Source organism: Pseudomonas sp. GW822-FHT03F04 (genome assembly GCF_058801405.1).
Map to the genome: position 1 here is coordinate 452,220 of NZ_JBXANF010000005.1, position 115,343 is coordinate 567,562.

Sequence of the window (115,343 nt, forward strand, 5' to 3'; positions counted from 1 at the left end):
TGTTGATCGACAGCGACATGACCGAAGCGGCGCAGAGTATGGGCGTGCTCTCGCCAAACTTTCGTTGCGCCACTTTCGATAGCGAAGCCGATGGTTACGTACGTGCGGAGGGGGTTGGCAGTCTGTTGCTCAAGCGCCTGGCCGATGCTCGGCGCGACGGTGACAGCATCCATGCGGTGATTGAAGCCGCCGAGGAGAATCACGGTGGGCGGGGGCACTCACTGACGGCGCCGAACCCCAACGCACAAAAACGCTTGTTGCTGGCGGCCTATACCCCGGAGCTGGCGGCGCGCGTCAGTTACATCGAGACCCATGGCACGGGCACCCGCCTGGGCGATCCAGTGGAAATCGATGCCTTGAAGGGCGCCTGGCGCACGCTGGCGCCGGACCAGAAAAACACGGTGTTGCTCGGCTCGGTCAAGTCCAATGTCGGTCACCTGGAGCCCGCCGCTGCCATTGCATCCTTGTTCAAAGTGATTCTGGCCTTCAAGCACCGAATGCTGCCGGCCAATTTGCATCTGCGCACACTCAATCCCTACATCGACTTCGAGCATTCGCCATTCAAAGTGCTGGATCGCAATACGCCCTGGGAGGGGCAGGAACGCGTCGCCGGAATCAGTTCGTTCGGTTTCGGCGGCACCAATGCTCATGTGGTGCTGAGCGAACCGCCGGCCTCCACCACACCGCAGGCATCGAGCCATGAGGAACATCTGGTCGTCTTGTCTGCCCGCAGTCGCGACTCGTTGCTTGCCATGAAGGACGCCTTGCTGCGGCACCTTGAATCGCCCTTGGTTCAGTCCCGGGCTCTGGCCGACATTGCATTTACCCTGGGGGTCGGGCGTGAGCATTTTGAATACCGCCTGGCCTGGAACGTTCGTACCGTCGATGCGTTGCTGCAGGCTTTGCGCGCAGAACTGCCCCCGGATATTCGCCAGGTCGGACGCGACAGCGAAGGCGCCGACCTCGATCAGCAAGGGGCGGACCTGCGCGAACGCTATTTGCAGGGTGGGCAGGTGCCCTGGCAGACCCTGTATCCGCAGGCTGGCCGCCTGCATTTGCCGGGTTATGCCTTCGATACGCGCCAGTATTGGTTTGACGATGAAGTACAGGTTCAGCCGGGCAATCGCTGAAATCAAAGGAGCAGAACAATGCACACGGACGAAACGAACAACATGACAACGCAGATCAAACCGCCACCGGGCGAGAAAGTGGTGATTGTCGCGGCGGCCTGCCGTTTGCCCGGCAGCGAGTCCTTGTCGGCCTATTGGCAGAACCTGATGGTCGGCCGGCGTTGTGTTGCACCGGTCACGCGTTGGGAGTCTCTGCGCGGGGCGGCAGTTCATGGTGGCCTGCTGGAACAGGTGGACGCGTTCGATGCGGGTTTTTTTCGTATCTCGCCCAACGAGGCGCGTTGCATGGACCCGCAACAACGACTGTTGATGGAGACCGTGCAACATCTTCTGGATGACGGCGGCGTACCGCTGCAAACCTTGCGTGACTTGCAGTGCGGCGTGTTTTGCACCGGCCTGCCCGGTGACTACAAGTTTTTGCTGGCACAGGAGCCTGAAGCGGCGTTCAGCAGCCACAGCTTTCTGGGTAATGCGGCTTCGTCGCTGGCGGGAAGGGTGTCGTATTTCTACGATTTTCATGGCCCTTCGGTGACGCTGGATACTGCCTGTTCATCGTCACTGACAGCCTTGCAGATCGCCGTTGCCCAGTTGCGTGCCGGTGAATGCGAGGCTGCTCTGGTAGCGGGGGTTTCGGTGTTCGCCACCCCGGAGGTGTTCGAGTTTGCCCAACGCTCGAACATGTTGTCGATGAGCGGGCATTGCGATGCCTTCGGTGATCAGGCCGACGGTTTCGTTCCCTCTGAAGGTGTCGCGGCAATCATGTTGATGAACGCCGACAAGGCTAGCGAACTGGGTCTGGAGGTGCTGGCAAGCATCGAGGCGATCAGCCTCAACCACGACGGCATGAGTAACGGCATGATGGCGCCTAACAGCCAGGCACAAGCGGCGCTGATCGCCGGTTGTTACCAACGTTACGGCATCGATGTGGGACGTATCGGCTACGTCGAGGCTCACGGGACCGGTACACAGTTGGGGGATTCGATAGAAGTGGCCGGGCTGGTCAACGGCTTCCGCGCTCAGCAGCAACCTTATGACGCTTACCTGGGCGCTTCGAAAAGCGTCGTTGGCCACACACTGGTGTGCTCCGGACTGGCCAGCGTGATCAAGACGCTGATGATCTTTCGTCACGAGACTATTCCGGGCCAGTCTCTGGCGGGGTCCCTCAACAGCGCTTTGCAGCTTGATCGGTTCAAAGTCAGTGAACAGGCAGTGCCCTGGCCGTCCGACAAGGACTATGCCTGTGTCAGTGCATTCGGATTTACCGGCAGTAATGCTCATCTGGTGCTCGGCAAGCCTGTGCCGCGCCCGATTGACTCGCAGCACAGTGCCGGCCCTTGGGCGTTTTTGTTCAGCGCGCAATCTTCCGCCAGCCTGCAAGCGCGTGTTCGTCAGATGCTCAGCGTTGTCGACGGTCTGGCCGACGATCAAATGGCCGCGCTCAGTGTGGCGCTTGGTAAAGGAAGCCAAGTCTATCGTCTGCGTCTGGCTGTCACGGCTTCGACGCGTGCATCTTTGACGATGCGACTGCAGCAATGGCTGGCGACACCGGTAGAGCCACTCGACGTCGGTCGCTACAGGGGCGAAGCCTTGGGCGACCCGGTGCTCGAGGAGCGTTTGCAGCGTTGGTTGGCGGGCCACGATCTGGCGCTGTACAGCAACGCGCAAGCGGCTCGTTACCCACGCATCGAGCTGCCCGGTTACCCGTTTGATCGAAAATCCTACTGGGTCGGGACCGAGCTGATAGCCGCGCAGGCAGCCGTTGCCAGGCCGGATTCGCCACGAGGCAATGTTTTGCAGGCGCTGAAAAGTGATCTGGCGCGTTTGCTCGGATTCGATGAGGCCGACATTGATACCAACCGCTCGCTGCGCGATTACGGTGTCGATTCGATTTCGTTGATTGAGTTGTTGGGTCGAATGGGTGCCGGTGCCAGCCGGATGCAGCCTCACGACGTCTTCGATTTTCCATCCATTGCCGCGCTTGCCGAGGCCGTTGAGAGATTGCAAACCGAATCGACTGTCGCGCTCGGCAGGGACGTCGACAGGCCGATGGGTCGCACGCCGATGACCTGGACACAAACTGGACAAGGGCGGGCGATTTTACTGCTGCCACCGCTGAACATGAGCGCGCAGGCCTGGATGCAGCAAGTCAACGTCCTGACGCGCCAGGGTTTCGCCCTGCACATCCCGTCCTATCCCGGTCACCAGGGCACCCCGCTGGATGAAGGCCGGTTCAGTCTGGAAGGGCTGGTGCTGGAGATCGAGGCTTACATCAATCAACAACTTGGCGGCCGTGCGGTGCCGGTAGTGGGCTGGTCGTTGGGAGGCTGTCTCGCCCTGGCGCTTGGTCAACGCGCCCCGGCAATCGTCGAGTCAATGATCCTGATCAGCACCGCTGCACGTTTTGGCGATGATATTTTCGGCAAGACTATCGAATTGAATGCTGAGCTCAAAGCCCATGCCGACTACCTGGACATCTTGCTCGAACCTCGGCAAAACATTGCCGAGCAAGTGGGGGCCGGCGCATCGATGAGTACGCTGAGTCACTATTATCAGATGCTCGGAGCACTCGATTTCAGCGCGCAACTGCCGAGCATTGATGTGCGGACGTTGATCGTTCACGGTCAGCAGGATGTCGTGATCGACCGAACGGATGTGGAATTGCTGCAGCGTTTGCCGGATGTCCGCCTGGAAGTATTTGCCGATCAGGGGCATTTCATTCCGCTGACCGCTGCGCGACGTTTCAATGAGCTTCTGTTCGACTTTGTACAGGCTCGGCAACATTGAATAGTCGGACCCCAACCCGGCAGGAACCGGGGCCGTGCGTTCTGGGCGGTTTCCTCAGCGAAATCGAAGCGCTGGACCTGGGCATGTCGGCAGTCACGGCGGTGTCGGGGCGGTTTGATCTGCAGCGTTTCAATCGCGGTTTGTACGCCTGCGCGGGTATTGATTGTCCGCCAGCCATTGCCCGGGCGGTCACTGGCCGTCAGGCCGAATACCTGGCCGGACGTTGGTTGAGCCAGCATCTGTGGGCCAGGCGCAATCTCGCGCCGGTGCAGGTGGGTTCGGGGCCGCATCGTCAGCCGATATGGCCGAGCGGCTGGATCGGCTCCATCAGCCACACATCGTCTATTGCGGTCAGCTGTCTGGCTAGGACTTGCGAGGTCGGGTTGCTCGGTCTGGACTTGGAGCCGTGGCTGGCACCTGAGGTCGCCGACAGAATCAGCGCAACGATCGTCGACCGTCAGGAAGCCCGTTACCTTGCGACGCAGGGGACTTTCGAGCAGATGTTGACCCTGGCTTTTTCAGCCAAGGAAAGCCTGTTCAAGGCCCTGTTTCCGCAGGTTGGCCGGTATTTTGATTTCGATGCGGCGCGCCTCGTCGAGATACATTGGCCCACCGGGCACCTGGTGTTGAGGGTGACACAAGAGCTGTCGGCGTCGATCCGGGCCGGTATGCTCTTTGAAGGCCATTTTCAAATAGGGGCCGATGCCGTGTTCACGGTCATCGCCCATCCGCCGGGTGTTGTTGCGCATCATCAGGGAGCGGCGCGTTGCCCCTCGGGTCGATTATTCAAGGAAGCGTCATGACTCAACGGTTACTGCAACTTGATCAAGTGTCGTTCAACCTGCCCGACGGGCGCGTGCTGTTCGATCACTTAAACCACACCTTCAGTTCCAGGGCCACGGGCATCGTGGGTGCCAATGGGTGTGGCAAGTCCTTGCTCGGCCGGCTCCTCACGGGTGAACAACAGCCCACCAGTGGCATCGTTCGCCGTGAAGGGCCGGTGTACGCGGTGGCGCAATTACTTGAACCCGAGCGCTTTCCCACCGTCGCCGCGCTGGCCGGGGTCGCGCCGGTTCTGGCGGCGCTGGGGCGCATTGCCCAAGGCAGCGTCGATGACGCCGACTACGCACTGGCGTTCGACCAATGGGATTGTGCCACTCGCCTTGAGGCAGAGTTGCAGCAGATCGGCCTCGGTCATTTGGGTGCCGACTCTCGCACCGACACGCTCAGCGGTGGCGAGCGGCAGCGGGTGGCACTGATGGGCGCGTGGTTATCAAGGGCCGACTGGCTGATTCTGGATGAGCCCAGCAACCACTTGGACATCGATCAGCAGCACAAGCTCGCGCAGCAGATCGAGCGCTGGCCCAACGGGTTGATCCTGATCAGCCACGACCGCAGTCTTCTGGATCACGTCGACGAAATTGTCGAGCTTTCGCCCTTGGGGCTGGCGGTGTATGGCGGCAACTACAGTCATTACTCAGCGACGCGCGAGCAAGAACAGCAGGCGTTTCAGTCGGCATTGCAAGGCGAGCGGGCACAGGCCCGGCGTGAGCAACGTGAGATGGTCGTGCAGATGGAGCGTCAACAACGACGCAATGCTCGCGGCGACCGTCAGGCGCGTGACGGCAACCAGACCAAAATCATTACCAATGCGCAAAAGGAGCGCAGCGAAAACAGTCAGGGCAAGTTACGCCTCACTCAGCAGTTGGCCCGCGAACAACAACAGCAACGTATCGCCGAGGCCCGGGCGCGCTGTGCCCCGGAGATCCAGCGCATGATGTTGTCACCGGAATGCTCGGTGCCCAGAGGCAAACTGATTGTGCAGTTGATCAATGTCGTTCTGCCTTTCGGCCACACGGAGCCTGTCAATCTGACACTGACGGGACCGATGCGCATGGCGATTCTGGGCGCCAACGGCAGCGGTAAATCGACCCTGTTGCAGGTCATCGCCGGGAAACTTGCCGCGCGTGCGGGGGAGGTTGTGCGCAGTTGTCATGTCGGCTGGCTGGATCAACATGCCGGACTGCAGCATCCCGAACGTACGGCGGTGCAATGGCTTTACGAAAGTAATCCGCAGCTGCCCGAAGCCGAAGCGCGGACGCGGTTGGCGCAGATGGGGATTGATGCGGATCGGGCGAAGGTCAAAACCTGTCAGTTGAGCGGCGGCGAGCGTCTGAAAATTGCCCTGGCCGCAGAGTTGTATGCGCTACGGCCACCACAATTGCTGTTGCTGGATGAGCCTGACAACCATCTGGACTTGCCCAGCAAAATCGCCCTCGAACAGATGCTTGATCAATACACCGGCGCGTTGATTGTCGTTTCCCACGACAGTGCTTTTTTACAGGCGATACATCTGGATGCCGAATTCTATCTCGGCAGCGAACCGGCTTATTTGGGGTAAAGCGGCGGCAAGCCGCTGTCACCCACCGGATCCTGTACCCGTTCAGCGGTTGGAATTGCGCGGATTGCCCGCCAAAGATCCTCACCCTGCCAGTGCTGCCCGGTTTCGCTATAGAGCGCGCCATTCAAACCGTCCAGGGCGTCGGACAACGGCACAAACCGCGCCGCCATATCCGCCAGGGTCTCCGGCTGCTGACGGGCCCACGCGTCGAGGGCCTGGCGGGTGGCGTGGGGGTCGTTGGCCTGGCTGGCGCGTTTGATGTCGTCGAGCAGGGTGCGCGGGCTCGGGCCGGTTTGCGCGGCGCGCAGGATCGCCGGTTGCCAGCGGGCACGCCACCACAGGCCGAAGCCGAGCAGGGTGGTACAGGCCAGAATCAGTGTGCTGAGTTTCCACCACCACAGCGCTTCACTGTCGGCGCCGCTGAGTGGTTGTGCGCTGCCCGCCGGGGTGTCGACTTGCAGGCTCGGGTTGTTCACCACTTGCAGAGTGCGCGCCGGCAGGCTGGTGTGTTCCAGGTGATCTTCGAAGGTGTTCCACCACACCACGTCCACTGTCGGCAGTTCGATCGAACCACTGCGACTCGGCACCAGCGCTTCGCGTTCTTCACGGCTGCCGATCAGACCGCGTTCGCTGCTCTGGTTGTTGAGCACCGGTTGATCCGGGTAGCGACGCAAGCCATTGGCCTCGGTGGCGGGCAGGGCGGGCAGTTGTGAGCTGGCGAGGCCTTCGACCTTGAGCGTCAGGCTGCGGGTCAGAGAGTCGCCGACCTGCGTGTGATCCGGCTCCGGGTTCCAGCTCTCGCTCAGGCTCAGGCTGCGGGCCGGCAACCACGGCGCATCGCTCGGATAAGTGATCGGTTTGGGTTTGACGGTCAGCGGGATTTCCGAGGACGCGACCCGCAGCAACTTGCCGGTTTTCGGCCCTTGGGCGGTGGGATCTTTTGCCGGCTGGGTGTCGACCAATGTGGCGCTGAAGGTCTGCGGGGTGATGGTCAGCAAACCACTGTGCTGCGGATAGATCGCATAGCGCATCTCGATCACGCCATGCCGAACACCGTTGATGTCTTTTTCGTAGGTGCGCGTGTCGCCCAGTTGCTCGATGCGCGCGTCGGCGATCTGCAACGGAGTCACGCTGCTGTCGTCGTACAGCGAAACCGAATGGTAGATGCGCAGGGTCAGGACGGCCTGGGCCTGCACGTAGACGCTGGACTGGTCGAGGCTGGACTCGATGAACACCGGATCGAGCGCATTCTGTTCTTCGTGAACGTCGCTTTCGACCACCTGCACGGTGATCGGCTGGCTCTCGGTTTCGCCGAGTTTCAACGGCGGAATTTCCACGCTGCCGTTCTGTTTCGGCAACAGCGTGATGATCCAGCGGGTGGTGGCGCGGTTCTCGTTGTTGAGGGTGTTCAACTGGTTGACCTGGCGCGTGCCACGCACCTCGAACAACGGTTCCAGCGGGGTCAGATCAGGTTTGCCGAACTGCGTGACATCGTTGGATTCGAGGGTGAGTTCGACCGTCTCGCCGGAGTTCAGGCGACTGCGATCCACACTGGCCGTCAGCCCGGCCGCCTGGGCGGTGGCCGTGCAGATCAGCAGGGGCAGCAAGAGAGCGGTGAAACGGGTCATCGAGTGTTTTCCTGATCCTGATGTTGTTGCTGTTCGTACCAGAATTTGCGTCGCAGCAGTTCGCCCGGATCATCCGGGATTTTGCCCAGCCACTGTTCCAGTGCCTGGCGTTGCTCGCCTTCGACGTTGTCTTCGCTGGGGCGCAGCGTCGGGCTGGTGTTCTGTTCTTCGTCCGGCGCGCTGTTGGGCACTTCGTTGGGGCCTGGCTGCGGCGGGGTGGCCGGCGGTGGTTCACTGGCCGACTCCGCGGGCTGGGCTTCGCTTGGCGCATCATTCTTGACCGCCGGTGGCGGTGCAGTGGCGGGCGGTGGTTCGTCGCCCGGCACGTTCTGCTGCGTCGGTTGCTTCTCGGGCTCGGTCGGCGGCGGCGTGTTTTTCTGCTTGAGCAGGTTTTCCACCAGCGCCTTGTTGGTCAGCGCCGGACGCAAATCCGGCTGCAACTCCAGAGCCTGTTCGTAGGCATCGATCGCCGCTTCCAGCTCACCGCTTTTCGCCAATGCGTTGCCACGATTGTAGTGGGCGCGGGCATCGCTGCCTTCGGCGAAACGCTGGGCGGCGCCACTGTAGTCGCCAGCTTCGTACAACGCCAGCCCTTGCCACTGATGATCTTCGAAGTGTTTCGCCGCTTCGGCAGGACGCTTCTGCTTGAGCAGGTGCAAACCCTGTTGATCGGGGCGCAGCCACAGGTCTTCGAAATCAAAAGCGTAGCTCGGCTGTGGCAGGCAAAACAGCAGCGGCAGGCAGAACAACCAGCCACGCCGCCCGGCACACGCGGCAAGCAGCAACAGCGGCAACAGCAGCCAGTAACCCTGATCGGCCCAGGTATCGAGGCGCAGGGTCTGGCCGTCGTTGCGCAGGCTACGCGGGCCATTGAGCAGTCCAAGGCTGCCCAGATCCGACTCATCCAGCCGTGCGCTGTGGTACTCGCCGCCCACCGAATTGAGGAAGGCGCCGAGACCTGGGCTATCAAGTTGCGGCACGCGGATCGCACCTTGTGCGTCCTTGAGGAAACTGCCGTCTTCCTGAGCAATCGGCGCGCCCTCGGCGGTGCCGATACCAAGCATCAGCAGTTGCGCCGATTGCCCGCTCAACGCATGGCGAATGCCTTGGCGTTCCTCATCGGACAGCGAAGAGCCGATCAGCAGAATTCGTCCCTGACCCAGCGCCCCCTGTTCCAGCAAGGCCAGCGCCTTGCTCACCGCAAGATCGGCGCGATGACCGCTCTCTGGCATCAGCGACGGCTTGAGGGCGTCGAGCAGATTGCGGCTGGTCGCCAGGTCATCCGACAGCGGCACCAATGTATGAGCGCTGCCCGCGTAAACCACAATGGCGGTCTGCGCATCGCTGCGCGCCTTCAACAGATCGAACAGCTTGCGCCGGGCTTGCTCCAGACGCGTCGGCGGCGAGTCGGTGGCGAGCATTTCCGGGGTCAGCTCCAGCACAACTACTAGCGGATCCGCCGGTTTCTGGCTGGTCTGTTCGACGCGCTCCCAGCTCGGCCCGAGCAGCGCCAGGATCGTCAGCAACCACGCAACGCCCAACGCAACCCACGGCAGTTTGCTGTCGCGACCGCTGCCGCCACTGAGCAATGCGGCATGGAACGCTGGCGGCAGAATCATCTGCCAGCGCCCGGCGCGTTTCTGCCGGTGCCAGAGCTGCCAGATCAACCAGCCGAGCAGCGGCAACAACAGTAACCACCAGGGACGGAACCAGTGCGGCCAGAGGGCGATCATCGGCGCCTCCGCAGACGCAAACGCTTGAGGCGCGCGCGCCAGTCAGGCAGGGGGCTTTGCAGATATAGCTCCTTGGTGAACAGCCGTTGCAACGGGTTGTCCGGCCACAATTCACGGGTAACCAGCAACATGCTCAACAGCAACGCCAATGCCAGTGGCCATTGATACAACGCCTGGGCCGGGCGTGCCTGGGTCGGTTGCTGGGCCACGGGTTCCAGTTGGTCGAGGGTGCCCTTGATCGCTTGCAGTTCCTTACCGTCGCGGGCGCGGAAGTAGCGGCCGCCGGTAGCGTCGGCAATCGCCTTGAGTGCCGGCTCGTCGAGATCGAGGGTCGGATTGCCGCCGAGCAGTGCCGTGGCGCCACTTTCTTCGGGGTCGGCACCGATGCCGATCGGATAGATCTTCACGCCTTCGTTGGCGGCCAGTCGTGCGGCGGTCAGCGGGTCGATTTCGCCGCCGTTGTTGGCGCCGTCGGTGACCAGAATCAGCACACGGCTCTGTGCCGGGCGCATGCGCAGACGTTTCAGCGCCAGACCGATGGCGTCGCCAATGGCGGTGTTCTTGCCGGCGATGCCGATCCGCGCTTCGTCGAGCCACACGCGCACGGTGCGTCGGTCAAACGTCAGCGGTGCTTGCAGGTAAGCCTGGCTGCCGAACAGGATCAAACCGACCCGGTCGCCATCGCGGCTTTCCAGGAAGTCGCCGAGCAAATGCTGAACCAGCGACAGGCGACTGACGTCCTCGTCGTTCCATTGCATGTCGGGGAAGTCCATCGAGCCGGACACGTCCACCGCCACCAGCAGATCACGACCGCTGGCGGCAATCGGCAACGGTTCGCCCAGCCATTGCGGGCGGGCGGCAGCGATCAGCAGAAACAGCCACAACAGCATGAACGGTGCCTGCTGGCGCCAGGCGGGCAGATTGGCCCGGGCACGGCGGCGGGCGAGGCCTTCCAGGTCACCGAGAAAACTCACCTTCAATGCTGGCTCGCCGCTGTCCGCGACCGGCAGCACAAGGCGCATCAGCCACGGCAGTGGCAACAGCACAAAGATCCACGGCCAGGCGAACTCAAACATGCTTGCGGATCCAGGTGTCGACGGCTTGCGTCAGGCCGGCGATGGCCTTGTCGTCGAGTTTGCATTCGGGTTTGTACGCGCCCTCGACAAGCACCATCCAGCGAGTCAGGCCAGCGGCAGGGCAGCGGTTGTCGAGAAACGCCAGCCATTTGCGCCCGTTGAGAGTGTGACTCTGGCTGTAGGGATAGTGGTTGCGGCACAGGCGTTTGAGCAGGCCGTTGAGTTGTTGCAGCCACGCGCCGGCCGGGGCGCCGTCGTAAGGCTTGACCATTTGCGCCAGCTCGGCGAGTGCGGCGATGCGCACCGGATCGAGCGGCAGTTCAGCGCGCACGATGGGTTTCTTCTTGATCGGAATGAAACGGCGCAGACGCCACAGCACGATGCCGATCAGCGGCAGCAACAGAAGCAGCAGCCACCAGCCCGGCGCCGGTGGCCAGAAGGCAATCGGTGGAGGGGAAATCAGCGGTTGCAGTTGTTCGAGGCCGTTCATCGAACTTTCCCCGGGCGCTGCGGATTGAGGAACTCGCGCATCTGCTCAACCATTTCGCTTTGGGTGCTCAATGGCATCAGCAACACTCGCAGTTTCTGCGCGAGCAGTTCCCAGCGGGCGATGCGTGCTTCGGCCTGGGCGCGATAGGTCTGGCGCAGGTCGAAGTTGAGGGTGTCGAGTTCCAGTTGCGCGCCGCGTTCAGCGAATCTCAGCAGCCCGGCAGCGGGCAGGGCGTGATCCAGTGGATCGGACAGCGGCAGCATCAGCAGGTCGCAATGACGCGACAGCAGGCTCAATTGCTGCTCGGCACTGTCAGTCAGTGCGCGCTCGTCACAGATCACGATCACCAGACTGCCCGGGCGCAGCACTTCACGAGCCCGGCGCAACGCCACGCCAAACGCATCGCGGTCGGGTTCGCGCTCGCTGTGCAGCGACTGATTGACCTTCACCAGCCGGTTGAGCAGTTGCAGCAGGCTCTGCTTGCTGCGGCGCGGCTTGATTTCGTAATGCTCGTTGTCGCCGAACACCAGCCCGCCGACCCGGTCGTTATGGCCCAGCGCGGCCCAGCCGATCAGCGCCGCCGCCTGCGCCGCGAGCACTGATTTGAACATCAGTCCGGAGCCAAAGAACAGGCGCGTGCTTTGCTCGACCATGATGAAAATCGGCCGCTCGCGCTCTTCATGGAACAGCTTGGTGTGCGGCTCTTGAGTCCGCGCGGTCACGCGCCAGTCGATGGTGCGCACGTCGTCGCCGGCCTGATAGACCCGCACCTGATCGAAGTCCACGCCACGGCCACGGAATTTCGAGTGGTGCAGGCCGATCAGCGGGCTGCGCTGGCTCGGCGTGGAAAACAGCTGCACTTCGCGCACGCGGTGACGCATCTCGATCAGCTCGGCGAGGCTGACGCGAATACCCGGTTCGGACGGCAGAGAGGCGTTCATCGGGGTCAAGCGACGGCTACGACGTCGAGAATCCGTTGCACCACCCGATCCTGGTCGATACCGGCGGCTTCGGCCTCGAACGACAGAATGATGCGGTGGCGCAACACGTCGAACAGCACAGCCTGGATGTCTTCCGGGCTGACGAAGTCGCGACCGGCCAGCCAGGCGTGGGCGCGGGCACAGCGATCAAGGGCGATCGAGCCACGCGGGCTGGCGCCGTAGGCAATCCATTCGGCCATTTCTGGGTCGAACTTGGCCGGGTTGCGCGTGGCCATGACCAGTTGCACGAGGTATTCCTCCACGGCGTCCGCCATGTACAGACCAAGGATTTCCTTGCGTGCGGCGAAGATCGCCTGCTGGCTGACCCGACGTTCGGGCTTGGTTTCGCCGTTCAGGGCTTCGCCCCGGGCCTGTTGCAGGATCCGGCGTTCGACGGCAGCGTCCGGAAAACCGATTTTTACGTGCATCAGGAACCGGTCGAGCTGCGCTTCGGGCAGCGGGTAGGTGCCTTCCTGCTCGATCGGGTTCTGCGTGGCCATCACCAGGAACAGCGGCGACAGCTCATAGGTGCTGCGCCCGACACTGACCTGACGTTCGGCCATCGCTTCAAGCAAGGCCGACTGGACCTTGGCCGGGGCACGGTTGATTTCGTCCGCCAGCACCAGGTTGTGGAAGATCGGGCCTTGCTGGAACACGAAACTGCCAGTTTCCGGACGATAGATCTCGGTGCCGGTGATGTCGGCCGGCAGCAGGTCCGGGGTGAACTGGATGCGATGGAACTGGGCTTCGATGCCCTCGGCGAGCTCTTTGATCGCTTTGGTCTTGGCCAGACCCGGAGCGCCTTCGACCAGCATGTGGCCGTCGGCGAGCAGGGCGATGAGCAAGCGCTCGATGAGTTTTTCCTGGCCGAGAATCTGCGTTGAAAGAAAGGTTCGCAGCGCCAGCAGCGCTTCACGATGTTCCATCGATGACTGTTCCTGGAAAGGGTGGCCACAGGCGTTCGGATAACGCCAGGGCTGGGGGCGTTACTTTAATCCATCGCAGGGGGTGGCGACTAACGGCATTTTGCGCAAAGTGCGGGAAATGACCGGGGCAATTGTTGGAATTTTGTAGGGCGGGGGAGATGCGGTGTTCTTTGAGGCCCTTTCGCTTGCGAAAGGGCCGGCCCAGACGCCATCAAATCTGGCTGATAAAGGTGCCAGTACCGTCAAGAATGTTCTTCAGGGTTTCCTCGACCTCGGCCAGATCCACCATGTCCGGGTTGTAGGTGATTTCCAGCACATCATCGCCATTCAACGCATCGGCATCCGCCGCCGCGATTTCGATTTTCAGCAGGGTCTTGGTCAAGGTGACTTTCACGCCATCGAGGGTGGACGGCTCGCCATCCAGCGTGATCTCCAGCTCATCCTCGTCCGGATAGCGGCTCATCAGAAACATGTCGCCCTTGTCGCTGTGGCAGCAGAGCATGGCCATGTTGTCTTCTTCGTCGTCGCACGGGTTGACGATCAAAAGGGCGGTGGTCATTTGCATGGGAAATTCCTGCCTCGGCGGGCTCGGTGGTCGCAATAAAGCGCGATTCTGCCAGTCCTCGGGAATTTCTGCTCGCCTGAGTGTCAGAGGATGTGTCGTGAACGCGACGCAGGTCAATGGTCATTTCTGGCACGCATGTACCGTAAAACCGGGGATTCAGACCGGCGTTCTGCCCCATGAATGCTAGTGTTTACCGATGCGCCTGCCTTGGTTTACGTGCCAATGACCGAATATGTCGCAGCACCGCAAGCAGACACATTGTCGCACCCATTAAGCTGCGCAACGGATGAGCACCCGTAAAGACATTGTCGGCAGCCCGGACAGTCGTTTTTGCAGATGCCCATTCATGGAAGGTGAATGTGACCTGAGTGTCTCGTCCAGCTTCACCCACCTGTCACCCTGTTTCCTCTGCCCGAGATTCAGGAACAGGGCGACAGAATGCCCCGAAAGGGGTTTTGTACGCGACGCTTTCCATCAATAACAAGCCCAAGCGGAGTACCACAGATGGCGTTCTTCACCGCAGCCAGCAAAGCCGACTTCCAGCACCAACTGCAAGCGGCACTGGCGCAGCACATCAGTGAACAGGCACTGCCACAAGTGGCGCTGTTCTCTGAACAATTCTTCGGCATCATTTCCCTGGACGAGTTGACCCAACGTCGCCTCTCCGACCTCGCTGGCTGTACTCTTTCTGCGTGGCGCCTGCTTGAGCGCTTCGATCACGCGCAACCGCAAGTGCGCGTCTACAACCCCGATTACGAACGTCACGGCTGGCAGTCGACCCACACCGCGGTCGAAGTGCTGCACCACGACCTGCCATTCCTGGTGGACTCGGTGCGTACCGAGCTGAACCGCCGCGGCTACAGCATCCACACCCTGCAGACCACCGTGCTCAGCGTGCGTCGTGGCAGCAAGGGCGAATTGCTGGAAATCCTGCCTAAAGGTTCGACCGGCGAAGGCGTACAACACGAATCGCTGATGTACCTGGAAATCGACCGCTGCGCCAACGCGGCCGAATTGAATGTGCTGACCAAGGAACTGGAACAGGTCCTGGGTGAAGTCCGCGTCGCGGTTGCCGATTTCGAGCCGATGAAGGCCAAGGTGCAGGAAATCCTCACCAAGCTCGATAACAGCGCATTCGCCTTCGAAGCCGACGAGAAGACCGAAATCAAGAGCTTTCTGGAATGGCTGGTGGGCAACCACTTCACCTTCCTCGGCTATGAAGAGTTCACCGTTGTCGATCAGGCCGATGGCGGCCATATCGAATACGACCAGAACTCCTTCCTCGGCCTGACCCGGATGCTGCGCACCGGTCTGACCAACGAAGACCGTCACATCGAAGACTACGCCGTGAACTACCTGCGCGAACCGACGCTGCTGTCGTTCGCCAAGGCTGCGCACCCGAGCCGCGTCCACCGTCCGGCTTACCCGGACTACGTGTCGATCCGCGAAATCGATGCCGACGGCAAAGTCATCAAGGAACACCGCTTCATGGGCCTGTACACCTCGTCGGTGTATGGCGAAAGCGTACGTGTCATCCCGTACATCCGCCGCAAGGTCGAAGAGATCGAGCGCCGTTCCGGCTTCCAGTCCAAGGCTCACCTGGGCAAGGAACTGGCACAGGTTCTGGAAGTGCTGCCGCGTGACGACCTGTTCCAGACCCCGGTCGACGAACTGTTCAGCACCGTGATGTCGATCGTGCAGATCCAGGAACGCAACAAGATCCGCGTGTTCCTGCGCAAAGACCCGTACGGCCGTTTCTGCTACTGCCTGGCCTACGTGCCGCGCGACATCTACTCCACCGAAGTTCGCCAGAAGATCCAGCAAGTGCTGATGGAGCGCCTGAAGGCGACCGACTGCGAGTTCTGGACCTTCTTCTCCGAGTCCGTGCTGGCCCGCGTGCAACTGATCCTGCGCGTAGACCCGAAAAACCGCATCGACATCGACCCGCTGCAACTGGAAAACGAAGTGATCCAGGCCTGCCGCAGCTGGCAGGATGACTACGCCGCCCTGACCGTTGAAACCTTCGGCGAAGCCAACGGCACCAACGTGCTGGCCGATTTCCCGAAAGGCTTCCCGGCCGGCTACCGCGAGCGTTTCGCTGCGCACTCGGCCGTGGTCGACATGCAGCACCTGCTCAACCTGAGCGAGAAGAAGCCGCTGGCCATGAGCTTCTACCAGCCGCTGGCGTCCGGCCCGCGCGAGCTGCACTGCAAGCTGTATCACGCCGATACCCCGCTGGCCCTGTCCGACGTGCTGCCGATCCTGGAAAACCTCGGCCTGCGCGTGCTGGGCGAGTTCCCGTATCGCCTGCGTCACAACAACGGCCGCGAGTTCTGGATCCACGACTTCGCGTTCACTGCCGCTGAAGGCATGGACCTGGACATCCAGCAGCTCAATGACACCCTGCAGGACGCGTTCGTCCACATCGTGCGCGGCGACGCCGAAAACGATGCGTTCAACCGTCTGGTGCTGACCGCCGGCCTGCCATGGCGCGACGTCGCGCTGCTGCGTGCCTACGCTCGCTACCTGAAGCAGATCCGTCTGGGCTTCGACCTCGGCTACATCGCCAGCACCCTGAACAACCACACCGACATCGCTCGCGAACTGACCCGGTTGTTCAAAACCCGTTTCTACCTGGCACGCAAGCTGGGCAGCGATGATCTGGACGACAAGCAACTGCGTCTGGAACAAGCGATCCTGACCGCGCTGGACGACGTTCAAGTCCTCAACGAAGACCGCATCCTGCGTCGTTACCTGGACCTGATCAAAGCGACCCTGCGTACCAACTTCTACCAGACCGACGCCAACGGCCAGAACAAGTCGTACTTCAGCTTCAAGTTCAACCCGCACTTGATCCCTGAACTGCCGAAACCGGTTCCGAAGTTCGAAATCTTCGTTTACTCGCCACGCGTCGAAGGCGTGCACCTGCGCTTCGGCAACGTCGCTCGCGGCGGCCTGCGCTGGTCCGACCGTGAAGAAGACTTCCGTACCGAAGTCCTCGGCCTGGTAAAAGCCCAGCAAGTGAAGAACTCGGTCATCGTGCCGGTGGGTGCGAAGGGCGGCTTCCTGCCGCGTCGCCTGCCACTGGGCGGCAGCCGTGACGAGATCGCGGCCGAGGGCATCGCCTGCTACCGCATCTTCATCTCGGGGCTGTTGGACATCACCGACAACCTGAAGGACGGCAAACTGGTACCGCCGGCCAACGTCGTGCGTCATGACGACGATGACCCGTACCTGGTGGTCGCGGCGGACAAGGGCACTGCAACCTTCTCCGACATCGCCAACGGCATCGCCATCGACTACGGCTTCTGGCTGGGTGACGCGTTCGCGTCCGGTGGTTCGGCCGGTTACGACCACAAGAAAATGGGCATCACCGCCAAGGGCGCGTGGGTTGGCGTACAGCGCCACTTCCGCGAGCGCGGCATCAATGTCCAGGAAGACAGCATCACTGTGGTCGGCGTGGGCGACATGGCCGGTGACGTGTTCGGCAACGGCTTGCTGATGTCCGACAAGCTGCAACTGGTTGCCGCATTCAACCACATGCACATCTTTATCGACCCGAACCCGAACCCGGCCACCAGCTTCGTCGAGCGTCAGCGCATGTTCGACCTGCCGCGTTCGGCATGGTCCGACTACGACACCAGCATCATGTCCGAAGGCGGCGGTATCTTCTCGCGCAGCGCGAAGAGCATTGCCATCTCCCCGCAGATGCAGGAACGCTTCGACATCAAGGCCGACAAACTGACCCCGACCGAACTGCTGAACGCCTTGCTCAAGGCGCCGGTGGATCTGCTGTGGAACGGCGGTATCGGTACTTACGTGAAAGCCAGCACCGAAAGCCACGCCGATGTCGGCGACAAGGCCAACGATGCGCTGCGCGTGAACGGCAACGAACTGCGCTGCAAAGTCGTGGGCGAGGGCGGTAACCTCGGCATGACCCAACTGGGTCGTGTGGAATTCGGTCTCAATGGCGGCGGTTCCAACACCGACTTCATCGACAACGCCGGTGGCGTGGACTGCTCCGACCACGAAGTGAACATCAAGATCCTGCTGAACGAAGTGGTGCAGGCCGGCGACATGACCGGCAAGCAACGCGACCAGTTGCTGGCGAGCATGACCGACGAAGTCGGTGGTCTGGTGCTGGGCAACAACTACAAGCAGACTCAGGCCCTGTCCCTGGCGGCCCGCCGTGCTTATGCGCGCATCGCCGAGTACAAGCGTCTGATGAGCGACCTGGAAGGCCGTGGCAAGCTGGATCGTGCCATCGAGTTCCTGCCGACCGAAGAGCAACTGGCTGAACGCGTTGCCGAAGGCCACGGTCTGACCCGTCCTGAACTGTCGGTGCTGATCTCGTACAGCAAGATCGACCTCAAGGAGCAGTTGCTGGGCTCCCTGGTGCCGGACGACGATTACCTGACCCGTGACATGGAAACCGCGTTCCCGCCGACCCTGGTCAGCAAGTTCGCCGAAGCCATGCGCCGTCACCGTCTGAAGCGCGAAATCGTCAGCACCCAGATCGCCAACGATCTGGTCAACCACATGGGCATCACCTTCGTTCAGCGACTCAAAGAGTCCACCGGCATGACCCCGGCGAACGTGGCTGGCGCTTACGTGATCGTGCGTGACATCTTCCACCTCCCGCACTGGTTCCGTCAGATCGAAGCCCTGGACTATCAGGTCTCCGCTGACGTGCAACTGGAGCTGATGGACGAGCTGATGCGTCTGGGCCGTCGCGCCACGCGCTGGTTCCTGCGTGCCCGTCGCAACGAGCAGAACGCTGCCCGTGACGTCGCGCATTTCGGTCCGCACCTGAAGGAGCTGGGCCTGAAGCTGGACGAGCTGCTGAGCGGCGAAATCCGCGAAAACTGGCAGGCGCGTTATCAGGCTTACGTCGCAGCCGGTGTACCGGAACTGTTGGCGCGTATGGTGGCGGGGACTACCCACCTCTACACGCTGCTGCCGATCATCGAAGCGGCCGACGTGACCGGTCAGGACCCAGCCGAAGTGGCCAAGGCGTACTTCGCCGTGGGCAGCGCGCTGGACATCACCTGGTACATTTCGCAGATCAGCGCCTTGCCGGTTGAAAACAACTGGCAGGCCCTGGCCCGTGAAGCGTTCCGCGACGACGTCGACTGGCAGCAACGCGCGATCACCATCGCCGTTCTGCAAGCGGGCGGCGGTGATCTGGACGTGGAAGCGCGTCTGGCACTGTGGATGGCGCAACACGACGCGATGATCCAGCGCTGGCGCGCCATGCTGGTGGAAATCCGTGCCGCCAGCGGCACCGACTACGCCATGTACGCGGTGGCCAACCGTGAGCTGAACGACGTGGCGTTGAGCGGTCAGGCAGTTGTGCCTGCTGCGGCGACTGCGGAGCTTGAGCTTGCTTGAGTAAGCGCTGAATGAAAAAGCCCCTGCATTGTGAGATGCGGGGGCTTTTTTTTGCCTGATGGTTTTCTCGTTATTGCAAGTTATGTCCTTGTTTGTTATCAAGCATCGACACTTTATCTGCCGGCCTGGTCAGTAAATTACTGAGCGACTGGTCAAACTTCTGCAATGCCCGAACCTGAACTTCCTGTTGCTGATTAATATCCGCAACAATCTCCTCTGAACGCTTGAAGTCCGCCCAGACCGGCGTCAACTCTTTCGCCTCGGACCCCTTGGCCGTCCCGATGTAGTTCAACTTCCCGTCATAAAAGTCCGCACTCACATCCGCCTTGATGTCGGAACTGCGCGAGGTAATCAATTGGCTGTGAGTGTCGACGATCGCCACCACATCCGGGTTGGCCGCACGCAGGCTTTGCATGTCCGGGTACACCGTGACCGAGCCGAACTGGCGTTGCAGCGAGGCTTTTACCCAGTCCACGGCCATGTCCGGTTTCGAAGTGGCGACGTAGGCGTCATGGATCGGCTGCACCAATAAACTCTGGCCGAAACCGGTGCCGGCGTTGGCCTGATAGTCGCGCAGGTATTCGCGGTTGGTCTGGGTACTCGGGCTATAGACGACGCCCAGCGAGACACCGGGACCACTTTTGACCTGGGCGGCGCTGCTGCGGCCGACCGGTTGGGTGAACAGCGTGTCGAGGGAAGAAACCGCTTTTGGAGCGGTGGGAACGGAGCAGGCGGACAACGCTAAAACTGATATCGCCAAGGTACTGGCAAAGGCAAGTTTCATGGTGAGTCTCCCGTGAAGCAACTTCAGTCGGAAAGTCAGAGGTGTCGGGGTTGATTAAATGGAACCGGCGACAGTTGCCTCAGACTACTCCCGCGAAACTGAAAACAACCTGACAATTTGCTGAATGACAGTCATGCAATAGTTTTATTGGCTGTAAGCGTTTTTGATTAATTGCCGCGGGAAATAAAAAAGGCGCCAATCAACGATTTGCGCCTTTTATTTATGGCTGGTTAAACAACCATCAGTTTTTCAATGGGATCAGCACTTGCTCGTCCGGCGACAGCACCATGAACACCAGCAACTTGGCTGGCTTGGTTTTGCTGGCGTTTTTCGACACCAGATGTTCGGAGCCGGCGGGTTCGTACCAGAACTGGCCTTTCTTGTAGGTGATCGCTTGTTCGCCCTTGACCTGGGAAGTCACTTCGCCTTCGAGTACATAGGCCATGGCCGTGCCGTCGTGTTTATGGGCGATGGAGGACTGGCCGGGTTTGTAGTCGACTTCGATCATCATGGCTTTTTTGCCGGGGGCGTTTTTCAGCATCTGGTCCTGCAAGACCGAGATTTTCTCGGAGGCATCGTGCGCCAGAACTGGAACGGAGATGCTCAGGGCAAGCGCGGCGGCGAAGCAGTGCAGGAGTTTCATGGCGGGTCACCTGTGAAGTGGGGGAGTCGGTCTTCACAGTAGTCCGCGTGCCGGTCTAATCAAACGGCCAATATTCGGGAAGATCGGGTGACCAATCCTGATTCCCCGCAAACCAGAAAAACCACAGCCTTCGGCAGCCTCGCTGGGTTTCCCCGAGGCTGCCGAAGGCTGCAATTTTCTTGAGTTTCAAACGATAGGAAACGAGTTGAAATCGACGCTGTTGGCCAGCCGACTGTCGATCAGATCGATAAACCCCTGCGCCTCAGGCCGGTTGAAATGCGCCTGCATCGCCGCTTCCGACTGCCAATGGGCACTGACCGTCCAGCGGTGGCTGTCGTCGGGGCAGCGGTCGACCATATAGGAATCGCAACCCGGTGTTTCGCGCAGGGTTTCGACGATCTTCTGCAACTGCTTGCCCAGCTCCTCGGAGCGGCCGGCCGCAGCCTGCACCTGTACGGTGTTGATCACTTCGTTGGACATTGCTCACACTCCTGAATCAGGCCGGACGAATCCTGCTCATTGAGGGATAACGCCTGTGCAGAATAGGCCTGCACCCCCGGATCACCAATAACCAATCGGCGGGTAATCCGTTAGACCAATCTATCAGGCGACCTGTTGCAGAATGTCGCGCAGGCGATTCAGCGCGATATCGATGTCCAGCGTCTCGATGGCGCCGAAGCCGAAGTACATCCCGCTTCTGGCCGGCTGCTGGTAATAGAAGCCGTCGATGGCGTATAGGCCGACTTCGACCTTTTTCGCCAGCTCGATCACCAGCGGCAAGTCGATCGGCACCCGGCAGAACACCGCCATATGAAAGCCCGCGCTCGCCGGCACGGCCTCCAGCCACGGCGCGAGGTCGGTGGCCATGCGCGCCAGGATCCGCTCGCGGCGCTGGGCGTAAATGGTGTGGCAGCGGCGAATGTGCTTGAGCAGGCAGCCCTCGGCGATGAACTTGGCCAGCGCCCATTGCGGCAGGGTGGAAGCGTGCAGGTCGGTGAGCTGTTTGGCGCGGATCACCGCTTCGAGGATCGCTGGCGGCAGGATCGCGTAGCCGAGTCGCAGCTCTGGCAGCAGGGTCTTGGAGAAGGTGCCGACGTAGGCAACGATGCCGCGCTGATCGAGGTTGTGCAGCGAATCCGTCGGCCGGCCCTCGTAGCGGAACTCGCTGTCATAGTCGTCCTCGATGATGATCGCGCCGAGCTCGTAGGCCCGGGCCAGCAAGGCCTCGCGCCGCGCCTGACTCATCGACATGCCCAGCGGGAACTGGTGCGACGGCGTCACATAGATCAACCGGGTGCCATCGGGGATCTGCTCGACTTGAATCCCTTCCGCATCCACCGGCACCCCGACCACGGTGGCGCCGTGAGTGCCGAACAGCAGCCGCGCCGGCGGATAACCCGGATCTTCCATCGCCACCAGACTGCCGGGGCGCAGCAGCACCCGGGCGATCAGGTCCAGCGCCTGCTGCGCACCGTTGCACACCACGATGTCTTCGTCCTGGCAGTTCACGCCACGGGAGAACGCAATGTGCCGGGCAATCGCATTGCGCAGCGCCGGCAGGCCTTCCGCCACGCTGTAGAAGCCCTTGGAACCCGCCATTTGCCGCATGGCGTGAGAGACACAGCGGCGCCAGTCATCGTGGGGGAACTGGCCCTTGCTGGTGGCGCCGCCAATGAAGTCGTAACGCAGCGAGCCTTCCAGCGTCGGATGGCGCAAGAACACCGGCAGGTTGCACCAGCTCTCGATCACCTCGGCACTGGCCAGCTCGGAATGACGTTGCTTGCGCTGCACCGGCGTGGCGCGAGCGTTGACGTAAGTGCCTTTGCCGATCACCCCGGTGAGGAAGTTTTCGTAAGTCAGCTGCGCGTAAGTGTCGGAAATGGTCTTGCGCGAAATCCCCAGTTGCTCGGCGAGCAAGCGGCTGGGCGGCAGTTGCGTGCCGGCGGCCAGACGCCCGGATTCAATAGCGCCGCGCAGTTGCTGATACAACTGACCGGCCAGATCCTTGCGGCCGTTGATCACGACATGAAGTTCCATACCGACGGGGCTCCTGGGGGCGAATGAGGCGGATTGTGCGCCCGCCAGATTACTCCCGAATGCACGCGGGGCAGAAGTTGCGTGGAGCAAAAACCGGAAATTGGTCAAGGATCAGTGGTCTGCCGGTTTTCCGTGGAATTGGGGCTGTAACCCTGGCGCACCAGCGCTTACCGTGAAATCACTCTTCTGCTGCCCGAGGCCCGCCCATGTCCCCGCGTCTGGATTACTACAGCGCTTCACCCAAAGCCATGAAAGCGATGATTGCCCTGGAAGCGCTGACCAGCAGCCTGAGCATCGAGGCGCCGTTGCTGCACCTGATCAAGATCCGCGCCTCGCAACTTAACGGCTGCGCATTCTGCACCGACATGCATTCGGTGGAAGCGCGGCGGGCAGGGGAGACGGATCGGCGGCTGTACGCCATCGCGGTCTGGCGCGACAGCGGCTTCTTCAACCTGCGCGAGCGGGCCGCACTGGCCTGGACCGAGGCGGTGACGTTGCTGGCGGATAGCCGGGTGCCTGACGATGTTTACCAGCAGGCGCGGGAACAGTTCAACGAGACGGAGCTGGTGGACCTGACCATGGCCGTCAGCACCATCAACAGCTGGAATCGCCTGGCGGTGAGTTTTCGGCAGATTCCCAGTGACTGATCACTAGCCGTTGATCGCCCCCACACGTTGATCGTTCCCACGCAGGAGCGTGGGAACGATCAAAGCTAGTTCGGCGGCCGCTGCGGTTTCACCGACGTACCAAACGTATTGCCCATCCGCGTCGACGTGGCCGCCGGCGTCGCCAGCCCCACCTGATTCGGCGGGCGCTTGTTGACCGGCACATTCATCGCTTCCTGATTCTTCTGCGCAGCCGCCGCGCCGTCAGGGTTATTGCCCATCTGCTGGCTCAGGCAGTCGTAATTCGGCGCCTTGTAACCGCCCACGGTCACCTCGACGCAACCCACTGCCTGCTCGGCATGCACGCCGCCCGACAGCGTCAACAACAGCCCGCTCAGCGCCAATCTCCACAGTGATTTCATGCTGGCCTCCTGGCCGGCCCGAAGGGGCCGCTCTAGCTCAAGAGTCTAGTGCAACGGCGGCGCCGATCCCGTGATGGTTTTTTTGCAGTGGCCGTCACACCAGATTCATAAACAGCCCTCAGGATGACGGTTTTCAGGGATACATCAGCCGTGCAGCGAGGCCGTGCCAGGGAGGATGTTGTGCGCTCAGCGCTCATGCGCCAGCTCTGTCTGGGGCTGCTGCTTGGCTTGTTTCTGAGCCGCGCCAGCGCCGATCCGGTGCCGGCGACGATGCGCATGACGCTGCACATCCCGGCCCAGGAACTGGCCCGCGCCCTCGATCAGTTCAGCCGCGCCACCGGCATGGCGGTGCTGGTCGACAGTCAGTTGAGTCGCGGTCGACGCTCGTTGGCGGTGGATGGCGAATTCACCGCCGCCGAAGCGTTGCGCCGGATGCTCGGTGGCAGCGGGTTGATGGCCAAGTACAGCCGCGACGACGCGTTCACCTTGCAGGTTGCGCAAGTCGAAGAAGTGTCATTGCCGGCGGAGAAACCAACCCCCGCCAGCATCGCGGTCAACCGCAGTTACGCCACGGCGGTGCAGGCGGCCATCGAACGCAACCTGTGCCGCTCGCCGCTGACCCGGCCCGGCAGTTTTCGCGCGGTGTTGCAGCTGTGGATCGGTCGCGACGGCGTGGTGCAGCACAACCGGTTGGTCACCTCGACCGGCGATGTTCGGCGCGATGCCGCGCTGGTAGACAGTTTTCACACGCTCAGGATCGACCGGCCCACACCCGGCGCATTGCGCCAGCCAGTCACCTTGCTGTTGTTACCCGAATCGTCAGGAAAGCGCATGGAATGCACACAATGGGAAGGAGTTTCCGGGGGATGAAAGACGCCGGACAAAGTTCGATGGTCCAGCTGTTCCTGACGTCCTACGAGGACTTTCGGGTGCGCCTGCGACGCCGTCTCGGCTCGGAGGACCTGGCCAACGACGTGCTGCACGAAACCTATCTGCGGGTCGACCGCATGGAAGCGCCGCCGAACCTGCTGCGGCCCAACGCCTACCTCTATCGCATGGCCCTGAACATCGCCGCCGACCGCCGTCAGGCCGATGCGCGGCTGCTCACCGGCAGCGAAGTCGAAGAACTGCTGCAAGTCAGCGACGAAGCGCTGGACCCGATGCGCGTGGTCGGCGGCCAAAAGGAAATCCAGTCCCTGCTCAGCGCCCTCTACGAACTGCCGGCCCGGCGCCGCCGGATCTTCATCGCCGCACGCCTGGAAGAAGCGCCGCACCTGGAAATCTCCCAGCGTTTCGGCATTTCCACGCGCATGGTCGAGAAGGAAATCAAGGCCGCCCTCGGACACTGCGCGGCCAAACTGGAAAGAAAAGTGTTTCAGCGGTTCGGTCGCGGGGCCGGAAAACCGTCTAGTGAATGAAGCTCCGATTGAGTGTCCCGATCAACCCGTCGAGTACCTGTGCGTTTGAACATCTTCCGTCTGACACCTGCCGAGCCCACGCCTGCCGAGCGTCTGCAAAGCGAAGCCCGCGACTGGCTGATCCTGCTGACCTCCGGCCGCGCCACGGTCGCCGACGCCCGAGCGCTGCGCCAGTGGTGCGCCCAAAGCCCCGAACACACCCGCGCCTTCGAAGAGTGCAAGGCCTTGTGGCACCTGCTGCAACCGGCAGCCGAAGCGACGCAGGCGCCAAGACGGTTTGGACGCCGGGCCTTTCTCGGCGGCGCAATTGCTGCGTCGGCAGCGTTCTTGCTGGTGCGCGGCACGATCCCGGGCGGGTTCTCCGGGCTCGGGGCTGATTACATCACCGAAGTCGGCCAGCAACGTCGGGTCGAACCAGCGGATGGTCTGAGCCTGGAATTGAACACCCAGACCCGCATCAACCAGCGTTCGGTGGATGAGGGAGTGCAGGGCTTTGAACTGGTCAGCGGTGAAGTCGAAGTGCAGACAGCGCGGTTGCCGATGGCGATGCAGGCGGGTGGCGGCTGGCTGCGGGCGAGCAGGGCGCGGTTCAACTTGCGCAACCTCGATCAACAGGTCTGTGTGACTTGCCTGGATGGCGCAGTAGAAGTGGAAGTCGAAGGCCGTAGCCTGAGGCTGGAGCCGGGCCAGCAATTGACCTATGACGCGCAACAGGTCGGCACCGTGCAAAGCGTCGACACGGCGGCGGTGATGAACTGGCGTCAGCAAGTGCTGGTGTTCAACGGTGCGACCCTGAGTCAGATGATTGATGAGATCAACCGCTATCGCCCGGGGATGTTGCTGCTGCTGAATCGCGATCTCGGCCAGCGCCGCGTACAGGCACGTTTCTCCCTCGACCAACTGGCCGGCGTAGGCGCATTGATCCGCGATGCCTACGGCGTCAAATGCACCGAGTTGCCGGGCGGTGTAGTCGTCCTCAGCTAATCACTGCAAGGGCCCCATGACCTGTCGGTACTTCTCCGGCCCTTGCGGTGTTTGCCGAGTCAACCGCACCTCCAACCCCAACGGATCCTCCCGCCGATTCCCGCTCAACTGCCGCCACCCCTTGTCCGCCTCCCAAACCCGCACCTGCAAATCACTCACCTCACCCAACACCGCAACCCCCGCCGTAGGCGCCGGCAACGGATACCGGCTGCGCGCCGGCGCCACCGCGCGATACAACGTGTCCCCCTTGAGCCACCAGCGCACCCGCTGCAACGCCCCCGGTTGATCCGCCGCGCTCCGAATAATGTCCAGCCGAAACCCCTTGCTGTCACTGCTGCGCACCGTAACGGCAGGCGGGGCCGTCGCCGGTTCATCCTCGGTGCCGACCTTCTTCGGCTCGGTCAGCTCGATCCCGGCGCGCATCTCCACATCCCGCTGCATCTGATTCAACGCCCGCAACAGGCTGTCGCTCTGCTCGCCACTGGCCTGCAAATGGCTGTCGGCGCGGGTGACACTGTCCAGCCCCTTCCAGGCAATCAGACTGACCACCGCCATCAACAGAATCGCGACCATCACCTCGATCAGCGTAAAACCTTGTTGTCTGTTCATTGCACGCTAATCCGGCCCGAAGCATCGCGCAGCACACTCAACCGATTGAGCCCGTCAGACAGCGTCAACTGCAGCGGCGGATTGATCCACTCCGCGTTGAGCACCACCTTCTGCTTCGGCTCCACCCGCACCTCCAGCTTCGGACTCTGCCAGGGACGCGGCCGCAACTGCGGGTCCCGATCGAAATGATCAAAACCCTTGCCACTGTCACTGCGCCGACTGAACCGAAACCCCTTGCCATCGCTCAACCACGCAATCGGCCGACCATCGGCGCGAGCCTCGGCCTGGGCAATCTGCAGCAACTGCGCCACGCGCTCGGCGTCCTTGCGCAGCAACTGCAACGGATCGGGCTTGATACTCAAACTGATCGCCGCACTGGCGATGCCGATGATCACCAGCACCACCATCAACTCGATCAGCGTAAAACCCTGCTGCCTGCACCGGTTCATCGAATGCGCACTCCTTTGCGTCCAGCACCGTCCAAAAAACCATCCTGCACGGCCAACATGTAAGGCGTGTGAAATAAAACCGTGAGAATTGCCGCGTAGTCTGGTCACCGGGACTAAAAGGAGATTCAGCCCATGAGATTCACCGCACGCTTTTCACCCCCCCAAATCATCCAGGCCGCCGCACTGCTGGCCGCCCTGGTCGGCATCGCCACCTGGTCATCCCTGCTCCTGACCACCGCCGAATCCCACACCCCGGCCGCCACCCCGCAACTGCTCGCTGCGCGCAGCGATAGCCCGGCGTTGCAATGGTTTTCCAACCGCACGGCGCCGGTGGAGATCAAGGTCAGCGGGGTGATGGCGGGGAGTCGCGGGGCGGTGGCGATACTCAGCCTCAACGACGGGCCGCCGAGGAGTTTTTTGCAGGGGGAACGGGTGAGTCCTGGGGTGAGGTTGGTGGCGGTGGAGGGGGATGGGGTGGTGATTGAGCAGGGTGGGGAGAGGGTGCGGGTGGGGGTGGAGCGGTTGGGGGAGGGGGTGGAGATGCCTAGGTTGGTTAGGCCGTGATTTGTACGTATGAAGGAAATTTGTAGATGTTATGTAGGTTCGAGTGAATCCGTATCGAAAGAGAAAGGACAAGCAAAAAATATTTGGAGTTCCCTATAGTGGCAGTTGGACATTCGGTGATTCAGGGTCTATTAAGTCAGGAGCATTAATTGGTGCGATTCCGTTGGTCGCCAGCTTCATTGCGTCTCACGGTCACGAATATTGGTCAATCAACATCCAGAGCTGAACGGAGGCATATTGACTCGCATTGCTTGTCTTGGATGGGGCTCCTTAATTTGGGATCTAAGGGACTTTCCGATTCGAGGGGGATGGAATGTGGATGGCCCACTGATACCGGTAGAGTTCGCCAGGCAATCGAAAGATGGGCGAATTACACTCGTTTTAACTGAATCCGCACAACCTGTTTCCTCTCTGTGGGCACTAGTGGAGTCATCAGATCTCTCCTCTGCCGTTGGGGCTTTAGCCTTTCGTGAAGGTATTCGAGGGGAAAAAAATGTGGAAAAGCACGTCTGTAGCTGGTCTGCCGGTCAGCCTTCTCCAAGACTGATTCCAAGTCTAGCCGAATGGGCTGGAGCACATGACGTTCATCAAGTGATATGGACCGGTCTCCCCCCAAAATTCGATGATGAAGAAATCACGCCCACAGCGCTGCAGGTAGTCGAGTATCTAGAAAAGCTCACTGGCGAACGGCGAGAGGCAGCAGAACAATATGTCCGTCTGGCACCGAAGCAGATTGATACCCAATATCGGCGTTGCATTGAGTCGTCGCTCCATTGGCATGCTAAAAGCAGCGAATAGAAGGCTAGCCGCTCAACAGTCAAAGCTGCGGAATATTGGACTTTGCACCACCCAAGATTTGGTAGATAGATTGAAAATAACCCAAGAACGTTATTTTGTTTAAGGATGCTAGATATTAATGGCAAATAAAAAGATATTAACCATTGGGTTTTCGCTAGCTAGTGACCAAACTGAAACCTGTGAATTTGATTCAGATATGTCTCTTCTAGATTGGGATATAGTACTTTTTAAGCCAGATATTAACGATTATCTCTATAGGCGTGAGAGTACCTTTGAAGGGAAGCCATGCTTGTCAGACGATCAATCATTCAAGCTGAAAGCACAGTCCGAGCATTGGCGGAGAGAAATAAAAGCGGCTATTGAACATGGAAAACTAGTCTTGGTTTATTTGAGCGAGCTAACCCAGTTAAGTGTCGCGACAGGAAAGAAAGAGTACTCTGGTACCGGTAGGAATCAAAAGGTTACGAGGATTGTAACAGGATATGATAATTATCAATCTATCCCGTTAGTCTTAAAGCCAGTAACCTCAAAGGGAAGGGAGATAAAGCTTGCGGATAAGAATTTCGAATGTATCTCCTCCTATTGGAACGAATTCTCAAGTGTCTCTTCGTATAAGGTTTTTATTGAGGGTGAAGTAGTACCATGTCTGTTGACTAGACATGGCAATAAAGTAGTGGGTGCTATTTACAGGTCGAAAAATTCTAATGGTGCATTGTTGTGTCTGCCTGATATTGACTTCTATCCTGAGTCGTTTTTCGTCGGCGAGGAGGACGAAGAGAATGAAGGTGATTGGACGCCAGAAGCGATGCAGTTTGCATCAAGGATGATAAATGCGATTGTTTCGATAGAGAAAGCCTTGCGATCCGCTGCGGAATTAACTCCTGAGCCAGACTGGGCAATGGATTCAAAATATAAGTTAAGTAAAGAAGCGGTAGTGTCTGAGAAGCTTCTGGAAATAGAAGGGAAGCTTGAAGCTATTCAAGCTGAAAAAGAGGCTGCGATTGATGAGATAAAAGACTTGGCTAGACTCAGGAATCTTTTATTCGAAAAGGGTAAGCCACTGGAGCTTGCAATTTTAGATGCTTTAAAAATAATCGGATTTGAAGTGTCACAATTCGATAATGGTGAATCTGAGTTTGACGCTGTTTTTAAGTCTGACGAAGGCAGATTGATTGGCGAAGCTGAGGGCAAGGACAATAAAGCGATAAACATCGATAAGCTTCGGCAATTGGCGATGAATATACATGAGGATCTTGAGCGGGAGGAGGTGAGTAAGCCAGCAAAGCCGGTGTTGTTTGGTAATCCATACAGATTACAGCCGATAAGTGATAGGTTGGAATCATTTACAGCGAAGTGTGTATCGGCAGCAGTAACCAGCTCTACCGCGCTTGTGTTTACTCCAGATTTGTTTCTCATTGCTAAATATTTGAGCAGTAAGAGTGATAGAAGATATGCAGCGAGATGTCGAAGGGCTATGTTGACCTCGGTGGGGAGGGTTGATTTTCCCGATGTTCCAAAGGAGGTAACTACAGAGGCTAAACAATCTAAGACTGAAAAAGGGGACTGACTTTTTTCCAGGGAATAAATCAGTCCCCTTTTGATTCAATGGTCCGTTGAAAATAATTTCACGAGAATAAAATAGTGCAGACTTCTGATTTGATTGCAGCTGGGGCACTAGCGGCCTCAGCGCTATCGCTACTGGTATCTATCAAAGGATATTGCGTAGCCAAAAAAACACTAAAACTCTCCATGATTGATCACCAAGATAAATATAAAGACGTGATTGGTTATTTAATTAGGGATTTCAAGTGGGCTAATAACAAGGATATTTATGCGACCTTTGCAATCTCATACACAAATAATTCATCCACGCCAAACTCATTTAAAGATATCGTACTAGAAGTTGAGTATTACGACGAAAATCGAGTATTCAACAAGGCAAAGCTTTTACCAAGCTCCATAGTTGTGCCTTCAAATTTAAAGGAAAGCCATGATGAGTTAAAGGTACCCGTCTATCTATCTCCTAAGGAAACAAAATCTGGATGGATTACATTCCAGATTCCTAAAATTGGAGGTAGAGAAATTAATATAGATGTATACAGAGTCATTGCAATCTCCACAGCAGAAAAAACGACAATCGTAGAATCGTACATCCTGACATTTGTAGGTGCAGATGAAAAATAAATCGAAAAACTATATGCCTATCGTAAGCGATGGTGCAATTGCCAGCCCCGTAGTGGGTGATGGGAGATTGATACCGGTTCTTTTACTCGACTGCACCAACCACCCAGAATTTATTAATTTGATACAAATCCATCAAAACACCCCGCCAGGCGACGTGATATGCAGGTGGGGATACAACCCGTTCAATCGTCGCTTTGTTGAGCTAGAGTTAAATTTTTTAAGGCCGGTCGAATTGGAAATAAGGATTCTTTTTGACTTAAGAACACAGCCAGCAATAGCGGACAGTATCGTTCAAGCAAAGTCAGTATATCTTCAGGAGAGTCACTCTAATGGTCGGTTGGCCTCTAGTATGGACAAGCCTAGAATAATCATTGAGGTCCCTCCTAAAACCAAGCTTCCTAAGTGGGACTCAATGCTGCTTACTCAAATTGAAAAAAAGATGAAGCAAGATGGAGTTGGTAAGAAATCGTTAAAAAGTGCTGCAGAACAACATTTGGCGATAATTAGAAAGTTTAGTGAGAAACGAATTTCTTAAATTTTGGAGGTGGAAAATTAAAAAAAAGGGGGGGCGATTTGTTTATGGAAAATAAATCAGTTCTGAATGGCACTGTGTTCGGTTATCAGAACGCGACATAAGGGGCGATTGTTTTTTGAGTGTTAGTCACTTCAGTTGAATGGAAGGCGCTAAGGCTTCAGGAGGTTGGATGGAAATTTTAGCAAGCTTTAATGCTTTGCTTGGTCAGGGTGCAGCGTTAATCGTTATTACTGGTTTCTCGGCATGAAAAAAGGGGGGCAGATTTATTTTCCAGAAAATAGATCAATCCCCTTTGTTCATCTAACGGTGCAACATCTGACGGGGCAACGTATCAAGATCTGCCTAGTCGCCCAGATCAACGGCATTACCGTTAGCCCAGACATAATAATTATCGAATTCACCGCTTTCGACGAACACGAAGCCATGGCGAGTGTAAAAACGATTTGAAGCGCTTTCCTTCAGAGCACCGACCTTGATGGGACGCCCGATCTCATCAGCTTCTCTGAAAATCTGAGTAAGAACTTCAGAGCCGATTCCTGCTCCCTGAGCACTGGGTATCACATACAAGTGGTCAAGCAAAAGCTCGCTCTGATGGTCTTTGATTACGACAAAACCGACCAGATCACCTGATACTTCTATTCGGCGAGTGCTGTTAACGTCGAACCCAGCAACAAACCGTTCGCGCGCACGATCTGGGTTAAATCGTCCAAGCCGTTCAAGGCTATCGCGCATGGCCTCAATCCTGATGGCTACCAGATCTTCCAGGTCGTTATTGGAAGCTGCGCATAAAACGACAGCGGAGTTTTGATCAGCGGAGGCTGGCATAACAAGCACCCTAAACATGGCCGGTCAGTCATTATGCAGAGAACAGATTCCGCATAACCACTACTGCTTCGGTTCAATGGAGGCGATGGCTCCCTATCAGCTTCAGGGGGATGTGTTCACCGGACGCTTACGTTTGTTGGGGCAAGGGGACGGATCTGTCGTGGGGTCCGAGACGCTATGAGAACTCCGATAAACACCAACGTTTAAAAAGACATCTCCAGACACTCTCTCAGGCTACACACCCTTGCGCCGTTGCCTACAGCTACGCCAGAATCCGCCGGCTTGTGCGCATTGTACCTGGTCTTTATCGTCTACGTGTCGCTGGCAACCCAGCGACCGGGTTTAGCGACCCGACCAGGTATAAGTTCAACGACGCTCCAGTTTGTCGCAGACATTTGCGATGACGATATGGTGGCTGTGCGTGGGAGACCCTCGGGTCTGCCGGGTCTTATACCTCTCGGTTCGCTAACCCGCGTACAGCTGCCACCCTTACTTGTTTAGCGACAGGTGTTGGTGGTTCCACCAGGTATAAAAATGGAGCTTCACCATGATCAAACCAACACCCAACCCGCCCGAAACCGACTCGGTTTCCCCCTACGAATCCATAGATTCCAGAAAACTCCACGAAGCCGCCGACCGCGCGCTCGACCATTACCTCTGTCCGCCCGGCTCCACGCCGCCCCCACGTAGAACCCGCGGGATGTATGCCGTGACTGCGGACAATAAAAACGAAGAACTGCTAATTGATGCCAGTGAAACACTCGCTTCGGCCCAAACCATTGCCCAGAACGTCGCCAGTCTGTTGCCGGCTTCGCAGCGTCGGACGTTGTTGGGGATTGCGCAGTTGATCATGCTCGGGGAGTTGGCGGTGAATCGGGCGTTGGATAATTTGCAATTGCCGGTGAAGCAGACCTCGGGGTCACCTGCTGATTAAGCTGGTGTCAATTCTGGCGCCTTCGCGAGCAAGTCGAATCGTCGCACCGTCGCTCCCACAGGGTTTTATGTTGATCACAGATATTGTGTAGGGCGCTGAAAACTGTGGGAGCTGGGCTGGCAGCAAAAAATGGGGGCTGATTTACTTTCTGGCATTCAATCAGTCTCCTTTCATGCTAGAACCCTTCAGCCTCTACCACCGGCACCATCGGAATGAAAAAGCTTCTAATCGCAGCGATCCTCGTCGTCACGACGGTGCTCTACGTCGGCTACTACGAAGCCCTTGAGGACGGAGACATCGAGACCATTGTCTTCATCAAAAAGCATCCGACGTTTCAGATAAAGTTCTACAACATCCACGCGAACGATGGAGAGATCAGGAAGGTAGAACGCCTGACGGCAGAGGAGCGGGGGTGGATTATTGATTACTGCAGGTATCGCTTGGGAATCGACACAGACCTGAAGACTCAAGATGACGTCGAGATGTGCCGCAAAAAATAGCGCAGTTCATTTGGCCGAGGTCGTCAGTCACACCTGACAACCTCGGCCATTTTCTTTCCAGCTATTGAGCTACAGCGTTCAGCCGATCACGTCTTCACCTCAACATGATCCAACGCCTGATTCACCGCCAACCCCGCAACCATGACCACCTGTGCAATCCCTAGCGCAGTCTTGCGGTGCGCAGGCTCCAGGATCGCGGCGAAGTTGCTGAGCATTTCGCTGGCGGAATCCAGGGACTCGCTGGCGTTGGCCAGGAGGGATTCGCTGTTGTAGACGGGGTTGGCCAGGAACATGGGGTCGTGTTTGGTGTGGCTGCCCATGATGCGTTGTTGTGGGGTGAGGTAGTGGTCGAGGGCGCGTTCGGCGGCTTCGTTGAGGGTTCGGGAATCGGGGAATTGGTAGGGTGAAACCGGATCGGTTTCGGGGGGATTGGGTGTTGGCTTGATCATAGATGTAACTCCTCATGCTTCAAAAAGGGAGGCCATCCAATTTCGCTACCAAACGAAGGTGGCGGCCATGCTCAGGTTGGTAGACCGGCACATGAGGAACCCGGCGCACCCGAAGGTGCCCTGTGCATGACCACCATAAAGCCGAGACGAAACGACGCCGCGAATGGTGATGCTGTGCAGAACTCATGTGCGGGCTACCAAACCCGATCACTGTTTTTCAGTGACCCGGAAACGATAAGACCCGCACCCTAGACGCACAAGCCGGCGGATTCTGGCGTAGTCGTAGGTAATGACGCAAGGCGTTGTAGCCTTGGGGAAGTAACGGTGAGTGTCTTTTAAACGGGTTTTTTTTTGCGCGTTAAACGGGTGGGTCAAGGGCGGCCCTCACCCCAGCCCTCTCCCGGAGGGAGAGGGGGCCGACCGAGGTGTCCTGCGCTCTACATCGACCTGAGAGATCGAGTTGATTATGGATTCAACGCGGTATGTGCAAGTTGGTTTATATCTTTAGGTGGATGTCGGAAATGTCCCACTACTGATTCATATACCTCCGAGCCGACCGACGTTTCGGGACGGTTTAGGGCTAAGGATTCTCGGGTCGGCTAAGCAACGTCTCCAACCGCGCCAGCGCCGGCCCCTCCTGGCTGCGATCAAAGACCTGGAGGCCGACCTTGAGCAAGCGGCCGTTTTCCGCGGCAGAGATGATCTGCTCGCAGCGCAGCATCAGCCGCCCCTGATCGCAATCCTGCGTTTTCATGCCCATCGGCAACTTGCCTTCCAACCGCAATTCCGCCATCCGACTCTGCGCCGCAATCATCGCAATTGACCGATCCCGCAAAACCCCGCTGCTCTGCGTCATCAACCCCGCCACGCGCACGGCGGCGGACATGGCGACGGCGATGATCGCCAGCGCGACGAGCACTTCAATCAGGGTGAATCCGGCTTGCGGGGAAGGGGTGCGCATCGGGGGCTCGGGCAGTCGGGCAGCCCTTGACGCTAACGCCCGTGCTTGACGGCTTGACGACGAAAACACCCGAGAATTTTCAACATCCCTGACATATCTTCTTGCAACACTGCGCGTCGAATCGAATCAAGCCAGGGAATGACGAGATGGATATCGCGCAGTTCAAACAGCCCAGTCGACCGAGCCGGATGCCCCGTGGGCAGCAGGGTTTCACGCTGATCGAGATCATGGTGGTGGTGGTGATTCTCGGGATTCTGGCGGCGATGGTGGTGCCCAAGGTGCTCGACCGGCCGGATCAGGCGCGGGCCACGGCGGCGAAGCAGGACATTGGCGGGTTGATGCAGGCGCTGAAGCTGTATCGCCTCGATCACGGCACTTACCCGAGCCAGAGCCAGGGTCTGAAAGTGCTGGTGGAGCGGCCGGCCGATGCGAAGAACACCAACTGGCGCTCGTACCTGGAGCGCCTGCCGAATGACCCGTGGGGTCGTCCTTATCAGTACCTTAATCCCGGTGCCAACGGCGAGATCGACATCTTTTCCCTCGGCGCCGACGGCCAGCCTGACGGCGACGGTGTGAATGCCGACATCGGTTCCTGGCAGTTGTAAGGCCGGTCATGAACAGCCAATCGAACCAGCAGGGGATGGCGATCATCAGTGCGCTGCTGATTGCGGCGGTGGTCGCGGTGATCGCTGCCGGCATGCTGACCCGCCAGAGCGTTTCGACCCGGGCGCTGGAAGCCGAGCAACTGCGGGTGCAGGGCCGTTGGGTGTTGCACGGTGGGTTGGAGATCAGCCGGCAATTGTTGTGGGATGCGCGGCAGCGCGATCCGCTGACTCGACTCGATCAACCCTGGGCACAGCTGCTGAACACCCAGGGTTTCGAGGGGCGGCTGGAGGACGAGCAGGGCAAGTTCAACCTGCGCAATCTGGTGGCCAACGAGCGGATCGATGGCGCGCAGGTGCAGGCGTTCGAGCGTTTGTGCGAATTGATTGGTGTCAGCAGCGGCTTGAGCCGGCGCATCAGTCAGCGGGTGATCGGCTCTTATCCGCACCTGTTGAATGCCCAAGTGGTGGACAAGCCTGTGGCGAAAAACACTTTCGACAGTGGGCGTGCCACGTCGCCGTCCGCGTCGCGCAAGCCGCAATCGCCGACTTTGCCGATGCTGCGCACGCTTGACGATTTGCGCAGTGTCGACGGGGTCAACGATGCGCTGTTGGCGAAACTGGCGCCGTACCTGACGGTGATTCCGGCAACCACCTGGCTCAACGGCAACACCGCCACGGCGCCGGTGTTGGCGGCTTATGTGCCGGGGTTGTCGCTGGAGCGGGCACAGGCGTTGATCAATGAGCGTGACGCCGGGCGCTGGTTTATCAATCGTGGGGATTTCGTCAATCGCCTGCGACTGCCGCAACTGGAGATCACCAGCGTCAAGGTCGGCATCACCAGCGACTGGTTCCGACTGCGCGGGCAGGCGCGGCGCGATCAGCGGCGGGTCAGCCTCGATGCGTTGCTGCATCGCAGTGAAGACCGCTTGCCGCAAGTGATCTGGTCGCGGGTGGGCGTATGAGCCAGTTGCGCGCGAGTTTGCCGCCGCTGGCGGAGCTGAGTCTCGACAGTGAAGTGGATTGTGCGTGGCTGGATCGTCAGGGGCAGGTCGTTCGCCAGGAACGCGTGCGGCTCGGCGCGCTGCCGAAGCAACCGCTGGTGTGTTTTCTGCACCCGTCAGACAGCCTGTTGGCGAGTATCGATCTGCCGCCGTTGCCCGCGAACAAAACCGCTGCGGCGGTGCAATGTGCGGCGCAGGCGTTGATGCTGGGCGACAGCGCCGAGATGCACATCGCCCACAGCATTCGCAATGAAAGCGGCCAGGTGCAGATTGCCTGGGTAGCACGCAAGGATTTGCAGCACCTCGGGCAGTTCGGCCTGAACCTCAAAGGCCTGTACCCGGCGGCCTACAGTTTGCCGGTGATGGCGGGCGGCGTCGGCTGTCTGCACGATGATCATCTGTTGCTGCGCCACGGCCCGAATGCGGCACAGGTGCAGCCAATGATCGACGAAGCGTGGCTGCTGGAAACCGGTCTGCCGGCGCACTGGATCGGTGACGGCGCGCCTGAGGCGGTGCAATCGACATTGGCCGACACGCAGCGCAACGCCGGCCCGTTGCCGAACTGGGGCCTGCATGGCGGCCTCCAGCAACCGGGCACCGAACATCGCGGTTGGGGCAGGGCGATCGGTTGCTGTGCGCTGGCGCTGGCGGTGTGGGTGATCGGTTTGAACCTGTACGCCGCTCGCGAGGCCGGGCAGGGCCAGCAGCTCAAGGCGCAGATGGCGCAGCGGGTGAAGCAGGCGTTCCCCGAGTTGCCGGTGATCCTCAATCCGCTGCAACAGGCCCGTCAGCAAATCGCTGCTCGCCAGCAAGGCGCGGTGGATGCGCCGGGGCAGGATTTCACGCGGCTGGTGTCGCAGGCCGGCAGCGGCATGCCGTCCATGGCGGGCACGGTGCAGCGGCTGGAGTTCGTCGACGGCGCGTTGCAATTGAGCCTGCTGCCCGAGGCCCGGCGTTCGGGCAACGACAAGGACTGGCAAGGCACGCTGGCCCAGGCCGGCATCAGCATCAGCCCGAATGACGACGGCTGGATCTTGCGCCCGGCCGGCGAGGCGACCGCCGCCACCGACAACGATGACAGCAGCGGAGCCGAAGATGAATAGCCCCTCGCTTGCGAAATACCGCGCCGGTTGGCAGCGCTTCAATGCTCAGTTGCAGGCCCGTTGGCAGCCGCTGGCCTTGCGGGAAAAACGCATGGTCGGCGGCATGGCGGCGCTGTTGCTGGGGCTGTTCGTGTGGGTGGCGTTGATTCAGCCGCCGCTGAAGAAGATCGCCGCCTCGCAAGTCGAAACGCCAAAACTGCGCGCCCAGGCTGAAGCGCTGGAAGTGCTGTTGCGCGACGTCAGCGTGCGCCCCGACGGGCAAAACCTGGAGCAGTCGCTGCAACAGACCTTGCAGGCCAGCGGACTGGGCGGCCATTACCAATTGGCGGCCGCGTCTGCCGGTTGGCAGTTGACTTTCGATGCGGCACCGGCCGACGCCGTGCTCGACTGGCTGCTGAGCCAACCCCGGAATTTTTCACTGCAAGTGGTCGAGGCTCGTCTGCAACGCGCAGACGACGCCGTGACCGATGACACGGCCGGCACTCTGTCGGGCACCGTACGCATGGATCAGGCGCTGGGCGCTAAGGAAGCTTCATGAAGGGGTCAGGGTCCAAACGCATGGCGCTGCCGATGCTGTTGATGGCATTGAGCGCGTGCAGCAACACCACGCCACCGAATCAACCGCCGCTGCTGGTGGACAGCGAACTCGGCCGGCCGCTGGCCAACACCCAGCGCAGTGGCGACGCGGTGCTCGACCGCGAGCGCGCGCAGGCCCAGGTCAAACCGGCGCCGAAGCAGTTGCACAACATCACCGAACGCGCTCGCAGTGGCGGCTCGGCGCGGGGCACGACGTTGCCGGCCAATCCGTTGGGCGATCAACCGGTGACGCTGAATTTTGTCGATGCGGATATTCAAGCGGTGGTGCGGGCGTTGTCGCGCTCCACCGGTCAGCAGTTTCTGGTCGATCCACGGATCAAGGGCAACTTGACGCTGGTCTCCGAAGGCCAGGTGCCTGCGCATCAGGCGTACGACATGCTGCTGGCGGCGCTGCGTATGCAGGGTTTCAGCGTGGTGGATGTGGGCGGCGTGGCGCAGGTGGTGCCGGAGGCCGACGCCAAATTGCTCGGCGGGCCGATCTACAGCGCCGACAAACCGGCCGGCAACGGCATGCTCACCCGCACGTTCCGCCTGCAATACGAGAACGCAGTGAACCTGATCCCGGTGCTGCGCCCGATCGTCTCGCCGAACAACCCGATCAACGCCTATCCGGGCAACAACACCATCGTCGTCACCGACTACGCCGAGAACCTCACGCGGGTCGCGCAACTGATTCAGGGCATCGACACCCCGACCGCCATCGACACCGACGTGGTGCAGATCCAGAACGGCATCGCCGCCGACATCGCGCCGATGGTTGCCGATCTGCTCGACGCACCGGGCAACGATCCAACGCAGAAAATCGCGGTGATCGGCGACCCGCGCTCCAACACCATCATCATCCGCGCCGGCAGCCCCGAGCGCACGGAGCTGGCGCGCAACCTGATCTACAAACTCGACAACGCGCAAAGCAACCCGAGCAACCTGCACGTGGTTTACCTGCGCAACGCTCAGGCCGGCAAACTGGCGCAGGCCTTGCGCGGTTTGTTGACCGGCGAGAGCGACAGCGGCACCAGCGACAGTGCGCGCTCGGTGCTCAGCGCCATGGGCAGTTCCACCAACTCGAGCGGTGGGCAGAACGGCCAGAGCGGCACTCAAACCAACGGCAGCACCTCGACCACTAACAGCGGCAGCACCGGCGGCAGCTACGCCCAGGGCAGCAGCGCCACCAGCGGCAGCGGTAATGCGCAAAGCAGCGAACAGAACGTGGCCTTCAGCGCTGGTGGCGTGACTATTCAGGCCGACGCCACCACCAATACCTTGCTGATTTCCGCGCCGGAGCCGCTGTACCGCAACCTGCGTGAAGTCATCGATTTGCTCGACCAGCGCCGCGCGCAAGTGGTGATCGAGAGCCTGATCGTTGAAGTCGGCGAGGACGATGCCAGCGAATTCGGCGTGCAATGGCAGACCGGCAATCTGGCCGGCAACGGCGTAATCGGCGGCGCCAACCTTGGCGGCTCGGGGATCAACGTCAACGGCAAGACCAGTGTCGACGTGTTGCCCAAAGGGCTCAACCTCGGCTACGTCAACGGCACGGTCGATATCCCCGGCATCGGCAAGATTCTCGACCTGAAAGTGCTGGCCCGGGCGCTGAAGAGCAAGGGCGGCACCAACGTGCTGTCGACGCCGAACCTGCTGACCCTGGACAACGAAGCGGCGAGCATTTTTGTCGGCCAGACCATCCCGTTTGTCAGCGGCAGCTACGTCACCGGCGGCGGGGGCACCAGCAACAACCCGTTCCAGACCGTGACCCGCGAAGAAGTCGGTTTGAAGCTCAACGTGCGGCCGCAGATTTCCGAGGGCGGCACGGTGAAGCTCGACATTTATCAGGAAGTCAGCAGCATCGACGAGCGCGCTTCGGCTGCCTCCACCTCGGCGGGGATCGTCACCAGCAAACGCGCGATCGACACCAGCATCCTGCTCGACGACGGGCAGATCATGGTGCTCGGCGGTCTGCTGCAGGACGGCTACAGCCAGAGCAATGACGCGGTGCCGTGGCTCTCGAACATTCCGGGGTTGGGCGCGCTGTTTCGCAATGAGCGCCGTTCGATCACCAAGACCAATCTGATGGTGTTCCTGCGCCCGTACATCATCCGCGACAGCGCGGCGGGGCGCAGCATCACGCTTAACCGTTACGACTTCATGCGCCGCGCTCAGGGCGGTCTGCAACCGGAACGCAGCTGGGCGATGCCTGACATGCAGGCGCCGCAATTGCCGACCGCGGCGCAGGGCGTGCCGGCGACGCTGCCGGGGACAGGCCCGCGCGCGACCATCAAAGCGGTGCCACTGCAATGAGCGCATTGCCTTACGCCTGGGCCAAGGCGCAGCGGATTCTGCTGCGGGACGGCGTGCTGACGGTGTGCCCGTCGACGCCGGGCTGGTCGATCAGCGAGGTGCGCCGGCAGTTCGGCGCGGCCAGGCTTGAGCGGGTGCGCGACGACGAACTCGACGGCTTGCTCGCCACGGCCTACGCCGACACAGGCAGCGCAGCGGCGGTGGTCGGGGCGGCGGAGAACGAAGTCGACCTCGACCGCCTGATGCAGGACATGCCGGAAATCACCGACCTGCTCGACACCCAGGACGGCGCGCCGGTGATCCGCATGATCAACGCCTTGCTCACGCAAGCGGCGCGGGATGAGGCCAGCGACATTCACATCGAACCGTTCGAAACCCATTCGGTGGTGCGCTACCGGGTCGACGGCACCCTGCGCGACGTGGTGTCGCCGCGCAAGGCGTTGCACGGTGCGCTGGTATCGCGGATCAAGATCATGGCCCAGCTCGACATCGCCGAAAAACGCTTGCCGCAGGATGGCCGCATTGCGTTGCGCGTAGCCGGGCGTCCCATCGACATTCGTGTTTCCACCGTGCCCACCGGCCATGGCGAACGGGTGGTGATGCGTTTGCTGGACAAGCAGGCCGGGCGCCTGCATCTCGAAACGTTGGGCATGGACGCGCAGGTGCTGGCGAAACTCGATCACCTGATCCGTCAGCCCCACGGCATCGTGCTGGTCACCGGCCCGACCGGTAGCGGCAAAACGACGAGTTTGTATGCGGCACTGGCACGGCTCGATGCGAGCACCAGCAACATCCTCACCGTGGAAGACCCGGTGGAATACGACCTGCCGGGCATCAGCCAGATTCAGGTCAACGCCAAGATCGACATGACCTTCGCCCTCGCGCTACGCGCCATTCTGCGCCAGGACCCGGACATCATCATGATCGGCGAAATCCGCGACCTCGAAACCGCGCAGATCGCGGTGCAGGCTTCGCTGACCGGTCACCTGGTGCTGGCGACGTTGCACACCAACGATGCGGTGTCGGCGGTCAACCGCTTGATCGACATGGGCGTCGAGCCGTTTCTGCTGGCCTCGTCGATGCTCGGTGTTTTGGCCCAGCGCTTGGTGCGGCGCCTGTGCAATCAGTGCAAGCAGGAAGACCCGGCCACGCCCGGCACCTGGCGTCCGGTCGGTTGTGCCGCGTGCAATCACACCGGTTACAGCGGCCGTACCGGCATTCACGAATTGTTCTGCATCGATGACGACATCCGCACCCTGATTCACCAAGGGGCAGGGGAGCAGGCGTTGCGCGCAGCGGCGAGCAAGGCCGGGATGTTCAGCCTGCGCGAGGACGGCGAACGCTGGATTCGCAGCGGTGCCACGGCCCCTGAAGAAATCCTTCGTGTGACACGGGACGCCTGATGAATCGCTATCGTTTTGAGGCCGCCGATGCCAGCGGCAAGATCGAATCCGGGCATCTGGAAGCGGAGAGTCAGGGCGCCGCGTTTGGCGTGCTGCGCGGTCGTGGCTTGACGGCGTTGTCGGTGGAGAAGGAAAGCAACGTCTCCCAGCACGGCGGCGGTGGAATGTTCAGTGCGCGGCTGTCGGACACCGATCTGGCCTGGGCTACGCGGCAGCTGTCGAGCCTGCTCGGCGCCAGTTTGCCGCTGGAAGCCGCGTTGAGCGCCACGGTCGAACAGGCCGAGAAAAAGCACATCGCTCACACCCTCAGCGCCGTACGTGCCGACGTGCGCAGCGGCATGCGTCTGGCCGAAGCGCTGGCGGCGCGGCCACGGGATTTTCCGGAAATCTACCGGGCACTGATTGCGGCGGGCGAGGAGTCAGGCGATCTGGCGCAGGTGATGGAGCGGCTGGCGGATTACATCGAGGAACGCAACAACCTGCGCGGCAAGATCCTCACTGCGTTCATCTATCCCGGCGTGGTGGGGCTGGTGTCGATCGGCATCGTGATTTTCCTGCTCAGCTACGTGGTGCCGCAGGTGGTCAGCGCGTTTTCCCAGGCGCGACAGGATCTGCCGGGGCTGACTTTGGCGATGCTCAATGCCAGTGATTTCATCAGGGCGTGGGGCTGGTTGTGCGCAGGCGTCATGGCCGGTGCGTTCTGGAGCTGGCGCCTGTATCTGCGCAATCCGGCGGCGCGCTTGAGTTGGCATCATCGGGTGCTGAAGTTGCCGCTGATCGGGCGGTTTGTGCTGGGGCTGAACACCGCACGGTTCGCCTCGACCCTGGCGATTCTCGGTGGCGCCGGGGTGCCGTTGTTGCGCGCGTTGGAAGCGGCGCGGCAGACGCTGTCGAATGATCGTCTGAGCCTGAGCGTCAATGAGGCCACCGCCAAGGTGCGCGAGGGCGTCAACCTGGCGGCAGCGCTGAAAGTGGAGAACGTGTTCCCGCCGGTGCTGATTCACCTGATCGCCAGCGGCGAAAAAACCGGCGCGCTGCCGCCGATGCTTGAGCGTGCGGCACAAACCCTGTCCCGCGATATCGAGCGCCGGGCGATGGGCATGACCGCGTTGCTGGAGCCGCTGATGATTGTGGTGATGGGCGGGGTGGTGCTGGTGATCGTGATGGCGGTGCTGTTGCCGATCATCGAGATCAACCAACTCGTGCAGTAGTTTTCTCAACTTTTTTTACCGGCGTCGGATCTCACCCGAGCGCCAAAAACAGCATCCTCGGGTTCTCCTTTCTGTCATCTGCAACGGTCCTTCAAGGGCTGTGGCCGATTCCCTCGAAAAGCTTGTCTTAGACACTCCGGATAACCACCAGAACACCCGAGAAAATCCCTCGAAAATCAGCCTGCACCTCCCGAGGTTTTTTCCTTTATCTGTCACCGGAAACTGCGAATTTCTCAGTGCGACTTAACCACGGACCCCGCTTGCGAAGGTCAGCGGTGAGTCCTCCCAGTGTCATGCAAGCAATCCGAAAACCTGTGTTCCCAACCTAGTTGAAAAGGAGATTCTTCATGTTCAAGCGCACTCTGATCGCAGCTTCCCTGACCGTCGCTGCCCTGGCTTCCGCCCAGGCCATGGCCGCCAACGTAACCGGTGGTGGCGCGACTCTGCCTGCCGCTCTGTACAAAGGTTCTGCCAACAGCATCCTGCCAGCCAACTTCAGCTACCTGGGCACAGGCAGCGGCGTGGGTAAAGTGGCTTTCCTGACCAACGATTCGACGCAGTTCAAAACCACCGGTACGGTTCACTTCGCTGGCAGCGACTCGGTGCTCAGCGCTACCGAAATCGGTAACTACAACACCGCTTACAGCACCACTTACGGCCCGCTGATCCAACTGCCTTCGGTCGCCACTTCGGTTGCCATTCCTTACAAAAAGACCGGCCAGACCGCTCTGAACCTGACCAGCGCTCAGCTGTGCGACGTGTTCTCGGGCACTGCCACCAAGTGGGGCGACCTGCTGAACAACTCTGACGCCACCCCGATTCGCGTTGTGTATCGCTCCACTTCCAGCGGCACTTCGGAAATCCTCACTCGCCACCTGAACGCGGTTTGCCCAACCAAGTTCGCCGTCACCACCACGTTCGCCAACACCCTGAAGCCAGCCGGCACTCCACTGCCAACCACTTTCGTAGGCGTGGTTAACACCTCTGACGTCGCTGCTGCCGTGAACGCTGTTGACGGTTCCATCGGCTACGTGGGTCCGGATGGCGTGAATGCCAACAGCAATGCCGTCGTTTCGCGTGTCAACGGTGTTCAGCCGACCACCGCAAACGTCACTACCGCATTGTCTTCGGCCACACTGCCAGTCAACCCGGCTGATCCAGCTCAGTGGGCTCCGGTTGTTGCCAACCCAGCCACCGGTTACCCAATTGCTGCCTACACCAACTTCATCTTCGGCCAGTGCTACAAGGATGCATCCGTGGCTGCTGACGTGAAGGCCTTCTTGACCACTCACTACAGCGTTCCAGGCAACACCGTTGCGACCGTGGCTCACGGCTTCAGCGTGGTTCCGACCAACTGGAAAAACGCTGTGACCGCCAACTTCATCACCAACTCCACCGGCAACAACCTGGACATCAACAACGCCAGCGTCTGCAACACTGTTGGCCGTCCTCTGTAAGGTTTCACTTCAAGTCAGCGGTTTGAATGGCAGCCCCTTTTGGGGCTGCCATTTTTTTTGCCGGAACCGCGCGCAATTACTCCCCCAACATGAAGTTTGTGTGACATCCGTTCGGTCGTGCCCCTTGCCAACCGCCTATGTCCTAACAGCAGGTGGTTGCCGACCTGCAGCTCTTAAAAGGATCTCGTAGTGATGCTCGCTCGCCCATCCCGTCGTCGTACCCACGTCCAGTCCTTCAAGCGTGATGCCATGGACCCGGCATTGTGGCTGCTCAAGCCGCTGGCTCAGGCGGTGGCGTTGTGTCTGGTGGCAGGCAGTGCGCACGCGCAAACGGCGTTCAGCTCGGGCTGGTTTGCCGCCAAGGGCGCCGCCCAGCAAGCCGCCGCTGCAAGGCCCGGCACCGGTGGGTTACCGGGAATGACGCCGCCATTGGCGCAGCAACAGAAAGCCAATCAGCAATTGCAACGTTCGATTCAGACGTTGAACAACACCGTGGCCGCGATTGCCGCGCAGCAAGCGGCTCAGGCTGCCGGGCGCTCGGCGGCGTTGGGTACGGTGCAGTTTGTGCCGGATGGTCTGGGCGAGGGCGGGTTGAAGGTCGATAACAGCCTTGCCCAGGGTTGGCAGAATGCCAAAGGCCCGCAGCAGTCCCAGGCCGATGGCAAGACTACGGTGAAGATCGAACAGACCGCCGACAAGGCGATTCTCAACTGGGAAACCTTCAACGTCGGCCGCAACACCACGGTCGAGTTTGCCCAGCAATCGAATTGGGCAGTGCTCAACCGGGTCAATGATCCGAGCGCCCGCGCCAGTCAGATTCAGGGGCAGATAAAGGGCGACGGCACGGTGATGCTGATCAACCGCAACGGCATCGTGTTCAGCGGCAGCAGCCAGGTCAACGTGCGTAACCTGGTGGCCGCTGCCGCCAATATCACCGACATCCAGTTCCGTGACCGCGGCTTGTACTTCGACAGCAACGCCAGTCAGCCGACCTTTACCGACGCTGCCGGCAAGGTACTGGTAGAGCGCGGCGCAGCGATTGCAACCCACGCGCCCGCGACGTCCACCGATGCCGGCGGCTATGCCTTGCTGCTGGGCAACGAGGTGCAGAACGACGGCAGCATCAACACCGCCAAAGGCCAGACCGTGCTCGGCGCCGGCGATCGTTTCTATATCCGCAAAGGCTCGGGCACCGAAGGCAACGGCTTCTCCACGACGTTCGGCAGTGAAGTCGTTCCGGGCTTCAAGGCTGGCAGCAGTGCCGGCAAGGTCAGCAACAGCGGTTTGATTCAGGCCGCCACGGGCGACATCACCCTGACCGGCCATGAGGTGCAGCAAAACGGTGTGCTGCTGGCCAGCACTTCGGTGGCAACGCGCGGCACCATCCACGTGCTCAACCCGGCCACCGACACCAACGGCAGCGTCACCCTGGGGCAGGGCAGCGCCACGGCGATCTTGCTCGACAGCAGCGATCTGACGGCACTCGACAGTCAGCACAAAGCCGCGCTGACCGGTGTCAACGCCAACAACAAGGTGCGCGGCGACCAGTCGCGTATCGAGGTGCAGAGCGGCGGCAGCGTCGAGTTCCAGAACGGCTCGATCACGCTTGCCACAGGCGGTCAGGTCGCCGTGACGGCAGGGCGTCGCAGCCTGGTGCGTGACGGCGCGATGATCGATGTGTCCGGCGCCATCGGCGTAAAAGTCGCGATGGAATCCAACAACATCAAAATCAACGTACAGGGCAACGAGCAGCGTGATGCGTCGGTCAACCGCGAGAGCGGTGCGCTGAACAGCAATGACGTGTGGGTCGATGTGCGCGAACTGGTGTATGTCCCCGCCGGCACCAACGGCTATGCCACGGACCGCTGGTACACCGCCGGCGGCTTGCTCGAAGTCGGCGGCTATCTGGGCACGCAGAACCACAGCATCGGTGAGTGGATGGCGCAAGGCGGCCGGGTCAGTTTCGCCGGCAATGATGTGGTCACCGAGCAAGGTTCGTTGATCAATCTGTCCGGCGGTACGCTGGATGTACAGAGCGGCGAGATTCGCCAGAGCTGGCTGCGCGGTGCCGACGGGCGTCTGTATGAAATCTCTCGAGCGCCGGGAGATATTCTTTACAGCGGTTTGTACAAAGGCTACGAGGACAGCAGCAAGCGCTGGGGCCAGACGAATTATTACTACAGCCCGCTGATCGCGCCGACCAAACGTGTCGAGTCGGGCTACACCGTGGGCCGCGATGCCGGGCAACTGGTGATTGCGACCAGCAGCGCCGTGCTCAACGGGCAAATGCTCGGCGAGGTGTATCAAGGTGAGCGCCAGACCCAGACACCGCGTGCTGTACTGGACGGTTATGAACAGTCTCAGACAGCCGTGGCGCGGCGTGCGCAACTGATCGTCGGCAGTTATGACCCGGCCTATGTTGCCTCCGCTGGCGGCCTGTTGTACGGCCTCAATCCAACGTTCGACCAGGTACGTATTGGCGGTGAGAAACCGGCCGATGGCAATGACCAGAATCTGCTCGCTTCAGTGTCCGAGGCGCGCAAAGGCAAACTGTTTCTCGATGCTGATCAACTCAACGGTTTCAGGCTGGGCGCTCTGAAAGTGTCTGCCAAAGACCTGATCGACGTTAACGATGCGCTCAAGGTCGATGCCGGCGGCGACATCACGCTATACGCGCCGGATGTGCAGATCGATGCCGATCTCACGGCCCGCGGTGGCAGTGTGCGTTTGGGTAACGTGCTCAATCAGCTGCAGCTCAACAAGGTCGCTGACACGAAGATTTCTGCCGCGACAGGGCACGCAACCCGCGTCACTGTGGCTGACGGTGTGCAACTGGATACGCGCGGTCTGTGGAGCAATCTGGGCACCAACCCGGATGACGGCAGCCACCTTGCGTATTTGAACGGTGGCCTGATTTCGATCCGCAGCAGTGGCGATATCGACGTCCAGGCCGGGAGCTTGCTGGATGTTTCGTCTGGCGCCGCTGTGCTGGCGAACGGCAAGACTCGCGGCGGGAAGGGCGGCAGTGTGACGCTGGAGTCCAGCGCCAACGCCGCGCCAGGTAACACACAGCTCATCCTTGATGGTGATGTGCGCGGATACGGTGTCACCGGGGGCGGCACGCTGCTGGTACAGGCCAACAAGATCATGATCGGGCAGACCGACCAGACGCTGGCCGAACGCACCTTGCAACTGGCACCGAACCTGTTCGGCAAGGGCTTCTCGGCGTACAGCATTATTGGTTTGAACGGCCTGGAGGTCGCCGACAACAGCGTGCTCGACGTCGCGATGCCGGTCTATCGTTTCGCTGAAGCGGCGTCGAAACAGGTCAGCGGCGTCGATCCGCAGACGGCACTGGAGTTGTGGACGCCGACGCTGTTCCAGGAAAATCCGACCAAGGCTGTGTTGACTCAACGAGGTGGCGCCAGCCTGTCGTTGCAGGCTGGATCGAGCGAGGCCGGCCTGACCGATCCGCTCAAGTCCGCGTTGACGCTTGGCGCGGGTTCACGCATCAGCGTCGATCCCGGGCAACGGATCGGTCTGCGCGGGCCGGGGCAGATCACGGTGAATGGCGAACTGAATGCGTGGGGCGGCACCCTTGATATTCGCCAGCAGCAGTTCGGCTTGAGCGATCCGGCCGAGAATGCCCTGGAAGCCGCCAATCAAGCCCATAACCGTTCGATCTGGATTGGCGAACGCGCCGTGCTGGATGTGGCCGGTCGCGCGACCACGGCAGTCGATGCACTGGGACGCGTCTACGGCCAGGTCGGCAAGGGTGGCAGCATCATCATCGGCGGTGAAATCGATGCGAAGAAGGCCACCGCCACGTCGGCCGACGCTTATGTCATCGTGCGCAACGGTGCACGTCTTGACGCTTCTGGCACTCAGGCGGTGCTGGACATCGCCGGTCAGGGGCCGACCACGGTTGCCACGGATGGCGGCAAGATTTCCCTGAGTTCCTACAACGGCCTGTTTATCGACGGCGATCTGCGGGCGGCGGCGGGCGGTGCAGGTGCTGCCGGTGGTCGACTGGACATCGCACTGGAAACGCCGATCTACAATCCCAACCTGGCCACCAACGAGGTACGCCTGCCAAGGGAACTGATCATTGGCCAGGGTAAGGGCGAGCCACTGTTGCCGGCGGATCTTGAGCCCGGTGAGGCAGACCGGCAGTTGGTCTACGGTCGCACGCGGCTGAGTGCCGATGCATTGATGACAGGCGGTTTCGATCATCTTGGCCTGTTGAGCAACGGCTTGATTTCCTTCGACGGCGATGTTGACCTGCATCTGAATCAGAGCTTGAGCCTGTATGCCGGCGCCGTGTCGCTGGCCGAAAACTCGAAAGGAACCGCGCGAATCAATCTGTCTGCGCCTTACCTGCGAATGCTGGGCACGGGCGTCTATTACAGCTCCAACGCCGTCATCCGCCCAAGGGTCATGAATGCGCCGACACCGAACCTGTCGGCGGCGCAGTTCGTCGCCACGTCGAACCTGCTGGACATCGGCAACAGTCTGTCATTCGGTACGTCGGGTTCGATTGCGCAGCTCAATGGCCCGGCCCGGCAGGTTGGTCGCCGTGGCTTCGCCCAGGTTTCTCTCGCCAGTTCGGGTGACATGCGGTTTCTTGCCTCCACCACTGGAACACAGTCCGAACTCTGGGCGGCGGGTGACTTGAGCCTCAGCGCGGCTCAGATCTACCCGGTGACTGGGGCGAGTGCCAGGGTGCGTGCCGGTTTTCAGCAGGAGACGTCACCCTCTGAAGGTACTCTGCGCATTCTCTCCAACGGCGCGGCGCCGACTGCGCTGCCTTACTCGGTGTTCGGCAATCTGACGCTCGCTGCCAGCCGCATCGAGCAAGGTGGTGTGCTGCGGGCGCCGCTCGGTTCGATCATGCTGGGCGAGAACACCAAGTCAGTGCTGACCCGTGAAGTCCAGCTATTGCCCGGCAGTCTCACGTCCCTCAGCGCTGCCGGGTTGGTCATGCCTTACGGCGGTACAACCGATGGCATCGACTATCGCTACAACGGCAGCCCTGTAGCGCTCAAAGGGATTGTCGGCGCTTCGACGGGAGTGACCCTGCTGTCGCAATACATTGACGTCGCGCCAGGTGCCGTGATTGATCTTTCGGGTGGCGGCGACTTGCGTGGCGCAGGCTTTGTCTCCGGCCGTGGCGGTTCGACCGATGCGCGTTTCAACCCGTTGGTACGCAATGCCAATGACGGCACCTTCAGCCTGCCGGGGCTGGCGAGCAATCCGGTTTATGCCATCGTGCCGGGTAATCAGAGTGTTTATGCGCCGGTGCTCGCCGAGGCGGGGGCGGTCGATCCGCGTATCGGCCAGCAAATTACCATCGCCGCCGGTGTGCCGGGGCTGGCGGCCGGCACTTATACCTTGCTGCCGTCGACATTCGCCTTGTTGCCCGGTGCATTTCGCGTCGAAGTCAACGGTCAGGTCATGGGCGGGCAGACCGGTGCTGCGTTGCAGATGCGCAACGGTTCATGGACCAGCAACGGGCAGATGTCGATCGCCAACAGCGGTGTACGCGACAGTCTCTCCAGCGCGCTGATTCTGACCTCGGCCGATGTACTGCGGCGTTATTCGCAATACAACGAAACCGGCTTCACCCAGTTCATCAAAAACGATGCGGCGCGCCTGGGCGTGTCACGGGCGCTGGCGCCGATGGATGGCAAGTTGCTGGAGCTGCGTTTCAACAGTGGCGGGGACCGTGACATTGCCCTGGACTTCAACGGACAGGTGCTGTTCAAGCCGACCGAGGGCGGTGTGGCGGGTACCGCCGTTGTGCGTTCAGTCGATGGCACCATCGAGGTGTTGGGTGCGGGTCGACAGCGTACACAGGGTTTCACGGGTATTTCGCTGTACGCCGACAGCCTGAATCAAATGAATGCCGGGAGGCTGGCGATTGGCGCCTTGCCAACGGTGGACTACGGCAGTGGGGGCAATATTGTCACCTTCGCCAACAACATCGGCTCCGACAACATCACGGTGCGCGAAGGTGCCGTGCTTTCTGCGCCGGAAGTGGTTCTGCGGACTCGCAAGATCGACGGCACCATCACCCTTGAGGCCGGCGCGGGTATCAACACGCTGGGACGTGGTGACGCCCCGTTCGATTCAACCGACGGGTTTGTCTACGACCCCGGCAATGCCAGCCTGCTGCTGGTTTCCAATGGCTGGAACAGCGTGCTGGCACCGGCGAAGGCCGTGGGTATCAATGGAGCGGGCAGTATCCGTATCGGCAGCTGTTCGCTTGAGCCGTGCAGCAACCCGGCGATACTTTACTCCAACGGCAGCATCACCGCGGCGACCGACAATCAGTTTGAGCTGAGCGACGCGGTGCGTTTCGGCACACGCCACCTGGGGCTTGCGGTGGGTGCGATCAATGTCGGTAATGCGCAGGCGCTGACGGGTGCAGAAGGGCGCGTGCCAGTCGGCCTCACGCTGAGCCAGAACGTGCTTGATCGTCTGCTGCGGGGCGATACGCAATTCGGTGCTCCGGCGCTGGAGTCCTTGAGCCTGACAGCCCGTGACGCCTTCAACTTTTTCGGCAGTGTCTCGCTCGATACGCTGGACCCGCAAACCGGTCGCAGCAATTTGCAAAACCTGATCCTGACCACACCGGCGATCTACGGACAGGGTGATGCCCGGGATGTCGCAACCATCCGTACCGCCAACCTGATCTGGAATGGTGCCCCGCAAGAGCCGGGTGCAGTGGTCAAGGGCGGGGCCGGCAGCGGTCACGGGACCCTCGACATCCAGGCGCAGCGGATCGAATTGGGCTATGGGCCAAGTCCGCAACCGAGTGGACTGGATCAGAACGATCGCCTGGCGTTGGGTTTCGCCAACGTCAATCTCACGGCCAGTGAGCGCATTACCGCCAACCACAAAGGCAGCCTGTCGGTGTACCAGGAACAGGGCGCGTATGACCCGGTCAAGGGCTACACCTACAGCGGCGGCAACCTTACGCTGCTGACGCCGTTGCTGACGGGCGAAGCGGCGTCGGTCAACGCATTGAAGGCGGGCAACAATTTGACGCTCACCGGTACCGGTGGCGCTGCATTGGCCGATGCGCTGGGCGCAGAGCTGAGTCTTGAAGCGCGCAACGTCGTACTCGACGGACGTATCGTGCTGGCCAGCGGCAAGTTGCAGGTCAAGGCAGAAGGCGACCTGAGCCTGACCGGCAACGCGCAACTGGATCTGGCCGGGCGCACCTTGCCGTTCAATGACGTGAAGAAATACAGCTGGGGCGGAGACGTGTCGCTCTATAGCCACAACGGCAACATTCGCCAGGCGGCGGGCTCACGTATCGACTTGTCGGCGCAGAACAATCAGGCCGGCAATCTCAGTGCTGTGGCACTGGCGGTGAATGCGGGGGAGGTCGATCTGCAAGGTGAAATCCTCGGTGCCAGCAGCGGCTATTACGATGCCGGCGGTACGCTGGTGCCGTACAAGGCCGCCGGTGTGGACATCCGTGCGCAACGGCTGGGTGGCGATTTGAATGAACAGTTCGCCGCACTCAATCAGCGCTTGAACGCCGGGCAGGTGTTCGGCAGTCGCAGCTTCCAGTTCAAACAGGGTGACCTGCTGATCGGCGACGGGCTCAAGGCCGGCGAAGTCAATGTGGTGGTGGACAATGGCAGCCTCACCATTGGCGGTCGTGTCGATGCCAGTGGTGAGCGGGTCGGCAGCATTCGCCTGTCCGGCAAAAACGGCCTGACCCTCTCCGGTAATGCCGTGCTCGATGCCCATGGTCGTGTGTTGCGGGTCGACAGCTACGGCAAGATCATCGACGCGCCGAACCGCGCCATGGTCGAACTCAATTCCGGTGATGGCTTGCTCACACTGGCCTCCGGTGCACGGATCGATCTGCGTCATGGCACCGATGCAGTCAATGGCAAGCTGCCAGGGCAAAACGACGGGATGCCGCGCGGTACGCTGGAGTTGAACGCGCCACGGCTTGGCGTCGGTGATATCGCCATTGATGCCAGCGGTACGCTGACCATTGAAGGGGCGCGCTCCATCGGCCTCAATGGCGTGCGACGTTACGCGGATGCCCGCGATGGTGTCGATCCGGCCGCCAGCGGCCGGCCGTATCAGGTGATCGATCAGGCCATGTTCGTTCGTATCGACGGTGACAACACCACGTTCATCGATGCGGCGCTGGCCAACAATGATCTGCTGCAACGCAAGCTCGCCGGGCTCAACAATGCGTCCTACGCCGATGCGTTCCATCTGCGACCCGGTGTCGAGATCGTCAGCAAGACGGCCGATGGCGATCTGGTGGTAGAAGGTGATGTCGACCTGTCGCATTACCGCTACGCCAGCCTCAACCCGAACTCGCAGAAGACGCCGGTCTATGGCTCTGGTGAGTCCGGCAGCCTGGTGATTCGTGCCGGCGGCAATCTGGATATCTACGGCAGCATCAACGACGGTTTCGCCAAGCCCCTGGAAACCGTCGATGATGCCGGCTGGAAACTGCTGCCGGGTGTCCAGCCGTTTGGCGGCGACCTGATTGTACCGGGCAGCGGCGTGACTCTGGCCGAAGGCACTCTGTTTCCGGCGGGCACCACGCTCAATTACGACTTGCCGATTCAAGCGGCCACGCTGGCGGGCGGTACGTTGCTGCCGACCGAAGGCGTTCTGGTCAACGCCTATACGATCAGCGCCGGCACGGTATTGTCAGGCGCCGTGCATGATGCATCGGGCAACCTGTTGTACGCCGCCGGCACCTTGCTCAATGACCGCGTGACATTGCCGGCAGGCAGTCGGCTGGGGGCTGGCACTCGATTGAACGATGCCACCAGCCTGCTTGCCATGCTCTGGCCAAAAGATGTGCCGCTGCCTCGTGCGATCGGGGCGGATAACAACGCTGTGGGCGTTAAATTGCGCGGCCCGCTGGCGTTGTTGCGCGGCTCGCTGATTCCGTCCATGACCGACGTCGTGCTTGCCGATGGCACTGCATTCATTGAGCTGCGCGGTTACTCAAGCACAACGCAGCAGGGCAGCAACTGGGCCATCGCGAGCATGCTGGCACCGGGCAGCACGTCGTGGTCGATGCGCGTAGTGGCCGGCGCCGACCTTGAGTCCGCCGACAGCCGTGCATTGAAGCCGCTGACGGCGGACGGCAATCTGCGTCTGGCGGATACCCATTACGGGTTGAAAGTGACCGAGAAAAAGCTCGACACCAAATGGGCTGAAGGCAACTCCAAGAACCGCCCGGCCGGTTCGGTCGTGACCGATGCCGATCTGCATTTCTGCGATGAAAATCCGGCGGACTGTGTCGCTCCCGCCAAGTTCCTGTGGGCCGAAGGCAACTGGTTGGGCAAGGAGCCGGGTACACCGATCAGTGAAGAGGATCTGTACTGGTGCGACATCGATCCGGGTGGCTGCATGCCGAACAAGGGTGGCATCGCTGTCACCACTCACTCGCAAATGTTCAGCGTGCTGCGCACCGGTACCGGCGATCTCGATCTGTTGGCGGCCGGCAACCTGAGCATGGATTCACCTTACGGTGTGTACACGGCCGGCACTCAGTCCAGCGACATCGATCAGCGATATAACCAGCCACGTGGACGTTTGACCGACGACAACTCGGTGTTGGGCAGTAAAGGGGCGGACTACGAAAAATGGGTCAATGGCGGTACCGAAAGTCTTTATCAGGCCTGGTACCCGACATTGGGTGGCAACCTGACGATCAATGCCGGCGGCTCGGTGTCCGGTGATGCGGTCGGACGTCGTGGGCCGAGCAACACGGCGGTCTATCGAGAGCAGGTGGCCAGCGCATCGGTGGGCAACTGGCTCTGGCGTCAGGGCACGGGCAACAGCAATGTGCCGACGGCGTGGTGGATCAACTTCGGCAGCTATGCTACCCAGCCGCTGCCTGGTGCGGGCAGTGATACCGCCCCTTACCTGGTGGGCTTTACCGGTTTCGGCGCACTCGGCGGCGGCAACGTCAGCCTGCGAGCCGGAGGCGATGCCGGTATGCTCAAGCCGCTGGGCGACAGCGTGACCAACCCACGCAGTCAGGGTCTGATCGTTGCAGTGGGCAGTACCGGACGAGTGGGCAGTGATGGCAGCCTGCAATTGACCGGTGGCGGCGACATGGACATTCGCATTGGCGGCATGCTGAACCCGTCATTGCAGGCACGTGCCGGGCAAACCGGTACTGCCACGCCACGCCACGATTTGCAGGGTGCGTTGATCAACCTGCGCGGAGCGGCACAAATGTCGGCTGGCGCATCGGGTGCGATCAAGCTGCAGTATGGTGCTTACGCAACCTATCAGGACCCGCGCGAAACCCGGGCTTTCGATCCGTTTACCTCGACTCTGGGCAGTGCTTCCGGTGGGCTGGTGCTGATACCCGGCGACTCGGGCATGCGCTTGAGCACCCGTGGTGATCTGGTCCTCGGTGGCGCAGCCGACCCTGGGCGGGTCCAACTGCAGAACTCCACGCCGTTCACGGATGCAAACGGTGTTGTTCACGCAGGAGGCGGCTTGTCGGCTTTCTCGTTGTGGACCGATCACACGGCTATCGATCTGTTTTCGGCGGGGGGCAACCTGACGCCAAGTACCCAATTGGCCGAAACCGACTCGCAGGGGACTGTCCCGAATCTCAACACGTCCCCCACTGACGGACGCTTCGTGTATCCGTCGATTTTGCGTGCCGTGGCGGGGCAAGGTTCCATCTATGCCGGTGCTTCGGCCACGTTCAGTGAAAACGGGACGCCTGCCGCAACGAACTATTCACTCTTGCTGGCGCCTTCAAGGGCGGGGCAACTGGAAATGCTGGCCGGTGACTCGATCTACGCCGGTGGCTACGCGATCAATCAGTCCGGCGCCAGCCTGTTGGCCATTGCAACGCCGTTTGCCCCCGCGTTCACGGGGTATGCGCAATACACCGACAGCAGGCCGACAACGAGTAACTACAGCAACGATGGCATAGCACCGCGTCTGAACTCGCGTTATCCATTGTTCGCTTTTGGTGCCGACACCTACTCGGGATTGAGCGGCGTACAGGCACCGGCTCGTTTTTATGCATTGTCCGGTGATCTGGTGGGTGTGCGCAGCGGCGAAACCCTGTCTTTTGCAACCACACTGCGCACCTGGTACGAAGCGGCAGCACCGGTATGGATGTTGGCGGGGCGCGATATCGTGGCGTCGGGTGCCAATCTGGGCCAGCCGACAAGGGCGCCGAAGGAAATGGGGAATAACGAAGCCATCAGTTCTTCGGGCAACCTGTTCATTCACAACAGTGCGCATGACGTGTCACGGGTTTCCGCCGGCCGCGACATCCTCTACAGCAGCTTCGACATCGCCGGTCCTGGTCTGCTGGATATGAGTGCCGGGCGCAACATCCTGATGGAGGATCGTGCCGGCATCAGCAGCATCGGGCCGCTAGTGGCCGGGGATAACCGGCCTGGCGCCAGTGTGGTCATGCAGGCGGGCGCGCAGGGCGTGGATTATTCGCGGTTCATTGCGCATTACCTGAACTCGCAGAACCTTGCCAATCCTGATGTGCCCCTCAGTGGTCAACCGGGCAAGGTGGTCAAGACTTACCTCGACGAACTGCAGAGCTGGCTGACCCTCGGCTACGGCTTCAGCGGCAACGCAGAACAGGCGCAAGCCTTCTTCGCTGCGCTGCCAAGCGCCGAGCAGGCAATCTTCGCTCGTCAGGTGTACTTCGCTGAACTGCGTGCCGGTGGCCTGGAATACAACGACGCCAATGGCCCGCGCAAAGGCAGTTATCTGCGCGGTCGCAATGCCATTGCCTCGTTGTTCCCGACCACCGATGTGGCCGGCAACCCGATCCGTTATGACGGCGATATCACGCTTTATGGCGGCGCCGGGGTTAAGACGCTGTTCGGTGGTGATATCCAGATGCTCACGCCGGGCGGCGGTCAGGTGTTCGGTATCGAAGGCGCGGCGCCGCCGTCCACGGCGGGCATCATCACCCAGGGCTCGGGCAACATTCAGCTCTACTCCCAGGGCAGCATTCTGCTGGGGCAGAGCCGGATCATGACCACGTTTGGTGGCTCGATCCTCGGCTGGTCCGCCGAGGGCGACATCAACGCCGGTCGCGGCTCGAAAACCACCGTGGTCTACACGCCGCCGAAACGTGTCTACGACACCTGGGGCAATGTGACCCTGTCGCCATCGGTGCCGAGCACCGGTGCCGGTATCGCCACGCTCAACCCGATTGCCGAAGTGGCACCGGGGGACATCGACCTGATTGCGCCGCTGGGCACCATCGATGCGGGCGAGGCGGGGATTCGCGTCTCGGGCAACGTCAACATCGCCGCGCTGACGGTGGTCAATGCCGCCAACATTGCGGTGCAGGGCAAGGCAACCGGTGTGCCGGTGGTCTCGGCGGTCAACACCGGGGCGATCACCTCGGCCAGCTCGGCTGCGTCGTCGGCGACCCAGGCGGCGGAAGACGTCGCCCGTCAGCAGCAAGCCGCCTCGCGCCAGAACCAGGCTTCGGTGTTCACCGTGCAGGTACTCAGCTTCGGCAACGAACAACTGGCCCCGACCCGCGATGGCGCCAGCCGTGCACCTGCACCGGGCTACAACCCCAACAGCCCGGTGCAGGTGCTGGGCGCCGGGGCGCTGGATGAACAGGCGAAACAGCAGTTGACCGAGGAGGAGCGGGGGCAACTGACGTTGTAAAAGGACTCTCGTGTAGTACGCTTCGGGCGGCCATTTGGCCGCCCTTTTTTTATGTTGCTGAAGTTGAAGGGTATTTTTTGTCGGGCGTGAAGCACCCTCAGTATTTTGATGTGGCCATTCACTCGATAGACCAGCAGATAGTTCGGATGAATCACCATTTCGCGAGTGCCAGGTACTCGGCCAGGTCGGTAGCCATAAGGTATTGATGAAAGTCGCTGTGCTGCTGCACCCACCTTGTGTCTTAGCGAAATTGAAGCATTGGTATTGTGTTGCTCGATGTATTTGAAGATGTCAGCCAGTTGACGCGAGGACTTGCTGCTCCATTCAAGCTGCAGCGCGGCGCTTCCTGCGTATCTCTTCCAGCATCTGGTCGAGCATTGCCATAACTTCATCATGAGGAATACCAGGACTAGGATCATCCAGTGCATCCTGTACCTCTGCACGAAACCAGCGATCGTAGCTCTCTGCCTCTTCTTCGGATTCGAAGTCAGAGTAAAACGGGGAATGCAATATGCTCATAGTGATCTCCGTGATCAATTTCAGCAGTCTAAGGGGGGATTGGCCCATTGTCGTCACTGGCAGACGATGCACTCCATGAGCCCTTGAAGAACCATGAAGCTGCGGGATCCAGTATCTGCAAACACCCCCTTTGAAATCTGCCGGACGTTTCTCTCCGTTGTCCGGCAATCTCGACCGCCGCTGTAGGCCTATTCCTCCTCTTTGTTTTTCAGGTTTCCAGCCTACAAATCTGCGCGCGCCTTCCTACAAATGCACTCAGAACGCATACGGAATACTTACCTTCGCCCACAACATTTCCCCCTCCGGCCGGTTCTCCACGTCGAACTCCTTGGCCCAGCGGATCTCCGCGCTGGCGTACTTGAGGAAGGTGAAGTGCAGCGCCGGGCCGATGGCGAACACCTTGCCGCGTACGCCGTCATCAACGTCCTGGCCGGCGAACTGCACGGTGTGGCCGAACTGTTTGTCGTCGGTGGTCTGCTTGAGGTAGTAGCCGTTGATGCCAAGCATCAGGTCGTCGGTGATCTTGTAGCTGGCCGAGTAATCGAAATGGAAGATCTGCCCGGACTTGTAGTCGGTGTCCTTGTTCTTCTCGTTGAAGCTGTAGGTGGTCTTCATCGAGACTTCGGTCTTGTCTGTCGGCAGCCAGGTGAAGGAGAACAGCGGTTTGTAGGTGTAGAAATTGTTGCTGGTGTTGGCCAGGCGATCGACGCTGTATTCACCGGTGGGCACGGTGATTTCCAGAGCGGCGCCGAGGGTCAGGTTCTTGCCCATGTCCCACAGGATGATCGGCGCGATGGTGGTATCGCCCATGCCTTCGCGGGTGTCGCTCAGGCCGAACACCGAGACTTCCTGCTTCAGCCACGGCTGGGCGATGTAACCGGCCAGGCGTCCGCCGAACACCCGTACCGGGCTCAGGTAGTCGATACGCGGGATGACGGCGGTGGATTCGATTTCGACATTCGGCACCTTGCCGCCGAACGAGCTGATGTTGAGCTTGGTCGCCTTGTAGTGGTTGTAGTAGAGGTTGAAGGCAACCATGTTCTCGGGAAGGCTGTCGACTTCCAGCGGCAGCATGAAGAAGCCGTCGGTGCCGGTGCCGATGTTGTCGACACCGGCTTCGGTGGCCAGCGCCGGCAGGGTCACGGCGCAGCCGAGCAGGCTCAGCGCCAGTCGCACAGGGAATGTCGCGCGGTTCGGGGTCATGTCCGTCCTCATTATTATTGTGTTTGGGCGCACCGCCGGCGCGCAGGACGCCCGGCCACTATAGAAATAAGCCCTTGGCGCACAGCGGGGCAGGGTATTGGCGGACACAGAAGGGGACTTCTGCGGACAGTCCGCCAACCCTGTGCTAACTTCCTTCGACATAACCGGTTACAAAAATAACAATTCAGCGTGATCCGGAATGTCAGCCCCCATGAATGTAAAAGTCCAAGACCCCACCTTCGAACTGGCGCTGGTGTCGCCATTTCTGCTGCAGACCCTGGCGGAAGTCGCTGCCAACAAGGGCATCGAAGCCGAAAGCCTGTGCCGTGGCCTCGGTTTTACCTTCGAAGACCTGCAGGACCCGTCGCAGCGGATTTCCTATCGCCAGGCCGTGGCCATGATTCAGCGAGCGCTGAAAGCTTTGCCCAATCAGGGGCTGGGCCTGTGGGTCGGTGCGCAGAACGTGCTCGGTACCCTCGGTCTGCTCGGGCATGTGCTGTCGCTGTGCAAGAACCTGCGCGATGCGTTTGAGCTGGGGATTCGTCATCAGCACACGTCCGGCGGGATTGTCGTTTCCAGCGTCGATGTCGTGGGCGAGCAGGTGTACCTGGACGTGGAATGCCGCTTGCCGTTCGCCGAGGTGCAGGTGTTTGCGGTCGAAGAGTTTTTCGCCAGCCTCTTGGTCTACGGCCGGGCGCTGGTGGGCGAGACGTTCAAGCCGATTGCCGTGGAGTTCATGCACGCGGCGCCGGATTACGTTGATGAATACCGGCGGCTTTTGGGGCCGGACGTACGCTTCGGTTGTCTGCACAATCGCATGCTGATCGATGTGCAGTGGCTGGATGTGAACCTGCCCAATCATCATTCGCTGGCGCTGCGTCAGGCGGTCAAATTGCTGGAGCTGGAAGCCGCGCAGGTGCATCAGAAACTCGATCTGATCCAGGCCGTGGAGCGTGCCATTGCCCGGGACCTGAGTCGGGGCAGCCACATCGAAAAGATCGCTGGCGACCTGAACATGAGCAGCCGCACCTTGCGCCGGCGGCTGACCGAGCACTCGCTGACCTTCGAGGCGCTGCTGGAGCAAGTGCGCCAGGCACGCACGATGAGTCTGCTGGCCAATCCCGACATGCCCATCGAGCGCATCACCGAAGAAGTTGGCTACAGCGACGTGCGCAGTTTTCGCCGGGCGTTCAAGCGCTGGACGGGCAAGAGCCCGAGCGCGTGGCGCAACGAGTGCGTCATCTGATCCCACACAAACCCTCCGGCTACAGTTAAACTCCGCGCTCTTTCCCAAGGAGTTCACATGAGTTACTACCAGCCGGGCATCCTCGCCACCCCTGTTCCGCCGCAAGCACGTCACCTGTTTTTCGCCCTCGAATCGGTGGAAGCACTGCCGCAGGCGATCGACAACCTGCTGAACCTGGTGGACAGCAAGTCGGCGGTGGTCGGTTTCGGTGAATCCCTGGCCAAGGCCCTGAATGTGAACATCGACGGCCTGCGCAGCTTCCCGGCGCTGACCGGCGTTGGCGTGGAAAACCCGTCGACCCAGCACGCCCTGTGGGTCTGGCTGCACGGCGTCGACCGTGGCGAGCTGCTCAACCGCAGCACCGCACTTGAGGCCGCACTGGCCCCGGCGCTGCGTCTGGTTCAGATGCAGGAAGCCTTCCGTCACAAGGACGGTCATGACCTCACCGGTTATGAAGACGGCACCGAAAACCCTCACGACGAAGCCGCCATCGCCGCCGCACTGCAAAGTGAAGGCGCCGAAGGTCTGGTGGGTGGCAGCTTTGCCGCGATCCAGCAATGGCAGCACGACCTCAAGGGTTTCCATGCACTGTCCGCCGAAGACAAAGACAACATCATGGGCCGTCGCCTGAGCGACAACGAAGAGCTCGACGACGCCCCGGTGTCCGCCCACGTCAAGCGCACCGCTCAGGAAAGCTTCGCTCCGGAAGCCTTCGTCGTGCGCCGTTCGATGCCGTGGATCGAAGGCGCCCGCGCCGGCCTGATGTTCCTGGCGTTCGGTTTCTCCCTCGACGCGTTCGAAGCGCAACTGCGGCGCATGAGCGGTCTGGAAGACGGCATCACCGACGGTCTGTACCGCATCAGCCGGCCGATCACCGGCGGTTACTACTGGTGTCCGCCGCTCAAGGACGGCCACCTAGACCTGCGCGCCTTGCGCATCGGCTAAGACACAAGGAAGAGCAATGAACGTGGTGCGCTGGGGCATGATCGGTTGCGGCAGTGTCGCTGAACGCAAGAGCGGGCCGGCCTTCTACAAGGCACCCGGCTCGGCGTTGGTGGCGGTGATGGGGCGACGCCTGGAAGCCGTGACCGATTACGCGTCGCGCCACGGCATCGCCCGGACTTACACCGATGTCGATGCACTGATCATCGACCCCGAAGTGGACGCGGTGTACATCGCCACGCCACCCGACAGTCACCACGCCTACAGCCTGAAAGTCGCCGCCGCCGGCAAGCATTGCTGCGTGGAAAAACCCATGGCACTCAACGCCGGGCAAAGCCGCGAAATGCAGCAGGTGTTTGCCGATGCCGGTCTGCACCTGTTCGTCTCCTATTACCGCCGTTCGTTGCCGCGTTTCCAGCAGGTTCGGCAGTGGTTGGAGCAGGGCCACATTGGCGAAGTGCGGCACTTGAGCTGGACGCTGACCAAGGCGCCATCACCGAAGGATCTGGACGGCAGCGCCAACTGGCGCACCGATCCGACGGTGGCGGGTGGCGGGTATTTCGCGGATCTGGCCAGCCATGGTTTTGACCTGTTCCAGTACCTGCTCGGCGATATCGTTGAAGTCGCCGGATTCACGGCGCGTCAGGCCGGGTTGTACGCGGCGGAGGATGCGGTCAGCGCCAGTTGGCGGTTTGCCTCGGGCGCGTTGGGCATGGGCTGCTGGAGCTTTGTCGCGGATCGCCGTGAGGATCGGGTCGAGATCATCGGCAGCCAAGGGCGAATCGGTTTTTCGGTGTTCGATGAGCATCCGGTCGAGTTGCACGCGGAAGAAGATATCAGCCTGGAAATCCCCCATCATGAACACATCCAGTGGCATCACGTCCTCGGCATGAACGCGCAGATTCGCGGTGAGTCCCGGCACCCGGCAGTCGCCGCCGAAGCCCTGAAGACCGATTGGGTCATGGATCAAATCCTCAAGCGCCACTGAAGGCGCGTCTAAGGTTATGCCCAAACAATATTTCTCAAGCTTGTCATAACGTCTCTAAGATCACGTCATAACTCGTTATGACAAGTGATCCCGTGATGACCGATAACGTTCTCTCCCTGGGCAGCGTCCCGCTGCACACCCAACTGCGCGACGTGCTGCGCGCCCGGATTCTCGACGGCGAATACCCGCAAGACAGCCAGATGCCGTCCGAAAGCGAGCTCGGCACGCTGTTCAAAGTCAGCCGCATCACCGTGCGCCAGGCCCTGGGCGATCTGCAGAAAGAAGGGCTGATCTTCAAGATCCATGGCAAAGGCACCTTCGTCGCCAAACCCAAGACCTTCCAGAACGTCAGCACCCTGCAAGGCCTTGCCGAGTCCATGACCGGCCGTGGCTACGAGGTGATCAACCGCCTGCGCAGCTTCAAATTCATCGCCGCCGACAAACTGGTCGCCGAGCGTTTGCAGGTCGCCGAGGGCGAGATCGTCGCCCAGATCAAACGCGTACGGCTGATCAACCGCGAGCCGATTTCGCTGGAAATCACCTACCTGCCCAAAACGGTTGGCGAACGGCTGGAGAAGGCCGATCTGGTCACCCGCGACATCTTCCTGATTCTGGAAAACGACTGCGGCATTGCCCTCGGCCACGCGGATCTGGCCATCGACGCGGTGCTGGCCGACAGCGACCTGACCCAGGCGCTGAACGTCGAGGCCGGCTCGCCGATCATGCGCATCGAGCGTCTGACCCACGACGCGAACGGCCAGCCGCTGGACTTCGAACACCTTTACTACCGTGGCGATGCGTTCCAGTACCGCCTGCGGATCGACCGGCAAAAAGGGGCGTGACATGACCCGCAATACCTTAGAGCAGGAATACGACATCGTCGTGATCGGCGGTGGCACCGCTGGCCCGATGGCGGCGATCAAGGCCAAGGAAAATAACAAGGACCTGCGCGTGTTGCTGGTCGACAAGGCCAACGTCAAGCGCAGCGGCGCGATCAGCATGGGCATGGACGGCCTGAACAACGCGATCATCCCCGGGCACTCGACGCCGGAGCAGTACACCAAGGAAATCACCATCGCCAACGACGGCATCGTCAATCAGGCGGCGGTGTACGCCTATGCCACCCACAGCTTTGAAACCATCGAGCAGCTCGACCGCTGGGGCGTGAAGTTCGAGAAGGACGAAACCGGCGATTACGCGGTGAAGAAAGTCCACCACATGGGCGCCTACGTGCTGCCGATGCCGGAAGGGCACGACATCAAGAAAGTCCTGTATCGCCAGTTGAAGCGGGCGCGGGTGAGCATTACCAATCGTCTCGTCTGCACCCGTTTGTTGACCGACGAGGAGGGCGCCGTCAACGGTGTGATGGGGTTTGACTGCCGCACCGCCGATTTCCACGTGATCAAGGCCAAGGCGGTGATCCTCGCTTGCGGCGCGGCCGGGCGTCTCGGTCTGCCATCCTCGGGTTACCTGATGGGCACCTATGAAAACCCGACCAACGCTGGCGACGGTTATGCGATGGCGTATCACGCCGGGGCGGAACTGGCGAACCTCGAGTGCTTCCAGATCAACCCGCTGATCAAGGACTACAACGGCCCGGCCTGCGCCTACGTCACCGGCCCGCTCGGTGGCTACACCGCCAACAACAAGGGCGAACGCTTCATCGAGTGCGACTACTGGAGCGGGCAGATGATGTGGGAGTTCCACCAGGAACTGGAAAGCGGCAACGGCCCGGTGTTCCTCAAACTCGATCACCTGGCCGAGGAAACCATCCAGAACATCGAGGAAATCCTGCACAGCAACGAACGTCCGAGTCGCGGCCAGTTTCACGCCAATCGCGGCACCGACTACCGCACGCAGATGGTCGAGATGCACATTTCGGAAATCGGATTTTGCAGCGGCCACTCGGCGTCCGGCGTGTGGGTCAACGAGCGAGCCGAAACGTCGGTGAAGGGTTTGTACTCGGCCGGTGACATGGCCGCCGTGCCGCATAACTACATGCTTGGCGCGTTCACCTACGGCTGGTTCGCGGGTAACAACGCGGCGGAGTTTGTTGCCGGGCGCGAGTTCTCCACTTTGGATGCCGAGCAGATCGAGAAAGAAAAGGCCCGGGTCTACGCGCCAATGGATCGCGAACACGGTCTGCCGCCGGCTCAGGTCGAGTACAAGCTGCGGCGCTTCGTCAACGACTACCTGCAACCGCCGAAAGTGACCAAGAAGATGGAAATCGGCCTGCAACGCTTCAGCGACATCGAACGCGACCTCAACGAGATGAAGGCCAACACCGCCCACGAACTGATGCGCGCCATGGAAACCAGTGTGATCCGCGACTGCGCCGAAATGGCCGCCCGCGCCTCGCTGTTCCGCGCTGAAAGCCGCTGGGGCCTGTACCACTACCGCGTCGATCACCCGCAACGGGACGACCGCGAATGGTTCTGCCATTGCCACCTGAAGAAGGGCGAAGACGGGCGCATGACCAGTTTCAAGAAAGCCGTCGAGCCTTACATCATCCCGCTCGATGCCGAGGAAATGCAGGCCTACGACCGTTTGCGGGTTGGCGCTTTCGCTGCTTGAGGCATCACTAGAGAGAGTCCGAACCATGGTCTACCAAGCCCAGGAAATCTTCTTCCGCTCCAACGCCCCCGTCACCGTGGACGAGGACAAATGCATCGCCGAAAAGGGCTGCACCGTGTGCGTCGACGTCTGCCCGATGGACCTGCTGGCGATCAACCCGGCCACGCAAAAAGCCTATATGGCTTTCGACGAATGCTGGTACTGCATGCCGTGCGAAAAGGACTGCCCGACCGGTGCGGTGAAAGTCGAAATCCCGTACCTGCTCCGCTAAAACGCTATCCGGCAACACCGGACGCCTGATTCAAGACACCCCTCGTTTCCCACCGCGCCCTGATCGCGGCGGAGACGAACATCCTATAAATGATTCGAGGGGATTCAACCATGTTGCGTGCAGCAATCGCCGGTCTGGTACTGGCTTCGTTCACCTTGTCGGCCTCGGCCGAAACCATCCGCATTGCCATCGGCACTCAGGACACCACCATCAACTGCGCCGCCGGCGGCCTGTTGATTCGCGAGTTGGGCCTGCTCGACAAATACCTGCCTCACGACGGCGCCTACAAGGACGCCAAGTACGACGTGCAGTGGAAGAACTTCACCAGCGGCGCGCCGCTGACCAACGAGATGGTCGCCGGCAAACTCGACTTCGGCGCCATGGCCGATTTCCCCGGTGCGTTCAATGGTGTGGCGTTCGAAACCGCTGGCAAACACAGCCTGTTCATCAGCGTGTTGTCGGGCAGCATCAAGGGCAGCGGCAATGGCATCGTGGTGCCGAGCGCGTCTGGTGTGCAGTCGCTGAGCGAACTCAAGGGCAAGACCATTTCCGTACCGTTCGCTTCCACCGCCCACGGCATGTTGCTGCGCGCCGTGGCGGAGCAGGGCTGGGATCCGCTGAAGGATGTGAACATCATCGCCCAGCCGCCAGAGGTCGCAGGCTCCGCGTTGCAGGCCGGCAAGATCGACGCCCATGCTGATTTTGTACCGTTCGCCGAACTGTTCCCGAGCCGTGGTTTCGCCCGCAAGATCTACGACGGCGCCCAGGCCAATGCGCCGACCTTCCACGGTGCACTGGTCGATCAGGCCTACGCCAAGAAGTACCCGGAAATCGTCGTCGCCTACCTGCGCGCAAGCATCGAAGCCAATCAGTTGCTGGCCGCCGAACCCGAGAAATACAGCGAGTTGATCGCCAAAGTCACCGGCGTCGATGCCGAGGTCAATTACCTGTTCCACGGCCCGCTGGGCGTACAGACCCGTGACCTGAGCTGGAAACCGGAATATCGCCAGGCCGTGGGCACGGCCATCGACACGCTGAAGCTGCTGAAGAAGGCGGATCGCGGGCTCGACCTGAACACCTTTATCGATGACCAGTACATCCGCGCGGCGTTCAAGGCCTCGAATCTGGATTACACCGCGCAACTGGCCAACTACGCGCAGACACCGTTGAAGTCTGTCGATGCGGTGACTGGGAAAGCTATTTCTGATTTCAGCCATGTTGCGGAAATCTGGGTGCGGGGTGAGGACAAGGTCCGGCGTTATGCCTCGGCTGAAGAGGCGTTTACCGCACTGGCCGGCCTGAAGTCAGAAGGCAAGAACATCCGCGCGGTGTATGCGCAGGCGAGTGACAGCGGGATCAAGTTGCTGGCGGAGCAGGCGTGGTTTGCCAGTGATGGGAAGGGGCGGTTGAGTGCGTTTTTGCTCAAAGGGCAGGCTCAGCAATACGCGTCGGCGCAGGGCGGAAAAGTCCTCGACTTCACCGACGCCACCGCGCAGGCCGTTGCCACCCGCTGATTTACAGATCGTTCCCACGCAGAGCGTGGGAACGATCAGAGGTGATATATGCTTTCACGCTGGATCCCCCGAGCCGCCTCACTGCTGCTCTGCCTGCTCTTCTGGCAACTCGCCGCCAGCCACCACTGGAACCTCGGCCTCGTCACCTTCGCCAACGTCCCAACCCCGCTGGCCGTCATCGAAGCCGCCCTCGGCCTAGGCGACTCCGGCAAGCTCATCCAGCACCTGAGCGCCAGCCTCGGCCGAGTCTTCGCCGGCTACCTCGCCGCGCTGGTGATCGGCATCGCCCTGGGCCTGGCCATCGGCCGGTCGAAATGGGCCGAAGACCTGCTGCTGCCTCCACTGGAAGTGCTGCGCCCAATCCCCGCCGTCGCATGGATTCCGCTGGCCATCCTGATGTTCCCGTCGTCGGAGCTGTCGATGGTGTTCATCACCTTCACCGGCGCGCTGTTCCCGATCCTGCTCAACACCGTGCATGGCGTCGAAGGTGTCGACCCGCGCCTGATCGCCTCGGCCAGAAGCCTCGGGGCCGGACGCCGGGCGATCCTGCTGGAAGTGATCCTGCCGGGCGCCGCGCCGAGCATCATCACCGGGTTGGCGATCGGCATGGGCACCTCATGGTTCTGTCTGGTGACCGCCGAAATGATCTCCGGCCAGTTCGGCATCGGTTACTACACCTGGGAGTCCTACACCATTCAGAACTACGCCGACATCGTGGTCGGCATGTTGCTGATCGGCGTGTTGGGCATGGGCAGCAGCCTGCTGATCAAACGCCTGGGCGGGCTGTTCACGCCCTGGCACCGACCGCGAGGAAAAGCCTGATGAGCGTGATGCAAACCCCGGAAGGGCGGATCGACATCCGCCAGTTATCCATCGTCCTCGGCGAGGGCCGGCAAGCGTTTGAAGCGGTGCAGGGGCTGGATTGCCAGATCGAACCCGGCCAGTTCGTGTGCATTCTTGGCCCGTCCGGTTGCGGCAAGTCGACTTTGCTCGGCGCGCTGGCCGGGCATCTGCAACCCCATGGTGGGCAGTTGAAAGTCGACGGCGTCGAGGTGTCCGGCCCGTCGCCACAGCGCGGCATGGTGTTTCAGCATCACACCTTGTTCCCGTGGCGCACGGTGCGCGACAACGTTGCGTTCGGCCTGAAGATGCGTGGCATCGGTAAAACCGAGCGCCATCGCGCCGCCGATGAAATCCTCAAACTGGTCGGCCTTGAAGACTTCGCCGAACGCTGGCCGGATCAACTCTCCGGCGGCATGCAGCAACGGGTGGAAATCGCCCGGGTGCTGGTCAACCGGCCACGGCTGTTGCTGATGGATGAACCCTTCGGCGCGCTGGATGCGCTGACCCGACTGAACATGCAGGAACTGCTGCTGGACATCTGGACGCGGATTCGCACCACGGTGGTGTTCGTCACCCATGACATCGACGAAGCGCTGTTTCTCGCCGACCGTTTGCTGGTGATGAGCGCACGGCCGGGGCGGATCATCGAAGACCTGCGCCTGGATTTCCCACGGCCACGCACCACCGAACTGGTCACCAGCAGCGAATTCTCGCGCCTCAAGCGCCACTGCCTCGACCTGCTGCGCCACGACAACGACCGACCGCTGCCGCGCCTCAATCCGCTCGGTTTGCCTCCTGAAAACGCCTTGCCGAGATTTGCCCTGTGACCTCATTTTTTGCTGTGACCGATAACGACGACATTCTTGCCCTGCAACCGCGCCTGACTGCTGATGATGCCGGTGTACGCCGGATTGCCCTGATCGACCTGGCTGACCTCGAAGAGCCGGACGGCTTGCTCTGGCTGGTCGAGCGCCTGGCTGAAGACCCGGCCGAAGAGGTGCGTGCCGAAGCGGCACGACTGCTGGAGGCGTGGGAAGACGAACCGGTCGTAGAAGCGCTGTGCCAGGCGCTGACGGATCCGTCGCCAGCGGTGCAAGCCGCTGCGGCGCAGAGCCTGAGTCTGCTCAAAACCGAAGCGGCGGGCAGGGTGATTCTGCCGTGGACCGCCCATGCCGAAACCGGCGTGCGGATTGCCGCGTTCCGGGCGTTGCGCGAGTTGCGCTTCCCCGGCGCCGCACCCGCCGCGATTCAAGCGTTGAGCGATGCCGACGCCAGTGTCCGTCGTGAAGCCGTTGGCGTGCTCGGCTGGCTCAAACAGCTGGATGCCTTGCCGGCGCTGGCACGTTTGGCCAGCAATGATCCGGACACCGAAGTACGTCGCGCCGCCACCGGCGCCCTGGGCTTGGCAAGTGACGCCGAGGTGCTGCCCGCATTGCGTCAGGCCCTGCTGGATCAGGCCTGGCAAGTACGCGAAGAAGCCGCGACCACCCTCGGCAAGGTCGGCCACACCGACGCAGGCCCGGCGCTGATCGAAGCCTTGGATGACGATTACTGGCAAGTGCGCCTGCGCGCGACCCGCAGCCTCGGCCGTTTGCGCTACGTGCCGGCCCTCGATGCCCTGATCGACACCCTCGGTCATCGCATCAGCAACCTGCGCAAGGAAGCGGCGCTGGCGCTGGGCGAGTTGAATGATCGCGGGGCCGTGGCGGCGTTGCAGGCCGCGCAGGACGATGGCGACCCGGAGGTGCGCAAAGCCGTGCGGATTGCCTTGAGTCAGCTGCAATGAATCCGCTGGCGATCGGCAATTCCCAAAGTGAACACCGGTTGCGGCTGAGCTGGCCGGATGGTCGCGAGCAGTTGCTCGACCATGCCGAACTGCGCCGCCAGTGCCCGTGCTCGCAGTGCCGGGCGTTTCGCCTGCGGGGTTCGGCCCCGTTGGTCGATGATCGAGTGCGTGTGATCGAACTCAACCCCCAGGGTTACGGCCTGCAACTGGTGTTCAGCGATGGTCATCAACGCGGGATCTACCCATGGCAATACCTTGCGCAACTCTCGCCCTGAGCTCACCGCAATCAACCGGGGCTCAGAAGGATTTGCTGACGCTGGCTACGACTGTCGCCGTGCACACATCCTTGAAGCCCCAGTTGCTCAGGCACTGGTTCTGCGACAGGTCAGTGTCGATGTAACTCAGGCCCAGCACCACGCCGGCCAGGTTGTGGGTCAGTTTGACTTCCCACTCCCGGTAGGACTCTTCGCTGTGACCGGATGCCGAATACATATGCGGGTCCTTGAAGTCCATGTTGCCGTAGCGCAGCTTCAGCCCGGAGTCGAACGGTAATTCGGTTTCATAGCCGATGTAGCTGTAGAGCGAACTCTGTTTGCTGTCGATGCCCGGCGCATCACTGGAGTAGTACGCCGCCAGCTTCACGCCGTAGACGCCGAGAATCCCGTAGACCTCGGTCTGATTGAACTGGCTTTCCCTGGGGTAGGCGTAGCGAATGGTGCCGAGGTCCAGGCTCACCTGCTCGGTGGCCTGCCACAGCCAGCCGGCGTAGTAATCGACCTCCTGACGGGTTTTCAGGCCACCGCCGAAATCGACGTTCGAACTCCACGCGCCGAGGTACAGGCCGCTGCTGTGGGCCAGGGTCAGACCGGCCTGCACGGCCGGGTCGTTCTGGGTCTGGGAGATGCCGCGAGTGCGGTAGTCGCTGGCCAGGGTCAGGTCGACCAGCACCGCGAAATCATCGTTCAAGGGGATCGCGTGGCTGCTCAAGGGCAGCAGGCTCAAGGAAGTGAGGGCGAGCAGGGGCATGGCTTTCATGTGAAGTCCCGATGTTGTGATTGTTATGGGCAGGAAGCAGGCAAGGCTGCGCCGGACCCCGGCGGTTGGCGCGGGGTCGGGCAGGGGGTACGGCGATTGTTATTAGAGGGTCGGTGCGTAGACCTGGCGGCCGGCGAACCAGGTTTGCAGAACCCGGGTGTCATGCAGGGCCTTGTCATCGACGCTGAACACGTCGCGATCGAGCACGATGAAGTCGGCCTGTTTGCCGGGGCTCAGGGAACCGATCTGTTGCTCCAGGCCGATGGTGCGCGCCGCGTTGACGGTGTAGGCGTAGAACATGGTTTCGCGGTCCAGGCGTTCGTCGGCGTTGAGCACGCCCAGCGGCCCGGTGCGAGTGATGGCCTGGGCCATGGCGTTCCACGGGTTCGGTGAGGACACCGGCCAGTCGCTGGCGCCGGCAATCGTCGCGCCTTGCTTGAGCAGTGAGTGCGCCGGGTATTGATAGCGGAAGGCGAGGGCGCTGACGTAAGGCTTGATCATGTCGGTGGTGTAGTCGTCGGCGCTGGCCCAGAGCAATTGCATCGAGGCAATCACGTTCAATGGCTTGAAGCGCGCAAACTCTTTCGGATTGACCATTTGCAGGTGGGTGATCGAGTGCGTCACGCCGCTTTGTCGATCCTTGCGCGCCTGGGCGATACCGTTGAGGGATTCGCGTACCGCGCGGTCACCGATGGCGTGGATGTGCACCAGCCAGCCGCGCTGGTCGATGGCGCTGACCAGTTCGCCGAAGTGCTGCGGATCAATCAGCAGTTCGCCCTGTTTGTGGGAGTTGCTGTAGGGATCGATCATCGCGGCGCTCTGGGCTGGGTATTCGATCACGCCGTCGGCGAAGATCTTGATTCCCGGTAAAGTCAGGTTGGGGATGCCCTGAAATTGCTGGCGTACCTTGTCGAGGGTATCGAGATCGGCCGGGACGCTTTTCGGGTTGGCCACCAGCAGCGCGGCGACGTGGGCGGTCATGCCACCGCTTTCCGACAGGGCCTTGTAGGCCGGCAGCACGCCAACGGTTTTCTCGGTGGGTTTGAGGGCGAACACCGGCTCGCCCGGCGCGGCGTTGGCGGCCGGGTCCATCCACGCGGTGATGCCGAGGCTGTTGTTAAAGCGCACCGCCGATTGCGCGGCCTTGAGCATATCGGCAGGGCTCGGCACCGGCATTTTCGAGGCGACCCGGTCCCAACCGGCATCGACCACAAAGCCGTTCGGCTCACCGCTGGCCAGTTTGCCAATGGTGTCTTTTTCCGCGTCCGGCAAGTTTTTCAGCAGTGCGGCGTCGATGCCCGCGCGCTTGAGCATGACGTTGTTGGCCCACGCCGTGTGGTGATCGCTGCCGGTGAACACCACCGGTACGTCGGCCCATTCGCCGTGGTTGAAGATTTTGCCCAGGGCCTCAGCTTTGGCCCAGTACGCTGAACTCATGCCGGCCACGCTCAACACATCGCCATGCCGGGCCTTGCCGTCGTCACGCCAGCCGCGCAGGCGTTTTTCCAGTTCATCCAGGCTGACCACGTCGTCTTCCATGTTCGCCGAGACCATTTCCAGCCCGCCGAAAATCGCGTGGGAATGGCTGTCGATCAGGCCGGGCATCAGCGTCTGGCCTTTGAGGTCGATCACTTGGGTGCCGGGCTCGATCAAGGCTTTGATCTGCGCATCGGTGCCGACTTTAAGCACCTTGCCGTTCTCCACGGCCAGTGCCTGAACCTTCGGTTGAGCGCGGTCGGCGGTGAAAATCTTGCCGTTGAGCAGCACCAGATCGGTGGCGGCCATGGCTTCCATCGAGGCAAAACTCATAGCGGCGATCAAGACATTTTTGGTGAAAAGCGGGATGAATCTTTTCATTGAACATTTCCTTGTTATTGCGTCTGATGGCCAGATTAGTGGCTGCCAACGCCCGACAGAACGCCTCCCTCACGAAAAACGTTTTTGCCTGAATGGAAAAAGCATGGACAAGCTGGGTGCACTGAAAATGTTCGTGGTCACCGCGCAGCTCGGCAGTTTCAGCCGCGCTGCCGAGCAACTGGGCAAGACCCCGTCGGCCCTGACCAAAGCGGTCAATCATCTGGAATCCGAACTTGGTGCGCGGCTCTTCGAGCGCAGCACGCGTCGGATTCTGCTGACCGAAATCGGCCGGCTCTATCTGGAAACCGCACGACAGGTGTTGCAGCGCCTCGATGAGGCCAGCGAGGAAATCGAGCAGTTGCAGCACGGCCTGCGCGGCAGCCTGAAAATCACTGCGCCGCTGGCTTACGGGCGGGCGTTTCTCGATCAGGTGTGTGACGGTTTTTTGCAGCAATACCCGCAGATCAGCCTGCAAGTGGATTTGTGCGACGAATTCGTCAATCTGCTGGAAAGCGGCTACGACCTGGCGCTGCGCGAAGGTCATGACGATTTGCCGGGGCTGATTGCGCGGGTGGTCGGCAGCAATCGTCTGGCGCTGTGCGGCAGCCCCGAATACCTGGCGCGCAAGGGCTTGCCGGTGACGCCGCAAACTCTTGATCAACATGAATGGCTGTTGTACCGGCATCCGTTGCTCAGCCGCGAATTCTGGTGGGCCGAACGCGACGGCCAGCGCCTGAGCCTGGCGCAACCGGCGGCGCCGCTGTTGCGCAGTGACAATTACGATTTGCTGCTGGCCAGCGCTTTGGCTGGGCGCGGTTTGCTGCATACGCCGCTGTGGAGCGCCGCGCCGTACATCGCTGACGGGCGACTGGTGCGGGTCATGGCTGATTACGAGATCGACCCGGACAGTTTTGGCCCGCACATTCTGGCGGTGTACCCGAGTCATCGGCGGGCGACGGCCAAGGTTGTGGCGTTTATCGATTACATCGCGGAGTTTCTGGCGGAGCGCGGTTTGAGCTGACTGGCGGTGCTTGTCAGGAAATTCCCACAGGAGTACAAATGTACTCCATGACGACTCTGACTCCCCGCCGTACCGCCATCCTGACCTTTATCCGCGAACGCATCGCCGAACACGGTCAGCCCCCAAGCCTCGCTGAAATCAGCGAGGCTTTTGGTTTTGCCTCCCGCAGCGTGGCGCGCAAGCATGTGCTGGCGCTGACCGAGGCCGGGTTTATCGAGGTCAATCCGCATCAGGCCCGGGGCATTCGCTTGCTCGGGCAACCGGCGCGACCGGAGCTGCTCGAAGTCCCGGTACTCGGCCGGGTGGCCGCCGGTGCGCCCATCGGCGCCGATGCCGACATCCACAATCGGTTGATGCTCGATCCCGCGCTGTTCTCCCGCACGCCCGACTACATGCTGCGGGTGCAGGGCGATTCGATGATCGAGGACGGGATTCTCGACGGCGATCTGGTCGGCGTACGCCGCAACCCCGAGGCGCTCAACGGCCAGATCGTGGTGGCGCGGCTCGATGGCGAGGTCACCATCAAACGTTTCGAGCGGGTCGGCGATGAGGTTCGCCTGTTGCCGCGCAACCCGGCGTACCAGCCGATTGTCGTGCGGGCCGATCAGGACCTGGCCATCGAAGGGGTGTTCTGCGGTCTGGTGAGGCAAGGCTGATGGGTGCCGTCGTCGCGCTGGATACGCTGTTCAATGGCGGCCAGGTCTGGAAGGGCCGGCCTGCGCCACCGGCCGCCAGCCCGCAACCCACCGGGCACGCGGCGCTGGATGCCGCCTTGCCCAGTGGCGGCTGGCCGGAAGCGGCGCTGAGCGAAATCCTTCTGGCCGGGCCTGGTGTCGGCGAACTGCAACTGGTGTGGCCGACTCTGGCGCGGCTGTCGGCAGCGGGCGAGCGCATCGTGCTGGTGGCGCCGCCGTTCGTGCCGTATCCGCAGGCCTGGGCCAATGCCGGGGTCGATCTGCGGCAGTTGTCGGTGATCCAGGCCAGCGAGCGCGATGCGTTGTGGGCGGCGGAACAATGCCTGCGTTCGGGCAGTTGCGGTGCAGTGCTGTGCTGGCCGCACAAGGCCGATGACCGCGCCTTGCGCCGTTTGCAGGTGGCGGCGGAAACCGGCCAGACCCTGGCGTTCGCGTGGCGGCCATTGAGCGAAGCGGTCAACCCGTCGCCGGCTGCATTGCGCATTGCCATCGATGCCCGCCCGGCGCAATTGCGCGTACTCAAATGCCGGGGCGGACTGGCGCGCAGCGCACCGATTGCCTTCGCCGTGGGGCATTGAGGTCGCCATGCGCTGGGTTTGCATTCTGTTCCCGCAATTGGCCCTCGACGCCGTGCTGCGTCAGCGCCCCGATCCCGACCAACCGTTGGCGCTGCTCAGCGGCCCGGCCCAGCGCCGGGTGCTGCAAGCGGTCAACCCGGCGGCGCGGGCATTGGGATTGCGTCCGGGGCAGTCGATGACCGCTGCGCAGGCCATGAGCAAAGGGTTCGCCACCGTCGATTACGACGCGGCCGAGATCGAGCACTGGCAGCAGTTTCTCGCCGCCTGGGCCTATCGTTTCAGCGCCCAGGTCAGCGTGCATTACCCGCGCACCGTGGTGTTCGAAATCGAATCGAGCCTCGGGCTGTTCGGTTCCTGGTCGCAGTTCGAAGCACGGTTACGCACGGAACTGACGGACTTGGGCTTTCGTCACCGCATCGTCGCCGCGCCCAACCCGGTGGCGGCGCGGGTGTTGGCCAACGCCTATGACGGACTGGTGGTGCCTGATGGTGAAGCCCTGCGCCATCATCTCGGGCAATTGCCGGTCGACCGCATCGGGCTTGAACCGAGCGTGGCCACGGCGCTGACGCGTATGGGCCTGCGCAATCTCCATCAGGTGCAGAGCCTGCCGCGTCAGGCATTGGCCCGGCGTTTCGAGGCGCCGATGCTCAAGCATCTGGATACGCTGTTCGGCGCACGACCACTGGCGCTGGCGTTCTACCTGCCACCGGATCGCTTTGATGTGCGGATCGAACTCAATTTCGACGTGCAGTCTCATCAGGCGCTGCTGTTCCCGTTGCGCCGCCTGACGGGCGATCTGTCGGCGTTCTTGTGCGGGCGCGACAGTGGCGTACAGCGCTTCGATCTGCATCTGGAACATGCGGGGCTGCCGGACACGCTGATCAAGGTCGGCCTGCTCAGCGCCGAGCGTGATCCGGCGATGCTGTTCGAGCTGGCCCGTGGTCGACTGGAGCAGGTCCAGGTCGAAGCCCCAGTGCGCGGTTTTCGTCTGCGCGCCGAGGATCTGCCGAGTTTCGTGCCGCAGTTCCAGGAACTGTTCGACGACCGCCCGCAACAGACCTTGCCCTGGGAGCAATTGCGCGAACGCTTGCGGGCACGGCTGGGGGATGAGGCGGTGCAGGGCCTGCGCTTTCAGGCCGATCATCGCCCGGAGTGCGCGTGGCAGAACGCCGATGACAAACAGCGTTGCCCTGCATTGCCGGGCGTGCAGCGTCCGGGCTGGTTGTTGGGCGAGCCGCAGACTGTGCCCGAAGGTTCGGCGCGCATCCTCATGGGCCCGGAACGGATCGAATCCGGCTGGTGGGACGGTGACGACGTGCGCCGCGACTATTACCTGATCCAAAACCGCGCCGGCCAGCAAGGCTGGGCGTACCGGGCGGTGGGTGAGGGCGGCCCGTTATGGCTGCAGGGCTGGTTTGCGTGAATCAGGGTTATGCCGAGCTGCACTGCCTGTCGAACTTCAGTTTCCAGCGCGGCGCCTCCAGTGCGCTGGAGTTGTTCCAACGGGCGAAAAAACACGGCTATCAGGCGCTGGCGATCACCGATGAATGCACCCTCGCCGGAATTGTCCGTGCCTGGCAGTCGGCCAAGTCCGTGGAGCTGCCACTGATCATCGGCAGCGAAATCCGTATCGAGAACGGCCCGAAACTGGTGTTGCTGGTCGAGAACCTCGAGGGTTATCAGGCGCTGTGCGGCTTGATCACCCAGGCTCGACGACGTACGCAGAAAGGCCAGTATCAAGTGCTGCGCGAGGACTTCAACGAACCGTTGCCGGGGTTGCTGGTGTTGTGGGTGCCGGAGGCGGTCGACGACGTGGAAGAGGGCCGCTGGCTGAAACAGACCTTCGGCGAACGTTTGTGGCTGGCGGTGCAGTTGCATCGCGGGCAGAACGATCAACAGCGGCTGGCCGCGCTGCTGAGTCTGGCGGGTGAGTTGCAGATTCCAGCGGTGGCCAGCGGTGATGTGCACATGCATGCCCGTGGTCGCCGTGCCTTGCAGGACACCATGACTGCGATCCGTCATCACGTCCCGGTGGCTGAGGCCGGATTGCGTCTACACCCCAACGGCGAGCGGCATCTGCGCAGTCTCGATGTGTTGCGCGAGTTATATCCGCAGACCTTGCTGGACGAATCGGTGAAGCTGGCCCGCCGCTGCACGTTCGACATCGGCCAGTTGCGCTATCAATACCCCAAAGAGCTGGTGCCCGAGGAACACGATGCCAGTTCCTGGCTGCGTCATTTGACCGAAGAAGGCATCGCCTGGCGCTGGCCACAAGGCGCGCAACCCAAGGTGCTCAAACAGATCGACGATGAGCTGGAGCTGATCGCCGAACTCGGTTACGAAAGCTACTTCCTCACCGTGCACGACGTGGTGCGTTACGCCCGGGAGCAGAAAATCCTCTGCCAGGGCCGGGGTTCGGCGGCCAACTCGGCGGTGTGTTTTGCCTTGGGCATCACCGAGATCGACCCGGATCGCACCACGCTGCTGTTCGAACGTTTCATGTCGAGGGAGCGTAACGAGCCGCCGGACATCGACGTGGATTTCGAGCACGAGCGCCGGGAAGAAGTCCTGCAATACGTGTTCCGTCGTTATGGCCGCCGTCGTGCGGCGCTGACGGCGGTGGTCAGCACCTATCACGCCGCCGGCGCGGTCCGCGACGTGGCCAAGGCGCTGGGCCTGCCGCCGGACCAGATCAATGCGCTGGCCGACTGCTGCGGCCACTGGAGCGATGAAACGCCGCCCGTGGAACGCCTGCGCGAAAGTGGCTTCGACCCGGACAGCCCGATCCTGCACCGGGTGCTGAGCCTGACCGGGCAACTGATCGGCTTCCCCCGGCACCTGTCGCAGCACCCCGGCGGTTTCGTGATTTCCGAGCAACCGCTGGACACGCTGGTGCCGGTGGAAAACGCCGCCATGGCCGACCGCACGATCATCCAGTGGGACAAGGACGACCTCGATGCGGTCGGGCTGCTCAAGGTAGATATCCTCGCCCTCGGCATGCTCAGTGCGATCCGCCGTTGTTTCGACCTGCTGCGTCGCCATCGCCATCAGGATCTGAGTCTGGCCACCATCCCGCCTGACGATCGCCCGACTTACGACATGATCAGCCGCGCCGACACCATCGGCGTGTTCCAGATCGAGTCCCGGGCGCAGATGTCGATGCTGCCGCGCCTGCGCCCACAGAACTTCTACGACCTGGTGATCGAGGTGGCCATCGTCCGGCCGGGGCCGATCCAGGGCGGGATGGTGCATCCGTACCTGCGCCGCCGGAACAAGGAGGAAAAGGCAACCTATCCGTCACCGGAGCTGGAAGTGGTGCTCAAACGCACCCTCGGCGTGCCGCTGTTTCAGGAACAGGTGATGCAGATCGCCATTGTCGCCGCCGACTACAGCCCCGGCGAGGCCGATCAGTTGCGCCGCTCCATGGCCGCGTGGAAGCGCCATGGCGGGCTGGAACCGCACAAGGAGCGGCTGGCTGCCGGCATGAAGAAAAACGGCTACACCCCGGAATTCGCCGCGCAGATCTTCGAACAGATCAAGGGCTTTGGCAGTTACGGTTTTCCCGAGTCCCACGCCGCCAGTTTTGCCTTGCTGACCTATGCCAGTTGCTGGCTCAAGTGCCATGAACCGGCGGCGTTCGCCTGTGCGCTGATCAACAGTTGGCCGATGGGTTTCTACAGCCCGGATCAGATTCTTCAGGATGCACGCCGCCATCATTTGCAGATCCGCCCGGTGGACGTGCGCGCCAGTGACTGGGATTGCAGTCTGGAGCCGATTGCCGGCGAGCAACCGGCGATTCGCATGGGCTTGCGCATGATCAAGGGCTTTCGCGAAGAGGATGCGCGGAGCATTGAAAGCGCTCGGGCGAGGGGCGCGTTCGCCGATGTCGCCGATCTGGGCGAACGGGCCGGGCTCGACAGTCGAGCCCAGGCATTGCTGGCGGATGCCGGGGGCTTGCGTGACCTGGCCGGTCACCGCCATCGGGCGCGCTGGGAAGTGGCCGGGGTGCAGAAACAGCTCGGGTTGTTTGCCGGGTTGCCGAGTCAGGAAGAGCCCGATGTGGCGCTGCCCACGCCGAGTGTCAGCGAAGACCTGTTCACCGACTACGCCACCCTCGGCACCACGCTGGGGCCGCACCCGCTGACGTTGTTGCGCGATGAGTTGCGGGCACGACGCTGTCGCAGTTCCCGGGAGTTGCTGGAGGTCGAGCACGGGCGACCGGTCAGCGTGGCGGGGCTGGTGACCGGCCGCCAACGACCGGCCACCGCCAGCGGCGTGACCTTCGTGACGCTGGAGGACGAGTTCGGCAACGTCAACGTGGTGGTCTGGCGCGATCTGGCCGAGCGCCAGCGTCAGGTGCTGGTCGGCTCGCAATTGCTCAAGGTCGATGGCCGCTGGGAGCGTGAAGGCGAAGTCCGGCATCTGATTGCCGGACGCTTGAGTGACCTCAGCCCGTTGCTCAACGGCATTCGGGTGCAGAGCCGCGATTTCCACTGACGGCTGCTGGGTGATCCGAAAGCCAATTTGCTGGCGTCAAAAAAACCTGTCCTCAATGGTGGCACTTTGGCATAATGCCGCCCCTTTCCCGATCCCCCACGACTTTGCGGTGCCGGGACACATCACTTTTCAGAAGGAATGCACAGTGAGAATGATCTCCCGGATGTTGGTCTCGGGCGTTGCGATTGCCGTCCTCGGTACCCTGGCCGGCTCGCTTTCCGGTTGCGCCACCGAAAGCTCCCGCGCACTGCCGGTGGCCAAGGTGGAAAGTGCCTCTCAGGCCTGGTCCGGTGTCCGTATCCCGATGGCCGTGGGCAAGTTCGACAACCGTTCGAGCTACATGCGCGGGATCTTCTCCGACGGCGTTGACCGCCTCGGCGGTCAGGCCAAGACCATCCTGATCACTCACCTGCAGCAGACCAACCGTTTCTCCGTACTCGATCGCGACAACATGGGCGAAATCCAGCAGGAAGCGGCGATCAAGGGTCAGGCCCAGCGTCTGAAAGGCGCCGATTACGTGGTGACCGGTGACGTCACCGAGTTCGGCCGCAAAGAGACCGGCGATCATCAACTGTTCGGCATTCTCGGCCGTGGCAAGACCCAGGTCGCCTACGCCAAGGTCAACCTGAACATCGTCAACATCAGCACGTCCGAAGTGGTGTATTCGACCCAGGGCGCCGGCGAATACGCCTTGTCCAACCGCGAAATCATCGGCTTCGGCGGCACTGCTGCCTACGACTCCACCCTCAACGGCAAAGTCCTCGATCTGGCCATGCGCGAGGCGATCAATCGCCTGGTCGATGGCATGAACGCCGGTGCCTGGAAACCGGGCAACTGATAGACGCCCATCGCAAGGAGCAACACACCATGAATCTGTCCCTGTCCCGGCCGTTGATGGCCTTGACACTGACCGCCAGCGCCTTGCTGGCTGGTTGCAGCAGCCCGCAAACCCTGTACCAGTGGGAAGGCTACCAGCCACAAGTCTACGAATACTTCAAAAGCGAAACGCCGAAAGAGGCCCAGGCCGAAGCGCTGGAAGCCGATCTGCAAAAGATCCGCGCCAGTGGCAAGCCGGTACCGCCGGGTTACCACGCGCACCTCGCTCTGCTGTACCTGAGCATGGGCAAGGACGATCAGATGGTGCAGCAACTGCGCACCGAAAAGACCCTGTTCCCCGAGTCCGGCACGTACATGGATTTTCTGCTTAAAAACGCCAAGACCGGGGACGCCAAATGATCGCGCGCGCCCTGAAACTGCTGGCTGCGGGCCTGGCGCTGACCGTTCTGGGTGGCTGCGTTGCCCCGAAGGCTGTGGATTATTCGGCGTACAAGCAAGCGCGGCCGAAATCCATTCTGGTACTGCCGCCGCTGAACACCTCGCCGGACGTCAAGGCGTCCTACAGCCTGTTGTCGCAAGTGACGTTCCCGCTGGCCGAAGCCGGTTACTACGTATTGCCGATCACGCTGGTCGACGAGACCTTCCGCCAGAACGGCCTGACCACGCCGGATGACATCCATCAGGCGCCGGCCAACAAACTGCACGAAATCTTCGGCGCCGACGCGGCGCTGTACATCACCGTCAGTGAGTACGGCACACGCTACATGGTGATCAGCAGCGAAACTGCCGTGACCGCCAGCGCCAAACTGGTCGACCTGAAAACCGGCACCACCCTGTGGACCGGTGCAGCCCGGGCGTCGAGCGAAGAGGGCGGCAACAACAGTGGCGGCGGCCTGATCGGCGCACTGATCACCGCTGCGGTGAAACAGATCGTCAACAGCTCCACCGATGCCGGCTACCCGATTGCCGGTGTGGCCAGCAATCGTCTGCTGTCGGCCGGTCATCCGGCAGGCCTGCTGTACGGGCCACGGTCGCCGAAGTACGGCACTGACTGATCGACCTGTTCCGCACTGATCGTTCCCACGCAGAGCGGCTGCTCGGGATCGTTCCCACGCTCTGCGTGGGAATGCCGCCATGGACGCTCCGCGTCCACTGTGACGCAGAGCGTCACGGTATGCATTCCCACGCGGAGCGTGGGAACGATCAGCACGATCAGCACGCGGAGCGTGGGAACGAGCAATAGCCTTCAGCGCTGTGGCCAGAACCGCTCGCCACCCCCCGGTGCCTCCGTCCACGCTTGCAATGAGCGGGTCGGCAAATCGAAGTAATCCCGGGTCCGTGCATAACCATGGCCGCCCATGCGCCCGATCGCATCCAGCCCCAATTGATCGATGTACAGGGTTTTCGGGTCGATCAACTCGTCGCGCACATGCGCCATCAACACCTCGCCAAAAATGATCTCCCGCGACTGACCGATGTTCAGCGCCATCATCCGCCGACATTCCAGCGCCACTGGTGCTTCGCCGATTCGCGGGCATTTGACCGAGGTGCCGGGGATCGCCGTCAGGCCCGCAGCGGTCAACTCATCGAAGCCCGGCGCGAACGGCACGGCGCAGACGTTCATGGCTTCCACCAGCGCATCGTTGACGATGTTGACGGTGAATTCCTGGTTCATCTGGATGTTGCGGGTGGTGTCCTTGGGGCTCTGGTCGCCGTAGTTCTCCACGCCGAGCGCGAGAATGGGCGGGTCCGCCGACAGCGCATTGAAGAAGCTGAACGGCGCCGCATTGACCCGGCCTTCGCCGTCGATGGTGGTGACCAGGGCAATCGGGCGCGGCACCACGCTGCCGATCAGAATCTTGTATTTTTCCCGTGGGCTCAGTTGGCTGAAATCGAAGCTGTGCATGGCAGTGTTCTCTAAAGAAGTGGATCGATGGCGCTCAAGGGCGCTTCGGCGCTGTAGTCATCGGCGAACGGAATGGCCGGCTGGAACAGGGTTTTCCAGTCCGGTCGGCCAAAGGCCCGGTCGCTGTGGCTGCGCATCAGTTTTTCGTATTGGCGTTGGGCCTGGCGTTGCAGAGTGGGGTAATCGACGCCGTTGACCTGACCGTCGTGCATCACGCAACGACCGTCGATGTAGCTGGCAATGCAGTCGTCGCCGCGCCCGGCCAGCAGCAGGTTTTTCAGTGGATCGAACAACGGGCCCAGATGCAGGCCGCGCAGGCTGAATACGGTGATGTCGGCTTTGGCCCCCGGCGCCAGACGCCCGAGGTCGTCACGGCCCAAGGCTTTGGCGCCGCCGAGGGTCGCGGCGTTGTACAGATCGAGGCTGCTGGTCAGCGCCGAGCCGCCCTCCATCAACCGTGCGATGTTCAAACCGTGGCGCATGTTTGCCAGCAAGTCCGCCGGCCAGGTGTCGGTGCCGAGGGCGAAATTGATGCCCTTGGCGCGATAACGTCCGAACGAATTCAGTGCCTCGCCGTCGCGGGCGAACACCAGCGGGCAGTGCACCAGACTCGCGCCGCCGTCGATGACCCGCTGCAAATCGTCATCGCCCGAGGTGTAGATGCCGTGGGGCAACAGGCTGCGCGGGGTGAGCAGGTCGAGTTGCTGCAACCAGCCCAGCGGCGAGGTGCCGCGCAGCTGTTCGACCATCGCCACTTCGCCGGGCGCCTGACAGCAATGCAGACGCATCGGTGCGTTCAGTTCGCGGCTCAGGGCGGAGGTGCGCTGAAGCAGCGCCGGGGTGCAGGTCTGGATGCGATCCGGCAGCAGCGCACCGCGAATCAGCCCGGCGTGTGCGCCATCAAAATCCTTGAAAAACCGTTCAGCCGCGTCCAGTCCAGCCAGACCCCGCGCCTCATCCCAGTGGTGGGCGAGGGTGCCGTCGGCGCGCCAGTAACTCATGCCGCTCATGTAGCAGGGGCCGAGATAGGTGCGCAGCCCGAGTTCGCTCGCCACGTCGGCGACAGCGGCGAACTCGTCGTAGGTTTCCGCCCATTCGCGGTAGTACATCGAGGTGATCGGCATCGCCGTGGTGATGCCGTTGCGGATCAACTGGGTGAAGGCGTAGCGGTATTTGAAGACCTCTTCTTCCAGACTGAACGACTCACGCGGGCCGGTCGCCAGATATTCCGCAGACCACATCCGGCCCATGCTGCGTTCGTCGCCGTTGTCCAGGGTCAGTACCGTGGAATCGAGATCGCCGAGGGCGTCGAGATCGATGAAACCGGGGCCGATCAGCGTATTGCCGTAGTCGATCCACTGATCCACCGGCCCTTGGTAACCGCGCCCGACAAACTCGATGCGCGATCCGCTGAATACCACTTCACCGTCACGCCACAACACATGCTGCGTGCCGTCGAAGCCGACTACGCAACCGGCCTTCAGGCCGATCCGTTTCACAGACGGCTGCCCAGCAAGCGACCGCCGCTGGCGATCAATTCGCCGCCGCGATAGACCTGACGCACAGGGCGCGAAACGACCGCTTCACCGAGCGTCTCGACCGGCATCAGCAGAAAGTCCGCCGGCCGGCCGATGGCGAAGCCGTAATCCTCGATCCCCAATGCGAGCGCACCGTTGACTGTCGCCGCTTCGAACGCCGCCGCCAATTCATCGTCCTTGCCCAGGTCGAAACGGAACGCCAGCAACATCGCCCGTTCGAGCATGTCGCCATTGCCCATCGGTGACCACGCATCGCGAATGCCATCGGAGCCCAGGCACACGTTGACCCCGGTCTCGCGCAGCGCCATAAACGGCGGAACGGCGCAGTCGGCCGGCGCCGAACTCATCAGCGAAATGCCCAGCGCGGCGAGGCGTTCGGCGACGGGTTTGACCTGGCTCCACGGCAGCATGCCGAGGCAATAGGCGTGGCTGATCATCACCCGGTTCTGCAGGTTGAAACGCTCGGTGTAATCGGCGATCCGGGCGATCTGCCACAGGCCCAGTTCTCCTTTGTCGTGCAGGTGAATGTCGACGCCACGCTGGAATTCACTGGCCAGTTTGAACACGAAATCCAGTTGCGCGATCGGGTCGTTGTCGATGCCGCACGGGTCGAGCCCGCCGACGTTTTCCACGCCCAGGGCCATGGCTTCGCGCATCAGCTCGGCGGTGCCGGGGCGGCTGATCAGGCCGGTTTGCGGGAACACCACCAGTTGCAGGTCGATCAGGTCGCTGTAGGTTTCGCGCAGTTGTTGCATGGCTTCGACGTGACGCAGGCCGAATTCCGGGTCGATGTCGACATGGCAACGCATCGTCAGCGAACCCCGGGCGATGCAGTTTTCCAGCAGGGCGCCGGCGCGTTCGGCAATCGGCGCTTTCACTTCGCGCAGGACGCGGCGCTCGTTGCTGATGTAGTCCTTGAGCGTCGGGCCGGCGCTGTTCGGGCGCCAGGGCTGGCCGTACAGGGTCTTGTCGAGGTGGACGTGGCTTTCCACCAGCGGGGCGGTGAGTAGCTGGTTCTGGCCGTCGATGTCGGTGGTAGCCAGCGGGGTGTTCGAGGCCGGGCGGCGTTGGGTGAACTTGCCGTTTTCGATCAGCAGGTCTTCGCCGGGGGCGCCGTAGGGTCGGATGTTTCTGAGCCAGCGGGGGTGGGACATTTCATACCTCTGTTTCTATGTTGTCTGGGTGGGCCTCATCGCTGGCATGCCAGCGATGGCCGCGCCACCGGTTCAAGTCAGGCAATCAACCCTTAAGCTTCGACCAGATCCGATCCTGCAGCTCCCGCGCCTTGTTGCTGCATTCCTTCTCCGGCCGCAGGCGCGAGGCGTATTCCTCGGGCATGTTGATCGCGTCCATGACCTTCCATTTCGCATCCAGCAACTGATCGCTCTGAATCCCGTTGGCATAGGCAATCGCGTTGGACACGTCCGCCGCGTTTTCCGGTTTCATCATCCAGTCGATGAAGATCTTCGCGTTGCCCGGATGCGGGGCGCTTTTCGGTACGGCGAAGTTGTCCTGGAACATCGCCAGGCCTTCTTTCGGATACACGTATTTGATCGTGCTCTTCTGCAACGTGGCCCGGGCCGTCGAGCCGTTCCAGTTCTGCATCATGATCACTTCGCCCGAGGCCATGCGGTCGACGGTGTTGTCGGAGCTGTACATCTTCAAAAACGGTTTCTGCTTTTGCAGCAGTTCGAGGATGCGCTTGGCGTCCTGCGGGTTTTCCGTGCATTCGTCGACGTTCAGGTAATGGCTGGCGGCGTTGATCACGCTGCTGGAGGTGTCGAGGGCGGCGAGCTGGCCTTGCAGTTCCTTGCGCGGCTCGAAGAACTCTTTCCACGAATCATCCAGTTTGCCGCCGGGTACGCGGGCGCTGTCATAGGAAAAACCGGTGGTGCCCCACAGGTACGGAGCCGAAAACTTGCGCCCCGGGTCGAAGCTCGGATCGCGGAACGGGCCTTTGACGTACTGGAAGTTGCTCAGGGTCGGCGTGTCGATTTCCAGCAGCAGGTCCTGTTTGATCAGCGTCTGCATGATCGACTGCGACGGTACGATCACGTCATACGCGGCGCCGCCGGCCTGCAACTTGGCGAGCAGGGTTTCGTTGCTGTCGTAGCCGTCCATGGTGACCTTGATCCCGGTCTCCTTTTCGAACTTGGCCAGCAGGTCCACCGGGTAGTAATCGGTCCAGTTGTAGAAGAACAATTCCTTGGGCTCGGCGGCGTGGGCGCCGAACGCGGTGAAACAACTCAGGGCCAGACCGGATACTGCCAGACGCATGTTTTTCAATTTCATGAGAGCGCTCCAGGTTTATTGTTGTTTGCCGCGTTGGCCGAGCCAGAAGGCCAGCACCACGAGCACGATGGAAATCACCAGCATCAGGGTCGAAATCGCGTTGATCTCAGGTGTTACGCCAGCCTTGATCGCCGAGAAGATGTACACCGGCAACGTGGTCGAACCGGGCCCTGCGACGAAGAAGGTCATGATGAAATCGTCGAGGCTGACCACGAACGCCAGCACCGAACCGGACAACACCGCCGGCCACAGCAACGGCAAGGTCACGCGGCGGAACACCTGCCACGGGTTGGCGTACAGATCGTTGGCGGCCTCGAGCAGGCTCTTGTCCAGATCGTTGAGCCGTGCGCGGATCGGCAGGTAGGCGAACGGTATGCAGAAGCCAATGTGCGCGACGATCACCGTCATCAGGCCGAGCTTGATCCCCAGTGCCATGAACAGCAGCAGGGTGGCCACGGCGGTGACGATTTCCGGCAGGATCAGCGGCAGGTTGATCCCGCCTTCGACCATTTTCTGCCCGTAGAACGGCCGGTAAGTCGCCAGCGCCGCCAGCAGCGCAATCGTCGTGGCGCACACGGTGGCGATGGTCGCGACGATGATCGAATTCAGCGCCGCCGTCTGGATCGACGGGTTGGCCAGGATCCGCCCGTACCAGGCAAACGAGAACTCGGTCCACACCGTCGCCGAGCGGTTGGCGTTGAAGCTGTAGGCGATCAACACCAGGATCGGCACGTACAGATAGGCGAGGATCAGCAGGCTGATTTCCCGAGTCGCCGGGAGTTTCTTCAGGTGCAGAGAGATCATGCTTTCGCTCCCCGATTCAGGGTTTTCGCCGCGCTGCGGCTGTAGAGGGCGTAGAGCACCAGTGACAACAGCAGAATCCCCAGCAACAGGAACGACAGCGAACTGCCCAGCGGCCAGTTGCGCGCGGTGCCGAACTGTTGCTGGATCAGGTTGCCGATCATCAAAGTCTTGCCGCCGCCGAGGATCGCCGGGGTGATGAAGGCGCCGAGGCTCGGCACGAACACCAGCAACGCACCGGCAATCACGCCGGGCATCGACAGCGGCAGGATGATCCGGCGCAGCGCATGCCAGCGATTGGCGCCCAGGTCATAGGCGGCTTCCACCAGACGCCAGTCGAGTTTTTCCAGGGTCGAGTAGATCGGCAGAATCATGAACGGCAGGAAGCTGTAGACCAGACCCACGCTGACCGCGAAGTCGTTGTAGAGCAGGGTGATGCCGCCGGCACTCGGGAACAGCGCGTTGAGACTCTGGGCGACCCAGCCCTGTTCACGCAGGATGATCAGCCACGCGTAGTTGCGGATCAGCAGGTTGGTCCAGAACGGAATGGTGATGAGCAACACCATCAGGTTGCGCCGGCGCGGGGTCAGGCTAGACATCCATAACGCCACCGGAAACCCGAACAAAAAGCACAGCACCGTGGTGCCGCCGGCCTGGAACACCGAGCGCAACAGCGCCTGGGCGTAGACCCAGTTCAGCTCCAGTTCGCCGTCGAAACCTTCCTGGAAAAACAGCTGCACGTAACTCTGCAGTTGCCATTGGGCCTGCCAGTCGACGCCGCCGTAGGTGTTGCGCGGCAGCAGGCTGATGTAACCCATGATCCCCAGCGGAATGGCGATCAGGGCGAGCAGGGTCAACACCACCGGGCTGAGCAACAGCGCGCGGTTGAGGGAGGGGGAAGTGCTGCTGACGCTCATCTCAGGCCTCCATCAACAGGCAGGCCTGGGGCGGCAGGTGCACCGCCACGCGCTCGCCGACGGCACGACCACGGTTCAGGCCTTCGTTGTTTTCCCGCAGCATGACTTTGATGTCGTTGTTCAAACGGCACTGGTACAGGGTCGCGGTGCCGACATACAGCACGGCCTCGATCACGCCGCGCAGATGATGCGGCTGGTCCGCCGTGACCAGTTGCGAACGCTCGGGACGAAACGCCAGTTGCACGCTGCTGCCATTGACACCCTGCGGCGGGCAGGGGATTTCCACCGGCATGCCGTTGGGCACGAAAATGTTTTCGTTGTGCTCGCCGCGCTTGAGCTGTCCGGGAAGGAAATTGATGTCGCCAATGAACTGGGCGACGAAACGGTGCTGCGGGCGTTCATAGATGTCGGTCGGGGTGCCGATCTGCAGGATCTTGCCGGCGGACATCACCGCAATCCGGTCGGACAGGGTCAGGGCTTCTTCCTGATCGTGGGTGACGAAGATGAAGGTGATCCCGGCTTCCTGCTGCACGCGCTTGAGTTCGACCTGCATTTCCTTGCGCAGCTTCAGGTCCAGCGCCGACAGCGGCTCGTCGAGCAACAGCACTTTCGGTTTCGGCGCCAGGGCCCGGGCCAGCGCCACGCGCTGCTGCTGGCCGCCGGACAATTCCGCCGGTTTACGTCCGGCCAGGTGCTCCATCTGCACCAGCGCGAGCATCTCGTCGACCCGTCCGGGGATCGTCTTGCGATCAAGACCCTGCATCTCGAGGCCGAAGGCGATATTCTGCGCGACACTCATGTGCGGAAACAGCGCGTAACTCTGGAACACCGTGTTGACCCGACGCTTGAACGGCGGCAGGTGGTTCACCGTTTCGCCCGCCAGACGGATCTCGCCGTCGCTGACGTGTTCGAAACCGGCGATGGTGCGCAGCAGGGTGGTCTTGCCGCAGCCCGAGGGGCCGAGCAGGGTGAAGAACTCGTTGTCGGCGATGTTCACCGACACGTTGTCGAGGGCCGGCGCGAGGCCAGGATCATCAGAGTACCGTTTGGAGACATTACGCACTTCAATTGCTATTGGTTGACCCATAATGGTGCAATCCTCTAATTATTGTATGCAATATCTGAATGCAATTTAGAAATACCCGGATTAATCTGCGGGTGCAACCCCCTTTTTCCCTGGCTGACGCTCTTGTAGGGATCGCGCCGGGAACCGTTGCCCGCACTGAAGGAGTTTTCAAATGACCGAGAAGAAACTGGAAACCACGGTCGACCGCGTCTACCAAGGGGTTTACGAGGCGATCAGCAAGCGTTCGCTGCGTCCGGGAATGAAACTGGGCGAAGCGTCGCTGGCGGAATTGTTCAATGTCAGCCGCACGTCGGTTCGAGCGGCGCTCAAGCAATTGGAGGCCGACGGACTGGTCACCACCGAGCCCAATAAAGGTGCGTCGGTGTCGCTGCCCAGCGATGAAGAGATCCGTTCGCTGTTCGAAACCCGGCGCCTGATCGAGATCGGCATCGTCACCGAGCTGTGCCGACGCAAGGACTCCGCCGCGATGCAGGACCTGCGCGAGCACCTGCTGCTGGAAGACGAGGCCCATGCGGCCGGTGACCACGAGCGGCTGATTCACCTGCTTGGCGAGTTCCACATCAAACTGGCCCGCAGCCTGAACAACCCGGTGTTGCTCGACTGGTTCCAGAAGCTGATTTCCCGCGCCTCGCTGTATGCCGCCGCGCTGGATGACGACAGCCACGAAGCTTGCCGCGATGACGAGCATCTGCGCCTGATCGAGTACATCGAGGCCGGCAATCAGAGCGCCGCCATCGAGCTGACCTGCATGCACCTGGACGGCATTCAGAAGGCGATTCTGGACGTCGCTGCGAAGCTCAAGACCGGCTACCACCCGCTCAAGCACCTGATCGAAGTCTGAGCGCCGGCCGCCAGTGAAATCGGCTATACCTCTATGAAACCATCGCTGCCCGATGCGCTCGAAACAGACGGGCGCCACGTCATCGGGCGTAGCGATCGAGCGAACCAACCACAAGGCGTTGAAGCAGTCGATGCAGTTTTTATCCGATAGCCACGGGTGTGACGGCTGGCAGGGCGAGATGGCCGGACGCATCCGCGCCTTTGACTGGAGCGGGACCGACCTGGGCCCCCTTGAAACCTGGCCGGCCAGCCTGTGCAGCACGGTGCAGTTGATGCTTGCCTCGCCGTTGCCGATGGTCATGCTCTGGGGCCATGCCGGCTACATGATCTACAACGACGCCTACTCGCGGTTCGCCGGCGGACGGCACCCTTATCTGTTGGGTGTGCCGGTGGAACTGGGCTGGCCGGAAGTCGCCGACTTCAACCGGCATGTGGTCGACACCTGTCTGGCGGGCGGCACCCTCGAATACCGCAACAAAGTACTGGTGCTGTTGCGCGACGGCGTGCCCGAGGATGTCTGGCTCGACCTTTATTACAGCCCGGTGGCCAATGATGCCGGGGTGCCTTCGGGCGTGATGGCGATGGTGGTGGAAACCACCGAACTGGTGCTGTCCGAACGCCTGCGCCAGGCCGCCGAAGACGCTTATCGCGCCGACAACGAACGGGTTCGACTGGCGCTGAACGCCGGGGCACTGCTCGGCTCATTTGTCTGGGACGTGCGTAACAACGTGCTGTCCGCCGACGAACGATTCGCCCGCACCTTTTCCTTTCCGCCGGATCAGGACCTGACCAACCTGCCGCAGCACATTGCCGAAGCGCACATTCATCCCGATGACCGCAGTTGGGTGCAGGAATGTGTCGAAAACTCGGTGCGTACCGGTGAACCGTACAACGCCGAATACCGCGTATTGCGCGCCGATGGCACTCATCTGTGGGTGCTGGCCAGCGGCGGTTGCGAATTCGATGAGCAGGGCCAGGCATTTCGATTCCCCGGTGTGTTGATTGACATTCATGAACGCAAGACCGCTGAAGAATCCCTGCTCAAGTTCACCCGCAACCTCGAACAGCGTGTGGCCGATGAGGTTGAGGCGCGCCTGAGCGCCGAAGAGCAATTGCGCCAGTCGCAGAAGCTCGAAGCCATCGGCGGCCTTACTGGCGGTGTGGCCCATGACTTCAACAACCTGCTGCAAGTGATCGCCGGCAATCTGCATCTGCTGGCGCGCCACGAACCGAACAATGCCAACGTGCAACGGCGGGTCAGCGCCTCGCTGGCGGCGGTGGAGCGCGGCGCCAAGCTGTCCTCGCAACTGCTCGCGTTTGCCCGACGCCAGCCGCTGTCGCCGGCGGTGTGTGATCCGCGGCAGATATTCGAAGGCGTCGGCGAGTTGCTGCAACGGGCGCTGGGCGAAACCATCCAGATCGATGTGCAGTTGCCCGAGGAACCGTGGCACATCAACGTCGACCGCAACCAACTGGAAAACGCAATTCTCAATCTGGCGATCAATGCCCGGGACGCCATGAAAGGCGAGGGCACCATCGTGCTCGGCGCCGCCAACACCTTGCTCGACCGGGCGTTCTGCGTCGGCAAGGGCATCGTGCCGGGGGATTTCGTGCGGGTCTCGGTCAGCGACAGCGGCGTGGGCATTGCGCCGCACATGCTGGAGCAGGTCTTCGAACCGTTCTTCACCACCAAGGCCGATGGTCAGGGCACGGGCCTCGGATTGAGCATGGTGTTCGGTTTCGTCAAACAGAGCGGCGGGCATGTCGAGATCGACAGCCAGGTCGGTGAGGGTACGCGGGTGCAGTTGTATTTCCCGCGCAGCCTGCGGCCGCTGATCGATGAGACGCCCGGTGTGCGTCGACAGCAGGCGGGCGGCAACGAAACCATTCTGGTGGTCGAGGACAACGAAGCGGTGCGTACTTCGGCGGTCGAATTGCTGCGTGAAGAAGGCTACCGCGTGCTGGTCGCCGGCAATGGCGACACGGCGATGCAAATGTTGCTGGAGGGCGCCCGGGTCAACCTGATCTTTACCGATGTGGTCATGCCCGGGCTGATCAAGAGCTCCGACCTGGCGGCGTGGGCCAAGGTGCAGATGCCGCCGGTGGCCGTGCTGTTTACGTCGGGACATACCCGGGACATCATCTCGCGCAATCACCAGCTCAGCCCCGACACCCATTTGCTCGGCAAACCTTACGGGCCTGAGGCGTTGTTGCAGATGATCCGTGCGGTGCTGAGTACCTGACTGTCGCGGATCAACGAAGGGCGACGAACGGGCACCGCTGGTCTGACAGGTGGTCGACAGAACCGGTCAACCGAGGCCATTCTGATAACTGGCCAGCGCAATCGGTCGCGTTGGCTGCCGATCAACTGACGGAGGTGTTCCATGCCGGTGACCCATGATCTGTTACAGGACTTGAAGCTTACGAAGGAAGAGATCCAGCAAAAACGCACCGCGGATCCACATCTGGATGCACTGATCAACAAGTACTCCCAGGCGGACGCCGAAGTCGTCAAGGCCGAGACGGCGACCTCGGACGCGCCGAGCGACGACACGCTGAAGAAACTCAAAGAGAAACGCTTGCAGGTCAAAGACAAGATCGTTCAGCAGTTGCAGGCGCGAACCTGACCGTCAGTCGCGCCATTGATCTTCGGTGGTGCACGACTGGAACGACAGCCACGACGGCACCTCGAATGTACAGAGTCTTCACTTGGCGACTCTCTGCGAGGTGCCTCATGAACAAACCCAAGCTCCCCAATTACAAGTTCCCCAGTGAAGAGCTGGGCGCATTCGACCCGGTTCCCACGCATCCCGAGCCCAACAGCCCGGCGCATACGGTCCGCCATCCTGAGGAGGAACGGAAGATCGCGGATCTGCCGGAAGATGAAGACCCGGAAAAATTCGATCGGTCCAACAACTGACCGTCCGCCATCGCTGGATCGTCGGCCCGCCGCATCGCAGCGATGGCGCCCGCCGGTTCAACGCGAATTTCAGGCCTTCATTTCAAGGCCGCATCCAGCGGCATCCGCGCCATGTGCGTGGCCTTCAGTGAGCCGAAATACAACCAGTCGCCATACTCGCGCGCCGTGGTGATCGGCGAGTAATTGCCGGCGCTGGCATCCTGCAGATTGGCGATCACCTTGCCGTCCAGATCCAGCCCCAACACGAACCCACGTTTTTCCAGCGGTTTGGGCAGGACGGTCATCGCCCGCACCAGCATCTTGCGCACGAACGGATGGCCGGCGGTGCGATCCAGCAACGGATTGCGCGGCGTGTACAGCGCCACCCAGAAACGATCCCGCCCATTGAACGCAAGGTTGTCCGGCAGCCCCGGCAGGTTGTCGATGAACAGGTCATGGGTGCCGGCCTTGGGCCCCGTCAGCCAATAGCGGCTGATGCGGTAGGCGCCGGTTTCATTGATCAGCACATAGGCGTCTTCCGGGCCGAGGGTCACGCCGTTGGCGAATTCCAGTTTATCGAGCAGGACGCTGGTCTTGCCGGTCTGGAAGTCATAGCGCAGCAGACGCCCGTCACCGCCGTGCTCGATGATCGCTTCGCCGTCATGGCCGTAACCCCAGCGACTGGAGGCATCGCTGAAGTAGGCGTAATGCCCGGATTTGTCGATGGCCACGTCATCGGTGAAACCGAACTTCAGGCCATTGGCTTCAGTGGTCAGCGCAATCAGTCGGCCCTGGGCATCGAGTGACAGCAAACCCTTGACCCCGTCGGCGATCACCAGCAAGCCGTTGGGGTGCCGCGCCAGACCCAGAGGCCGGCCGCCGGTATCGGCCAGCACTTTGCGCTGCTGGCCGTCGAGGCTGGTGCGGATCAGGCGTCCATCGTGCAATCCGGTGATCAGCGCATCGTTTTCCAGCAGCAGGGCTTCCGGGCCTTCGATGTCGCTGGGGCCGACCTGCGCTGCGCTTTTGAGGCGCTGATTTTCGGCGTATATCCCTTCGGTCAGCGACGGTGCCGGTTGTGGCGTCCATGCCACCGGTTCAACCTTGGTCGGCATCAGCAGCAGAAAGGCCAGGATGAGGGTAATCAGCAGCAAGATCAGATGGCGCAGCTTCACACGTGAACTCCCGCGAGTGCCAGATGCCGGGTCGCCCTGTCGCGCAGGGCCAGCATCGAGGCCGCCGATTCACGCTCGATGCGGCGCTTGAGCAGCAACTGATTGGCGATGCGCATGCCCAGGCTCTCGAAGCGATAATCCAGAGTACGCACGAAGGCCGTTCCTTCCCCTGCGGCCGAGCATTCGTAGGTCAGATGCAATGACAATCCATGATCGCCCTGGGCCCGGGCACACCAGCGTCGTCCCGGCAGGTATTCGGTGACTTCCCAGCTCAAATGGCCTTCGCGGCCACCGGCATGAATGTCTTCCTCGAAACGCGCGCCGGCATGCAGCGGCCCTGCGGGACCATCGATTTTCAGCGAGGAAGGGTGCCATTCCGGCCAGCGGCTGACGGTGGCGGCATAGGCGAGTACGGCAATCGGGTCGCCGGCGATGTCGATCGGATGCTGCATGCGGGTCATGGGCGTTCTCGAATCGGTCAAAGGGACGGGCTCCGGCTCCCAATAGAGGGTGCCGAACAGGTAATCCATCAGGGGCAGGACGATGTTGAAATTGCGCTCCTGCATGCGCTCGCGCCGGTGATGCAACTCGTGCAGACGGCGCATCTGGCGGATCCACGGCAGGCGGCTCAGCGGGTGTTGCGCCGGCAAGTGCTCGCAGGCGTGAAACACCTCGTAGGTCAGGTAGCCCAGCACCATGCTGCCGCCGAACAGTCCGGCGACGTTGGCGTTGACCTGCGCGAACAGCCACCACAGGGGCAGGGTGATCACCAGCGTGTGCACCACGATCAGCCACGCCGGAAACAGGATCACCCGCCAGTCGCGGGCGCTGTCCCAGGTCATGTGGCCGGGGGTGAAGAAGCTGTGATGGTCGCCGGCATGGCGGGCGTAGAACATCTTGGCGAAGGCTTTTTTGTGATGCCCGAGGTGGCGATGCACCACGTACACACCGAAATTGAAGAACAGCAAGGTCAGCGGCACGGCCAGCCATTCCAGCGGACGCACCTGATGTGCGCTGCCCCAGAACGCGCCGATGGCCAGCACTCCGAACAGCAGCACGAAGGCGCCGTGCAGCCACGGGTTGTACAGCGGATGAATCGCCGCACGATAGCGGCTGCGAAATGCCTCGGTGGTCTGCCTCACTGCGGTCACCTGCGGATATTGTCGTTATACCCGGCAGATTAGCCGATCCCGCCGTTTGTGCAGGGTCTACCTTGAGGTCACAACTGCCATGCTCCGGTGCATAGCGGTCGTCAGCTCAACGGGTTCCAGCGCTGTGACCAGTCGTCATCGGCCTTGATCACTTCGCGCAGCAGATCGAATGCCTGTTGCAGGGTCGCCGAGTCGCGGTCACGGGAATAGACGAGGTAGGTCGGGTAGCCGAATTCCGGGGCTTTGGTGACGGTTTCCAGTGCGCCGCTGTCCAGATAGGTGCGCACCACCCGCGTGCGGAAATAGCCGCTGCCGCCGTTCTCCAGAATGTATTGCAGGGCCAGCGGGCCGAGGTTGAAGCTCAGGGCCGCCTTGGCTTTTTCCGGCAGTGCGGCGTCGTGTTGACGGCGGAAGTCCTCGCCCCAATCGATGTACACGTAAGGTGCGGGGCGGTTGGGTGTTCTGACCAGAATAAGTTTCTCTTCCAGCACTTGCTCGACCTGCAATCCCGGCCAGTATTCCGGTTGGTAGACCAGCGCTGCGTCGAGCACGCCGAGTTCAAGTTGGCGCAGCAGGTTCTCGCCGTCGCGGATGTCCATGCGCAGGGCATGGCTGGGAATCTTCTCGCGCAGTTCGGCAGCCCAACTGAGCATCAACGGGTTGCACAGACTGACCTCGCCGCCGATGTGCAGCACGTTGTCATAGCCTTCGGGCAGCGGCAGGTCACGGCGGGCGGCTTCCCAGGTCTGCACCAGTTGATTGGCGTAGACCACGAAAGCCTCGCCGTTGGCGGTCAGGCGCGCACCGGCGCGGTTGCGCACGAACAGCGTGCTGCCCAACTGGCTTTCGAGTTTCTGCACACGGGCGGTGATGGCGGTCTGGGTGACGAACAGCTTCTCGGCCGCCGCAGCGAGGCTGCCGTGGCGGACGATTTCCAGAAAGGTGCGGGCGAGGTCGATGTCCATGGGCGGGCCGGTGTCTGAGGTGCCCGCATTGTAAGTCAAAAGCCCCTCATCGGAACGCCGCCCGCCTAGCCCTCTCCCTGTATGTACCGGAGACATGGTGAACACATGTTCGGAGACATGGTGGACGGTTTTAGATCCTCTTACCCGCCGATCAACTGACCAGCTCGGTCTCAACCACCCGAGCCCAATCCTCCACCAACCGCGCCGGCGTGCAGCAAGTCTTGCGCTTATACACAAAATTCCGGCACTTCTCGGCGAACTGATTGCGGTTGTACAGCATGTCTTCCTGCATCTCTTGCAACTCGGTTTCGCGGCATTGACGGATCAACTCATGATCGACCCGCAGCTTGCGTTCACGCACTGGCGCATACGTCGGATCGCTCAGTACCGAATTGGCCCGTTGCAGCAGCCACAAACCAAACTCGTCCGGGCAACGCGGGCCGATTTCCTGGACCATGCCCAGTTGCAGCGCCTGCGCAGCGCTGACCGGCAGACAGGCCTGGGTCAGTTGTTCGGCCATGGCCGGGCCGACGGCGCGGGGCAGGCTGTAGGTCCAGTATTCCGAGCCGTACAGGCCCATGCTTTTGTAATGCGGGTTGAGCACGATGTCGGCGCGAGCGAACACGATGTCAGCCGCCAGGGCGAGCATCACACCGCCCGCGCCGGCATTGCCGGTGACGCCGCTGACCACCAGTTGCCGCGCGCTGAGCAATTCCTCGCACACATCGTCGATCGCCTGGATATTGGCCCAGGCTTCGGCACCCGGATCTTCGGCGGCCTGGATCACGTTCAGGTGCACACCGTTGGAAAAACTGCCGCGTCCACCCTTGATCAACAGCACCTGAGTGTCGCGGGATTTGGCCCAGCGCAGGGCCTCGACCATGCGCTGGCACTGCTCGGTGCTCATTGCGCCGTTGTAGAACTCCAGTGTCAGCTCGCCGACCTGCCCGGATTCGCGATAACGGATCGGCTGATACGCCTCGTCGCTGAACGGCGCGTTGGCGATCGACCAGTCCAGCACCGGCACGTGCGCCAGTTGCCCGGCCAGCACATGCCGTGCCGGTCGCTTGAAGGTTTCTTCGCCCGGTTGCGGTTTGCGCCGCAGCGAGCCGATCCACAGGCTGTGATCACCGGTCGCCACCAGCACCGCATCGTCGTGCACCGCGAGGATCTCGCCGGGTATCCCGGTGCGCTGATCAAGGTGCGCGTCGTACACGTAATACTGGCCGCCAGCGAGGCTCGCGAGCACGCCGGGCTGACCGTCAGCCGCGTCGATGCAGCGCTTGATGAAGCGCGAGCAGTCGTGCCAACCGAAGGTGCGGTCGTCCTGCTTCATGTTCGGTTGCAGGCGTCCCAGAACCTTGGGATCGGCGTAATCCAGGTCCATCGGGACAAAGCCGTCGATGAATTTCTCCACCACTTCACGGATGCAACGGATCGCTGCGTCACTGACCCGGCCGTTGTACAGCTCGGATTTGCGCAAGCCTGTCGGCAAGTTGAATTCGCAGGTAGCCCAGACCGGGCCGGCGTCCATTTCTTCCACCGCTTGCAGGGCGGTCACGCCCCAGGACGGCAGTTCGCGCATGATCGCCCAGTCCAGCGCGCTGGCGCCGCGATCGCCGACGATGCCGGGGTGGATGATCACCACCGGGCGTTGCGGGTTGCTCCACAGCGCATGGGGGACACGGTCCTTGAGAAACGGGCAGATCACCAAGTCAGCGCCGCTGTTTTCGATCTGTTCGCACACGGCGGCTTCGTCGGTGAACAGCACCACGCTGGGCGAATGGCCCGCCTGACGCAGGTCCAGCCAGGCACGTTGGGTCAGACCGTTGAACGCCGACGACAAAAGAATGATGTTGAGTGATCGCATGATTGCTCTTCCTTGAAGGGTCAGCCGCAGGCTCCCGGTGAGCCGTCCGTGGCTATCGATGGAGGCGCAAGGTTAGAGACTGGCGTGGCCGGCACCACTGATCGAGATCAACGTTGTGTCAGCCAATGTTGCCGTGGCGACGACGTGCCTTATTCTCAAAGGTTTGCTGATCCTGATTTTTTATTACTTCAAATGTCTTCGACGCTATTGCACAGTCGCTCCCCTGATCAACGCCGGACGATCCCGGCGTATCCATGGATTTTCGCAGCGGGTGGAGCCCGTTTTCAGGGAGTAAGGCATGGGGAGTCACAACCCGCATTACCAGGTCATCGGGCAAATGTTTCAAAAGGACTACCGATGGTTGTGCGCCGCAGTCAGCCGTACCCTCGGTTGCCCGCACAGCGCACAGGACATTGCTTCGGAAACCTTTCTTCGGGTGTTGGCGTTGCCCGATCCACTGGCCATACGTGAACCCCGCGCACTGTTGACCACGATTGCCCGGCGGCTGGTGTATGAAGGCTGGCGCCGGCAGGATCTTGAACGTGCCTACCTGCAAAGCCTGGCCCTGGCGCCAGAACCGGTGCATCCGTCACCCGAAGAACGGGCATTGGTGATCGAAGCACTGCTGGCGGTGGATCGCTTGCTCAACGGTCTGTCGGCCAAGGCCAAGGCTGCGTTTCTCTACCATCAGCTCGACGGCCTGACCTACAGCGAAATCGGCGAGCGCCTCGGCGTGTCCACCAGCCGTGTGCAGCAATACATGGTCGAGGCGTTCAAACGTTGCTATCAGGCGATGCAGGCATGAGGCCGGACGAAACGCTGATCGACGAAGCGGCGCAGTGGATGGCGTTGTTGCAATCAGGGGATGTCAGCCTGCAGGAGCGCGCAGCGTTCGACGCCTGGCGTGCGGCGGATCCACGGCATCAACAGATCATCGAGCAAATGGGCGGCGGGCTGAATCTGCTGCGTCAATCGAACCTGCGCGGGTTGCCGCGTGAGAGTGTGCTGCACAGCCTGAATGCGCCCTCCAGCAGTCGCCGCCGATTCATCAGCGGCAGCCTGAGTGTGCTCGGCATTGCGGTGCTGGCCGGTTTGCTCGGCCGACGTTATGGCTGGCTGCCGGAGGCCGGTGAGTTGTCGACCGGGACCGGGGAGCGCCGTCAATTCACGCTGGAGGATGGCAGCGCCCTGACGTTGAATGCCCGCAGCCGTGTGGTGCCGCGATTCGATAACGTCGAGCGCCTGCTGGGGTTGCGCAGCGGTGAACTGCTGGTCGATGTGGCGAAAAATCTGGCCCGGCCATTCGTGGTCGAAACCGAGCATGGGCGGATGCGTGCGCTCGGTACGAAATTCCTGGTGCAGCGTGCTGAGGATTCGACGCGGCTGGTGATGCTGCATTCGCAGGTCGAAGTGGTCACCGCTGTCGGCGCGCGGCAAGTGGTGGAGGCGGGCGAGAGTCTGCTGTTCAACGGGCAGGAAATCCTCGCGCTGGAACGCAGCAAAGGGCAGGAAAGCGCCTGGGTGCAAGGGCGACTCGAAGTGCGTGATCGTCCCTTGAGCGAAGTCATCGACAGCCTGCGCAGCTACCGTCGCGGCATTCTGCACCTGAGCCCCGACGTCGCCGGTCTGCGCCTCAGCGGCCTCTATCCGTTGGACGACAGCGACCGCACCTTGCAATTGCTCGAACGTTCGCTGCCGATCCGCGTCACCTGGCACAACCCGTACTGGGTGAGCATCGAAGCACGGTTATAAAACCATAACTTCCTGGTCTATCCGCGACCCTATAAAAAGCGCCGGCCCGCTGCTCATTCCCTGCAGACGCCTTCAACAGGGAAGCCCCTCGATGTTCTCATTCAAACAACAATTACCCCGCCTGACGCTGGCCGCCGCGCTGGCGATGGGCATCGTTCCTTCGGCCGTATTGGCGCAAGACGCCGCCACTCAGGTCTTTACTTTCGACATCGCCGCAGGAGCCCTCGACGAGGTGCTGCTGGACATCTCGCGTCAGACCGGCGTGCCGATTTCCTTCAGCCAGAATCTGGTGCAGGGCAAGCGCAGCGGTGCCGTGCGCGGTGCGTTGGGCGGCCGGCAGGCGGTGGAGAAGGCGTTGCTTGGCAGCGGTCTGCAAGTCGAGCAGGGCACTCAGGGTTTGAGCATTCGCCAGGCCGAGGTAACGAGCGCCGCACCGGTCAAGGCTGCCGTCGTGGCACCTGCCAGCAACGCCGATTACCGCATGGAAAAAGTCACGGTCACCGGCTCGCGGATCGCCCGTGCCCAGAGCGATGGCGCGACGCCGGTCAATGTCATCACCCACGAAGAAATGGAAGCGCGGGGCTACAAGAACGTCTACGACGCGCTCGCCACGCAGACGCAAAACACCGGCATGACCCAGGGCGAAGATTACGGCAACACCTGGCAACCGGCCGCCAGCGCCCTCAACCTGCGCGGCCTGGGGCCCAACCACACGCTGGTGCTGATCAATGGCCGGCGGGTTGCCGATTACCCGACGCCGTACGACGGCAAGGTCAACTTCACCAATCTTGCGAACATTCCGTCGGCGATCATCGACCGCATCGAAGTGCTCAGCAGCGGCGCCTCGGCGATCTACGGTTCGGATGCGATTGCCGGGGTGGTGAACATCATCCTCAAGGACAAAATGAATGGCGTCGACGTCAACCTCAAGGGCGGCACCAGCGAGCGCGGCGGCGGTGACAATCAGCGGTTGCAGATCAGCGGCGGCGGCAGCTGGGGCGACTTCGATGGTTTGTTCGGGCTTGAGCTGACCAATCGTGATCCGATCTGGGCCGATGACCGAGGTTTCATGCAGAGCGGGCCGTTGGCGGATGTCGGTTACCGCCGCGACTTGAGCAACAACCGTTATCTGGGGCCGGGCTGCGGCGCTTATCAAGGCACGTTCGACAACAAACTGTTCAACAGCGGCGGGCGCTGCCGCACCGACCAGATGTACAACGATTACTGGACGATCCAGACGCAAAAGGAAAACTACGACGGCTACACCCGCGGCACCTGGCATTTCAGCGATAGCGGCCAGGTGTTCGCTGATCTGATGTATGGCCTCGACCACATTCAGAACAACACCCGTGGCCCGACCTTCACCTCGCCGGACTTCATCAACCAGAACAGCGGCAATCTGGAACGTTGGTATCGCCGTTTCGGTGAAGAAGAAATCGGCGGGCGCACCAGTAACAACAGCAAGTGGCGCGACACCTCGTGGACCGGCACGCTGGGGCTGTCGGACAAGATCGCCGACACCGGCTGGCACTATGATCTGGCGGCCAATCGCTCGGAATATAAAAGCGTGCGCACCACACGCTATACGCCGCTGTCGTCGATCCAGGATTTCTATCTCGGCCCGCAGCTCGGTACGCGCGGCGGCTACCCGGTATTTTCCCCGGACGCCTCGCGCCTCGACCGGCCATTGACGCCTCAAGAGTGGGAGCAGTTTCGCGGCAACCTGACCCAGAGCAGCAAGTCGGTGTCCACCAGTTACAACGCCTCGGTCAATGGCGATCTGTTTGACCTGCCGGCCGGCCCGGTCGGATTTGCCGGCGTACTGGAAGCCGGTAAACAGGAATACCGCATCGACCCGGACGACAGCCTCAACGACGGCAGTTTCTATGGCGTGACGCCGGCGCAAAGCTCCGGCGGTTCGCGCAAGCGATACGCGGCGGGTGGTGAGTTCAGCATTCCGGTGACCGACACGGTGCTGGCGACGGCGGCGGGGCGCTGGGACCAATACAAATTCAGCGGGCGCAGCGAACAGCAGAAAACCTACAACCTCGGTATCGAATGGCGACCGGTCACCAGCCTGTTGCTGCGCGGCAGCTACGGCACCAGTTTCCGCGCTCCGGACTTGAACTACATCTACCAGTCCGACAGCAACGGTTACTACCCGGCGCAGATCGATTATTACGGTTGCAGCCAGGGCGTGGCGGGCGCGTGTGATCGTGGCCGGGTCGACTACACACAAAGCGGCACGGCGGACCTGGAATCCGAACGCGGCAAGTCGTGGACCTACGGTTTTGTCTGGTCGCCGTCGCGCAACTTCGATTTCTCCACCGACTTCTGGCGCGTGGAAATCGATGACCTGCTGACCACCGTCGACGAAAACCGCCTGTTGCAGCAGGAGAACGAATGCCGCAACGGCACCCAGGACATCAACTCGGCCAACTGCCAGTCGACCCTCGCGCGTGTTGACCGCAATCCCGGCAATGCCGCCATTGATCCCAACCAGTTGCAGCGAGTGCGGGTGAATGCGATCAACGCGGCGAGCGAGCGGGTCAGCGGTCTCGATTTCAAGAGCAACATTCGCTGGGGCGCGGGCCAGTACGGCGCGTTCAGTTCGGCGCTGGGCTACACCCTGGTGCTGTCGCACTTCTACAAGGAATCGGATGAAGCCCCGACCCAGGACTGGCGCACTTCGCGCACCAACTACGACTGGCGCAGCAAGGTCAACGCCAGCCTGACCTGGGACTATCAGAAGGCCACGGCGACGCTGATGGGCATTCGCTATGGCTCGGTCACCAACGGCGCGGGTGACGGGCGTCTGTCGCCGTGGACGGTGTTCAATGCCAGTGCGCGCTATCGCTTGAACGACCGGGCAAGCGTCGGGCTGACCGTGAACAACGTGCTCAATCAGGTCAAACATGACGACTCGGCAGGCTGGCCGTATTACCCGACGGGCAACTACGACCCTTACGGTCGTCAGTGGTGGCTGGATGTGAGTTATCACTTCGGGAGTTGAGTAGGGAATGACGCTCGGCAACGTCCTACGGAAGTTGCCGGATTTTGAGTGAAAGCAGGGATATTTCCGACGACTTTTTAAGGTTGGCCGTCGGAAGCGGGGCCTATAGCATCGGTCGTGACATGAAGTCACTGACCGGCCTGAACGCTCGGGCCCCTGACATTGGATGGATTATGCGAACCGCACATCTCGAGCACGAAAACTCTACTTATTCCCCTCGTGATTTCTGGCGTGCCGATCACGCCAGGTGCCCTACGGAGGGTGCTCCCATGCCCCAGACAAAAGCACCCCGGCTCACCGGGCTGAAGAGAGTCGAGGGCAAACCCGTGGAGTTGTTGCTGCATGGCCGGATATGGGACAGGGACACCATGTACATCATCCGTTATGCGCTGGAAGGCTTTGATCTGCGTGACGTCGTCAACATGATTTCAACGTCTGAGCTGTACCGGGAAAGCGAACTTGTGCAGCTCATCACCGGAAGGTCCGTCAGAACCGTACGGCGCTTGCTTAACAGCGACGAGCCTACGCGCCTGAGCCGCCAGCAGAGCATGATCGCCTTCCAGTATGCGCACGCTCTGGAGTCCGCCATCGAGGTGTTCCACGATCAGTCGAGCGCCGAGGAATGGTTGAACAAGGCAACCAAATGGTTAAACGGTTACAGACCCGTCGCATTGATTGAGAGCTCTTTGGGGTATCAATCGGTCGATGCTTATCTGCACCGAATCAAATACGGGGTTTATCAATGAACCCGTTGCCTTGGGACGACCGTTGGTACGCGTGGCGGCTGGACCCTGAGGTTTATCGATGCACCTGGGACAGCGGTATTGGTTCGGAACTGCAGGGTGGCCGATGGAACCGGCCCGGCCGGCGTGTCGTTTATGCCTCGATCGATCCCTCTACCGCCATTCTGGAGGTGGCAGCTCATGGGAGTTTTAACGCACTGGATAAAAGTCCCTATGTGCTGACGTGCTTTGAGGTGATCAGTGAGGCACTTGTGAAAATCGTGCAACCCGAGGAGCTGCCCAACCCTTACTGGATGAGCCCGGCACAGTCTTCGCCTAACCAGCAGGATTTTGCCGATGCATTGCTCGCCGAGCATCCGTTCGTACTGATCCCCTCGGCAGCCACCCGGCATTCGTGGAACTTGCTGGTGAGCTGCGATTTGGCGGAAGGGCAATTCAGGATGGTCTCGCAAGAGCGGTTCGGGCTGGATACACGATTGCTGAGGGATGCAGAACTGGCCTGAGCAATCCACATGCCTTTTTTTGCATAACCTCAGCACCCAACGGTCTAAATCGCGCCCTATAAATCGCCATCTGCCATCGCACATCCCTGCATAAACCAAAACGCAGGGATGGCTGTTCATGATTCGATTTTCACCCGTTAAATCCCCGTTGAGCCTAGCCTTGCTGCTGGCGATCAACACATTGCCGGCGATTGCCGCCGACAGCAGTGCTACAGAGCCGACCACCCAACTGCAACGGGTTGAAGTCACTGGTACCGCGATCCGCCGAGTCGATGCCGAAACAGCGGTGCCGGTCACCATCCTCCGGGTCGAAGAATTGCAGAGGCAAGGTGTGACGACCACAGAAGAGCTGGTCAATCGCATTTCTGCCAACCAGTCTTCCGTGGGCTCTGGACGTTCGGTGGGTTCGAGCAGCGGCGGGGCGTCTTACGCTGACCTGCGAGGCATTGGCCCGAACAAGACCCTGGTGTTGCTGAATGGTCGACGCTTGAGCAACAACGCGACCAACGCCATCAACGGCTCCGGCGTGGATCTCAATACCATCCCGTTCGCCGCCATCGACCGGGTTGAAGTGCTGCGCGACGGTGCTTCGGCGTTGTACGGCACCGATGCCATCGGCGGGGTGATCAACTTCATCACCAAGACCAGCCTCACCGAAGGTCAGATCAGCACCAACTACGACACGCCGACCCATTCCGGTGGCGGTGAAAGCCGCAACTTCAGCGGCAGTTGGGGTTTTGGAGATTTGCAGGACGATCGCTTCAACGTCTTCGGTGTTGTGAGTTACGACAAGCAGCAACGGCTGGCCGCCGAAGATCGCGCCTACACCTACAACTACCAGCCGGGGCGAGGGCTGGATTACACCTCCGGCACGGCGTCGCCGGCCAACTGGAGCCAGGGCAGCAACGCCACCAACCCATTGGCCGGTTCCGGTTGCAATGCACCGGGCCTGCTGTCGCGTAACGGTATCTGCCGCCAGAGCCTGTGGAATTACCTCGATCTGGTGCCGGAAACCGAAAAGACGTCGGCCTTCGCCAAAGCCACCGGCAAGCTGTCGGACGATCACAACGTCAGCCTCGAATACTTCTGGGCGCGCAACGAAAACCGCACCCAGATCGGCCCCGGTACGTTGATGGGCAATCAGGTCAATCCTGGTACTGCGTTTTATCCGGGCAACGGCATCACCCCGGGGCCGAGCGGTTTTGCCCTTGATCCAACGCAACCGGTAGACGTGAACTGGCGCGAAACCGCTGTCGGTGCTCGCCAGCATGAGGACGACAACACGGGTCAGCGCCTGCTGCTGAGCTTCGACGGCACGCTCGTCGGTTGGGACTACAACGTCGGTGCCTCGTACAACCAGAACAAAGTGGTCAATACCATCCGTAGCGGTTATGTGAACGACCGGGCTGTCAGCCAGGGCATTGCCAATGGCGTGATCAACCCGTTCGGCCCGCAGACGGCTGCAGGTTCCGCGTTGCTGGCGGCCAACGCGGTGGACGGCGATTACGGAACAGCTGTTGGCCGGGTGAAGGCGATTGATGGCCGTGTCAGCCGCGAGATTGGTGACTGGTTTGGCGCAGGCCCTTCGGCGCTGGCACTGGGTGGCGAGTACCGCAAGGAAGACTTCCATCAGGATTTCGCCCAGTTCGCGGCCGATGTGCAGAGCCTGGGCGTTGACCCCAATGCCAGCGTCACCGGGGACCGCAGCGTCTCGGCGCAGTACGCCGAGGTCAACGTGCCGGTGCTCGACAGCCTGGAACTGTCCGCCGCCGTGCGCCACGACAAATACAGCGATTTCGGCAGCACCACCAACCCGAAATACTCGTTCCGCTTCCAGCCGTTCAAGGAGCTGGTGGTTCGCGGCGCCTATAGTGAAGGTTTCCGCGCGCCGTCGCTGTATGAACTCTATAACCCGAACTTCACCACCTTCACCAACGCCAACTACAACGACCCGCGCCTGTGCGCCGGGGGTAATCCGAGCAATGGCGGGATCGCCAACCGAGACTGCGCCCAGCAGTTCAACCGGACCACGGGCGGTAACACGGACCTGAGCCCGGAGACGGCGCGCAACGTCACCCTCGGCTTCGTGTATCAGCCGTTCGATCGCCTGACCACCGGGCTGGATTTCTGGTGGATCAACATCGCCAACCAGATCGCCGAATTCCCTGAGTCGGCGGTGTTCGAAAACCCGGAACTGTACCCGGATCGTTTAATCCGCAAGCCTGATGGCTCCATCGATCACATCGTCACGGGACTGGCCAACCTGGGCAAGATCAAGACCAACGGCGTCGACGTGAGCTTCGACTATCGCCTGCCGAGCACGTCCTACGGCGATTTCGGCATCGGTCTGCAAGGGACCTATGTCAGTCGTTACGAGTATCAGCAGCAACTCAAGGGCGACTACATCGACAAACTCGGCGATTTTCGCGGCGGCGACTTTGCTTCGGCCGGTGCCGTGGCCCGCTGGCGTCACAGCCTGACCGGCAGCTGGAACTACGGCCCGTTCGGCGCAAGCCTGACCAACCGCTACACCAGCGGTTATCACGACTCGGATCGTGAGACCCACGACTATGTTGGCTCCTACAACGTCTGGGACGTGGCCGGTACCTACACCTGGCGCAAGACCCTGGCCGTGACGCTGGGGGTGAAGAACCTGTTCGACCGCGAGCCGCCATTCAGCAACCAGACCTACACGTTCCAGAGCGGCTACGACCCGAAGTACGGCGATCCGTTCGGGCGGACGCTGTTCACGCGGGTCAACTACAAGTTCTGAGAGTGACCAGTCGGTGCCGGTTTTAGTAACCGATCGTTCTAAAACCGGCCCTATAAAAAATGCCTGCCCGCTGCACATCAAAGGTAGGCAGGTACGCGGTTAAAGGATCTGCCCATGTTTTCCAGACTCACTTTGCTGGGCGTATGTCTTGTTCTGAGCCCGGCGATATTTGCGCAGCCTCAACATGCCCTCACGGTCTACGGCGAAGCTCCGAAGTACGCCCCGGACTTCCAGCACCTGGCCTACGCCAACCCCGACGCCCCCAAGGGCGGTAGCCTGCGGCGTTCTTCGCTGGAAAGCGGTCCGTTCGATCACCTGATTCCCTATGTCGAAAAAGGCACCGGCGTCGCCGAGATCGATGGCTGGCTCTACGCGCCACTGGCTTATCGCAGCAAGGATGAGCCCTACAGCGTCTACGGCCTGGTGGCGCAACGCATGGAACTGGACACGGATCGGCGCTGGGTGCGCTTCTATCTCAATCCAGCGGCGCGTTTCGATGACGGCACGCCGATCACGGCCGAGGACGTGCGCTACACCTTCGAGCTGTTCACCACACAGGGCAGCCTGAAGTATCGGCAGCAGTTTCGGGATGTCGCCGAAGTGCAGGTCGAGTCGCCAACCCAGGTGCGCTTCGTGTTCAAGAACAACGACAGCCGCACGTTGCCGCTGGATCTGGCGGTGCTGCCCGTGCTGCCCGAGCATTGGTGGCGCACCCGGGACTTTGCCGAAGGCGCTGGTTTCGAGATTCCGCCCGGCAGCGGCCCCTATCGGGTCAGTGCGGTGGATGCCGGTCGCAGTGTCAAATTCCAGCGGGTTCAGGACTGGTGGGGCAAGGATCTGCCAATCAGCCGCGGGCTCTACAACTTCGATCAGTTGAGTGTGGAGTTCTTCGCCGACACCGACGTATCGCGGCAAGTGCTCAAGGCCGGCGGCTTCGATTACAACCGCGAGTTCTCCGCCACCAGTTACACCATCGGTTATGCCGGCGCAGCGCTGGAGCAGGGCAAACTGTTACGCGAACACCTCGCTCCCGGTGCCGCTCAAGGCGCTCAGGGTTTCGTGTTCAACCTGCAGAAACCGATGTTTCAGGATCGCCGGGTGCGCCAAGCGATCGCCATGCTCTGGGATTTCGAATGGAGCAATCGGCAGATGATGCGCAGCATGTACCTGCGCCAGCGCAGTTACTTCTCCCACAGCGAGCTGTCAGCCACTGAATTGCCGGACGCCGAAGAACTGAAAATCCTCGAACCCTTGTGCGGCAAGATCCCCGATGAGGTGTTCAGTCAGGTGTTCGAGGCGCCGCGCACCGACGGCAGCGGCAACATCCGCGCGCAACAGTTGCAGGCGCTGAAACTGCTGGAGGCTGCCGGTTGGAAACCCCGTGGTGATCAGTTGGTCAACGCTGCCGGCGAGCCGCTGCAATTCACCTTTCTCAACGGCCAGAAAGGTTTCGAGCGCTTGTTGCTGCCGTTCAAACGCAACCTGGCGCAGATCGGCATCGGCTTCGATATTCGTCAGGTCGACACCGCGCAATACACCAACCGCGTGCGCAATCGCGACTACGACATGATCGTCGTCGGTTATCCGGTGAGCCAGGCACCAGGGCGCGAAATGTTCAATTACTTCGGCTCCGACGGCGCCGATGATCCGGGTTCCAACAACTACATGGTGCTGCGTGATCCGGCGGTGGATGCGTTGCTCGAAGGCGTGGTGCAGGCCGACAGCCGCGCGAGTCTGTTGCGCCATGCCCGTGCGCTGGACCGGGTGTTGCAGTGGGGCTACTACTGGATTCCCAACTATTACCCACCGGGTATTTCCACGGTGTGGTGGAACCGTTTCGGCCGGCCGGCGATTGCGCCGCTGTACGACGCTGGCCTGGATACCTGGTGGGAAATCAGTCCGACGGCGTTGACCGCCACTCAGGCGCAAAAACAGCAAAAGGAGTTGGCCCATGTGGGGTTATAGCCTGCGGCGTCTGCTGCTGATCGTGCCGACCTTGTTGGCGATTCTGTTGGTGAACTTCGTGATCGTGCAGGCTGCGCCCGGTGGTCCGGTCGAGCAAGCCATCGCCCGTTTGCAAGGGATCGGTGTTGGTGGGGCAGTGGGTGCAAGTCATGTCGAAACCATTGGCGGCGAGTCCCGCGCGACCCGTGGCCTGGACCCGAAACTGGTGGCCGATATCGAGCGTCAGTACGGGTTCGATAAACCCGCCAGCGAGCGCTTGTGGCTGATGCTCAAGAGCTACGCGCAGCTGGATTTCGGCAAGAGTTTCTTTCGTGGCGCGACGGTGACGGAATTGATCTGGCAGAAATTGCCGGTGACCTTGTCGCTGGGGCTGTGGGCGACGTTGATCACCTATCTGGTGTCGATCCCGCTGGGCATCCGCAAGGCCGTGCACAACGGTTCGGCGTTCGATGTCTGGAGCAGCGCGGCGATCATCATCGGTTACGCGATGCCGGGCTTTCTGTTCGCCCTGTTGTTGATCGTGGTGTTTGCCGGCGGCACGGCGCTGGACTGGTTTCCGGTGCGCGGGCTGGTCTCGGACAACTTCGCCGAGCTGACGCCGTGGGGCAAGGTGGCGGATTACTTCTGGCATCTGGTGTTGCCGGTCAGCGCGTTGGTGATCGGTGGATTCGCGACGCTGACGATCCTGACCAAGAACAGCTTCCTCAACGAGATCTCGCGGCTGTACGTGGTCACGGCCCGGGCCAAGGGGTTGAGTGAGCGACAGGTGTTGTACGGACACGTGTTTCGCAATGCGATGCTGTTGGTGGTCGCCGGGTTGCCTCAGGCGCTGGTGACCGTGTTCTTCGGCGGCTCGCTGCTGATCGAGGTGATTTTTTCCCTCGATGGCCTCGGGCGCCTCAGTTACGAGGCGGCAGTGTCGAGGGATTACCCGGTGGTGTTCGGTTCGCTGTTCATCTTCACCCTGTTCGGACTCTTGATAAAACTGCTCGGTGACCTGTGCTACACGCTGGTCGACCCGCGCATCGACTTCTCTGCGAGGACCGCCCGATGCTGACGTTATCTCCCATCGGACAGCGCCGTTGGGCGCGGTTCAAGGCTCATCGGCGCGGCTGGTGGTCGTTGTGGCTGTTTCTCGCACTCTTCGGATTGAGCCTTGGCGGCGAGCTGGTCGCCAACGACAAACCGCTGTTGGTGAGCTACCAGGGCGGTTGGTATTTTCCGGCGTTCAAGCGTTACACCGAACAGGACTTCGGCGGCGAGTTGCCGTTTCAGCCTGACTATCGCAGCGCCCAGGTTCGCGAGCTGATCGAGGGGCAGGGCGGGCGGATGTGGTTTGCGCCGATCCCCTTCGGTTTCGACACGGTCAATTACGACCTCACGGAACCGGCACCGAGCCCTCCCACCGGTGAGAACTGGCTGGGCACTGATGATCAGGCGCGGGATGTGCTGGCGCGGGTGATTTTCGGTACGCGGGTGTCACTGCTGTTTGCCTTGGCACTGACCGCGACCAGTGTGTTGATCGGCATCGCCGCCGGTGCGTTGCAGGGCTACTACGGCGGTTGGGTCGACTTGATCGGACAGCGTTTGCTGGAGGTCTGGTCGGGGCTGCCGGTGTTGTATCTGCTGATCATTCTGTCCGGGTTCGTCGAGCCGAATTTCTGGTGGTTGCTGGGCATCATGGCGCTGTTTTCCTGGCTGAGCCTGGTCGATGTGGTGCGCGCCGAGTTTCTGCGCAGCCGTGGGCTCGAGTACGTGAAAGCGGCGCGGGCACTGGGCGTCGGCGACGCGCAGGTGATCGTGCGGCACATTCTGCCCAACGCCATGAGCGCGACGCTGACGTACCTGCCGTTCATTCTCACCGGAGCCATCGCAACGTTGTCTGCGCTGGATTTTCTGGGCTTCGGCATGCCGGCGGGCAGTGCGTCGCTGGGTGAATTGATCGGTCAGGGCAAGACCAATCTGCAAGCGCCGTGGCTGGGCCTGACAGCGTTTTTTGCACTCGCGCTGATTCTTTCACTGCTCGTATTCATCGGCGAAGCGTGCCGTGATGCCTTCGACCCCAGGACTTGATATGCGTGAACATTTGATCGAAATACGCGACCTGCGGGTTGCCTTCAAAGGCCAGGAAGTGGTCCACGGCATCGATCTCGACATCCGTCCGGGTGAATGCCTGGCGCTGGTGGGGGAGTCCGGTTCCGGCAAGTCGGTGACGGCCCACAGCATCCTGCAACTGCTGGACCCGGCCATCACCCGCATTGACGGCAGCATTCGTTATGGCGGCGAAGAGTTGCTGGGCGTGCATGAGCGTTATCTGCGACAGCTGCGTGGTAACCGCATTGCGATGATTTTTCAGGAGCCGATGAGTTCGCTCAACCCGTTGCACAGCATCGAGCGACAACTCGGCGAAAGTCTGGCGCTGCACAAAGGTCTGGCAGGCGCGGCGGCGCGCAAACGGATTCTGGAGCTGTTGGAACTGGTGGGCATTCAACGCCCAAGTGAACGTCTGAAGGCTTATCCGCATCAGCTCTCCGGCGGGCAACGGCAGCGAGTGATGATCGCGATGGCACTGGCATGTGAGCCGCAATTGCTGATCGCCGATGAGCCGACCACCGCCCTCGATGTCACCGTGCAGCGCAAGATTCTTCTGTTGCTCAAAGAGCTGCAACAGCGACTGGGCATGGCGTTGCTGATCATCAGTCATGACTTGAATCTGGTGCGCACCATTGCCCAGCGTGTCGCGGTGATGCGCGGCGGCGAGATCGTCGAACAGGCTACTTGCGAGCAATTGTTCCGGGCACCGCAGCATCCCTACAGTATTGAATTGCTTAACGCCGAACCCGGCGGCATGGCGCTGTGTCGGGACAAGTCGGAGGAACTGTTGCAAGTGCGCGATCTCAACGTGCGCTTTCGACTCGGTGGCGGCTGGCTGCGCCCAAAGTCGTATCTGCATGCGGTCAACGGTATCGATCTGAGTCTGCAACGGGGTCGGACCCTGGGGATTGTCGGTGAGTCGGGCTCAGGCAAGTCCACCCTCGGCCAGGCGATCCTGCGGCTGATCGAGGCTGACGGCAGCATCCGTTTCGAAGGCACGGCGCTGGAAGGCCTGAGCGGAAAGCAGCTACGGCCGCTGCGCAAACGCCTGCAAGTGGTGTTTCAGGATCCGTTCGGCAGCCTCAGTCCGCGCTTGTGCGTGGAGCAGATCATCGCCGAGGGTTTGCAGGTGCACAGCGACATGAATGCGCGGGAACGTGAACAGGCCGTGATTGATGTCTTGCGGGAGGTGGGCCTCGATCCGGCGACACGTCATCGCTATCCCCACGAGTTTTCCGGCGGGCAACGACAACGCATCGCCATCGCCCGGGCGTTGGTGCTCAAGCCGGATCTGATCCTGCTCGACGAGCCGACGTCGGCGCTGGATCGCACGGTGCAGAAACAGATCGTCGCGCTGTTGCGCCGGTTACAGGAGGAACACGGTCTGACGTATCTGTTCATCAGTCATGACCTGGCGGTAGTGCGGGCACTGGCCCACGACCTGATCGTGATGAAGGATGGCGAGGTGGTGGAGCGAGGGGAAACGGGTGAGTTGTTCGGCTCGGCAAAACACCCGTATACGCGGGAGTTGCTGGCGGCTTCGTTTGCCGGTTCGAGCGCCTGAAACGACAAATCCCGCCACAGGGGCGGGATTTGTTTGCAGTCTGGCTGCCGACTTATGCCGGGAACAGCTCGGACAGTTTCATCGACAGCATCATGTCGCCTTCAACGCGCAGCTTGCCGCCCATGAAGGCTTGCATGCCGTCGGTTTCGCCGCTGACGATGCCTTTCAGGGTTTCGCTGTCCAGCACGAGCGTGCAGTTGGCGTCGGCGTTTTCGCCTTCCTGGATGTCGCAAGTGCCGTCTTTGACGATCAGGGCGTAGTGCTTGTCTTCGTCAGTGATGTTGAAACCGAAGATCAGATCCAGACCGGCAGCAGCGGCTGGGTTGAACTTGGCTTGCATTGCTTTTACGGCATCAGCTACGGAGGTCATGGTTCGATCCTTTTTGGTTGATTGCAGCAGGGTCACAGTAATCCGGACTCAGCGAAAAGTGATGAGTTCCGGGGCCTTCAGCAGTTGCAGGTGTGCATGACTGTTGAAGGAAGCCAGAGCCACCTCGCGACCGCGGAACTTCAGCTGGTTGAGCGAGGTGTTGACGATTTGCCAGTTCAGTTCAAAGGCCTGCCGTGCAGGCATTTGCGTAATCAGGTGGAGCAGGGCGGTGATGGTGCCGCCCGAGGTGAACACTGCGATTTTCTGGGTGTTGTCGGCCTGATCGAGTAGGCGGTTCAGCCCGGCCTGGACCCGTTCGACGAAGCCCAGCCAGCTTTCCAGCCCCGGCGTGTCGTAGGTGCCGGCCAGCCAGCGTTCGATGATCAGGGCGAAGATGCGCTGGAACTCGCCACGGTTCTGTGCGGCGTTGCGCAGGATCTCCAGCGCTTCGGGTTCTTCGGGCAGCATGGCCGGGAGCAGGGCGCGGATCACGGCGTCGGCGTCGAATTCGTTGAAGGCCGAATCGATTTCCAGAGCAGGGACCGGCAATCCGATGGCGGCGAACTGTTCCAGCGCGCTGTTGGCCGTGTGTTGCTGACGGCGCAGATCGCCCGACAGGCAGCGATCGAAGCTGACGCCGAGCTCGGCGAGGTGGCGGCCGAGGATCTCTGCCTGGCGTACACCGGTCGGCGACAGGACGTCATAGTCGTCTGCACCGAAGGAGGCCTGGCCATGTCGAATCAAGTAGATGCTGCCCACGTCCGCGTCATCCCGGTACGTTGAAGGTTGTGGCGAGGTTATGGGGATGGCGGAGAGCTGTCAATGAAAAAACATACGCTTGTTTGAAATGCCCGTTACAGGCCTGTTTCCAGAGGTTTCACGGCTGGCCGACGAAGCAGTGCATGGGTATGCTGGGGGTATCCCGCGCGTGTTAAGCAATTGCGCATCGTTTGAAGGAGTCACTGTGGAGTTTTTGACTGAATACGCCAGTTTCCTGGCCAAGACCGTGACACTGGTCATCGCGATTCTGGTGGTGCTGGCCAGTTTTGCTGCATTGCGCAGCAAGGGCCGACGCAAGTCTGCGGGCCAGTTGCAGGTCAACAAGCTCAATGATTTCTATAAAGGCCTGCGTGAGCGCCTGGAGCAGACCCTGCTCGACAAGGATCAGCTCAAGGCCTTGCGCAAGGGCGAGGCCAAGGCCGAGAAGAAACAGAAGAAGAACCCGGACGCCAAACCGCGGGTATTCGTGCTGGATTTCGATGGCGACATCAAGGCGTCGGCCACCGAAAGTCTGCGCCACGAAATCACCGCACTGCTGACCCTGGCTACACCGAAGGATGAAGTGGTCCTGCGTCTGGAGAGTGGCGGCGGCATGGTTCACAGCTATGGCCTGGCCTCGTCGCAACTGGCACGCATCCGTGAAGCCGGCGTGCCGTTGACCGTGTGCATCGACAAGGTCGCGGCGAGCGGCGGCTACATGATGGCCTGCATCGGCGAGAAGATCATCAGCGCGCCGTTTGCCATTCTTGGCTCGATCGGGGTGGTTGCGCAGCTGCCGAACGTCAATCGCCTGTTGAAAAAACATGACATCGATTTCGAAGTGCTGACCGCCGGCGAATACAAGCGCACCCTCACCGTGTTTGGCGAAAACACCGAGAAGGGCCGGGAGAAATTCCAGGAAGACCTGGACATCACCCATAAGCTGTTCAAGAACTTCGTCGCGCGTTATCGCCCACAGCTGGCGATCGACGAAGTGGCCACCGGTGAAGTCTGGCTCGGCATCGCGGCGCTGGAAAAGCAATTGGTGGATGAGCTCAAGACCAGTGACGAATACCTGGCCGAGCGGGCCAAACAGTCCGAGGTCTATCACCTGCACTATGCCGAACGCAAAAGCCTGCAGGAGCGTATCGGCATGGCGGCCAGCGGCTCGGTGGATCGCGTGTTGCTGAGCTGGTGGAGCCGGCTGACCCAGCAACGATTCTGGTAAGTGTTGCGTACGCTCGTGAGGTTTCAGCCTCGCGAGCGTGAAGCGCTTTTATCGTAAGTCAGTGCGGTATATAGATGTTTTATCGTCGCATAATGTTGTTATTTTAGTCGGCAATACATCAACTAATCGCGCTGTATTGAGTGTTGCTTCAACTTTATTCTGAATGTTCATTTCAGAATGAGAGTTGTTAAGCATGGAAGTTGAAAAGAATCAATCAAGTTTGCCCGTCATGACGCCAGCTCAACAAGGTGTCTTCTTTGAGTTGTATAAAAAGCGGATGCCCGCCTGGCTGCTTGAATCGTCAGAGGTCGCGCGCAATGGTCTCTATGAAAGTTTCAAGGCCAGTTTCAAATCACGCCATGCCGCGCTGGAAAAGCTGCGGACGTTAAAATCCCCACAGAGCTTTTGCACACCCCTTCTGGCCAAGGCCATGACTGAGAAACTGGGCGAACCCTTCGAAGTCGATGGGGCGATTTTTCAGCATGTGCGCTCGACGTCAAGTCTGTTGGGGCTGCGAAAGAAACTGGTGTTGCCGATCGATCGCGATCTGTTGACGGCGGCCTGTGAAAATTTCGAGTTGTCTGAAACCCTGGCCAGCAGCTATCACGAGAGCTCTTTGCTCTACGTTCCGCAGAAAGTAACGGGGCGGTCCAACCGGGTTTTGCCGATACAGCCCCATGAGTTCGCCAGACTTTGCCGATACCTGGATCTTGGCAAGCAATACCAGAAACATGTGGAAGGTTTTTTTGGCAGCGACACTCAACTCGCCAGTTTGCAGGAAACATCTGTCGCTTATTCCAGGGATCAATTCGATGTTGATCGGCATATCGCCTACATGCGTGGTCACATAAGCGCCGATGTTTATCAGATGCTCAAGTCGATCAAGAACTCGGAGTCCTCGATCAAACTGGGCAAAAACACGCTCGGCTATCAAAGTCTTGAAATGCTCGGTGTGCAACTTCGAGGCGCCATGTTCATCGGCCTGATCGACGAGCCAGAGGAAGACGATTACCGTTGTGTGATCTATATGCCGGGCGATCCTGATCACCCATTGAAAGAGTATGCGTCGTTCCAGAAATTCGAGCTTGAGCTGAGCGGGCGTTTACGCAATTCCGAGTTCCGACGTTTTTTCATGCGATTTCTCCCTATGCAAGATCGCTCACTTTTCCTGACCGGACTGAGTGTGCGGTTGTTGAATGTCAGGCCGAACCATTTTCCCATTACTTCGACCTATCTGCCGCTGACAGGCATCGATCTTGAAGGTGACGCAAAACGGGACCTGTTTCTGGCCATCTTCCAGCACCGCGCGGCGCAGGTGCGGGCCGACACTCGTTTGCTGGTGGTACCCACCGACGATGAGGATGAGAAAACCCGTCTGGCCAGGCTGGACACCTACAAAGCCATCGGACTGAATACGCTGTTGTTTTTTGTCTCCTTTGTGCCGGTGCTCGGTGAAGTCCTGTGCGCCGTTGCCGGGCTGCAATTGCTCGGCGAGATTTACGAGGGCATCGACAGCTGGGCTCACGGCGATCAGGAGCATGCCGCCGATTGTCTGTTTGACACCCTTGAGAACC

General features: G+C 61.1%; 93 protein-coding genes and 1 pseudogene (2 of these 94 cut by a window edge). 59 read left to right on the forward strand and 35 right to left on the reverse strand.

Going from position 1 to position 115,343, the window contains the following annotated elements:
• The 4 genes from AC1RMX_RS14505 to AC1RMX_RS14520 form a co-directional block, all read left to right on the forward strand.
• On the forward strand, positions 1 to 1,130 hold the 3' end of the coding sequence (locus AC1RMX_RS14505) for an SDR family NAD(P)-dependent oxidoreductase (RefSeq protein WP_493072414.1). 6,121 nt of this gene lie to the left of the window's left edge; the window shows 1,130 of its 7,251 coding nt (coding positions 6,122–7,251); the start codon falls outside the window, past its left edge; its stop codon occupies positions 1,128 to 1,130.
• Between the two features lie 18 nt (positions 1,131 to 1,148).
• Positions 1,149 to 3,914, forward strand: coding sequence for an alpha/beta fold hydrolase (locus tag AC1RMX_RS14510; protein ID WP_493072416.1), 2,766 nt, complete (start codon positions 1,149 to 1,151; stop codon positions 3,912 to 3,914).
• 83 nt (positions 3,915 to 3,997) lie between these two features.
• The gene (locus tag AC1RMX_RS14515; protein WP_493072418.1) at positions 3,998 to 4,717 is read left to right on the forward strand and encodes a 4'-phosphopantetheinyl transferase family protein; all 720 of its coding nucleotides are present in this window, start codon (positions 3,998 to 4,000) and stop codon (positions 4,715 to 4,717) included.
• The gene (locus AC1RMX_RS14520) at positions 4,714 to 6,315 is read left to right on the forward strand and encodes an ABC-F family ATP-binding cassette domain-containing protein (protein WP_096820038.1); all 1,602 of its coding nucleotides are present in this window, start codon (positions 4,714 to 4,716) and stop codon (positions 6,313 to 6,315) included. The genes AC1RMX_RS14515 and AC1RMX_RS14520 overlap by 4 nt, the downstream gene beginning before the upstream one ends.
• On the opposite strand, the gene AC1RMX_RS14525 is transcribed toward AC1RMX_RS14520, so the two are convergent.
• The 7 genes from AC1RMX_RS14525 to AC1RMX_RS14555 form a co-directional block, all read right to left on the reverse strand.
• Entirely contained in the window at positions 6,303 to 7,943 is a 1,641-nt protein-coding gene (locus AC1RMX_RS14525) for a BatD family protein (protein WP_493072420.1), read from the reverse strand. The genes AC1RMX_RS14520 and AC1RMX_RS14525 overlap by 13 nt on opposite strands.
• Positions 7,940 to 9,676 (reverse strand): tetratricopeptide repeat protein, encoded by a 1,737-nt coding sequence (locus AC1RMX_RS14530; protein ID WP_493072422.1) that lies wholly within the window; start codon positions 9,674 to 9,676, stop codon positions 7,940 to 7,942. Before AC1RMX_RS14530 ends, AC1RMX_RS14525 begins: the two co-directional genes overlap by 4 nt.
• Positions 9,673 to 10,752 carry a vWA domain-containing protein gene (locus AC1RMX_RS14535; protein ID WP_096820035.1) on the reverse strand — a complete coding sequence of 360 codons (1,080 nt, stop codon included), beginning with the start codon at positions 10,750 to 10,752 and terminating at the stop codon, positions 9,673 to 9,675. The genes AC1RMX_RS14530 and AC1RMX_RS14535 overlap by 4 nt, the downstream gene beginning before the upstream one ends.
• Positions 10,745 to 11,242 (reverse strand): DUF4381 domain-containing protein, encoded by a 498-nt coding sequence (locus tag AC1RMX_RS14540; protein ID WP_102620975.1) that lies wholly within the window; start codon positions 11,240 to 11,242, stop codon positions 10,745 to 10,747. The genes AC1RMX_RS14535 and AC1RMX_RS14540 overlap by 8 nt, the downstream gene beginning before the upstream one ends.
• Positions 11,239 to 12,183 (reverse strand): DUF58 domain-containing protein, encoded by a 945-nt coding sequence (locus AC1RMX_RS14545; protein WP_096820033.1) that lies wholly within the window; start codon positions 12,181 to 12,183, stop codon positions 11,239 to 11,241. Before AC1RMX_RS14545 ends, AC1RMX_RS14540 begins: the two co-directional genes overlap by 4 nt.
• A gap of 5 nt (positions 12,184 to 12,188) precedes the next feature.
• Positions 12,189 to 13,148 carry an AAA family ATPase gene (locus tag AC1RMX_RS14550; protein WP_007913915.1) on the reverse strand — a complete coding sequence of 320 codons (960 nt, stop codon included), beginning with the start codon at positions 13,146 to 13,148 and terminating at the stop codon, positions 12,189 to 12,191.
• 211 nt (positions 13,149 to 13,359) lie between these two features.
• Positions 13,360 to 13,713, reverse strand: a complete 354-nt coding sequence (locus AC1RMX_RS14555; protein ID WP_096820032.1) for a hypothetical protein — start codon at positions 13,711 to 13,713, stop codon at positions 13,360 to 13,362.
• A gap of 504 nt (positions 13,714 to 14,217) precedes the next feature.
• Here AC1RMX_RS14555 and AC1RMX_RS14560 point away from each other — a divergent pair.
• The gene (locus AC1RMX_RS14560) at positions 14,218 to 19,104 is read left to right on the forward strand and encodes an NAD-glutamate dehydrogenase (protein WP_493072425.1); all 4,887 of its coding nucleotides are present in this window, start codon (positions 14,218 to 14,220) and stop codon (positions 19,102 to 19,104) included.
• A 70-nt stretch (positions 19,105 to 19,174) separates the two neighbouring features.
• Here the strand turns inward: AC1RMX_RS14560 and AC1RMX_RS14565 are convergent, their stop codons facing one another.
• The 4 genes from AC1RMX_RS14565 to pdxR all read right to left on the reverse strand — a co-directional run bounded on the left by AC1RMX_RS14565 (position 19,175) and on the right by pdxR (position 22,568).
• Positions 19,175 to 19,888, reverse strand: a complete 714-nt coding sequence (locus AC1RMX_RS14565) for an ATPase (protein ID WP_493072426.1) — start codon at positions 19,886 to 19,888, stop codon at positions 19,175 to 19,177.
• Positions 19,889 to 20,129: 241 nt separating this feature from the next.
• Positions 20,130 to 20,531, reverse strand: coding sequence for a cupin domain-containing protein (locus AC1RMX_RS14570; protein ID WP_493064972.1), 402 nt, complete (start codon positions 20,529 to 20,531; stop codon positions 20,130 to 20,132).
• A 186-nt stretch (positions 20,532 to 20,717) separates the two neighbouring features.
• On the reverse strand, positions 20,718 to 21,011 hold the full coding sequence (locus AC1RMX_RS14575) for a putative quinol monooxygenase (RefSeq protein ID WP_096820028.1): 294 nt from the start codon (positions 21,009 to 21,011) through the stop codon (positions 20,718 to 20,720).
• Positions 21,012 to 21,134: 123 nt separating this feature from the next.
• The gene (gene pdxR, locus AC1RMX_RS14580) at positions 21,135 to 22,568 is read right to left on the reverse strand and encodes a MocR-like pyridoxine biosynthesis transcription factor PdxR (RefSeq protein ID WP_493072427.1); all 1,434 of its coding nucleotides are present in this window, start codon (positions 22,566 to 22,568) and stop codon (positions 21,135 to 21,137) included.
• Between the two features lie 206 nt (positions 22,569 to 22,774).
• Here pdxR and AC1RMX_RS14585 point away from each other — a divergent pair, with 206 nt between their 5' ends.
• Positions 22,775 to 23,215, forward strand: a complete 441-nt coding sequence (locus AC1RMX_RS14585) for a carboxymuconolactone decarboxylase family protein (protein ID WP_096820026.1) — start codon at positions 22,775 to 22,777, stop codon at positions 23,213 to 23,215.
• A gap of 65 nt (positions 23,216 to 23,280) precedes the next feature.
• Here the strand turns inward: AC1RMX_RS14585 and AC1RMX_RS14590 are convergent, their stop codons facing one another.
• On the reverse strand, positions 23,281 to 23,595 hold the full coding sequence (locus tag AC1RMX_RS14590) for a hypothetical protein (protein WP_493072428.1): 315 nt from the start codon (positions 23,593 to 23,595) through the stop codon (positions 23,281 to 23,283).
• 195 nt (positions 23,596 to 23,790) lie between these two features.
• Here AC1RMX_RS14590 and AC1RMX_RS14595 point away from each other — a divergent pair, with 195 nt between their 5' ends.
• Genes AC1RMX_RS14595 through AC1RMX_RS14605 form a run of 3 tightly spaced genes read left to right on the forward strand, consistent with a single transcriptional unit; the run spans position 23,791 to position 25,997 of the window.
• Positions 23,791 to 24,465: an STN domain-containing protein gene (locus AC1RMX_RS14595; RefSeq protein ID WP_493072477.1), complete on the forward strand. Its 675-nt coding sequence runs from the start codon at positions 23,791 to 23,793 to the stop codon at positions 24,463 to 24,465.
• The gene (locus AC1RMX_RS14600; RefSeq protein WP_011334580.1) at positions 24,462 to 25,013 is read left to right on the forward strand and encodes an RNA polymerase sigma factor; all 552 of its coding nucleotides are present in this window, start codon (positions 24,462 to 24,464) and stop codon (positions 25,011 to 25,013) included. The genes AC1RMX_RS14595 and AC1RMX_RS14600 overlap by 4 nt, the downstream gene beginning before the upstream one ends.
• Positions 25,014 to 25,058: 45 nt before the next feature.
• Positions 25,059 to 25,997 carry a FecR family protein gene (locus AC1RMX_RS14605; RefSeq protein WP_493072478.1) on the forward strand — a complete coding sequence of 313 codons (939 nt, stop codon included), beginning with the start codon at positions 25,059 to 25,061 and terminating at the stop codon, positions 25,995 to 25,997.
• Here the strand turns inward: AC1RMX_RS14605 and AC1RMX_RS14610 are convergent, their stop codons facing one another.
• Positions 25,998 to 26,606 (reverse strand): type II secretion system protein GspJ, encoded by a 609-nt coding sequence (locus tag AC1RMX_RS14610; RefSeq protein WP_207982988.1) that lies wholly within the window; start codon positions 26,604 to 26,606, stop codon positions 25,998 to 26,000.
• Complete coding sequence (gene gspH, locus AC1RMX_RS14615; protein ID WP_011334577.1) at positions 26,603 to 27,055, reverse strand: type II secretion system minor pseudopilin GspH; 453 nt, start codon at positions 27,053 to 27,055, stop codon at positions 26,603 to 26,605. The genes AC1RMX_RS14610 and gspH overlap by 4 nt, the downstream gene beginning before the upstream one ends.
• Before the next feature lie 132 nt (positions 27,056 to 27,187).
• On the opposite strand from gspH, the gene AC1RMX_RS14620 reads away from it, so the two are divergent.
• The 4 genes from AC1RMX_RS14620 (at position 27,188) to AC1RMX_RS14635 (ending at position 31,136) form a co-directional block, all read left to right on the forward strand.
• Positions 27,188 to 27,619 (forward strand): type II secretion system protein N, encoded by a 432-nt coding sequence (locus AC1RMX_RS14620; protein ID WP_493072430.1) that lies wholly within the window; start codon positions 27,188 to 27,190, stop codon positions 27,617 to 27,619.
• A 916-nt stretch (positions 27,620 to 28,535) separates the two neighbouring features.
• Positions 28,536 to 29,984: a hypothetical protein gene (locus AC1RMX_RS14625; protein ID WP_493072432.1), complete on the forward strand. Its 1,449-nt coding sequence runs from the start codon at positions 28,536 to 28,538 to the stop codon at positions 29,982 to 29,984.
• 74 nt (positions 29,985 to 30,058) lie between these two features.
• The gene (locus AC1RMX_RS14630) at positions 30,059 to 30,601 is read left to right on the forward strand and encodes a hypothetical protein (protein WP_493072433.1); all 543 of its coding nucleotides are present in this window, start codon (positions 30,059 to 30,061) and stop codon (positions 30,599 to 30,601) included.
• The gene (locus tag AC1RMX_RS14635) at positions 30,591 to 31,136 is read left to right on the forward strand and encodes a hypothetical protein (RefSeq protein ID WP_493072434.1); all 546 of its coding nucleotides are present in this window, start codon (positions 30,591 to 30,593) and stop codon (positions 31,134 to 31,136) included. The genes AC1RMX_RS14630 and AC1RMX_RS14635 overlap by 11 nt, the downstream gene beginning before the upstream one ends.
• Positions 31,137 to 31,478: 342 nt before the next feature.
• Here the strand turns inward: AC1RMX_RS14635 and AC1RMX_RS14640 are convergent, their stop codons facing one another.
• On the reverse strand, positions 31,479 to 31,961 hold the full coding sequence (locus tag AC1RMX_RS14640) for a GNAT family N-acetyltransferase (RefSeq protein ID WP_493072435.1): 483 nt from the start codon (positions 31,959 to 31,961) through the stop codon (positions 31,479 to 31,481).
• Between the two features lie 547 nt (positions 31,962 to 32,508).
• Between AC1RMX_RS14640 and AC1RMX_RS14645 the strand changes: the two genes are divergently transcribed.
• Positions 32,509 to 32,895: a DUF6124 family protein gene (locus tag AC1RMX_RS14645; RefSeq protein ID WP_445434556.1), complete on the forward strand. Its 387-nt coding sequence runs from the start codon at positions 32,509 to 32,511 to the stop codon at positions 32,893 to 32,895.
• Between the two features lie 212 nt (positions 32,896 to 33,107).
• On the forward strand, positions 33,108 to 33,395 hold the full coding sequence (locus tag AC1RMX_RS14650; protein ID WP_493072436.1) for a hypothetical protein: 288 nt from the start codon (positions 33,108 to 33,110) through the stop codon (positions 33,393 to 33,395).
• Between the two features lie 86 nt (positions 33,396 to 33,481).
• Here the strand turns inward: AC1RMX_RS14650 and AC1RMX_RS14655 are convergent, their stop codons facing one another.
• Both AC1RMX_RS14655 and gspI read right to left on the reverse strand, forming a co-directional pair.
• Positions 33,482 to 33,844, reverse strand: coding sequence for a DUF6124 family protein (locus AC1RMX_RS14655; protein WP_493072437.1), 363 nt, complete (start codon positions 33,842 to 33,844; stop codon positions 33,482 to 33,484).
• Positions 33,845 to 34,424: 580 nt separating this feature from the next.
• On the reverse strand, positions 34,425 to 34,805 hold the full coding sequence (gene gspI / locus AC1RMX_RS14660) for a type II secretion system minor pseudopilin GspI (protein ID WP_493072438.1): 381 nt from the start codon (positions 34,803 to 34,805) through the stop codon (positions 34,425 to 34,427).
• A gap of 146 nt (positions 34,806 to 34,951) precedes the next feature.
• Here gspI and gspG point away from each other — a divergent pair, with 146 nt between their 5' ends.
• The 9 genes from gspG (at position 34,952) to AC1RMX_RS14705 (ending at position 57,158) form a co-directional block, all read left to right on the forward strand.
• Positions 34,952 to 35,410, forward strand: a complete 459-nt coding sequence (gspG, locus tag AC1RMX_RS14665) for a type II secretion system major pseudopilin GspG (protein ID WP_085610505.1) — start codon at positions 34,952 to 34,954, stop codon at positions 35,408 to 35,410.
• A gap of 8 nt (positions 35,411 to 35,418) precedes the next feature.
• Positions 35,419 to 36,372 (forward strand): type II secretion system minor pseudopilin GspK, encoded by a 954-nt coding sequence (gene gspK / locus AC1RMX_RS14670; protein ID WP_493072439.1) that lies wholly within the window; start codon positions 35,419 to 35,421, stop codon positions 36,370 to 36,372.
• Positions 36,369 to 37,514 (forward strand): type II secretion system protein GspL, encoded by a 1,146-nt coding sequence (gspL, locus tag AC1RMX_RS14675; protein ID WP_493072440.1) that lies wholly within the window; start codon positions 36,369 to 36,371, stop codon positions 37,512 to 37,514. Before gspK ends, gspL begins: the two co-directional genes overlap by 4 nt.
• A complete protein-coding gene (locus AC1RMX_RS14680; protein ID WP_493072441.1) occupies positions 37,507 to 38,052 on the forward strand; it encodes a type II secretion system protein M in 546 nt (181 codons plus the stop codon). Before gspL ends, AC1RMX_RS14680 begins: the two co-directional genes overlap by 8 nt.
• Positions 38,049 to 40,406 carry a type II secretion system secretin GspD gene (gspD, locus tag AC1RMX_RS14685; RefSeq protein ID WP_493072442.1) on the forward strand — a complete coding sequence of 786 codons (2,358 nt, stop codon included), beginning with the start codon at positions 38,049 to 38,051 and terminating at the stop codon, positions 40,404 to 40,406. The genes AC1RMX_RS14680 and gspD overlap by 4 nt, the downstream gene beginning before the upstream one ends.
• Positions 40,403 to 41,809, forward strand: a complete 1,407-nt coding sequence (gene gspE, locus AC1RMX_RS14690; RefSeq protein ID WP_011334556.1) for a type II secretion system ATPase GspE — start codon at positions 40,403 to 40,405, stop codon at positions 41,807 to 41,809. Before gspD ends, gspE begins: the two co-directional genes overlap by 4 nt.
• The gene (gspF, locus tag AC1RMX_RS14695; protein ID WP_493072443.1) at positions 41,809 to 43,020 is read left to right on the forward strand and encodes a type II secretion system inner membrane protein GspF; all 1,212 of its coding nucleotides are present in this window, start codon (positions 41,809 to 41,811) and stop codon (positions 43,018 to 43,020) included. Before gspE ends, gspF begins: the two co-directional genes overlap by 1 nt.
• 347 nt (positions 43,021 to 43,367) lie before the next feature.
• Positions 43,368 to 44,477: a substrate-binding domain-containing protein gene (locus tag AC1RMX_RS14700; protein WP_102621803.1), complete on the forward strand. Its 1,110-nt coding sequence runs from the start codon at positions 43,368 to 43,370 to the stop codon at positions 44,475 to 44,477.
• Positions 44,478 to 44,669: 192 nt separating this feature from the next.
• On the forward strand, positions 44,670 to 57,158 hold the full coding sequence (locus tag AC1RMX_RS14705; RefSeq protein WP_493072444.1) for a filamentous hemagglutinin family protein: 12,489 nt from the start codon (positions 44,670 to 44,672) through the stop codon (positions 57,156 to 57,158).
• A 68-nt stretch (positions 57,159 to 57,226) separates the two neighbouring features.
• Here the strand turns inward: AC1RMX_RS14705 and AC1RMX_RS14710 are convergent.
• The 3 genes and pseudogenes from AC1RMX_RS14710 to AC1RMX_RS14720 all read right to left on the reverse strand — a co-directional run.
• Positions 57,227 to 57,493: pseudogene (locus tag AC1RMX_RS14710) on the reverse strand (type II toxin-antitoxin system RelE/ParE family toxin); the annotation flags it as partial.
• Positions 57,483 to 57,677: a type II toxin-antitoxin system RelB family antitoxin gene (gene relB, locus AC1RMX_RS14715; RefSeq protein ID WP_096820227.1), complete on the reverse strand. Its 195-nt coding sequence runs from the start codon at positions 57,675 to 57,677 to the stop codon at positions 57,483 to 57,485. The pseudogene AC1RMX_RS14710 and the gene relB, both read right to left, overlap by 11 nt.
• A 255-nt stretch (positions 57,678 to 57,932) precedes the next feature.
• Entirely contained in the window at positions 57,933 to 58,880 is a 948-nt protein-coding gene (locus AC1RMX_RS14720) for a SphA family protein (protein WP_096820006.1), read from the reverse strand.
• A 211-nt stretch (positions 58,881 to 59,091) separates the two neighbouring features.
• Here AC1RMX_RS14720 and AC1RMX_RS14725 point away from each other — a divergent pair, with 211 nt between their 5' ends.
• The 11 genes from AC1RMX_RS14725 (at position 59,092) to AC1RMX_RS14775 (ending at position 69,319) form a co-directional block, all read left to right on the forward strand.
• Positions 59,092 to 60,126, forward strand: coding sequence for an AraC family transcriptional regulator (locus AC1RMX_RS14725; RefSeq protein ID WP_493072445.1), 1,035 nt, complete (start codon positions 59,092 to 59,094; stop codon positions 60,124 to 60,126).
• Positions 60,127 to 60,183: 57 nt separating this feature from the next.
• A complete protein-coding gene (locus AC1RMX_RS14730) occupies positions 60,184 to 61,071 on the forward strand; it encodes a Dyp-type peroxidase (protein WP_493072446.1) in 888 nt (295 codons plus the stop codon).
• A gap of 16 nt (positions 61,072 to 61,087) precedes the next feature.
• Positions 61,088 to 62,056: a Gfo/Idh/MocA family protein gene (locus AC1RMX_RS14735; RefSeq protein ID WP_493072447.1), complete on the forward strand. Its 969-nt coding sequence runs from the start codon at positions 61,088 to 61,090 to the stop codon at positions 62,054 to 62,056.
• Between the two features lie 95 nt (positions 62,057 to 62,151).
• Positions 62,152 to 62,898 carry a GntR family transcriptional regulator gene (locus AC1RMX_RS14740; RefSeq protein WP_096820002.1) on the forward strand — a complete coding sequence of 249 codons (747 nt, stop codon included), beginning with the start codon at positions 62,152 to 62,154 and terminating at the stop codon, positions 62,896 to 62,898.
• A 1-nt stretch (position 62,899) separates the two neighbouring features.
• Positions 62,900 to 64,630, forward strand: a complete 1,731-nt coding sequence (locus AC1RMX_RS14745; RefSeq protein WP_493072448.1) for a fumarate reductase/succinate dehydrogenase flavoprotein subunit — start codon at positions 62,900 to 62,902, stop codon at positions 64,628 to 64,630.
• Positions 64,631 to 64,655: 25 nt separating this feature from the next.
• Positions 64,656 to 64,901 carry a 4Fe-4S dicluster domain-containing protein gene (locus AC1RMX_RS14750; protein WP_493072449.1) on the forward strand — a complete coding sequence of 82 codons (246 nt, stop codon included), beginning with the start codon at positions 64,656 to 64,658 and terminating at the stop codon, positions 64,899 to 64,901.
• A gap of 110 nt (positions 64,902 to 65,011) precedes the next feature.
• Positions 65,012 to 66,415, forward strand: coding sequence for an ABC transporter substrate-binding protein (locus AC1RMX_RS14755; RefSeq protein WP_096820000.1), 1,404 nt, complete (start codon positions 65,012 to 65,014; stop codon positions 66,413 to 66,415).
• 48 nt (positions 66,416 to 66,463) lie between these two features.
• Positions 66,464 to 67,237 carry an ABC transporter permease gene (locus AC1RMX_RS14760; protein WP_192558179.1) on the forward strand — a complete coding sequence of 258 codons (774 nt, stop codon included), beginning with the start codon at positions 66,464 to 66,466 and terminating at the stop codon, positions 67,235 to 67,237.
• Positions 67,237 to 68,085: an ABC transporter ATP-binding protein gene (locus AC1RMX_RS14765; RefSeq protein ID WP_493072450.1), complete on the forward strand. Its 849-nt coding sequence runs from the start codon at positions 67,237 to 67,239 to the stop codon at positions 68,083 to 68,085. The genes AC1RMX_RS14760 and AC1RMX_RS14765 overlap by 1 nt, the downstream gene beginning before the upstream one ends.
• Positions 68,082 to 69,044, forward strand: a complete 963-nt coding sequence (locus AC1RMX_RS14770) for a HEAT repeat domain-containing protein (protein ID WP_493072451.1) — start codon at positions 68,082 to 68,084, stop codon at positions 69,042 to 69,044. Before AC1RMX_RS14765 ends, AC1RMX_RS14770 begins: the two co-directional genes overlap by 4 nt.
• Complete coding sequence (locus tag AC1RMX_RS14775) at positions 69,041 to 69,319, forward strand: DUF971 domain-containing protein (protein WP_493064949.1); 279 nt, start codon at positions 69,041 to 69,043, stop codon at positions 69,317 to 69,319. The genes AC1RMX_RS14770 and AC1RMX_RS14775 overlap by 4 nt, the downstream gene beginning before the upstream one ends.
• A gap of 22 nt (positions 69,320 to 69,341) precedes the next feature.
• Here AC1RMX_RS14775 and AC1RMX_RS14780 read toward each other — a convergent pair whose 3' ends face one another.
• Both AC1RMX_RS14780 and AC1RMX_RS14785 read right to left on the reverse strand, forming a co-directional pair.
• Positions 69,342 to 70,079, reverse strand: a complete 738-nt coding sequence (locus AC1RMX_RS14780) for a TorF family putative porin (protein ID WP_096819995.1) — start codon at positions 70,077 to 70,079, stop codon at positions 69,342 to 69,344.
• A 102-nt stretch (positions 70,080 to 70,181) separates the two neighbouring features.
• On the reverse strand, positions 70,182 to 71,936 hold the full coding sequence (locus AC1RMX_RS14785) for an amidohydrolase (protein ID WP_493072452.1): 1,755 nt from the start codon (positions 71,934 to 71,936) through the stop codon (positions 70,182 to 70,184).
• Positions 71,937 to 72,039: 103 nt separating this feature from the next.
• On the opposite strand from AC1RMX_RS14785, the gene AC1RMX_RS14790 reads away from it, so the two are divergent.
• From AC1RMX_RS14790 to AC1RMX_RS14825, 8 genes are all read left to right on the forward strand, one after another.
• Complete coding sequence (locus AC1RMX_RS14790; protein WP_273901140.1) at positions 72,040 to 72,957, forward strand: LysR family transcriptional regulator; 918 nt, start codon at positions 72,040 to 72,042, stop codon at positions 72,955 to 72,957.
• 38 nt (positions 72,958 to 72,995) lie between these two features.
• The gene (lexA, locus tag AC1RMX_RS14795; protein ID WP_096819992.1) at positions 72,996 to 73,613 is read left to right on the forward strand and encodes a transcriptional repressor LexA; all 618 of its coding nucleotides are present in this window, start codon (positions 72,996 to 72,998) and stop codon (positions 73,611 to 73,613) included.
• On the forward strand, positions 73,613 to 74,230 hold the full coding sequence (imuA, locus tag AC1RMX_RS14800) for a translesion DNA synthesis-associated protein ImuA (protein WP_007959433.1): 618 nt from the start codon (positions 73,613 to 73,615) through the stop codon (positions 74,228 to 74,230). The genes lexA and imuA overlap by 1 nt, the downstream gene beginning before the upstream one ends.
• Before the next feature lie 7 nt (positions 74,231 to 74,237).
• Entirely contained in the window at positions 74,238 to 75,653 is a 1,416-nt protein-coding gene (locus AC1RMX_RS14805; protein ID WP_493072453.1) for a Y-family DNA polymerase, read from the forward strand.
• A complete protein-coding gene (locus AC1RMX_RS14810) occupies positions 75,629 to 78,727 on the forward strand; it encodes an error-prone DNA polymerase (RefSeq protein WP_493072454.1) in 3,099 nt (1,032 codons plus the stop codon). The genes AC1RMX_RS14805 and AC1RMX_RS14810 overlap by 25 nt, the downstream gene beginning before the upstream one ends.
• Before the next feature lie 151 nt (positions 78,728 to 78,878).
• On the forward strand, positions 78,879 to 79,565 hold the full coding sequence (locus AC1RMX_RS14815; protein ID WP_162130490.1) for a CsgG/HfaB family protein: 687 nt from the start codon (positions 78,879 to 78,881) through the stop codon (positions 79,563 to 79,565).
• A 29-nt stretch (positions 79,566 to 79,594) separates the two neighbouring features.
• Entirely contained in the window at positions 79,595 to 79,963 is a 369-nt protein-coding gene (locus tag AC1RMX_RS14820) for a DUF4810 domain-containing protein (protein WP_493072455.1), read from the forward strand.
• A complete protein-coding gene (locus AC1RMX_RS14825) occupies positions 79,960 to 80,619 on the forward strand; it encodes a DUF799 domain-containing protein (RefSeq protein WP_493064943.1) in 660 nt (219 codons plus the stop codon). Before AC1RMX_RS14820 ends, AC1RMX_RS14825 begins: the two co-directional genes overlap by 4 nt.
• A 191-nt stretch (positions 80,620 to 80,810) precedes the next feature.
• Here AC1RMX_RS14825 and AC1RMX_RS14830 read toward each other — a convergent pair whose 3' ends face one another.
• The 7 genes from AC1RMX_RS14830 to AC1RMX_RS14860 form a co-directional block, all read right to left on the reverse strand.
• On the reverse strand, positions 80,811 to 81,470 hold the full coding sequence (locus tag AC1RMX_RS14830) for a flavin reductase family protein (protein ID WP_493064942.1): 660 nt from the start codon (positions 81,468 to 81,470) through the stop codon (positions 80,811 to 80,813).
• An 11-nt stretch (positions 81,471 to 81,481) separates the two neighbouring features.
• Positions 81,482 to 82,969: an amidohydrolase family protein gene (locus AC1RMX_RS14835; RefSeq protein WP_493072456.1), complete on the reverse strand. Its 1,488-nt coding sequence runs from the start codon at positions 82,967 to 82,969 to the stop codon at positions 81,482 to 81,484.
• A complete protein-coding gene (locus tag AC1RMX_RS14840; protein WP_493072457.1) occupies positions 82,966 to 84,162 on the reverse strand; it encodes an amidohydrolase family protein in 1,197 nt (398 codons plus the stop codon). The genes AC1RMX_RS14835 and AC1RMX_RS14840 overlap by 4 nt, the downstream gene beginning before the upstream one ends.
• 85 nt (positions 84,163 to 84,247) lie before the next feature.
• Entirely contained in the window at positions 84,248 to 85,300 is a 1,053-nt protein-coding gene (locus tag AC1RMX_RS14845; RefSeq protein ID WP_493072458.1) for an extracellular solute-binding protein, read from the reverse strand.
• 15 nt (positions 85,301 to 85,315) lie between these two features.
• Complete coding sequence (locus tag AC1RMX_RS14850; RefSeq protein ID WP_007959453.1) at positions 85,316 to 86,104, reverse strand: ABC transporter permease; 789 nt, start codon at positions 86,102 to 86,104, stop codon at positions 85,316 to 85,318.
• Positions 86,101 to 87,018 (reverse strand): ABC transporter permease, encoded by a 918-nt coding sequence (locus AC1RMX_RS14855; RefSeq protein ID WP_007959454.1) that lies wholly within the window; start codon positions 87,016 to 87,018, stop codon positions 86,101 to 86,103. The genes AC1RMX_RS14850 and AC1RMX_RS14855 overlap by 4 nt, the downstream gene beginning before the upstream one ends.
• Position 87,019: 1 nt before the next feature.
• Positions 87,020 to 88,105 (reverse strand): ABC transporter ATP-binding protein, encoded by a 1,086-nt coding sequence (locus AC1RMX_RS14860; RefSeq protein ID WP_096819984.1) that lies wholly within the window; start codon positions 88,103 to 88,105, stop codon positions 87,020 to 87,022.
• 151 nt (positions 88,106 to 88,256) lie between these two features.
• On the opposite strand from AC1RMX_RS14860, the gene AC1RMX_RS14865 reads away from it, so the two are divergent.
• The 4 genes from AC1RMX_RS14865 to AC1RMX_RS14880 all read left to right on the forward strand — a co-directional run bounded on the left by AC1RMX_RS14865 (position 88,257) and on the right by AC1RMX_RS14880 (position 91,865).
• A complete protein-coding gene (locus tag AC1RMX_RS14865; RefSeq protein WP_096819983.1) occupies positions 88,257 to 88,946 on the forward strand; it encodes a GntR family transcriptional regulator in 690 nt (229 codons plus the stop codon).
• A gap of 130 nt (positions 88,947 to 89,076) precedes the next feature.
• Positions 89,077 to 91,188, forward strand: coding sequence for an ATP-binding protein (locus AC1RMX_RS14870; RefSeq protein WP_493072459.1), 2,112 nt, complete (start codon positions 89,077 to 89,079; stop codon positions 91,186 to 91,188).
• A 141-nt stretch (positions 91,189 to 91,329) separates the two neighbouring features.
• The gene (locus tag AC1RMX_RS14875; protein ID WP_096819982.1) at positions 91,330 to 91,572 is read left to right on the forward strand and encodes an HP1242/YdcH family protein; all 243 of its coding nucleotides are present in this window, start codon (positions 91,330 to 91,332) and stop codon (positions 91,570 to 91,572) included.
• Between the two features lie 107 nt (positions 91,573 to 91,679).
• Positions 91,680 to 91,865: a hypothetical protein gene (locus tag AC1RMX_RS14880; protein WP_096819981.1), complete on the forward strand. Its 186-nt coding sequence runs from the start codon at positions 91,680 to 91,682 to the stop codon at positions 91,863 to 91,865.
• Positions 91,866 to 91,942: 77 nt separating this feature from the next.
• On the opposite strand, the gene AC1RMX_RS14885 is transcribed toward AC1RMX_RS14880, so the two are convergent.
• The 4 genes from AC1RMX_RS14885 to AC1RMX_RS14900 form a co-directional block, all read right to left on the reverse strand.
• Positions 91,943 to 92,959: an SMP-30/gluconolactonase/LRE family protein gene (locus tag AC1RMX_RS14885; protein WP_493072479.1), complete on the reverse strand. Its 1,017-nt coding sequence runs from the start codon at positions 92,957 to 92,959 to the stop codon at positions 91,943 to 91,945.
• 56 nt (positions 92,960 to 93,015) lie between these two features.
• Positions 93,016 to 94,161, reverse strand: a complete 1,146-nt coding sequence (locus tag AC1RMX_RS14890; RefSeq protein WP_493072460.1) for a sterol desaturase/SRPBCC family protein — start codon at positions 94,159 to 94,161, stop codon at positions 93,016 to 93,018.
• Between the two features lie 110 nt (positions 94,162 to 94,271).
• Positions 94,272 to 95,135 carry a LysR family transcriptional regulator gene (locus AC1RMX_RS14895; protein WP_102621816.1) on the reverse strand — a complete coding sequence of 288 codons (864 nt, stop codon included), beginning with the start codon at positions 95,133 to 95,135 and terminating at the stop codon, positions 94,272 to 94,274.
• 151 nt (positions 95,136 to 95,286) lie between these two features.
• A complete protein-coding gene (locus tag AC1RMX_RS14900) occupies positions 95,287 to 97,005 on the reverse strand; it encodes a hydrogenase maturation protein (RefSeq protein WP_493064936.1) in 1,719 nt (572 codons plus the stop codon).
• A 298-nt stretch (positions 97,006 to 97,303) separates the two neighbouring features.
• Here AC1RMX_RS14900 and AC1RMX_RS14905 point away from each other — a divergent pair, with 298 nt between their 5' ends.
• The 10 genes from AC1RMX_RS14905 to AC1RMX_RS14950 all read left to right on the forward strand — a co-directional run bounded on the left by AC1RMX_RS14905 (position 97,304) and on the right by AC1RMX_RS14950 (position 111,412).
• The gene (locus AC1RMX_RS14905; RefSeq protein ID WP_096819977.1) at positions 97,304 to 97,810 is read left to right on the forward strand and encodes a sigma-70 family RNA polymerase sigma factor; all 507 of its coding nucleotides are present in this window, start codon (positions 97,304 to 97,306) and stop codon (positions 97,808 to 97,810) included.
• Positions 97,807 to 98,757 (forward strand): FecR domain-containing protein, encoded by a 951-nt coding sequence (locus AC1RMX_RS14910; RefSeq protein WP_493072461.1) that lies wholly within the window; start codon positions 97,807 to 97,809, stop codon positions 98,755 to 98,757. Before AC1RMX_RS14905 ends, AC1RMX_RS14910 begins: the two co-directional genes overlap by 4 nt.
• Positions 98,758 to 98,848: 91 nt before the next feature.
• Complete coding sequence (locus AC1RMX_RS14915) at positions 98,849 to 101,770, forward strand: TonB-dependent receptor domain-containing protein (protein ID WP_493072462.1); 2,922 nt, start codon at positions 98,849 to 98,851, stop codon at positions 101,768 to 101,770.
• Positions 101,771 to 102,039: 269 nt separating this feature from the next.
• Entirely contained in the window at positions 102,040 to 102,516 is a 477-nt protein-coding gene (locus AC1RMX_RS14920; protein WP_096819974.1) for an antitoxin Xre/MbcA/ParS toxin-binding domain-containing protein, read from the forward strand.
• Positions 102,513 to 103,016 carry an RES family NAD+ phosphorylase gene (locus AC1RMX_RS14925; RefSeq protein WP_192558160.1) on the forward strand — a complete coding sequence of 168 codons (504 nt, stop codon included), beginning with the start codon at positions 102,513 to 102,515 and terminating at the stop codon, positions 103,014 to 103,016. The genes AC1RMX_RS14920 and AC1RMX_RS14925 overlap by 4 nt, the downstream gene beginning before the upstream one ends.
• Positions 103,017 to 103,134: 118 nt before the next feature.
• Positions 103,135 to 105,789: a TonB-dependent receptor gene (locus AC1RMX_RS14930; protein ID WP_493072463.1), complete on the forward strand. Its 2,655-nt coding sequence runs from the start codon at positions 103,135 to 103,137 to the stop codon at positions 105,787 to 105,789.
• Between the two features lie 114 nt (positions 105,790 to 105,903).
• Positions 105,904 to 107,754 carry an extracellular solute-binding protein gene (locus AC1RMX_RS14935; RefSeq protein ID WP_493072464.1) on the forward strand — a complete coding sequence of 617 codons (1,851 nt, stop codon included), beginning with the start codon at positions 105,904 to 105,906 and terminating at the stop codon, positions 107,752 to 107,754.
• Positions 107,741 to 108,811 carry a microcin C ABC transporter permease YejB gene (locus tag AC1RMX_RS14940; RefSeq protein WP_192558157.1) on the forward strand — a complete coding sequence of 357 codons (1,071 nt, stop codon included), beginning with the start codon at positions 107,741 to 107,743 and terminating at the stop codon, positions 108,809 to 108,811. The genes AC1RMX_RS14935 and AC1RMX_RS14940 overlap by 14 nt, the downstream gene beginning before the upstream one ends.
• Entirely contained in the window at positions 108,805 to 109,827 is a 1,023-nt protein-coding gene (locus tag AC1RMX_RS14945; RefSeq protein ID WP_493072465.1) for an ABC transporter permease, read from the forward strand. Before AC1RMX_RS14940 ends, AC1RMX_RS14945 begins: the two co-directional genes overlap by 7 nt.
• A gap of 1 nt (position 109,828) precedes the next feature.
• Positions 109,829 to 111,412: an ABC transporter ATP-binding protein gene (locus AC1RMX_RS14950; protein ID WP_493072466.1), complete on the forward strand. Its 1,584-nt coding sequence runs from the start codon at positions 109,829 to 109,831 to the stop codon at positions 111,410 to 111,412.
• Between the two features lie 52 nt (positions 111,413 to 111,464).
• On the opposite strand, the gene AC1RMX_RS14955 is transcribed toward AC1RMX_RS14950, so the two are convergent.
• Complete coding sequence (locus AC1RMX_RS14955) at positions 111,465 to 111,782, reverse strand: SCP2 sterol-binding domain-containing protein (protein WP_085730743.1); 318 nt, start codon at positions 111,780 to 111,782, stop codon at positions 111,465 to 111,467.
• 48 nt (positions 111,783 to 111,830) lie between these two features.
• On the reverse strand, positions 111,831 to 112,541 hold the full coding sequence (locus AC1RMX_RS14960) for a histidine phosphatase family protein (RefSeq protein ID WP_096819967.1): 711 nt from the start codon (positions 112,539 to 112,541) through the stop codon (positions 111,831 to 111,833).
• Between the two features lie 205 nt (positions 112,542 to 112,746).
• On the opposite strand from AC1RMX_RS14960, the gene sohB reads away from it, so the two are divergent.
• Both sohB and AC1RMX_RS14970 read left to right on the forward strand, forming a co-directional pair.
• A complete protein-coding gene (gene sohB / locus AC1RMX_RS14965) occupies positions 112,747 to 113,769 on the forward strand; it encodes a protease SohB (RefSeq protein ID WP_096819966.1) in 1,023 nt (340 codons plus the stop codon).
• A 193-nt stretch (positions 113,770 to 113,962) separates the two neighbouring features.
• On the forward strand, positions 113,963 to 115,343 hold the beginning of the coding sequence (locus AC1RMX_RS14970) for a dermonecrotic toxin domain-containing protein (RefSeq protein WP_493072467.1). It continues 3,500 nt past the right edge of the window; the window shows 1,381 of its 4,881 coding nt (coding positions 1–1,381); the start codon lies at positions 113,963 to 113,965; its stop codon lies beyond the right edge, outside the window.

What these genes read in the sequence shown, in the direction of transcription:
- AC1RMX_RS14650 (WP_493072436.1), top strand. Translation starts at nt 33,108, where the DNA reads ATGAAAAAGCTTCTAATCGCAGCGATCCTCGTCGTCACGACGGTGCTC.
- AC1RMX_RS14570 (WP_493064972.1), bottom strand. Translation starts at nt 20,531, where the DNA reads ATGAAACTCCTGCACTGCTTCGCCGCCGCGCTTGCCCTGAGCATCTCC.
- AC1RMX_RS14935 (WP_493072464.1), top strand. Translation starts at nt 105,904, where the DNA reads ATGTTTTCCAGACTCACTTTGCTGGGCGTATGTCTTGTTCTGAGCCCG.
- AC1RMX_RS14635 (WP_493072434.1), top strand. Translation starts at nt 30,591, where the DNA reads ATGAAAAATAAATCGAAAAACTATATGCCTATCGTAAGCGATGGTGCA.
- AC1RMX_RS14550 (WP_007913915.1), bottom strand. Translation starts at nt 13,148, where the DNA reads ATGGAACATCGTGAAGCGCTGCTGGCGCTGCGAACCTTTCTTTCAACG.
- relB (WP_096820227.1), bottom strand. Translation starts at nt 57,677, where the DNA reads ATGAGCATATTGCATTCCCCGTTTTACTCTGACTTCGAATCCGAAGAA.
- AC1RMX_RS14905 (WP_096819977.1), top strand. Translation starts at nt 97,304, where the DNA reads ATGGGGAGTCACAACCCGCATTACCAGGTCATCGGGCAAATGTTTCAA.
- AC1RMX_RS14950 (WP_493072466.1), top strand. Translation starts at nt 109,829, where the DNA reads ATGCGTGAACATTTGATCGAAATACGCGACCTGCGGGTTGCCTTCAAA.
- gspL (WP_493072440.1), top strand. Translation starts at nt 36,369, where the DNA reads ATGAGCCAGTTGCGCGCGAGTTTGCCGCCGCTGGCGGAGCTGAGTCTC.
- AC1RMX_RS14725 (WP_493072445.1), top strand. Translation starts at nt 59,092, where the DNA reads ATGAATGTAAAAGTCCAAGACCCCACCTTCGAACTGGCGCTGGTGTCG.
- AC1RMX_RS14820 (WP_493072455.1), top strand. Translation starts at nt 79,595, where the DNA reads ATGAATCTGTCCCTGTCCCGGCCGTTGATGGCCTTGACACTGACCGCC.
- AC1RMX_RS14620 (WP_493072430.1), top strand. Translation starts at nt 27,188, where the DNA reads ATGAGATTCACCGCACGCTTTTCACCCCCCCAAATCATCCAGGCCGCC.
- AC1RMX_RS14730 (WP_493072446.1), top strand. Translation starts at nt 60,184, where the DNA reads ATGAGTTACTACCAGCCGGGCATCCTCGCCACCCCTGTTCCGCCGCAA.
- AC1RMX_RS14520 (WP_096820038.1), top strand. Translation starts at nt 4,714, where the DNA reads ATGACTCAACGGTTACTGCAACTTGATCAAGTGTCGTTCAACCTGCCC.
- AC1RMX_RS14850 (WP_007959453.1), bottom strand. Translation starts at nt 86,104, where the DNA reads ATGATCTCTCTGCACCTGAAGAAACTCCCGGCGACTCGGGAAATCAGC.
- AC1RMX_RS14560 (WP_493072425.1), top strand. Translation starts at nt 14,218, where the DNA reads ATGGCGTTCTTCACCGCAGCCAGCAAAGCCGACTTCCAGCACCAACTG.
- gspI (WP_493072438.1), bottom strand. Translation starts at nt 34,805, where the DNA reads ATGCGCACCCCTTCCCCGCAAGCCGGATTCACCCTGATTGAAGTGCTC.
- gspE (WP_011334556.1), top strand. Translation starts at nt 40,403, where the DNA reads ATGAGCGCATTGCCTTACGCCTGGGCCAAGGCGCAGCGGATTCTGCTG.
- AC1RMX_RS14655 (WP_493072437.1), bottom strand. Translation starts at nt 33,844, where the DNA reads ATGATCAAGCCAACACCCAATCCCCCCGAAACCGATCCGGTTTCACCC.
- AC1RMX_RS14900 (WP_493064936.1), bottom strand. Translation starts at nt 97,005, where the DNA reads ATGCGATCACTCAACATCATTCTTTTGTCGTCGGCGTTCAACGGTCTG.
- AC1RMX_RS14880 (WP_096819981.1), top strand. Translation starts at nt 91,680, where the DNA reads ATGAACAAACCCAAGCTCCCCAATTACAAGTTCCCCAGTGAAGAGCTG.
- AC1RMX_RS14895 (WP_102621816.1), bottom strand. Translation starts at nt 95,135, where the DNA reads ATGGACATCGACCTCGCCCGCACCTTTCTGGAAATCGTCCGCCACGGC.
- AC1RMX_RS14610 (WP_207982988.1), bottom strand. Translation starts at nt 26,606, where the DNA reads ATGAACAGACAACAAGGTTTTACGCTGATCGAGGTGATGGTCGCGATT.
- AC1RMX_RS14815 (WP_162130490.1), top strand. Translation starts at nt 78,879, where the DNA reads ATGATCTCCCGGATGTTGGTCTCGGGCGTTGCGATTGCCGTCCTCGGT.
- imuA (WP_007959433.1), top strand. Translation starts at nt 73,613, where the DNA reads ATGGGTGCCGTCGTCGCGCTGGATACGCTGTTCAATGGCGGCCAGGTC.
- AC1RMX_RS14625 (WP_493072432.1), top strand. Translation starts at nt 28,536, where the DNA reads ATGGCAAATAAAAAGATATTAACCATTGGGTTTTCGCTAGCTAGTGAC.
- AC1RMX_RS14925 (WP_192558160.1), top strand. Translation starts at nt 102,513, where the DNA reads ATGAACCCGTTGCCTTGGGACGACCGTTGGTACGCGTGGCGGCTGGAC.
- AC1RMX_RS14860 (WP_096819984.1), bottom strand. Translation starts at nt 88,105, where the DNA reads ATGGGTCAACCAATAGCAATTGAAGTGCGTAATGTCTCCAAACGGTAC.
- AC1RMX_RS14745 (WP_493072448.1), top strand. Translation starts at nt 62,900, where the DNA reads ATGACCCGCAATACCTTAGAGCAGGAATACGACATCGTCGTGATCGGC.
- AC1RMX_RS14830 (WP_493064942.1), bottom strand. Translation starts at nt 81,470, where the DNA reads ATGCACAGCTTCGATTTCAGCCAACTGAGCCCACGGGAAAAATACAAG.
- AC1RMX_RS14530 (WP_493072422.1), bottom strand. Translation starts at nt 9,676, where the DNA reads ATGATCGCCCTCTGGCCGCACTGGTTCCGTCCCTGGTGGTTACTGTTG.
- AC1RMX_RS14760 (WP_192558179.1), top strand. Translation starts at nt 66,464, where the DNA reads ATGCTTTCACGCTGGATCCCCCGAGCCGCCTCACTGCTGCTCTGCCTG.
- AC1RMX_RS14510 (WP_493072416.1), top strand. Translation starts at nt 1,149, where the DNA reads ATGCACACGGACGAAACGAACAACATGACAACGCAGATCAAACCGCCA.
- AC1RMX_RS14840 (WP_493072457.1), bottom strand. Translation starts at nt 84,162, where the DNA reads ATGTCCCACCCCCGCTGGCTCAGAAACATCCGACCCTACGGCGCCCCC.
- AC1RMX_RS14595 (WP_493072477.1), top strand. Translation starts at nt 23,791, where the DNA reads ATGCGCCAGCTCTGTCTGGGGCTGCTGCTTGGCTTGTTTCTGAGCCGC.
- AC1RMX_RS14575 (WP_096820028.1), bottom strand. Translation starts at nt 21,011, where the DNA reads ATGTCCAACGAAGTGATCAACACCGTACAGGTGCAGGCTGCGGCCGGC.
- AC1RMX_RS14705 (WP_493072444.1), top strand. Translation starts at nt 44,670, where the DNA reads ATGCTCGCTCGCCCATCCCGTCGTCGTACCCACGTCCAGTCCTTCAAG.
- AC1RMX_RS14540 (WP_102620975.1), bottom strand. Translation starts at nt 11,242, where the DNA reads ATGAACGGCCTCGAACAACTGCAACCGCTGATTTCCCCTCCACCGATT.
- AC1RMX_RS14700 (WP_102621803.1), top strand. Translation starts at nt 43,368, where the DNA reads ATGTTCAAGCGCACTCTGATCGCAGCTTCCCTGACCGTCGCTGCCCTG.
- AC1RMX_RS14720 (WP_096820006.1), bottom strand. Translation starts at nt 58,880, where the DNA reads ATGACCCCGAACCGCGCGACATTCCCTGTGCGACTGGCGCTGAGCCTG.
- gspG (WP_085610505.1), top strand. Translation starts at nt 34,952, where the DNA reads ATGGATATCGCGCAGTTCAAACAGCCCAGTCGACCGAGCCGGATGCCC.
- AC1RMX_RS14855 (WP_007959454.1), bottom strand. Translation starts at nt 87,018, where the DNA reads ATGAGCGTCAGCAGCACTTCCCCCTCCCTCAACCGCGCGCTGTTGCTC.
- AC1RMX_RS14765 (WP_493072450.1), top strand. Translation starts at nt 67,237, where the DNA reads ATGAGCGTGATGCAAACCCCGGAAGGGCGGATCGACATCCGCCAGTTA.
- AC1RMX_RS14565 (WP_493072426.1), bottom strand. Translation starts at nt 19,888, where the DNA reads ATGAAACTTGCCTTTGCCAGTACCTTGGCGATATCAGTTTTAGCGTTG.
- lexA (WP_096819992.1), top strand. Translation starts at nt 72,996, where the DNA reads ATGTACTCCATGACGACTCTGACTCCCCGCCGTACCGCCATCCTGACC.
- AC1RMX_RS14810 (WP_493072454.1), top strand. Translation starts at nt 75,629, where the DNA reads ATGGCTGCAGGGCTGGTTTGCGTGAATCAGGGTTATGCCGAGCTGCAC.
- AC1RMX_RS14680 (WP_493072441.1), top strand. Translation starts at nt 37,507, where the DNA reads ATGAATAGCCCCTCGCTTGCGAAATACCGCGCCGGTTGGCAGCGCTTC.
- AC1RMX_RS14525 (WP_493072420.1), bottom strand. Translation starts at nt 7,943, where the DNA reads ATGACCCGTTTCACCGCTCTCTTGCTGCCCCTGCTGATCTGCACGGCC.
- gspH (WP_011334577.1), bottom strand. Translation starts at nt 27,055, where the DNA reads ATGAACCGGTGCAGGCAGCAGGGTTTTACGCTGATCGAGTTGATGGTG.
- AC1RMX_RS14545 (WP_096820033.1), bottom strand. Translation starts at nt 12,183, where the DNA reads ATGAACGCCTCTCTGCCGTCCGAACCGGGTATTCGCGTCAGCCTCGCC.
- AC1RMX_RS14825 (WP_493064943.1), top strand. Translation starts at nt 79,960, where the DNA reads ATGATCGCGCGCGCCCTGAAACTGCTGGCTGCGGGCCTGGCGCTGACC.
- AC1RMX_RS14785 (WP_493072452.1), bottom strand. Translation starts at nt 71,936, where the DNA reads ATGAAAAGATTCATCCCGCTTTTCACCAAAAATGTCTTGATCGCCGCT.
- AC1RMX_RS14590 (WP_493072428.1), bottom strand. Translation starts at nt 23,595, where the DNA reads ATGAAATCACTGTGGAGATTGGCGCTGAGCGGGCTGTTGTTGACGCTG.
- AC1RMX_RS14955 (WP_085730743.1), bottom strand. Translation starts at nt 111,782, where the DNA reads ATGACCTCCGTAGCTGATGCCGTAAAAGCAATGCAAGCCAAGTTCAAC.
- AC1RMX_RS14735 (WP_493072447.1), top strand. Translation starts at nt 61,088, where the DNA reads ATGAACGTGGTGCGCTGGGGCATGATCGGTTGCGGCAGTGTCGCTGAA.
- AC1RMX_RS14910 (WP_493072461.1), top strand. Translation starts at nt 97,807, where the DNA reads ATGAGGCCGGACGAAACGCTGATCGACGAAGCGGCGCAGTGGATGGCG.
- AC1RMX_RS14920 (WP_096819974.1), top strand. Translation starts at nt 102,040, where the DNA reads ATGCCCCAGACAAAAGCACCCCGGCTCACCGGGCTGAAGAGAGTCGAG.
- AC1RMX_RS14640 (WP_493072435.1), bottom strand. Translation starts at nt 31,961, where the DNA reads ATGCCAGCCTCCGCTGATCAAAACTCCGCTGTCGTTTTATGCGCAGCT.
- AC1RMX_RS14600 (WP_011334580.1), top strand. Translation starts at nt 24,462, where the DNA reads ATGAAAGACGCCGGACAAAGTTCGATGGTCCAGCTGTTCCTGACGTCC.
- AC1RMX_RS14585 (WP_096820026.1), top strand. Translation starts at nt 22,775, where the DNA reads ATGTCCCCGCGTCTGGATTACTACAGCGCTTCACCCAAAGCCATGAAA.
- AC1RMX_RS14740 (WP_096820002.1), top strand. Translation starts at nt 62,152, where the DNA reads ATGACCGATAACGTTCTCTCCCTGGGCAGCGTCCCGCTGCACACCCAA.
- AC1RMX_RS14940 (WP_192558157.1), top strand. Translation starts at nt 107,741, where the DNA reads ATGTGGGGTTATAGCCTGCGGCGTCTGCTGCTGATCGTGCCGACCTTG.
- AC1RMX_RS14645 (WP_445434556.1), top strand. Translation starts at nt 32,509, where the DNA reads ATGATCAAACCAACACCCAACCCGCCCGAAACCGACTCGGTTTCCCCC.
- pdxR (WP_493072427.1), bottom strand. Translation starts at nt 22,568, where the DNA reads ATGGAACTTCATGTCGTGATCAACGGCCGCAAGGATCTGGCCGGTCAG.
- AC1RMX_RS14915 (WP_493072462.1), top strand. Translation starts at nt 98,849, where the DNA reads ATGTTCTCATTCAAACAACAATTACCCCGCCTGACGCTGGCCGCCGCG.
- AC1RMX_RS14865 (WP_096819983.1), top strand. Translation starts at nt 88,257, where the DNA reads ATGACCGAGAAGAAACTGGAAACCACGGTCGACCGCGTCTACCAAGGG.
- AC1RMX_RS14930 (WP_493072463.1), top strand. Translation starts at nt 103,135, where the DNA reads ATGATTCGATTTTCACCCGTTAAATCCCCGTTGAGCCTAGCCTTGCTG.
- AC1RMX_RS14870 (WP_493072459.1), top strand. Translation starts at nt 89,077, where the DNA reads ATGCAGTTTTTATCCGATAGCCACGGGTGTGACGGCTGGCAGGGCGAG.
- AC1RMX_RS14780 (WP_096819995.1), bottom strand. Translation starts at nt 70,079, where the DNA reads ATGAAAGCCATGCCCCTGCTCGCCCTCACTTCCTTGAGCCTGCTGCCC.
- AC1RMX_RS14945 (WP_493072465.1), top strand. Translation starts at nt 108,805, where the DNA reads ATGCTGACGTTATCTCCCATCGGACAGCGCCGTTGGGCGCGGTTCAAG.
- AC1RMX_RS14555 (WP_096820032.1), bottom strand. Translation starts at nt 13,713, where the DNA reads ATGCAAATGACCACCGCCCTTTTGATCGTCAACCCGTGCGACGACGAA.
- AC1RMX_RS14775 (WP_493064949.1), top strand. Translation starts at nt 69,041, where the DNA reads ATGAATCCGCTGGCGATCGGCAATTCCCAAAGTGAACACCGGTTGCGG.
- AC1RMX_RS14805 (WP_493072453.1), top strand. Translation starts at nt 74,238, where the DNA reads ATGCGCTGGGTTTGCATTCTGTTCCCGCAATTGGCCCTCGACGCCGTG.
- AC1RMX_RS14750 (WP_493072449.1), top strand. Translation starts at nt 64,656, where the DNA reads ATGGTCTACCAAGCCCAGGAAATCTTCTTCCGCTCCAACGCCCCCGTC.
- gspD (WP_493072442.1), top strand. Translation starts at nt 38,049, where the DNA reads ATGAAGGGGTCAGGGTCCAAACGCATGGCGCTGCCGATGCTGTTGATG.
- gspK (WP_493072439.1), top strand. Translation starts at nt 35,419, where the DNA reads ATGAACAGCCAATCGAACCAGCAGGGGATGGCGATCATCAGTGCGCTG.
- AC1RMX_RS14885 (WP_493072479.1), bottom strand. Translation starts at nt 92,959, where the DNA reads ATGCCGACCAAGGTTGAACCGGTGGCATGGACGCCACAACCGGCACCG.
- AC1RMX_RS14515 (WP_493072418.1), top strand. Translation starts at nt 3,998, where the DNA reads ATGTCGGCAGTCACGGCGGTGTCGGGGCGGTTTGATCTGCAGCGTTTC.
- AC1RMX_RS14755 (WP_096820000.1), top strand. Translation starts at nt 65,012, where the DNA reads ATGTTGCGTGCAGCAATCGCCGGTCTGGTACTGGCTTCGTTCACCTTG.
- AC1RMX_RS14875 (WP_096819982.1), top strand. Translation starts at nt 91,330, where the DNA reads ATGCCGGTGACCCATGATCTGTTACAGGACTTGAAGCTTACGAAGGAA.
- AC1RMX_RS14845 (WP_493072458.1), bottom strand. Translation starts at nt 85,300, where the DNA reads ATGAAATTGAAAAACATGCGTCTGGCAGTATCCGGTCTGGCCCTGAGT.
- AC1RMX_RS14535 (WP_096820035.1), bottom strand. Translation starts at nt 10,752, where the DNA reads ATGTTTGAGTTCGCCTGGCCGTGGATCTTTGTGCTGTTGCCACTGCCG.
- gspF (WP_493072443.1), top strand. Translation starts at nt 41,809, where the DNA reads ATGAATCGCTATCGTTTTGAGGCCGCCGATGCCAGCGGCAAGATCGAA.
- AC1RMX_RS14790 (WP_273901140.1), top strand. Translation starts at nt 72,040, where the DNA reads ATGGACAAGCTGGGTGCACTGAAAATGTTCGTGGTCACCGCGCAGCTC.